Below are 110,676 nucleotides of genomic sequence, written 5' to 3' on the forward strand. Positions count from 1 at the left end.
CGACTTCGCCGACCGGGCCAGCCGGACGCAGGAACGCATCGACCTCAAGGCCGAGCAGGCGGCGGAGAAGAGGCGGGCGGCGGAGGAGGCGGCCCGTAAGGAGCGGCTGCGCCCCAAGTTCGCGCTCCCGGTCGAGCAGCACGGGCTCAGCGCCTACTACGGCCAGGCCGGCATCAACTGGATGTCCGCCCACACCGGCATCGACTTCCCCGTGACGTACGGCACGAAGGTGATGGCGGCGACCGACGGCACGGTGCGTACGCAGTACAACGTCGCGTACGGGAACATGCTGATCCTCACCGCGAAGGACGGCACGGAGACCTGGTACTGCCACCTCTCCAGTTACCAGGTTCCCTACGGTGCGAAAGTCAAGGCCGGCGATCCGATCGCGCTCTCCGGCGACACGGGGAACTCGACCGGACCGCACCTGCACTTCGAGGTGCGGCCGTCCGGCGGAGGGGCGATCGACCCGCTCCCGTGGCTGCGCAGCCACGGTCTCGACCCGCAGTGACCCCGCAGTGACGGAGTAACGTCTCAACAGCCTCCCGTGAGCCCCGTCCACCGACGGGGCTCACCGGACTGAGCGCCTCTCAGCACCCGCTCAGAGCTTTTCCACCGGCGCGTACCGCAGCAGCAGCCGCTTCGGCTTGGTGTCCCCGAAGTCGATCGTCGCCTCCGCGTTCCCCCCGGTGCCCTTGACCCCGACCACCGTGCCGAGCCCGAACTGGTCGTGCGTGACCCGGTCGCCGACCGCCAGCGAGACCGTCGGCTTCTCGGAGGCGGACCGGCGCGTGGCGAAGCCGGACGCGCCCGACGCCGAGGAGCGGGACCGGGACGACGACAGCGAGGCCGCCACTCCGGAGACCGGCGCGGAGGGCGCGGGCCCGTTCGCCCCGGTGCGCTTCCACTCCAGGTGGGGCGCCGGGATCTCCTCGAGGAACCGCGAGGGCGGGTTGTACGACGGCTGCCCCCAGGCGCTGCGCAGCGTGGACCGGGTCAGGTACAGCCGCTCCCGCGCACGCGTGATGCCGACGTAGGCCAGGCGGCGCTCCTCCTCCAGCTCCTTGGCCTGGCCGAGGGCGCGCATGTGCGGGAAGACGCCGTCCTCCATGCCGGTGAGGAAGACGACCGGGAACTCCAGGCCCTTGGCGGTGTGCAGGGTCATCAGGGTGACGACGCCGTCGCCGTCCTCCTCGTCGGGGATCTGGTCGGAGTCGGCGACCAGCGCGACCCGCTCCAGGAAGTCGGCCAGCGTGCCGGCGCTCTCCCCCTCGGCCTCGGCCCGCTCCTGCTCGAACTCCAGGGCGACGGCGGCGAGTTCCTGGAGGTTCTCGATGCGGGTCTCGTCCTGCGGGTCGGTGGAGGACTGCAACTCGGCGAGGTAACCGGTGCGTTCGAGGATGGCCTCCAGCACGGTCGCCGGTCCGGCGCCGGACTCGACGATCGTGCGGAGGTCCTCCATGAGCGCGTTGAACCGCTTGACGGCGTTCGCGGAGCGCGCGGCCATGCCGTACGCCTCGTCCACGCGGCGCAGCGCCTGCGGGAAGCTGATCTTCTCCCGCTGGGCGAGCGCGTCGATCATCGCCTCTGCGCGGTCGCCGATGCCGCGCTTGGGGACGTTGAGGATGCGGCGCAGCGGCACCGAGTCCTCGGGGTTGGCCAGGACGCGCAGGTAGGCCAGGACGTCCCGGACCTCCTTGCGCTCGTAGAAGCGGACGCCGCCGACGACCTTGTAGGGCAGGCCGACGCGGATGAACACTTCCTCGAAGACACGGGACTGGGCGTTGGTGCGGTAGAACACGGCGACGTCGCCGGCCCGGGCCTCGCCCGCGTCCGTGAGGCGGTCTATCTCGTCGGCGACGAACTGGGCCTCGTCGTGCTCGGTGTCGGCGACGTACCCGGTGATCTGCGAACCCGCGCCCTGATTGGTCCACAGGTTCTTGGGGCGGCGGGACTCGTTGCGCTCGATGACCGCGTTGGCCGCGCTCAGGATCGTCTGGGTGGAGCGGTAGTTCTGCTCCAGCAGGATCGTCGTGGCGTCCGGGTAGTCCTCCTCGAACTGGAGGATGTTGCGGATGGTGGCGCCGCGGAAGGCGTAGATCGACTGGTCGGCGTCGCCCACCACGCACAGCTCGGCGGGCGGGACCTCGGCTTCGGGCGGCACGTCGACGGGGTGCTCCGAGGTGCCGACGAGCTCGCGCACGAGGGCGTACTGGGCGTGGTTGGTGTCCTGGTACTCGTCGACCAGGACGTGCCGGAAGCGGCGGCGGTAGTGCTCGGCGACGTCCGGGAAGGCGCGGAGCAGGTTGACCGTGGTCATGATCAGGTCGTCGAAGTCGAGGGCGTTGGCCTCGCGCAGCCGCGACTGGTACATCGCGTAGGCCTGGGCGAGGGTCTTCTCGAAACCGTCGGCGGCCTGGGCGGCGAAGTCCTCCTCGTCGATCAGCTCGTTCTTGAGGTTGCTGATCTTGGCGCTGAAGGACTTGGGCGGGAAGCGCTTGGGGTCGAGGTCCAGGTCGCGGCAGACCAGCGCCATCAGGCGCTTGGAGTCGGCGGCGTCGTAGATCGAGAACGACGACGTGAAGCCGAGCCTCTTGGACTCGCGGCGCAGGATGCGGACGCATGCGCTGTGGAAGGTCATCACCCACATCGCGTTGGCGCGCGGGCCGACGAGCTGCTCGACGCGCTCCTTCATCTCGCCCGCGGCCTTGTTGGTGAAGGTGATCGCGAGGATCTGCCCGGGATGGACGCCCCGCTCGCCCAGCAGGTGGGCGATGCGGTGGGTGAGCACCCGGGTCTTGCCGGAGCCGGCGCCGGCCACGATGAGCAGCGGGGAGCCGGAGTGCACGACGGCGGCGCGCTGGTTGTCGTTCAGCCCATCCAGGAGCGCGGCCGGGTCCAGGACGGGGCGCGGGGCGCCGTCCCGGTAGTACGGGTCCCGGTCCGGCGGCGCGTCGAACTTCCCGCCGAACAGATCGTGCGGAACCGGCTCCGTCACGTGATCGTCCTCGGGCGGCGGCGGGGGTTCCTCCTCGTGACCGCGCGGGGTCTGGAGGCTCGCCAGGAAGCTTTCGTCAAAGAGGCTGCTCATCGCTCTCCGAGTCTAGGGCGCCCCACCGACAACCGGCTGCCACCCCGGAAAATGGCCGGCATCGCGGAGGTCGGGACTCTCGGAGCAGGCGCTATCACACGGAGTGACCCTCGCGCCGAAGGTCACGAAAATGTATCGGGCATATCACCCGGCAACCTTCCCAGGCGCCGCACGAGTTGGCTACGGTGCGGGACAGGTCGCACGCCCCCTCCGGCGAACGTCGCCGGGCCGCGCGGCCTCCGCCGAGTCCGGCGTGCCGCACGGCGCCTGGAGCCGGGGACCCGACCGAATTCCTGGGGTGAATCGGCCACCCGCCCTCGACGGGCGGTGCCGTAGGGCACACCTTCCGAGCCACACCGCCCGAACCCTCCCCCGGTAGGCGGAGCACGGAAGGAGTCGCCTCCCTTGGCGTCGCACCGCAAGTCGCGCCCCACCGGTACGCGCGTAGCAGGCATACGGACCCCCGCCCTCGCCACGGCGGCCCTCACCTCCGTCGCCCTGCTGTCCCAGACGGCCGACGCCGTACCGTCGGACGACCGGCCCACCCTCGAAGAGGTCGAGAAGAAGGTCGACGACCTCTACCGCCAGGCCGGGTCGGCGACCGAGAAGTACAACGCGGCGAAGGAGAGGACCGCGAAGCAGCGCGAGCGCGTCGACACCCTCCTCGACGACGTCGCCCAGCGCACCCAGAAGCTCAACGAGGCCCGCGAGGAGCTGGGCTCCTACGCCTCCGCGCAGTACCGCACGGGCGGCCTGGTCCCGTCGACCGCGACCTTCCTGCTCGCGGACTCACCGCAGGACTACGTCGACCAGAGCCAGCTGATGAACCGGCTCACCGGGCGCCAGAAGGACGCGGTCGACGACTACGTCACCCAGCAGTCCGAGACGATGAAGAAGCGCCGGGAGGCCACCGAGAGCCTCGAGACGCTCACCGAGTCGCAGAACGACCTGAAGCAGGCCAAGGCCACGGTCCAGAAGAAGCTCACCTCCGCGCGCGAGCTGCTGTCGACGCTGACCGCCGAGGAGAAGGCCCGGCTCGCGGCGATCGAGAAGAAGAAGCAGGAGGAGGCCGCCCGCAAGGCCGCCGAGCTCGCCCGGCAGCAGGCGCAGGAGCGGGAGCGGCAGGAGCAGGCGGCCCAGCAGGAGAGCGACAGCTCGACAGGTTCCCCCGGCTCCGCCGGCACGTCCGGTGCGGCCACCGGCGGCACGGGAACCGGCTCCTCCGCGCCGGACCCCTCGTACGGCACCAAGGCCGAGAAGGCGCTCGCCTTCGCCCGCGCCCAGATCGGCAAGCCGTACGTCTGGGGCGCCACGGGCCCCGGCTCCTACGACTGCTCCGGTCTCACCCAGGCCGCCTGGAAGGCCGCGGGCGTGACGCTACCGCGCACCACCTACGACCAGGTCGACGCCGGCACGACGGTCTCCATCACCCAGGCACAACCCGGTGACCTGGTCTTCTTCTACGACGACATCAGCCACGTCGGCATCTACATCGGCAACGGCATGATGATCCACGCCCCGAAGCCGGGCGCGTACGTCCGCGAGGAGTCGGTCTACTACGACGGAGAGTCGTCGATCCACAGCGTGGTGCGTCCGGCCTGACGCGCGGCGATCTCTAGCATCGACCCATGTCATCCGGCACCTGTCACCCTCTGCGCGCCTGGTGGGCGCAGCGTCCGCCGGCGGCCGGGGCCGCGGTGATGGCGACCGGCATCCTGTCGGTCGGCCTGCACCTGACGCACCACGAGCTGCTGTCCGGCATCGCGCTGGTGCTCGCCTGTGCCGCGTGGCTGGCGCTCGCGGCGAACTTCGTCTCGCTGCTGCTGTCCGACCGGGCGAAGTGGGTGACGCAGGCGGGGACGCCGGGCGCGCTCACGGCCGTCGCCGCGACGACCGTGCTGGGCACCCGTTTCTCGTTGCTCGGCTGGACGGCCCTGGCGGCGGCGCTGCTGGCACTGGCCGCGCTGCTGTGGCCCGGGCTGCTGCTGGTGGTCGTGCAGCACTGGGAGCGGCGGATGCCGGGGGCGGTCTTCCTGGGCTGCGTGGCGACGGAGGGCCTCGCCGTGCTGGGGGCCACGCTGGCCGCGGCCACCTCGACGGCCTGGCTCGCGCACGCGGCGCTGGTGCCGTTCTGGCTGGGGCTCGTGCTCTACACCATCGCGCTGTTCCGTTTCGACCCGCGGCAGGTGGCCCGCGGCGCGGGGGACCACTGGGTCGCGGGCGGCGCGCTCGCCATCTCGGCGCTCGCGGGGGCCAAGCTGCTCGCCGCGGCCGGCACCGGGATGTACCTGTGGAACGGCGACGCCGGTGCCGTGCTGCACGACGCGACGGTCGCCCTGCTGGCGCTCGACCTCGCGTGGTACGTCGTCCTGCTCGTCTGCGAGCTCGTGTGGCCCCGCCCCCGCTACGACGTGCGCCGCTGGTCGACCGTCTTCCCCCTCGGCATGACGGCGGCGGCGACGCTGTCCGTCGCCGCCGTCGTGGACGTCCCGTGGCTGGAGGGGCCCGGTCAGGCCCTGGTGTGGATCGCGGTGGCCGCGTGGCTGGCGGTCGCCGTGGGGGCGGTCGCCTCGGCCCGGTCCGGGCTGCGGTCCGCTTCGGCGGTGGCCGCGGGCGTCGCGGACATCAGGTCCACAACACGGCGATGAAGATGTTCACCAGCGTCAGCAGGCCGACGAGGCCGAACAGCGGCTTGTCCACCTTCTCGTCGTCGCGCTTCACGTAGACGAGGCCGAGGATCACGATCAGCACGGCCAGCTTCACGCCGATCTTGACGTTGTCGACCGCGTAGTCCTGGGCCTGGTTGAGGCCGACCAGGACCGCTCCGGTGACCAGCATCGTCAGGGCGCCGTGCAGCATGGCCGGGGTGAAGCGGGCGGTGCCCTGGCCCATCGCCTTCATCTGGGTCAGGAAGCCGCCGAGCAGCGCTCCGATGCCGATGATGTGCAGACCGACGAAGAGGTGGATGAGTACGTCCATGAGGCCGGAGCCTAATCAGCGGCCGGACACGCTCCGACACCGGCCCGCCCGGCCCGAGAGGGCACGGTCGCATATATGCGCCCCATAGCAGCTCCTCGTCCCCCCATGCCCCCGATCCGGCATTTCGATCATCACCCTGCGTGAAGAGGACGGCCTCCTGCCCGGTCCGCGGTCACCTACGGTCGGCCGCCGGTCCGGTACCGCCAGTTCCGCGCAATCCGTCACCGGCTCGTTACCCACCGGCCTAGCGTCCTTCCGCAGGCGACCGGTCCGAGCAGCGGCCGGCGCACGGCACGGAAGGACGTGGATCCCTGGTGGCAGCGCATCGCAGGCCACGGAGGCGCCCCGCGGGCAACGGGACAGCCGCCCGCACCGCGGTCACGGTCACCCTCGCGGGCGCCGCCACCGCGGCCGGGCTGGCCGGGACCGGGCACGCCGATCCCGAGCCGACGCCGGCGCAGGTCAGGGCCAGGGTCGACAAGCTGTACCAGGAGGCGGAGGTCGCCACCGAGAAGTACAACGGCGCCAAGGAGAAGGCCGACGCCGCCGAGCGGCGCCTGGAGGAGCTGCGGGACGAGGTGGCCCGCAAGCAGGACCGGCTGAACGCGACGCGGGAGACGCTGGGCTCGGTCGCGGCGGCGCAGTACCGCAGCGGCGGCCTCGACCCGGCCCTGCAGCTCGTGCTCTCCGCCGACCCCGACCGGTATCTGGAGAACGCCGCGTTCGTCGAGCGGGTGGGCAGCCGGCAGACGGCCGCCGTCGGCCGGGCACGCAAGGAACTGCGGGACGTCGAGCAGCTGCGCGGGGCCGCCCGGATCGAGCTGACCTCGCTGACGTCGCGGCGGGCCGAGCTGGAACGGCACCGCACCACCATCACCGGCAAGCTGGAGACGGCACGCCGCCTGCTGTCCCGGCTGACGGCCGGGGAACGCGCCCGCCTCACCCCCGGCACCGACCGCGCCACCCGCACGGCGGGCGCCCGCGAGGGCCTGGCGGCTTCCGCCGAGGCGCCGAACTCCCGCGCCGCGGCGGCCGTCGCGTACGCCTACCAGAAGCTCGGCAGCCCCTATGTGTGGGGCGCGACCGGCCCGAACGCCTTCGACTGCTCGGGCCTGACCCAGGCCGCCTACCGCGCCGCCGGCGTCTCCCTCCCCCGCACGACGTACGCCCAGATCGGCGCGGGCCGCCGCGTCTCCCGCGCGGAACTCGTCCCCGGGGACCTGGTCTTCTTCTACTCCGGCATCAGTCACGTCGGCATCTACGTCGGCAACGGGCAGATGATCCACGCCCCGAACCCCTCGGCGCCGGTCCGCCTCGCCCCCGTCGACACGATGCCGTTCGCGGGGGCCGCGCGGGTGGCGTGAGGCCCGCCCGCGGGAACCGATGCGTGCGCGAACCCTTGCCACGCCTAAGGTCCAGGCCTACTCTCACGACCGGTGAAAGCGCTTTCTCAGTTGTCATGCTCAGCTCACTCATGCACCTTCTCGCATCTTTTCCGAGCTGAGGATGCATTCGAGCGGCCGCCACCCCCGCACGTCACCGCACCACGGAAGCAGGCACCTGGGGCTCGGAGAAACCGCTTAATGCGACACGGGCGGCAACCTCCGGGCCCCGCCGAACCACCACCACAGCGAGCGGCGACCGCCGCCGTGCGAAGACGAAAGGCGAGGCGAGAATGAGACGACCAGTCGCCATAAGGCTCTCGGCCGCAGTGGGCACGCTGGCCCTGGCGGCCGCTACCACCGCGGTCCTGTCGGCGCCCGAGGCGTCGGCCGCGGCCGGCGGCGCCACCGGCTACGCGACACAGAACGGCGGAACCACCGGCGGCGCGGGCGGGCAGACCGTCCGTGCCACCACGGGCACCGCGATCCACCAGGCCCTGTGCAACCGCGCCTCCAGCAGCACCCCGATCGTCATCCAGGTCGAGGGCACCATCAACCACGGCAACACCAGCCAGGTCTCGGGCGGCAGTTGCAGCACGGCCGCGGACAAGATCGAGCTGAAGCAGATCAGCAACGTCACGATCGTCGGCGTCGGCAGCGGTGCCGTCTTCGACCAACTGGGCATCCACATCCGGGAGTCCAGCAACATCATCATCCAGAACGTGACCGTCCGGAACGTCAAGAAGTCCGGCTCGCCCCTGTCCAACGGCGGTGACGCCATCGGCATGGAGAGCGACGTCCGCAACGTGTGGGTCGACCACGCCACCCTGGAGGCGTCCGGCGGGGAGTCGGAGGGCTACGACGGCCTCTTCGACATGAAGGACAACACCCAGTACGTGACGCTGTCCTACAGCGTCCTGCGCAACTCCGGCCGCGGCGGCCTCATCGGCTCCAGCGAGAGCGACGTCTCCAACGGCTACGTCACCTTCCACCACAACCTGTACGAGAACATCGACTCCCGCGCGCCCCTGCTGCGCGGCGGCATCGCCCACATCTACAACAACCACTACGCGCACCTGAACGAGTCCGGCATCAACTCCCGGGCCGGGGCGAAGGCCAGGGTCGACAACAACTACTTCGAGGACTCCAAGGACGTCCTCGGCACCTTCTACACCGACGCGGCCGGCTCCTGGCAGGTCAACGGCAACATCTTCGACAACGTGACCTGGTCCGAGCCCGGCGAGGACAACAACCCGGCGGGTCCGAACCCCCAGTCCAACACCAGCGTCAGCATCCCGTACTCCTACAGCCTGGACGACGCGTCCTGCGTGCCGGGCATCGTGAGCCAGACGGCGGGCGCGAACAAGGGCCTGAAGGTGTCGGACGGCAGCTGCTCGGCCCAGTCCCCGGACCCGACGCCGGACCCCACCGACCCGACGCCGGACCCGACCGACCCCACACCCGACCCGACCGGGCCCAGCGGCACCAACCTCAGCCTCGGGGCCGGCGCCGACGGCTCCTCCAAGGCGAGCGGCACGAGCTACGGCAACGTGCGCGACGGCGACCTGAGCACCTACTGGTCACCGGCCGGCTCGACGGGCTCGATCTCCGTCAAGTGGGGCTCCGCGACCACCGTGTCGAAGGTCGTCATCAAGGAGGCGGCGGGCAGCTCGGGCGCCATCGGCTCCTGGAAGGTCGTCAACGGTGACACCGGCGCCACCCTGACCTCGGGCAGCGGCGCGGGGGTCATCAGCTTCCCCGCGACCTCGCTGAAGAAGGTCACCTTCACGATCACCAGCGCGTCGGGCACCCCGAAGGTCGCCGAGTTCGAGACCTACGCCGGATAGCCGGACCGCCCACCGGGACGCCCGCCGGCCGTCACACCAGCCGGCGGGCCGTCGCCCAGCGGGTCAGCTCGTGGCGGTTGGACAGCTGGAGCTTGCGGAGCACCGCGGAGACGTGGGACTCGACCGTCTTGACGGAGATGTACAGCTGCTTGGCGATCTCCTTGTACGCGTAGCCGCGGGCGATCAGGCGCAGGACCTCGCGTTCCCGCTGGGTGAGGCGGTCGAGGTCCTCGTCGACCGGCGGGGCGTCGGTGGAGGCGAAGGCGTCCAGGACGAAGCCGGCCAGGCGCGGGGAGAAGACCGCGTCGCCCTCCTGGACACGGAAGATGGAGTCGATCAGGTCGGAGCCGGTGATCGTCTTGGTGACGTAGCCGCGCGCGCCGCCGCGGATCACGCCGATCACGTCCTCCGCCGCGTCCGAGACGGACAGGGCGAGGAAACGGACGGGCCGCTCGGCGTCCGCCATCAAGGGGGCGCAGCGACGCAGGACCTCGACACCGCCGCCGCCCGGGAGGTGGACGTCGAGGAGGACCACCTCGGGCCGGGTCGCGGTGATGACGGTGACGGCCTGGTCCACGTCGGCGGCCTCTCCGACGACCTCGACGCCGGTCTGCGCGGTCTGGCCGATCTCGGCCTGGACGCCGGTGCGGAACATGCGGTGGTCGTCGACGAGGACCACGCGCACCCGGCGCTCCCCCGCACCGCCCTCCGCCGGTCCCGGCCCTGCGTTGCCCTCGGTCGCGTCGCTCATGACGTCCTCTCCGCCCTCTCCATCTCCAGCTCGACCTCCGTGCCGCCGTCCGGCACCGCGCGCAGCCGCGCCGTGCCCCCGTTGCGCTCCATGCGGCCGATGATCGATTCTCTGACGCCCATGCGGTCGGCGGGTATCGAGTCGAGGTCGAAGCCGGGGCCGCGGTCGCGCACGGACACGAAGACCGTCCTGCCCTCGACCTCGGCGTAGACCTGAACCGCGCCGCCCTCGCCACCGTACTTCGCGGCGTTCACCATAGCCTCGCGTGCGGCCTGCATCTGTGCGCCGATCCTCTCGTCGAGCGGGCAGTCGCCGACGACCACGACCTCTATCGGCACACCGTGCTTGTCCTCGACCTCCGCGGCATTGCGCTTGACCGCCTCCGCGAGGGTGGTGGGCTCGTCGTCCTCGTCCTTGCCGTTGCCCTCGGGCTTGTAGAGCCAGGCGCGCAGGTCGCGTTCCTGGGCGCGGGCCAGGCGGCGCACCTCGCCCGCGTTCTCCGCGTTGCGCTGGATCAGGGTGAGGGTGTGCAGCACCGAGTCGTGCACATGGGCGGCGACCTCCGCGCGCTCCTGGGCGCGGATGCGCATCAGCCGCTCCTCGGAGAGGTCCTGCGTCATGCGCACCAGGTAAGGGCCGGCGAGGAGCGTGATGCCGACGAGGACGGCGAGCGCGGCCTGCAGTACGGAGCCCAGGTGGGCGGCCGACCCCTGCAGGACGAAGATGCCGGAGACGCCGGCCGTCACCAGCAGGACACCGCCGACCGAGCGCAGCAGCGTGACGGTGCGCCGGTCGCGGCCGACCTCGGCCCAGCGGGCCCGGCGGGCGTTGTCCGCCTGGCGCCAGACGAGGGCGACGCCCGCCCCGACGAGCACGACCGGCCACAGGTAGGCCTTGGCGCCGTTGCCGAGATTCACGTTGCCCACGAAGACCATGGCCACGACGACCATGAGGAGCAGGGCGACGATCTGCCCCTTGTCCGGCTTGCGGGCGACGAGTCTGCGGCGGCCGTCCGGCGAGGTCCCGGCCGTGACCAGGGACGGCGGCTTCTGCGCGTCGACGCCGCCGACCCCGAGCGGTACGAAGAACCAGAAGGCCGCGTAGAGCAGCGCACCGAGGCCGTCGGCCATGAACAGGCCGACGAAGACGAGCCGTACCCAGATGACGGGCAGCCCGAGGTGCCCGGCGAGCCCCCGCGCCACGCCACCGAGCCAGCGTCCGTCGCTGCTGCGGTAGAGCTTGCGCGGCGGCCGCGGTTCGAGAAGGGGGGGTGCTGCGGCGTCCGGCATGCCAACGATGGTCACACGGCCGGCCGAGGGGGAGCATCAGGGTCGGCCCCGGAGACTCCCCTGATCTTCGGGCCGCCGGCCCCTCGAACGCTCCCCGGGCGCCGCATGGGGGCCGATATCAGGGTCCGACCAGGGTCGTACCGGCTGCCGCCACGGCGTCGCGCCCGTCACCATGGAGCCATGACAGATCACGAGCACGCCGCGACGGGCCCGGGACCCGGCTCCGGGCCGCGCCCGCCGCGGGGCACCGGCGCGCGGGACGCCGCGGATGCCGGGGATGCCATGGGGTCCGCGGGCGGCGGCACGGACGCTGCGGAGCCTGACCACAGGTTCCGCCGCGACCGGCGGCACAAGACGCTCGCCGGGGTGTGCGCCGGGCTCGGGCGGCAGTGCGACATGGATCCGGTGATCTTCCGCATCACGCTCGTGGTGCTGGCCGCGACCGGGGGTCTCGGCCTCCTCTTCTATGGCTTCGCCTGGCTCTTCGTCCCGTACGACGACGAGGACGAGAACGAGGTGCGCAAGCTGCTGACCGGCCGGGTCGACGGCCAGGCCCTCACGGCCGTGCTGTTCGCCCTGGTCGGGTGCGGAGTGTTCCTGACCATGCTGAACAACGGCGGGGTGCTCTCCTTCGCCGTGATACTTTCCCTCCTCCTCGCGGGGGCGGGCTACTGGTCGCGGCACCGCGGCGCTCCGGGCCCCGACCCGCTCGCCGCCCAGGCCGTCGCCGACGCCCCGCCGGAAGCCAAGGCACCGCCGACCGCCGTCACCTACCCGTCCTGGTGGCGCGATCCCATAGTCAAGGACGGCACCCACATCGGCGGCACGGGATATCTGTGGGGCCCCCGGGACTCCCGCGACCGGGACATCTCGGCGGCCGTCAACATCGGGCGCGGCGCGTACCGCGACCGGGACACCCCGGCCGACCGGTCCTCCCGGCGCCCGCAGCCTCGCGGTGCCCACGGCATCGGCGGCTGGATCTTCCTGCTCGCCCTGCTCGCGGGCTTCCTCGGCACCCGCCTGACCTGGCACGAGCAGCCGCTCGGGACCAGCCTGCAGACCGGGCTGGCCTGTGCGCTGGCGGTCTTCGGCGTGGGGATCGCGGTCAGTGCCTTCCTGGGCCGTACGGGAGCCGGTTCGGTCTTCCTGGCGATCATCACGGCGGGCCTGCTCGCCGGGTCGGCCGCCCTGCCGAAGGACGCCGGCACCGACTGGACGCGGAGCACCTGGACGCCCACGACCGTCGCCGACGTCCACGAGCAGTACGACGTGGGCACCGGCACCGGCACCCTCGACCTGTCCCGCCTGGACCTGGCGGAGGGGCAGACGGTGACCACCCGGGCCGACGTGGGCGTAGGACGAATACGGGTGATCGTGCCGCGGGACGTGACCGTGCGGCTGAGCGCCGAGGTGGGCGTGGGCGACATCCAGCTCCCCGGCGAGGACGCGAAGGACGTGGACGTGGCACCCGGCAAGCACAAGGAGGTGACGCTGCCGCCGGCCAAGGGCGTCAAGGGCGCCGGCACGCTCGACCTCGACCTTCAGGTCGGCCTCGGGCAGGCGGAGGTGTCCCGTGCTGCGTCATGACTTCCAGCCCGGTCGCCTGGTCGCCGGCGCCTTCCTGACCCTGGCGGGCGTGATCTACGCCGGTGACGCGGGGGGCCTCTGGGACACGCCGTGGTTCGTGATCGTCCCGGTCGTCACCGGCGGCCTCTGCCTGGCCGGCGCAGTCGGCGTGCTGACCCGGGCGGTACGCCGACGCCGGCGGGCACTGCGCACGAACGCGAACACGGACGCGGACGGACCCCGGGCGGACTCAGGCCTCAGGGGCTGACGGCGCCTACCGGTACCCGCCGTTCCGTCGGCGGCGCCTGGTGCGCAGTGCCGCGTCCAGCGAGAGCAGCGGGGCACCCGCGAGGACGAGGGGAATCCAGGCCATGAGGTAGGCGAGGTCGTTGCCGTAGTAGTAAGGATCGGAGGCCCAGCTGACGGTCAGCCACAGGCTGAGCGAGATCAGCGCGCCGCCGAGCGCCGCCAGGCGGGCCAGCAGCCCGAGCAGCGTGCCGATGCCGACGGCCAGCTCGCCCAGGGCGATGGCGTAGCCGAAGCCGGGCGGGTTCTTCAGCGCCAGGTCGACCAGGGCGGGGACGGCCGAGGAGTCGCGGACGGTGCGCATCATGTCGCCGATGGACCCGGCACCCGAGTCCTTCAGGAACGCGCTGTCGGTGAGCTTGTCCAAGCCCGCGTAGACGAAGGTGACGCCCAGGAAGATCCGCAGGGGCAGCAGGGCGTACCGGCCGGCGTTGTCGCGCCAGTCCCGGCCGCCGTGGAGACCGGACGTGTGCGGGTCCGTCCGCATGCCGTGAGTCATCACTGCCAGCCGCCTCTCGCCCATGCGTGCCCAACCCCCTCGACAGACCATACGTACGACGTACGGGCCGCGCTCAATCCCCGACCGCCCGATTTCTTCCTGTCGGTTCCGACAGGTGGCCGCACGCCGGCCCCCGGGCGGGTCGGTCGGACCGTCAGTCCGTCACGTCGATCGCGTACCGGTTCGTCTCCACGCCCGCTCCCGTGACGACCTGGACCTCCACCCGGCCCGGTTCCACGTCCGCCGGCACCGGCACGGTCAGCAGGGCGTCCGTCGGGTTGCTGAAGCCTCCCGCGACGGGGACCAGGGGCACGTGGACGTTGACGGCGCCGATGCGGACGACCATGCGCGACAGGCGGTCGGCGCGCTGGGCGCCCGGCGGCACGAAGCCCGCGCCGCGGATCTCGATGTCGTCGCCGGTGCGGATCGGGGCGTCCAGGTCACCGGCCTCGCGCGCCCGGACCACGGACAGGATGACCGGCCGGCCGCCCTCCGCGTACTTGCCGGCCACGTAGGTCGCCGCCGACACCAGCACCACCACGGCGAGCCCCCACGGCAGGTCGGGCAGCTGTTCCGGCCGCCGGGCCAGCCGTACCGCCGCGAACACCAGGGCGACCGCGCTGATCACGACGTACTGGATGTCGGCGAACGTCCCGCGGCCCGCGTCGTCCGTCAGCAGGTCGGCCGCGCGCGGCCGGTCGGCGCGCACCTTCTGGAGCCGTTGCCCCAGCACGCGCAGCCCGACCACCCGGCGCACCAGCACCGCGATGCCGCACACCACCGCGAGCACGGTCACCACTCCGGCGCCGCGGGCGAGTTCGAGCCCGGAGATCAGCGCGTCCCGCCGCGCGTGCCCGGAGGCCACCGCGAGCTGCCCGGCCAGGACGAGCACCGCGTAGGCGACGAAGAGCACCCAGACCGCCGCCACGGCCCGGGACGTGGAGAGGCGGTTGTCCTCGCCGATGACCGGGGCCAGCGCCCCGCCCCGTGCCCGGTGGAACCAGGACGCCGCCGTCAGCGCGCCGCCCACGACCACGGCCGCCGCCAGCCCGGCGGTGCGCGCCGCCGACCAGCCCGCGCCGATCGCGGTGAGCGACTGGGCGAGCAGCAGCACCACGACCGCGGTCCACACGGCAACTGCCGTGCGCCGTCCCAGGCCCGCGAGCCACGCCTCGCCCTCGGCCCGGCCGCGTTCGGCGACGACGTCCGCGGACTGGGTCAGCTCCTCGGAGACCCACTGCCGGGAGGCCGAGGCCGAGTGGGCCACCGCGGCCGGCAGACCCTGCCCGGCGGCGAACTCGTCCCGTTGGAGCAGGAACGCGGCGACCGCCCGGCGGTGCCCCTCGCGGGCTCCGTGCGGGCAGTCCCCGCACGTGCAGCCGCCTCCGTGCGGCGCCTCGTACGCGCCCTTGTCCGAGCCGCTCCCGCGTCTCGCCTCCTGCACCGCCACGCCCGACGCCCGCCTTCCCGAAGCCTGCCGAAACACCCGCGCACCCACAGGTGCCGACACCCGTAAATCCCTTTAGACGCCAGCGAATTGTGCCGTACACCACGCCCCGCGCGCCCGGCGCCCCCGGTCCCCTCTGTTCAGCGCGGGTGACGCGCCGGCCGCCGTGTTGACCCGGCTGCGAGAATTCCCTCATGGCCGAGATCATCCAGCGCGACGGGACCTGGGCGTTCGACGGCAGCACGGTCCGGATCACGCCGGGCCTCCACCGTTCGGTGCCGCTGTTCCGGCAGACGTACGGGGAGGTCTCCGTACCGCTGGAGGCGGTCTCGGGCATCGTCTTCGAGCCGGAGCGCAGACGCGGACGCCTGCGACTGCGGCTGCGCGAGGGCGCCGACCCCCTGCTCCAGGCGACCGGCGGGCGGCTGCCCGACGCGGCGGACCCGTACCGGCTGGCGGTGGACGTCGACCGGTGCGGGGTGGCCGAGTACGTCGCCGAGGAGGTCCGCCGCGCGCTGCTGCTCGACCAGATCCCCAAGGGGCCCGTCCGGGCCTACCTGTTGCCCGGGCCACCGGTGCCGGTCTCGGTCCGCTCCTCGGACGGCACCGTCTCCTTCGACGGCGGCCAGGTGCGCATCGACTGGGCCGACACCTCGGACCGCGTCAAGCGCGCCACCGGCCCGCGGATCATCGGCCTCGGCGACCTGGTGCGGGTCGAGTGGCTGCCCGACTCCGGGTACGAGAACGGCTTCCTGCGGTTCGTCACCCGGGAGACGGTGTTCTCCAGGTTGCCGCCGGAGAAGGACCCCTACGCCCTGGACCTGTGGGGCAACGCCCGCCGCGACCTGCTCACCGCGCTGATCGCCACCGCGGTCACGGCCCGCCTCCCGCACCCGTCGACCCGCGCCGCCACCACCGGCGAGGACGGAGCGGCAGCCGCGGCAGCGGTGGTCCGTCCCCGCGCGAAGAGCCCCGCGGGACCCCCGGCCGGGCATCACGACGTACTGCTGCGCCGGCTGCGTGAGCTCGGTGAGCTGCACCGCGGCGGTGTCCTGACGGACGAGGAGTTCGCGCTGACGAAGGCGGCCGTGCTCCGGGGCTTCGGGGCCGGCGACGACGCGACCGGCTGACCGGCCGGTCCGGCGCACTCGGGTGAGGCCGCGGAAAGGCGACAGAAGATGTCGGGTATCCGCGTCACACTCCCCGTATGACACCGAGCACCAAGGGCCCCGACTGGGCCTTCTTCACCGCCGCCGAACCCGAACTCGCCGCACTCGTCGAGGCGCGCTTCGGCGCGTACCGGCATCACACGCTCGCGACCCTGCGCCGGGACGGCTCGCCCCGCACCACCGGCCTGGAGGTGCGCTTCCTCGGCGGGGAGCTGTGGCTCGGCATGATGCCCGGCTCGCTCAAGGCGCTCGATCTGCGCCGCGACCCGCGCTTCGCGCTCCAGGCGAACCCCGGGGAGGGCACCGGCATGGGCGGCGGCGACGTACGGATCAGCGGACGGGCCGTCGAGGTCGACGACCCGGAGACCAAGGGCGGATACGTGAAAGAGGTGGAACCGCCGGAGCCGTTCCACCTCTTCCGCACCGAGCTGACGGAGGTCGTACGGACCTGCGTCGAGGACGACACGTATCTCGTCACGCAGGTCTGGAAGCCCGGAGAGCCGGTGCGCACTCTCAAGCGGATGTGACCGCCGGGACTACTCCCACTCGATGGTGCCCGGCGGCTTCGAGGTGACGTCGAGGACGACGCGGTTGACGTCCTTGACCTCGTTGGTGATGCGGGTGGAGATCTTGCCGAGGACGTCGTACGGCAGGCGCGACCAGTCGGCCGTCATCGCGTCCTCGGAGGAGACGGGCCGCAGCACGATCGGGTGGCCGTAGGTGCGGCCGTCGCCCTGGACGCCGACCGAGCGGACGTCGGCGAGCAGCACCACGGGGCACTGCCAGATGTCGCGGTCGAGGCCGGCCGCGGTCAGCTCCTCGCGGGCGATGGCGTCGGCCTCGCGGAGCAGGTCGAGGCGCTCCTTGGTGACCTCGCCCACGATGCGGATGCCGAGGCCCGGGCCGGGGAACGGCTGGCGCTGGACGATCTCCTCGGGCAGGCCCAGCTCCTGGCCGACCATGCGGACCTCGTCCTTGAACAGCTGGCGCAGCGGCTCGACGAGCTCGAACTCGATGTCGTCGGGGAGGCCGCCGACGTTGTGGTGCGACTTGATGTTGGCGGTGCCGGTGCCGCCGCCGGACTCGACGATGTCCGGGTAGAGCGTGCCCTGGACGAGGAACGCGACCTCGGGACCCTCCTCCTGGAGGATCTCCAGCTGCGCCTGCTCGAAGACGCGGATGAACTCGCGGCCGATGATCTTCCGCTTCTCCTCGGGGTCGGTGACCCCGGCGAGCGCGTTCAGGAAGCGCTCCTGCGCGTCCACGACCTTGAGCTGCACGCCGGTCGCGGCGACGAAGTCCTTCTCGACCTGCTCGGTCTCGCCCTTGCGCATCAGGCCGTGGTCGACGTAGACGCAGGTCAGCTGCGAGCCGATGGCCTTCTGGACGAGGGCGGCGGCGACGGCGGAGTCCACGCCGCCGGACAGGCCGCAGATGGCGCGCTTGTCGCCGACCTGCTCGCGGATGGCCGCGACCTGCTCCTCGATCACGTTGCCCGTGGTCCAGTCGGGGCTCAGGCCCGCGCCCCGGTACAGGAAGTGCTCCAGCACCTGCTGCCCGTGCGTGGAGTGCATGACCTCGGGGTGGTACTGGACGCCGTAGAGCTTCTTGACGTCGTTCTCGAACGCGGCGACCGGGACGACGTGCGTGGAGCCGGTGACCGTGAAGCCCTCGGGTGCGGCGGAACAGGCGTCGCCGTGCGACATCCACACGGACTGCTCGGCCGGGGTGCCCTCGAAGAGGGTGGAGGACGGCTTCGAGACCGACAGCTCCGTGCGCCCGTACTCACGGGCACCGGAGTTGTCGACGGTGCCGCCGAGGGCCTGCGCCATGAGCTGGAAGCCGTAGCACATGCCGAAGACGGGGACGCCCGCCTCGAACAGGGAGCGGTCGACGGTCGGGGCGCCCGGCTCGTACACCGACGAGGGACCGCCGGAGAGGATGATGGCCGCCGGGTTCTTGGCGAGCATCTCCTCGACCGGCATGGAGCTCGGCACGATCTCGCTGTAGACCCGCGCCTCGCGGACGCGACGGGCGATGAGCTGGGCGTACTGCGCACCGAAGTCGACGACCAGGACGGTGTCGGGGGCGGCGGCAGCGGGAGTCGCTGATGACACGGGGTGCCTTCCGGCGGTCGGGCGGGGGTCTTGTGCTCCCGATTCTACCGAGGTGGGCAGGTGGAACGTCCCGCCGCGGTGCCCCGCCCGCGCCCGGCACCACGTCTCACCATACGAACCCGCTTGGACACCATCCGTCCCCGGGGCATACTGGGCCCATGCTCACGCACCAGACCTTCGTCTTTACCTATGGCAACCGGCCCACCGGCTGCCATGGTCGTGCTGCTTGAGCAACTGACAAGCGACTTACCAGGCGCCCCGGGCCGACAAGGCCCGGGGCGCCTGCCGTTTCCGGGTCGTGCCGACTCGGGGCGCCGCCACCGACTCTCCGGCGAGGAGCCCCGACATGACCGTCACCACCGCAGACAAGACCGGCGCCCGCACGACCGAGGCCGCCGACGTGATCACCGGCGCCCGTGAGCGCATCGACGCGCTCGACGACCGGATCATCGGGCTGATCCAGGAACGGATGGCCGTCTCCGCCGTCATCCAGGAGGCGCGGATCACCTCCGGCGGCCGGCGCGTGAACCTCTCCCGCGAGATGGACGTCCTCGGCCACTACAGGGACGCGCTGGGCAAGCCGGGCACGGCGCTGGCGATGACGCTGCTGGAGCTGTGCCGGGGTCGCATCTGAGTTCGGGCACGCTCTCACCCGTACGGCGCGTGACCGTCGCGCGGGGCGCTTCGTTGGTCCCGGTGTCCGTGCCAGCCAGGGGCGGGCCCGAAAGAACCACGCGTGGCTCGCTGGGGCGATGAGACGAACGGATCGTGCCGTACGTCGTGGGACCTCGCTCCAGCAAGTGACCGGACGGCAGGGGACAGCAGCCCGGTCACCCAAGAGAACGGCCGGCTCCGGGGACGCCCGGGGCCGGCCGGCGGGAACCGCCCCGGCCCAGGGCCTCCCCTCCTACATCTGCATGCTCACCGGCCCAGCGGCGCCCCCTCCCCCGGCGCCGCTCCGAGGCACCGACGCCGGTGCCGGCCGAGAGAGGGCCTCGCGGCTCCAGCCCCGCGAGGCCCCTTTCGCATGTGTGGCGCAGGACACATAAAAATTCTGTGAGTCCGGGGACAACCATTCACAGCCTTCACTGATCAAACACGCCGAACAGATGAACCAAGGGCCGACCCGCGCCTCACACGCGGAGGCCTCCCCTGATTCGCCCCCGTACCGCACCACGCGGTACGCCGGACTCTCTGAGGTCTTCATGAAGCTTCGTCGCGCCATGACAGCAGCGGCTGCTACGGCAGTGATAGCCCCCTTGGCGCTGCTCGCGGCCCCGGCCGCCTACGCGACCGACGACCCGTCCCCGTCCGCCTCGGCCAGCGAGTCCGCGGGCGAGGAGACCAAGGACCCCGCCCCGAGCGCCTCGGCGTCCGAGACGGCGACCGAGCCCGCGCCGAGCACCTCCACCACCGCCGAGCCGAGCGCGACGGCGACCGAATCCGCCACCGCCTCTCCCAGCGCGTCGGCGACCAGCACCACTCCCGCTCCGAGCACCTCCGCTCCCGAGGAGTCGGAGTCCCCGGAGCCCGAGCCGTCCGTGTGCGAGGACACCAAGGTCGACGTCAGCATCTCGGGCCTGCCCGGCAAGATCTCGGCGGGCAGCGGCTGGCACAAGTTCTCGCTGAACGTGGTCAACAACTCGGACTCCACCCTCGACAACCTGGACTACTTCGCCGGCGCGTCCTCCGACGCCCTGGGCGAGGACCTGTTTAAGAGCAAGCAGGTCAGCCTCCAGGCCTGGGACCCGGACGAGAAGGTCTGGGTCGACCTCGACGAGTCCGGCTACGCGGTCGGTTACGTCGGGTTCACCACCGTCCTCGAGCCCGACTACGAGGTCAACATCCCGATGCGCGTCAACGTGAAGGCGAGCGCCCCGGTCGGCGCCGGCTTCACGCTCGGCGCGACCATCTACGGCGACGCCGACGGCGAGTGCACCGGCTACGGCGACGTGGCGTACAAGTTCCAGATCGTCGCCGCCGGCACGGACACGGACGGCACCAAGCCGCAGGAAGGCGGCAAGGCTCCCGTCACCGACAAGAAGCCCGCCGCCACCACGCCCGAGGTCACCGGCAGCCTCGCCGAGACCGGTTCCAGCTCCGCGCTGCCGATGATCGGTCTGGCCGGCGGGCTCGCCGTGCTCGCCGGTGGCGGTGCGGTGTTCGTCGTCCGGCGCCGCAAGGCCGGTGCCGAGGCGTAAGCGCTGAACCACACGGCTTGACGCACAACGGGAAGGACCTGCGCTCGGAGGGGGGCGCAGGTCCTTCTCGTTGTGCGGTGCGCGACCGCTACTTCTTCGGCGGCACCGCCGGCATCCCGAGGAACGGCAGCCGCAGCGCGCCGAAGGCCTCCGCCGGGACCGCCGGGGACTTGGGCTCGACGGGTGCCAGGCGCTCGTACGCCGCGCCCTGCGCCGGGCGCGGGTCCTCCTCGCCCTTGTTGGGCCAGTACGACATCGCCCGCTCGGCCTGGGCCGTGATGGTCAGGGACGGGTTGACGCCCAGGTTGGCGGAGACCGCGGCGCCGTCGACGACGGAGATGCCGGGGTGTCCGTACAGCCGGTGGTAGGGGTCGATGACGCCGGTCTCGCGGGAGGCGCCGATCGGGCAGCCGCCGAGGAAGTGGGCGGTGAGCGGGGTACCCATCAGCTCGCCGACGTTGGAACCGGCGAAGCCGTTGATCTCCGCCGCGAGGGCCGAGGCGCCGTCCGTCGCGGCCTTGATCTGCTTGGGGTTGGGTGAGCCGTGGCCCTGGCGGGCGGTGAGCAGACCCTTGCCGACGCCGGTCGGTTTCAGGTACGTCGTCAGGGAGTTGTCCAGCGACTGCATCACCAGGCCGATGATGGTCCGCTCCGACCACTTGCGGTTGGACAGGGACCGCAGGACGCGGCTCGGGTGCCTCGCCGCATGGCCCAGGAAGCCCAGCACGCGCGACGCGCCCGAGGCGGTGGCGCCGGCGTACGGGACCTGGAGGATCGACAGGCTGCCCATCGAGTTGGAGCCCTTGCCGTAACGGACGGGCTCGATGTGGGTGTCGGCGTCCGGATGGATGGACGACGTGATGGCGACGCCGCGCGTGAAGTCGGCCCGGGGCTCGCCGGTGGCCCTGCGGTAGCGCCGGTCGTCGGTCTGGGCGCCGACCAGGGCCTCGGAGTTGGTGCGGGTCAGCTCGCCGAGCTTGTCGGAGAGGTAGGGCAGCTGGCGGTTGGCCTTCATGCGGTGCAGCAGCGTCTGGGTGCCGTAGGTGCCGGCGGCGAGGACGACGCGGCGGGCCGTGAAGGTGTGCCCGACGCCCTTCTTCTTCCGGTCGGTGGGGAGCGTGGCGACGGCGAAGCCGCCGCGTGAGTCCTCGGTGACCGACACGACCGTGGTCATCGGGTGGACGACCGCGCCCGCCTTCTCGGCGAGGTACAGGTAGTTCTCGTTGAGGGTGTTCTTCGCGCCGTGCCGGCAGCCCGTCATGCACTCGCCGCACTCGTTGCACGCCTTGCGGTCCGGGCCCGCGCCGCCGAAGTAGGGATCGGGCACCTGCTCGCCCGGCTTGGCCTTCGCCGTCCCGTCGGCGTCCTCGCCGTCGCCGAAGAACACACCGACCGGCGCCATGTGGAAGGTGTCGCCGACGCCCATCCGTTCGGCGGCGGCCTTCAGGTGCACGTCGGAGGGGGTCATCGTCGGGTTGAGGCGGACGCCGAGCATGCGGCGGGCCTGGTCGTAATAAGGCGTCAGTTCCTCGTGCCAGTCGGTGATGTCCCGCCACTGGGGGTCCTCGAAGAAGGGCTTCGGCGGCACGTAGAGGGTGTTGGCGTAGTTGAGGGAGCCGCCGCCGACCCCCGCGCCTGCCAGGACCATGACATTGCCGAGCAGGTGGATGCGCTGGATGCCGAACATGCCGAGCTTCGGCGCCCAGAGGTAGTTCTTGAGGTCCCAGGAGTTCTTGGGCAGCGACTCGCGGGTGAAGCGGCGGCCGGCCTCCAGGACGCCGACGCGGTAGCCCTTCTCGGTCAGGCGGAGGGCGGACACGGATCCGCCGAAGCCGGAACCCACGACGAGGACGTCGTAGTCGTACCCGTTCTCGTCCCGGGTCTGGACAGACTTCTCCTGCGACACGTGCTCTCCTCGTTGAGAACGGGGTGGACTGGGGCCTAGGGGTGTCGTTCGGGTCTTGCCGGGGTCGCGGGGTCTGGCAGACCCCGCTCGGGTCGGTCGCAAGGCACCGTTGCCCGGAGTCGGTCTGATCCGAACGACACCCCCTAGCGGAACCGGAACGCCTTCATGAGCCGGAGACTGCGGCTCATGAACGCCGCGTACTTCTCGTCGTCCATGCCGAGTGACGGGGCCATCGGCAGCAGGCGCTGGTGGGCGACGGTCTGTGCCTCGGTGTACTTGAGGATGCCCTCGGAGCCGTGCCGGCGGCCGAGGCCGGAGTCCTTCATGCCGCCCATCGGCGACTGGACGCTGCCGTAGGCGGGCGCGTACCCGTCGTTGATGTTGACGGTGCCGGTGCGCAGCCGGGCGGCGACGTCGCGGCCGCGCCGGGCGTCCGTCGTCCAGACCGAGGAGTTCAGGCCGTACGGCGTGGAGTTGGCCTGCTCGACCGCCTCGTCCTCGGTCGTGAAGCGGTACACGGAGACGACCGGGCCGAACGTCTCCTCGGTGCAGACCGTCATGGGCGCGGCGACGCCGTCGAGGATGGTCGGCTCGTAGAAGTACGGGCCGATGTCCGGGCGGGCGACGCCGCCGGCGACCAGCTTCGCGCCGTGCGCGAGGGCGTCCTCCACGTGCCGCTGGACGGTCTCCAGCTGCCGCTCGCCCACCAGCGAGCCCATGTCGGCGCCGTAGGCGAGGGACGTGCCGAGCCGCATCGCCCGGGTGCGGGCGGCGAAGCGCTCCAGGAAGGCGTCGGCGACCGACTCGTGGACGTAGATCCGCTCGATGGAGATGCACAGCTGGCCGGCGGAGGAGAAGCACGCGCGGACGGCGCCCGCGGCGGCCTTCTCGATGTCGGCGTCCTCGAGGACCAGCATGGCGTTCTTGCCGCCGAGTTCGAGGGAGACGCCGACCAGGCGGGCGGCGGCGCCCTGGGCGACCTCGCGGCCGGTGCGGGTGGAGCCGGTGAAGGAGACGTAGTCGGCGTGCTTGACGACCTCGGGGCCGACGACCGGGCCGTCACCGAGGACGACCTGGAAGACCTCCGCCGGCAGCCCGGCCTCGATGAGGAGGTCACGGGCCCACAGCGCGGTCAGGCAGGTCTCGGTGTCGGGCTTCATGACGACCGCGTTGCCCGCGACGAACGCGGGGAGCGCGTCGCCGACGGACAGCTCCAGCGGGTAGTTCCACGGGGCGATCTGGCCGACGACCCCGCGCGGGTGGCGCAGTTCGGTGACCTTCGTCAGGGTCGGGATGGCACCGGTGTGCCGCTTCGCCCTGAGGTACGCGGCGGCGCGGCGGCCGTAGTGCCGGGCGGCGACGGCGACGGCCTGGACCTCCTCGTGGGCGTGCAGACGGGCCTTGCCGGTCTCCAGCTGGATGAGGTCGAGGACCTCGGCCTGCCGTTCCAGGACCAGGTCGTGGAAGCGCAGCAGGACGGCGGCGCGCTGCCGCACGGGCGTCCGGGCCCACACGGCCTGGGCGGCGCGGGCCTGCTCGAAGGCCCCCGCCACGTCCTCGGGCGTCGACTCCGGCAGGTCGGCCAGCTTCTCGCCGGTGAACGGCGTGTGGTTGGCGGTCCGGCCGGAGCCGGCGACGCCCTTGGTGAGCTGGGCGACCAGCTCGGGTGTCACCACGTCGGCTGCGGTGCGTGCGCCCGCGGGGGCGGGGGCGAGGGGGTTGGTGCCGGTGATTTCCGGGGCCTGCGCGTCCGTCATGAGCCGCAGGGTATGACGCCGGGCGGCCTTTGTGTACCCGTCGGTAACGGGGATTCACCGAGTGCTCACACGCCGCCAGCGATCACTGGCAACAAACGTGCTGATCAGGGCGTTGAGCGGGCGGGGCACTCAGGTGCCGTCGATGTCCAGATTGGCGACGGCCGTCTTGGCCACCTCGCGTCCCCGCTCGGTGAAGTCGCCCTTGCCCGGATAGCTGACGGTGAGCTTGTACATGTCGCCGGCGGTGGTCCGGTAGTAGAAGATCCGCACCTCGCGCGGGCGGGGGTTCTGGCTGTCGTTGGTGGTGTAGACGACCGTGTTCTCGGCGGACTTCCCGCCCTTGTACGTCGTCTCCTTGGGGTCGGTCGTCGGGTTCTCGGGCATGGAGAGCTCGTACTCGCCGCTCTCCTTGAACTTCCCGTCGTCGTCGTACATCTCGGCCGCGGCGGAACCCGCGATGTTGCCGCCGGTGTCCTCCTTCTTCTTGTCCAGGGACAGGCCGATCCAGATGCCGCCGCTCCAGTCGGTGTACGTGACCCAGTGCTCCCCGGCGTCCTCGGACACGGTCCGCTGGTAGCCCTCGGGCACCGCCAGGGTGGCGGCGAGCTGCTTCTCGCGCGGGGTCTTCCAGCCCTCGGGCAACGGCCCCGCGAACGGGTCCGCCACCACCAGGTACCCCGCCACCGCCGCGGCGACGACGACCGCGGCGAGGCCGGCCCACACCTTGCGGCCCAGCCGGAATCCACGGCCGCCCGGCACGGGCACCCGCACGACCTGGGTGGGCTCCGGCGCGGGCGGGTTCGCGGCGGCCTCCAGCAGGGCACGCACCCGGGCGGCATCCGGACGCCGCGCCGGGTCCTTGTCCAGCAGACCCGTGATCACCTCGGCCAGCGGGCCCTGCGCGGAGGCGGGCGGCGCCGGCACGGCGTTGAGCACCGACTGGAGCGTGGCGGGGGTGTTGCTGCGGCGGAACGGGGAGACGCCCTCCGTCGCCGCGTACAGCACCACGCCCAGCGACCACAGGTCGCTCGCCGGGCCGGGACGCTGGCCCAGCACCCGCTCGGGGGCGATGTACTCGGGCGAGCCGACGAAGCCGCCGGTGTCGGTCAGGTTCGTCTCGCCCTCGATCTGGGCGATGCCGAAGTCGGTGAGGACGACCCGGTCGTAGCGGCCGAGCAGCACGTTGTCGGGCTTCACGTCCCGGTGCAGGATGCCCGCCGCGTGCGCGGCCTCCAGCGCGCCGAGGACCTCCAGGCCGATCCGGGCCGCCTCGCGCGCGCCCAGCGTGCCCTCCTGCAGCGCGTCGCCCAGTGAGCGGCCCCGCACCAGCTCCATCACGATCCACGGCCGGCCGTCGACCACCGCGACGTCGTGCACGTCGACCACGGCCGGGTGGTCGAGCCGGGCCGCGGCGCGCGCCTCGCGGCGCATCCGCTCGTAGGCGTTGGCCCGCTCGCGTTCGGGGAGGTGATCGGGGACGCGGGGCTCCTTGACGGCGACCTCGCGGTCCACGGTCTCGTCCTGCGCCCGCCACACGGTGCCCATGCCGCCGTGCCCGAGCTTGGCGATCAGCCGGTAGCGGCCCGCGATCAGCCGCCCCGCACCCGGCTCCTGGGCGGACGGCCGCGCCGGCTCCGGCCCGGCGGGGGCCGGTGACCGCGGCGGCACGACCTGGGCGGGCGTCGCGTACGGGTTGCCGGGGTGCGGTACGGCGGCGTGTGGATTCGGTGGTTGCAGGGCGAAGCTCGTCGGCTCGTCCGACCCGCTTCCGATCCCCCCGTTGTGGCTCATGGACCAATCCATATCGCGCCGGACACGCCGATATCCACCGCCCGTGGACCGTGGTCACAGACCCGTGACGCGTGCTGACACTTATCTCCTATTTAGGAGTGTTCGCAGACACCGGTGCGGACGCCTGGCGGGTCACGGTGACCGTGGCGGTCGGCATCCCGGGGGGCCCGGCGGGGGCCTCCGAGGAGGGCGCGGGTCCTGACCCCGGCGACGAGACGGGCGGGGAGGCCGACGGCGGTGTCCCGGGCACGGACGTCGTGGGCGTGCCGCCTCCGCCGCCGTCGTCGCCGCCGTCCCCGAGCAGCGCCGCCGCCGAGAGGCCCGCTCCGGCCGCGGCGGCGACGAGGAGTACCGCCATGAGGACGCCGCGCGTGGAGTACCGCGGCTCACCGGCGCGGGGCGGCGCGGGCGTGCGGCCCGTGTCCAGGTAGGCGCTCAGCATCCGTTCCGCCTCGGCGGCGTCCAGGCGGCGCCCCGGGTCGCGTTCCAGCAGGCCCCGCACGACGGGCAGGATCGGCGCGGCCTGTGCGGGCGGGCGGATCTCCTCGGAGACGACGGCGTGCAGGACGCCGCCCAGCGAGTCGCGGTGGAAGGGCGACGCGCCGCTGAGGACCGCGCACAGCAGCACACCCAGCGACCACAGGTCGGACTCCGGTCCGGTCCCGGCGCCGGACATCCGCTCGGGGGCGGTGTACTCGGGCGAGCCGACGAAGGAGCCGGTCTCGGTGAGCGTCGTGGCGCCCGCGACCTGGGCGACGCCGAAGTCGGTGAGGACGACCCGGCCGTCCTCGGCGACCAGCACGTTGGACGGCTTCACGTCGCGGTGCAGGATCCCGGCCGCGTGCGCGGTGCGCAGGGCGCCGAGCAGGGCGACGCCGATCCGGGCGGCCTCGGGGGCGTCGACCGGGCCGTGGTCCCGGACACGGTCGGCGAGCGAGCCCCCCTCGACGAACTCCATGACCATGTACGCCCGTTCGTCGTCCTCGACGACGTCGTGGACGACGATGACGTGCGGATGCCGCAGCTGAGCGACCGCACGGGCCTCCCGCAGGGTGCGTCCGCGGCGCCGCCGGGCCTCCGCCGCGGAGAGGCTCTCGTCGCGCGGGAGCGCCTTGACGGCCACCTGGCGGCCGAGCAGTTGGTCGGTCGCCCGCCACACGATGCCCATGCCGCCGCGGCCGAGCCGCTCATGGAGACGGTAACGGCCGGCGATGACACGCCCACCCGACCCCTGGGTCACCATGCGACCCATCATGCCGCACCGGACGCGTCGGCTCCGGACCGCCGGACCGCGGGTGGCCGACAACCGACGGGCCTCCCGACACCGCCGACCGGACCTGCGGCCCGCGCGGGGCGCCGGTCAGGCCGGCTTCTCCTGCCAGCTCCGCAGCAGGTACGTGAACTGCTCGCTCGTCTCCGCCCAGTCCTCGGCGGGCGACGAGATGTAGAGGGCGTACTCGACGCCGTCCCGGGACATGTACATCTCCTCGACGGCGCGCCGCGGGCCGGGGAAGGGTATGTCCTTGGCCAGCGCCGTCCAGGTGTACTCCCACCGTGCGCTGTCGCGGTCGCGGTACGTGGAGTGCTCCAGCGTCAGGCGCCGGTAGTCGACCAGGCGTTGGAGCTGCTGCTCCAGGTCGAGCTGGTGGGCGTAGGGGTCGTTGAAGTCGGGCGCGGTGTCGACGGCGATGCGGACGAAGTGCTCGCCGCCGTCGGGGCTGTAGTCGACCTGCCGCAGATCACCGCTGCCCGGGAGCTCCTCCCGCTCCCAGCCGGGAGGCAGGGAGAGGCTGAAACCCAGCGGGTCGTCGTGGCGGACCCAGTCGGCCGGGACGGATCCGGTGGGCGTCCCGTCCGCGGAGGGGGAGCCGGACGCGGAGGGGGACCCGGAGGCGGACGGGGTGGGCGACGAGGTGACGGCCGCACCCCGGTCCGTGTCCTGGCCCTTGTCCGACGCCTGGAGCAGCACGGCGGTGCCGCCGCCGACCAGGGCGGCGACGGCGACCACCAGCGCGATCAGCCACAGGCGGCGCCGGGGCCGTGCGGGAGGGGCGGGTGGGTAGCCCATGGGTGCCGTACCGCCGCCCGTCATGGCGGGCGGCGTCGGGTGCGGATACGGCGCATGCGCGGCCGTTCCCGGGTGGGCCGGAGCCGGCGCGTGCCCGGTGCCCGAGTACTGCGTCGGCACGTACGCCTGGGCCGCGTGGGGCCGCCGTCCCTCGGCCGCCTCGGCGAGCAGCTGCTCCGTCGCGGTCGCGTCGGGCCGGTCGGCCGGATCCTTGCGCAGCAGGGCGCTGATGACGGGCGCGAGCGGGCCGGCGTGCTGGGGCTCGGAGACCTCCTCCTCGACGACCGCCTGCATCGTGGACAGCGGCGAGGTGCGGCGGAAGGGCGACCTGCCCTCCACCGCCGTGTACAGCGTCGCGCCGAGCGCCCACAGGTCGGAGGCGGGGCCGGGATCGTGGCCGCGCACCCGCTCGGGCGCCAGGTAGTCCACGGAGCCGACGACCTCGCCGGTACGGGTGATGGTGCTGTCGCCCTCGATCTGCGCGATGCCGAAGTCGGTGAGCAGCACCCGGCCGTCGTCGGCGAGCAGGACGTTGCCGGGCTTGACGTCGCGGTGCAGGACCCCGGCGGTGTGGGCGGCGCGCAGGGCGCGCAGCACCCACAGGCCGATGCGGGCCGCCTCCCGCGGTGCGACGCGCTCGCCCTCCTTGACCGCGTCGGCCAGCGAGCGGCCCTCGACCAGCTCCATCACGATCCAGGGCCGGCCGTCGTGTTCGAGCACGTCGTGCACGGTGACGACGGCCGAGTGGTTGATCCGCGCGGCCGCCCGCGCCTCGCCCCGGGTCCGCGCCAGCAGGATGGCCTGGTCGCTCTCGGAGACGTAGTGCGCGGCGGTCAACTCCTTGATGGCGACGACCCGGTGGAGTACCTCGTCGTGAGCGCGCCACACCCGCCCCATGCCGCCGCTGCCGATGGACTCGCCGAGCCGGTAACGGCCCGCGACGAGCCCGCCCTGCATCTGATTCACGTTGCCCCGCAATGGTCTTGTCAGGGTCAGACTAGGGACCGGGTCCGGTTCGCGGAACGGGTGGGGTGGTACGAAGACCGCTCTGTGACAGTTGTCGCTTCCAGCGCCGGGAGGCAACCATCGCGGCCTTCCGTCCGACCCAAGTGCCGTCAGCCCGTGTACTGGTAGGTCGCCGACGCCTGTTCGTACAGCCGGGTCACCTCGTCGCGCTCCGCCTCGGGTCCGCGCACCTGCAGCACGTGGTAGCGCCCGTCGATCAGCATCGCGACGTTGCGCACGTACAGCTCGCCCCCGTCGGTGCCGGTCCAGGTGAACTGCCCCTCAGCCATGGTCCGTCCGCCCACCTCGATGGTCTTCAGCCCGCTGGAGGTGGCCCAGCTGGAGGCGCGGTAGGGCTGCAACTCGGGTTCCTTGTCGCGCTGGTAGGACATCGGGTCGGTGCCGAACTCGCCCGAGCCGTCCCGGCCGGGTACGACGACGAGCTCGAAGTCGCCCTTGGCGTAGACGACCTGGCCGCTGCCGTTGCGCGGTGTGCGGGTCCAGCCCTCGGCGACGGCGACCCGGAAGCCCTCCGGGTCCTTGCGCAGCGCGAAACCGTCGGCGACGTCGGGCCCGGCGGTCTGCGTCTCGGCCGAACCGGCCGACTCCGAGGGCTCGGTCTCGGGGGACGACTGCTCGGGCCGGGGCTCGCTGCTGACCTCGGGTGACTGCTCGGACGGCGCCCGGCTCGTCTCGGCGGCGGCATCCGTCCGGCCGGGGGCGCCGGCCCCGTCGGTGTCGCTCTTCGGCATGAAGAACATGGCGTACGCGACCGCCCCGGCCAGGGCGAGCAGTATCAGCAGGAGCAGGGTCCGGCCGAGGCTGCGCGGTGAACGGTCGGGGTCCTGCCGGGACCTCTTGTGCCGTCCGTGGTGGGCGGGCAGCCCGGCGCGCCGTCTGCGCACCAGCTCGCCCCGGCGGCGCACGATGGGCAGCCGGCTGGTGTCGGCGGGCGGGGCCGCGACGACGTGCAGTCCGGCCTCCGGCTCGGGCGCCGAACGCACCAGGGAGCGCAGCCAGCCGCTCAGTTCCTCGAAGTCGATGCGCTCGGTGGGGTCCTGACGCAGCAGCGACTCCACGACCGGCCGCAACGGTCCGCACTCCTCGGCGAACGCGGGCGGCTCCGCGCACACGATCTGCACCAGCTCGGCGGTCGACTCCTCCGGGTAGGGCGCGTGCCCCTGGACGGCACGGAAGAGCAGCGCGCCCAGCGCCCAGAGGTCGGTGGCGGGGCCGATGGGCGCGGCGAGCTGCCAGTTCTCGTGCACCGGCCCGGCCTGCTCCGGGGCCCAGCGCTCGGTCACGGGGCCGACCACGGCCATCCGGGCCTGCCGTGCCCGTTCGGCGGCGAGTGCGGTGCCCGGTCCGCGCCGCGCGGGGGTGGGGGCGACCGGGTCGTCCCAGCCGACGGTGGCCGGGGCGGGGGTGCTCTCCTGCCGCGGGGCGGGGGGCAGGGCGGCGCGGTCGTCGGCCGGTGCGGGGGCGGTGGTGTCCGCGGGGTCGCCGGTCGTGCGGGGCGTGGCGCCGTGCCAGGGGGTGGTGCGGACGCCGTAGGGGTCGGCGATCTGTCCGGGCGGTGCGGGTGAGCTGTCGTGTGCGCCGGTGCCGTCGTCGGGGGCGGGGCGTGCGCCGGGCACGGCCGCGCGGCCGCTCTGCGCCTCCTGCACGCGGGCCGCGGCGCGGGCGCCGGCGCGGTAGGCGGCGATGGCACCGGCGCGGGCGGCACGGATGTCGCCGCCGGCGTCGAGCGACGCGGGGGTGAAGCCGGCGGGGAGTCCGCGGGGGCCCTCCGGGCCGGTCGCCGGCAGCCCGCGCTCACTGCGCGCCTCGATGGCGGCCCGCCGAGCGGCCTCGGGATCGGCACCGCCGGGGCCGAAAACGCCGGTCACGGGACCGGAACCGCCGGGACCGAACGTCCCGGTCTCAGGACCGGCGCCGCCGGGACCGAAGCCACCGGCGTCGGCACCGGCCCCCGTGTCCGCACCGCCCGGCCCCAGGGCCCCGGCGCGGGTCCCCCGAGAACCCCGCGCCCCAGCCTCATGTCCCCTCGGGCCGGGCCCCGGCGCCCCCGGTGCCTCCGGTACGCCGGTCCGCCCGGCGATCCCCGGCGCACCGCCCGCGGGACCGGCCCCGCCGAGGGCCGGTGTCTCCGGCCGGCCTCCCGGCCCAGGGGGTCCCGCCTCGCCCTCCGGGGCGGGGACCGGGTCATAGCCGCACAGCGCTTCCTCCGCCGCCCCGACCGCCAGGCCGGTCAGCATCACGCGCCCGTCGTCGCAGACCAGCACCGTGCGGGCGGTGATGTTCCGGTGGACCCAGCCGTACCCGTGCAGCACCCGCAGCGCCATGAGGACGTCGGAGGCGACCTCGGCCGCCCGGTACGGGGTCAGCGGCTGCTCGGCGAGCAGGGCGGCCAGGGGCCTCGCGGCCACCAGCTCGCTGACGATCCACAGCGAGCCGCCCTCGGCGAAGACGTCGAAGACCTGGTCAAGACGCGGATGGTCGGGAACGGCGGCCGCGGCCTGCGCGGCCTCGACGGCACGTCGCACCACCGGGTCGGCCGGCCGCCCGGGGCCGCCCCGGGGCGCCTGCGACCGCCGGCCGGTACGCCGGGCGCCGCGGTCACGGGCCGTGAAACCGTCGGGCAGGCCGTCCGCGTCGAGGACCTCCGCCTCGACGACCTCCGGCAACGGCACCTGCCGGACCAGGACTTCCTGGCCGCTGTAGGTGTCGAAGGCCCGGCTCTCGGTCAGTTCGTACTCGTCGGAGGGCGGCAGCGGCAGGCGGTAGCGGTCGGCGAGTACCCGTCCCGCATAGTCGTCCACGTTGCCTCCCCCGGCAGCCCGGTCGTCGGTACCGGTCGGTCAATTCCGTTCGCCTCGCGGGCCGTTCCGGCTGCGTACGGTCCGCAAGCACTCACGATACGTGCCGGAGGCAACCCACAAAGAGGGGATGCCAGATCTCGGGCCGCTCAAACCCGGGCCCGCCAGACCTAGGACTTGGGCGTGAACGTCTTCGTCAGCGTCCGCCAGCTGTCCCGGCGCTGGTCACTGTCCCAGTCGGCGGCCTTCGCCGTGTACATGAGCGCGTAACCCTGATGGTCGTTGACGACGAATCCCCGGTCGACGGTCCGGTACCCGGTGCCGCCGTCCTGGTAGGTGAACTCCCAGTCGGCGGCGTTCCAGCCGCGGTAGCCCACCTTCTCGATGCGGATCTTCTTGTACTGGGAGCGGACCATGTACCGCTCCTGGTTCTTCCAGTCCGCGACCGGGTCGTCCTTGGGCGTGGACGTCCAGGCGACCAGCAGCTTCTGCCCGCCGGGCCCGGTGAACCGGTCGCCGGCGCTGCCCGAGGACTGGAACTTCCATCCCTTGGGGAGCCCGATGGAGTAGCCCTGGCCGCCCCGGTGGGTGGCGGCCGCGCCGTCGTCCTTGCCCGCGCCGTCCGCGCCGCTCCCGGCGTCTCCGGAGGCGCTGGCGGCGGGGTCGCCCGCGGCGTCCGAGGAGGTGCCCGTCGCCGGCCCGGAGGCGGAGCCGTCGGTGCTGGGACCTTCGGACCCGTCCTGCCGGGTGTCACCGCTCGCGGAGGCGGTGGCGGCGGTGGTGTCGCCGCCTGCCGGGCCCTTGGCGGCGTTGTCGTCGTCACCGCCGAGGGTGAGGGCGAGCACCGTGCCGAGGACGGCGAGGGCGACGATCACCGCGATGATCACGAGCGTGCGCTTCGGCACCACGTCGGTGAGCGGTGCGCGGGGCGCGGGCCGGGGCGGCAGGTCCGGCGGCGGCACGACGGGCCAGCCGGAACTCCGGGCGCCCGCACCGGTGCTCGGCCTGCCGGCTGCCCCGCCGGGCCCGGAGGCCGTCGCGCGGCGCGCCGGGGCGGCCGCCCCGGCGGAACCCGACGCGGCGGGGCCCGGCTCGGGGCGGGACGTGGCCGCGGCACCCGCCGCGCCCGCGCCGGCGGCGGCCTTCCGCACGGAACGCAGTGCCCCGCGCAGCCGCTCCCCGGCCTCCTCCCGCTTGCCGGCGCCGCCAGCCGAGCCGCCGCGCCGCGTGCCCTCGTCCGGCTGCGCCGGCAGCGGAACCACCTTGGTGGCGTCCATCGGCTCGTCCGCACGGACCGCGGGCGCGTGGATGACCTTGTTGAGCATCGCGCGGGCGCCCGCGTCGTCGAGGCGCTGGGCCGGGTCCTTGGTGAGCAGCCCGTAGATGACGTCCCGCAGCGGTCCGGCGTTCTTCGGCTCCTCCAGGTTCTCCGTCATCACCGCGGTGAGCGTGGCGATCGCGGAGCCCTTGTCGTAGGGCGGGGTGCCCTCGACCGCCGCGTACAGCAGGCCGCCGAGGGACCAGAGGTCGGCGGCCGGGCCGGGCTTGTGGCCGCGGGCGCGCTCCGGGGAGATGTAGGAGGGGGCGCCGACGAGCATGCCGGTGGAGGTGATGGACGGGTCGCCCTCGACCTGGGCGATGCCGAAGTCGGTGAGCACGACCCGGCCGTCCTCGGCGATCAGGACGTTGGACGGCTTCACGTCACGGTGCAGGATGCCCTCGCGGTGCGCGGAGCGCAGCACGTCGAGGACGGCGAGGCCCACCTCGGCGGCGCGCTTCGGCTCCAGCAGGCCGTCCTCCCGGATGACCTCGGCGAGCGACTTGCCCTCGACGAGTTCCATCACGATCCAGGGCCGGTCGTCCTCCTCGACCACGTCGTAGACCGTCACGGCGCTGGTGTTGCGGATCCGCGCGATCGCCTTGGCCTCACGCAGCGTGCGCGTGATCAGGCGGCGCTTCTCCTCCTCGTCGATGTTCCCCGGGAACCGCAGCTCCTTGACGGCGACCGTGCGTCCGAGGGTCTCGTCCTCGGCCCGCCACACCGTCCCCATGCCGCCGCGGCCGAGCACATCTCCCAGCCGGTACCGCCCGGCGAGGAGACGTGCGCTCTTGTCCGTACGGGATGTCCCCGCCCGCTCCGCCTCCGACATGCGTCCCCTCATGCAACCCGCCCTGACAGAGCCTTCATTGTCTCTCACCCGACAAGTGCTCGACGCCCAGGGTGCCTCTCGTGCCGCGCCCCGGCCCGGCACGGCCCGGGGCCCGGGGAACGGCGCGTTCCGCGGGCCCCCACGAGAGACACGGGAACGCGCCGCGCGGCGTACTGACCCCGCGTCACCGTACCCGGGTACCCGCTCAGGGCCTGATGTCCGGTGCCCCGAGCCGGGCCGCGTCGGCCGTCAGGTCGTCCGGCTGGCGCTGCGACTCCCGCTCGGCCTCGACCCGCTTCTCGTAGTGCTGGACCTCGCGTTCGATCTGGTCCTTGTCCCAGCCCAGGACCGGCGCCATCAGCTCGGCGGCCTCGCGGGCGCTGCGGGTGCCCCGGTCGAAGGTCTCGATGGAGATGCGGGTGCGCCGGGTCAGTACGTCGTCCAGGTGCCGCGCGCCCTCGTGCGAGGCGGCGTAGACGATCTCGGCGCGCAGGTAGTCGTCGGCGGCGTGCAGCGGCTCGCCGAGCGCGGGGTCGGCGGCGATCAGCGCCAGCAGCTCCTCCGCCAGGGCGCCGTACCGGTTGAGCAGGTGCTCCACGCGGACCACGTGCAGGCCGGTGCGCGCGGCGATCCGCGCCCGCGCGTTCCACAGCGCCTGGTAGCCCTCGGCGCCGAGCAGCGGCGTCTCCTCGGTGACGCAGTCGGCGACCCGCATGTCGAGTCCGTGCACCGCCTCGTCCACGGCGTCCTTGGCCATCACCCGGTACGTCGTGTACTTGCCGCCCGCCACGACGACCAGCCCCGGCACCGGGTGGGCGACGGTGTGCTCGCGCGACAGCTTGCTGGTGGCGTCCGACTCGCCGGCCAGCAGCGGACGCAGCCCCGCGTACACGCCCTCGACGTCGTCGCGGGTGAGCGGCACCGACAGCACCGAGTTGACGTGTTCCAGCAGGTAGTCGATGTCGGCGCTGGAGGCGGCCGGGTGGGCCTTGTCCAGGTCCCAGTCGGTGTCCGTGGTCCCGATGATCCAGTGCCGCCCCCAGGGGATGACGAACAGCACGGACTTCTCGGTGCGCAGGATCAGCCCGGTGGTGGAGTGGATGCGGTCCTTGGGCACGACCAGGTGGATGCCCTTGGACGCCCGGACGTGGAACTGGCCGCGCTCGCCGACCATCGACTGGGTGTCGTCGGTCCACACACCGGTCGCGTTCACCACCTGCTTGGCGCGGATCTCGTACTCGCCGCCCCCTTCGACGTCCTGCACGCGCGCGCCGACCACGCGCTCGCCCTCGCGCAGGAAGCCGGTCACCCGTGCCCGGTTGGCGACCGGGGCGCCGTACGCCGCGGCCGTGCGCACCAGCGTGGCCACGAACCGGGCGTCGTCCATCTGGGCGTCGTAGTACTGGAGGGCGCCGACCAGCGCGTCCTTCTTCAAGGCGGGTGCGACCCGCAGCGCGTGACGGCGGCTCAGGTGCCGGTGCAGGGGCAGGCCCCGGCCGTGCCCGCGGGCCATCGACATCGCGTCGTACAGCGCCACGCCCGAGCCGGCGTACAGCCGCTCCCAGCCCTTGTGCTGGAGCGGGTACAGGAAGGGCACCGGCTTCACCAGATGCGGCGCGAGCCGCTCCAGCAGCAGTCCGCGTTCCTTCAGCGCCTCCCGCACGAGCGCGAAGTCGAGCATCTCCAGATAGCGCAGGCCACCGTGGATCAGCTTGCTGGACCTGCTGGAGGTGCCCGACGCCCAGTCGCGTGCCTCGACCAGGCCGGTGGACAGGCCGCGCGTCACGGCGTCCAGGGCGGTGCCCGCACCGACCACGCCCGCGCCGACCACCAGCACGTCCAGTTCACGCTCGGCCATGGCCGCGAGTGCCTCGGCGCGCTGCGCCGGCCCCAGTGTCGCTGTCCTCACTCCTGCCTCCCGCTGTCGGTCGCGTCGGCCGCACCCGTCCGGCGAAGCCCGGTTCCGTGTACCCCCTGCCCAGATTCTGACCGGGTTGCCCGACTTCAGCCACCACGCGCCCCCAGCCTGTGGACGACTTCCCCGCCGGTCACCGTCGACACTCGCCGGGACTCGGCCGACCAATCCCGCAAATCGGTCATATTTACTCCTAGTCTGACGTTGTGCTCGCCCATCCTGTCCACCGGGCTTGCGCACCTGTCCCGCTTCGGTTACTGGGAAGGACGGCCCACGCCATGCCCGCAGATCTCGCCGTCATCGGACTCGGCCCGTACGGCCTGCCCCTGGCCCAGGCCGCCGTCGCCGCCGGCATCCCCACGCTCGGCTACAAGACCGGACCCGAGCCCGGGCCCCTCAGCCCCGCCGAACTGCGCCGGATGCTCTCGGGGGGCTTCCGGACCCCGGCGGGCCCCGCCGAGCTGGGCCGGGTGCGCACCGCGGTCATCTGCGCGCCGACCCCGCCGGGCCCGGACGGCGGCCTCGACCTCGGCCAGGTGGAGGCCGCGGCCCGCACCCTGGCCGCCCACATGCGGCCCCACACCACGGTGATCCTGGAATCGCCCGTGCAGCCGGGCACGACGGAGGAATTCCTGCGCCCCCTGCTGGAGGAGGGCTCCGGACTGCGCGCCGGCCGCGACTTCCACCTCGCCTACTCCCCCAGCCGCGTCGACCCGGGCAACCGCGACTTCACGCCGGCCAACACCCCGAAGGTCATCGGCGGTCTCACCCCCGCCTGCACCGAGTCGGCCGCCGCCTTCTACGGCCGCCTCACCGACAAGGTGGTCCGCGCGCGCGGCCCCCGCGAGGCGGAGACGGTCCAGCTCCTGGAGACCAACTTCCGGCACGTCAACATCGCCCTGGTCAACGAGATGGCCGTCCTCTGCAACGACCTGGGCGTCGACCTGTGGGACGTCCTGCGGTGCGCGGAGACCAAGCCGTTCGGCTTCCAGGCCTTCCGCCCGGGCCCCGGTGTCGGCGGCCACTCCGTCCCCCAGGACCTGACCGGCCGGGCCCCCCGCAGCCTGCGCATGGTGGAACTGGCCCAGCAGGTCAACGAGCAGATGCCCCGCTACGTGGTCCAGCGCGCCGCCGCCCTCCTCAACGAGCACGGCAAGTCGGCGCGCGGCGCCCGCGTCCTGCTCCTCGGCGTCACCTACAAGGCCGACCTCGCCGACCAGCAGGCCACCCCGGCCGAGGAGATCGCGACCCGCCTCATGTCGATGGGCGCCGCCGTCAGCTACCACGACCCGCACATCCCGTCCTGGAACGTCCTGGACCGCCCGGTCCCCCGCGTCGACTCCCTCTACGAGGCCGCCGCCGACGCCGACCTGACGATCCTCCTCCAGCAGCACCGCACGTACGACCTGCAGGGCCTGTCGGTGAAGGCCCAGCTGCTGCTGGACACCCGGGGGGCGACGCCCACGGGGGCGGCGCACCGCCTCTGAGCGGCGCCCGGACGCGCGAAGGGGCCCGGAGCAGTCGCTCCGGGCCCCTTCGGTACGCCGTCCGGGTGATTACCGCCGGTGCTGCGAATCCGCGACGGTGACCTCCACGCGCTGGAACTCCTTCAGCTCGCTGTAGCCCGTCGTGGCCATCGCGCGGCGCAGGGCGCCGAAGAAGTTCATCGAGCCGTCGGGGTGGTGGGAGGGGCCGGTGAGGACCTCCTCCAGCGTGCCGACCGTGCCGAGGTCGACCTTCTTGCCGCGCGGCAGCTCCTCGTTGACGGCCTCCATGCCCCAGTGGTGGCCCCTGCCCGGCGCGTCGGTGGCGCGGGCCAGCGGAGAGCCCATCATCACCGAGTCGGCGCCGCAGGCGATCGCCTTGGCCAGGTCGCCGGACCAGCCGACACCGCCGTCGGCGATGACGTGGACGTACCGGCCGCCGGACTCGTCCATGTAGTCGCGGCGGGCGGCGGCCACGTCGGCGACGGCGGTGGCCATCGGGACCTGGATGCCCAGCACGTTGCGCGTGGTGTGCGCGGCGCCGCCGCCGAAGCCGACGAGGACACCCGCGGCGCCGGTGCGCATCAGGTGCAGGGCGGCGGTGTAGGTGGCGCAGCCGCCGACGATCACCGGGACGTCCAGCTCGTAGATGAACTGCTTCAGGTTGAGCGGCTCGTGCGAACCGGAGACGTGCTCCGCCGAGACCGTGGTGCCGCGGATGACGAAGATGTCGACGCCGGCGTCCACGACCGCCTTGGAGAACTGGGCGGTGCGCTGCGGGGAGAGCGCGGCGGCGGTGACGACACCGGAGTCGCGGACCTCCTTGATCCGCTGCCCGATCAGCTCCTCCTTGATGGGAGCGGCGTAGATCTCCTGGAGGCGCCGGGTCGCGGTGTCCGCGTCCAGCTCGGCGATCTCGTCGAGCAGCGGCTGCGGGTCCTCGTACCGCGTCCACAGGCCCTCGAGGTTCAGGACGCCGAGGCCGCCCAGCTCGCCGATGCGGATGGCGGTGGCCGGGGAGACGACCGAGTCCATGGGAGCGGCCAGGAACGGCAGCTCGAAGCGGTAGGCGTCGATCTGCCAGGCGATCGAGACCTCCTTCGGGTCCCGCGTACGGCGGCTGGGGACGACGGCGATGTCGTCGAAGGCGTACGCCCGGCGGCCGCGCTTGCCGCGCCCGATCTCGATCTCAGTCACGTCTGTGGCCTTTCCCTGATGCGTTGCAGCGCCTTCCAGTATCGCCGATGTCCCCTTCGGACACGGCGCGAGGGCGGTCCCGGAACGCGTCCGGGACCGCCCTCGGAAGGCGTTGTGCCTACTTGCGGCTGTAGTTCGGCGCCTCGACCGTCATCTGGATGTCGTGCGGGTGGCTCTCCTTGAGACCGGCGGAGGTGATCCGCACGAACCGGCCGTTCGCCTGGAGGTCGGGCACGGTCCGGCCGCCGACGTAGAACATCGACTGGCGCAGGCCGCCGACCAGCTGGTGGACGACCGAGGACAGCGGGCCGCGGTAGGGCACCTGGCCCTCGATGCCCTCGGGGACCAGCTGCTCGTCGGAGGCGACGCCCTCCTGGAAGTAGCGGTCCTTGGAGAAGGACTTGCGGTCGCCGCGGGTCTGCATGGCGCCCAGCGAGCCCATGCCGCGGTACGACTTGAACTGCTTGCCGTTGATGAACAGCAGCTCGCCCGGCGACTCCTCGCAGCCCGCGAGCAGCGAGCCCAGCATCACCGTGTCGGCGCCCGCGACCAGGGCCTTGGCGATGTCGCCGGAGTACTGCAGGCCACCGTCGCCGATGACCGGGACCCCGGCCTCCTTGGCGGCGAGCGACGCCTCGTAGATGGCCGTGACCTGCGGGACGCCGATGCCGGCGACGACGCGGGTGGTGCAGATGGAGCCGGGGCCGACCCCGACCTTGATGCCGTCCACGCCGGCGTCGATGAGCGCCTTGGCGCCGTCGCGGGTGGCGATGTTGCCGCCGATGACGTCGACGCCGGTGGAGTTCGACTTGATCTTGGCGACCATGTCGCCGACCAGGCGGGAGTGGCCGTGCGCGGTGTCGACGACGATGAAGTCGACGCCCGCCTCGATCAGCGCCTGGGCGCGCTCGAAGGCGTCTCCGGCGACGCCGACCGCGGCGCCGACCAGCAGCCGGCCCTTGCCGTCCTTGGCCGCGTTCGGGTACTTCTCGGCCTTGACGAAGTCCTTGACCGTGATCAGACCCTTGAGCACGCCGTTGTCGTCGACCAGCGGCAGCTTCTCGATCTTGTGGCGGCGCAGCAGCTCCATGGCGTCCACGCCGGAGATGCCGACCTTGCCGGTGACCAGCGGCATCGGGGTCATGACCTCGCGCACGCCGCGGGAGCGGTCGGTCTCGAAGGCCATGTCACGGTTGGTGACGATGCCGAGCAGCTTGCCGGCGCCGTCGGTGACCGGCACGCCGCTGATGCGGAACTTGGCGCACAGCGCGTCGGCCTCGGCGAGGGTGGCGTCCGGGTGGATGGTGATCGGGTTGGCCACCATGCCCGACTCGGAACGCTTGACCAGGTCGACCTGGTTGGCCTGGTCCTCGATGGACAGGTTGCGGTGCAGAACGCCGACGCCGCCCTGGCGGGCCATCGCGATCGCCATGCGCGACTCGGTGACCTTGTCCATGGCGGCGGACAGCAGCGGGATGTTCACCCGCACGTTCTTGGAGACGTACGAGGCGGTGTCGATCTCGTCGGGTGCCATGTCCGACGGGCCCGGCAGCAGCAGCACGTCGTCGTAGGTCAGCCCGAGTGTCGCGAATTTCTCGGGCACTCCGTCGACGTTGGCAGTCATGACACCTTCCCCAAATGGCCTTGATCGGTGCGGATGTCCATGCTAACGGGAAGTGGACGTGGCTCATTCCACGATCAAGAGAGCCTGCGACGTTCGTGGTTTTGTACGAAGCGGCCGCGCCGCCCGTTCACGCGGCGGACTACTGCTCCGCCAGCGCCCGCAGGCGGCTCAGCGCCCGGTGCTGCGCGACGCGGACGGCCCCGGGTGACATTCCCAACATCTGCCCGGTCTCCTCGGCCGTGAGCCCCACGGCGATGCGCAGCAGGAGCAGCTCCCGCTGGTTCTCGGGCAGGTTGGCCAGCAGTTTCTTGGCCCAGGCGGCGTCGCTGTTGAGCAGCGCCCGCTCCTCCGGGCCGAGCGAGTCGTCCGGCCGCTCGGGCATCTCGTCGGACGGGACCGCCGTCGAGCCGGGGTGCCGCATCGCGGCGCGCTGGAGGTCGGCGACCTTGTGGGCGGCGATGGCGAAGACGAACGCCTCGAAGGGGCGCCCGGTGTCCTTGTAGCGCGGCAGCGCGAGGAGCACCGCGACGCAGACCTCCTGGGCGAGGTCCTCGACGAAGTGCCGGGCGTCGCCGGGCAGCCGGGACAGCCGGGTCCGGCAGTAGCGCAGCGCCAAGGGGTGGACATGGGCGAGCAGGTCGTGCGTGGCCTGCTCGTCCCCGTCGACGGCGCGGTGTACGAGCCCACCGACCGTCCCTTGGTCAGGGGCCGCCTCGTCGTCACGCATCGGTCCATGGTGCCTTGCGGCCGTCCGATCCGTGGCTCCGTGCCCGTTGTTGTGCACCGAAGCGTTATGAGCAGGTGCGCCGGAACTCATCCCCTGCGCCCTCCCCTTCCGCTCGACCGACTCGTCCCCGAGGAACTCCACACCTCAAGGATGCGTCATCCGCGGCGAAACGAGCAGCGGGCACCCGGCGGGTCGGCTTGTCCGCCCCGCCCACCTCGCGGTAAGCGGGGAACCGGGCACCCCCGTCGGGCCCTGTGGGCCTCCACGACACGGGGGTTCCCTATCGGACGAGGCCCCAGCGGAAACCGAGCGCCACCGCGTGTGCCCGGTCCGAGGCGCCGAGCTTCTTGAAGAGCCGCCGGGCGTGCGTCTTGACGGTGTCCTCGGACAGGAACAGCTCGCGTCCGATCTCCGCGTTGGACCGGCCGTGGCTCATGCCCTCCAGGACCTGGATCTCCCGCGCGGTGAGCGTGGGCGCGGCGCCCATCTCGGCCGAGCGCAGCCGGCGCGGGGCGAGCCGCCAGGTCGGGTCGGCGAGGGCCTGCGTGACGGTGGCGCGCAGCTCGGCGCGCGAGGCGTCCTTGTGCAGATACCCACGGGCACCGGCGGCGACCGCCAGGGCCACGCCGTCCAGGTCCTCGGCGACGGTGAGCATGATGATGCGCGCGCCGGGGTCGGCGGACAGCAGGCGCCGCACGGTCTCGACGCCGCCCAGGCCGGGCATGCGCACGTCCATCAGAATCAGGTCCGAGCGGTCGGCGCCCCAGCGGCGGAGGACTTCCTCGCCGTTGGCCGCCGTCGTCACGCGCTCGACGCCGGGCACGGTCGCGACGGCGCGGCGGAGCGCCTCTCGGGCAAGCGGGGAGTCGTCGCAGACGAGGACGGAAGTCATGGCCGTCCTCCGCAGCTGATGCGCGTCACGTTGAGCCTCCAGGCTGTTACGAAATCTCACCTGTGCGGTCGACCGTCCCGGACGCCCGCCCGAGCACCTGTTCCTTCAACCGCCTCCGCACTCTCAACGACGGTCACTCGAAAGAGTTACGGGGCTGTGTGTCGTCTTCGGCACTCTACGTGAGGGGGCGTTCACGGTGCAGACATGCGCGGCTGACCCACGCTCTTTCATCACAAGCGATGCCCCATTTAGCCGCTTTTCTCCCACTTCGCTGGTGTCTGCGGCTAGATTCGTAATGAGTCATATTTTCATCTCCTTAGATCGTAGTTGTACGGTCGTGGACACCGAATCCACCCAGATCGGCTACAAGGGGTCACGCAATGGCAGATTTCTCCCGCCTTCCCGGACCGAACGCGGACCTGTGGGACTGGCAGCTCCTTGCTGCCTGCCGCGGGGTGGACAGTTCGCTCTTCTTCCATCCGGAGGGCGAACGCGGTGCGGCCCGGAGCGCTCGCGAGAACTCGGCCAAGGAGGTCTGCATGAGGTGCCCGGTCCGCGCGGAGTGCGCGGCGCACGCTCTGGCGGTGCGCGAGCCGTACGGCGTGTGGGGCGGACTGACCGAGGACGAGCGCGAGGAGCTCATGGGACGGGCGCGCAACCGCCTGGTGGCGGCATCCGCGCCGGCATCGGCGTCGGTCGGCGGAGACGCCGCCGCACATCACTGAAGGAACGTTTTTCCGAGAACGCGAAGACAACCGACGAGGCCGGGGCACGCACACGCGTGCCCTCTCTTTTTCGGCGTCGTGATCCCCTGGGCGCCGTGCTCCCGCCGGCGTGCCGCTCAGTGCCCGGCGGTCTGGCCGGAGGCGGCCCGCGCCAGCTCGTCCAGCGTCGCCGTCACCGCGGGCACCTGGGCGAGGTCGGGCAGCGTCAGCGCGACGATCTCCCGCCGCACCTCGGGCTCCAGCGCCACCGTGCGTACACCCCGGGGCCGTACGGACTCGACGGCGAGCTGCGGCAGGACGGCGACCCCGAGACCGGCCCCGACCAGGCCGACCACCGCCGGATAGTCGTCGGTCGCGAAGTCGATGCGGGGGGTGAAGCCGGCGCCCTCGCAGACCTCGACCAGCTGGCCGCGGCAGCGCGGGCAGCCGGCGATCCACGGCTCCCGGGCCAGCTCCCCGATGGCCACGCTGCCGTCGGCCCCGGTGCGGGCGAGCCGGTGCCGTTCGGGCACCAGGGCCACGAGGCGGTCGGTCAGCAGCGGCCGTACGACCAGGTCGTCCCACTCCTCGACCCCAGCCGCGCCCTCGTAGCGGAAGGCGAGCGCCACGTCGCAGTCGCCCTCGCGCAGCAGCTCCACCGACTTGGGCGGCTCGGCCTCCTCCAGGAAGACCCGGGTGCCGGGGTGGGCGGCGCGCAGCGCGGCCAGCGCCGTGGGGACGAGGGTGGAGCTGCCGCTCGGGAAGGAGACGAGGCGGACCCGCCCGGCCCGCAGACCCGCGATGGCGGCGACCTCCTCCTCGGCCGCGGTCAGCCCGGCCAGGATCCCGGCGGCGTGCCGCACCAGCGCCTCACCGGCCTGGGTCAGGCGCATCTCGCGGCCGGTGCGCACGAGCAGGGGCGTGCCGACGGAGGCCTCCAGGGCCTTCATCTGCTGACTGACGGCGGGCTGGGTGCAGCCCAGCTCCCGCCCCGCGGCGGAGAAGGAACCGGTGGATGCCACGGCGCGCAGCACGCGGAGATGACGGGCCTCGATCACACCGCCGAGGATAAGCGACCCTTTGACCGAACGCCGAATAATGCGTCGACGCTTTGAAGGGGGCTGTCCTACCGTGCCGCCATGAAGCTTCTGTCAGTGAACCTGGGCCGCCCGAAGGCCGTGCCGTACACCGACCAGCCCGACGGCCTCACCGGCATCGACAAGCAGCCGGCCGACGGGCCCGTCCGGGTGACGGCGCCCGGGTCGAAGGGGACCGGCGCGAGCGGGCTCGCGGGGGACGCGGTGTGCGACACCCGCCATCACGGCGGCGTGGACCAGGCCGTCTACGCCGTGGCGCGCGAGGACCTGGACGACTGGGAGCGCGAGCTGGGCCGCCCGCTGCCGCACGGCGTGTTCGGCGAGAACCTCACCACGGCGGGCGTGGACGTCTCCGGCGCGCTGATCGGCGAGCGCTGGCGCGTCGGCCCCGACCTGCTCCTGGAGGTCACCAGCGGCCGGATCCCCTGCCGGACCTTCCAGGGCCACCTGGGTGAGGAGCGGTGGGTGAAGCGCTTCACGGCCAAAGGGGCACCGGGCGCGTACCTGCGGGTGATCGAGCCCGGTGAGATACGGGCGGGCGACCCGGTGGCGATCGTGCACCGCCCCGCCCACGAGGTGACGGTGGCGCTCCAGTTCCGGGCGGTGACGACGGAGCGGGAGCTGCTGCCCCGGCTGCTCGCGGCCGGCGACGCCCTGCACGCGGAGGCCCTGGCGGCGGCGCGGAAGTACCTGGCCGCGCAGCGGGCCTGACCCGGCCTCACCAGGACTGCCTTCACCCGTCCTTCACGAACCGCGGTCCTGGTGAGCGAAGCGGACCTGCCCGGTCCCGACCCATAACCTTGCGCCATGACAACGGCATTGATTACGGGATCGACGGCGGGCATCGGCGCCGCGTTCGCGCGGCGGCTGGCGGCCGACGGGCACGACCTGGTGCTGGTGGCCCGCGACACCAAGCGGCTGCGCGAGCAGGCGACCGAACTGCACGACCGGCACGGCATCGAGGCCGAGGTGCTGACGGCCGACCTGGCGACGGACGCGGGCATCGAGGCGGTGGCCGCCCGGCTGGACGACCGCAGGAACCCCGTCGACCTGCTGATCAACAACGCCGGCTTCGGCAACAAGGGCCGTTTCCTCGAGGTCTCCATGGCCGACGAGCTGACGATGCTCAAGGTGCACTGCGAGGCCGTGCTGCGGCTGACCGCGGCGGCGACGGAGGCGATGCGGGCGCGGGGCCGCGGCGGCGTCGTCAACGTGGCCTCGGTCGCGGCCTTCGTCCCGCGCGGCACCTACGGCGCGTCCAAGGCGTGGGTCGTGCAGTTCACGCAGGGCGTGGCGAAGGACCTGGCCGGCAGCGGCGTACGCCTGATGGCGCTGTGCCCCGGCTTCGTGCGCACGGAGTTCCACGAGCGGGCCGGCATGGGCACGGACAACATCCCGAACTGGATGTGGCTGGACCCCGACAAGCTGGTCGCGGCGGCCCTCGCCGACCTGTCCCGCGGCAAGTCCCTGTCGATCCCCGACCCGCGCTACAAGGCCCTGATGGGCGCGGCGAAGCTGGTGCCGCGGGGGATGCTGGGCGGGATCTCGTCCCGGACGGGACGGAAGTACGGGCCGCAGTAGGGGCGCGGCGGGGGCCGTCCGGGCGGGTCCGGCCGGGCCGTCACCCGAACGTGTGGTCTGCCGTTGTTCGGCCCTCCTGACGTGTACGGATGCGACGTACCGTCCAGGCGACTGCTCCGCAGAGTGCGGAGGCCGCAGTCGTGACAGGGGAGAGGACGGCATCGCGTGATCGCGGACACGGGCGGCCGGGACGGACGGTTCGCCGACGGCGCCGACGGGCGGAGTGCGGACGGGGCGGTGCGGGACGGCGCGCGGCGGGAGCGCGCCACGGGGCGGGTGTGGACGGTGCGCCTGGATCCGCACGGCGGTACCTCCTCGGGCACGGTCCGGCTCACGTGCTCCCGCCCCGGCTGCGCCGATCAGCTTCTTCCCGACTCCGCCGCGGGGCGCAGGGCCGCGACGGCGCACGTCAACGCGCATCTGGCTCGGGTGCGGGCGGGCGGCGGGCCGCACGGCGACGCCTGGTGCGGCTGCCGGGCCGCCGACTGTGCGTGGCACTCCTCGGACGTGACGGCCGGACAGCGTGCCGGGGCACCGCCGGCCGCGGGAGCCGTGCGGTGCGGGGGGCCGGTGGCGCTGACGGTGTACGCGGACCGTGCCGGGCGGCTGTGGCGCGTCGCGGAGGTGTGCGCACGCTGCGCCGCCGCCACCCGCGACTGCCGCGTCCTGGACACCGCCGCCCACACCCGCCCGGACGGCCGTCTCGGAGGCGCCGAGGACGAGGGGCTGGACCTCGGCGCGGTCGCCGCGTTCTGCGCCGTGCGGCCCGAGGACGTCACCGAACACGCCGAGTTGCTGATCACCGCGGACTGGCTCTCCGGGGCCGACACCGCCGGGGGGCGGCTGCACGGCCGGCTCGCCGAGCGCGTCCTGCCGCTGGGAGGGCTGCTGTGAGGTGGCCGGGGCGGCACGATGAGGGCCCGGCACTCCTGGTGGAGTGCCGGGCCCTCACCCGGTGGCTGTCAGCCTCGCGTCGTCAGTGCGAGTGGCCGTGGCCGTGGCCCGCGGCGGCCGGCTCTTCCTCTTCCTTCTTCTCGACGACCAGGGTCTCGGTCGTCAGGAGCAGGGAGGCGATGGAGGCGGCGTTCTCCAGGGCGGAGCGGGTGACCTTGACCGGGTCGATGACGCCGGCCTTGACCAGGTCGCCGTACTCGCCGGTCGCGGCGTTGTAGCCGTTGCCCTTCTCGAGCTCCGCCACCTTCGAGACGATGACGTAGCCCTCGAGGCCGGCGTTCTCGGCGATCCAGCGCAGCGGCTCGACGGCGGCCTTGCGGACGACCGACACACCGGTGGCCTCGTCGCCGGTCTTGCCGAGGTTGCCCTCGAGGACCTTGACGGCGTGGACCAGGGCGGAGCCACCACCGGAGACGATGCCCTCCTCGACCGCGGCGCGGGTCGCGGAGATGGCGTCCTCCAGACGGTGCTTGCGCTCCTTCAGCTCCACCTCGGTGGCGGCGCCGACCTTGATCACGCACACGCCGCCGGCCAGCTTCGCGAGGCGCTCCTGGAGCTTCTCGCGGTCCCAGTCGGAGTCGGTGTTCTCGATCTCGGCCTTGATCTGGGCGATGCGGCCCTCGACCTCGTCGCGCTTGCCGGCACCGTCGACGATCGTGGTGTCGTCCTTGGTGACGGTGATGCGGCGGGCGGTGCCGAGCACGTCCAGGCCGACCTGGTCGAGCTTGAGGCCGACCTCCTCGGAGATGACCGTGGCGCCGGTGAGGACGGCCATGTCCTGCAGCATCGCCTTGCGGCGGTCACCGAAGCCCGGGGCCTTCACCGCGACGGCGTTGAAGGTGCCGCGGATCTTGTTCACGACGAGGGTGGAGAGCGCCTCGCCCTCGAGGTCCTCGGCGATGATCAGCAGCGGCTTGGAGGCACCCGCCTGGATGACCTTCTCCAGCAGCGGCAGCAGGTCCGCGATGGAGGAGATCTTGCCCTGGTTGATGAGGATGTAGGGGTCCTCCAGGACGGCCTCCATGCGCTCCTGGTCCGTCACGAAGTACGGCGACAGGTAGCCCTTGTCGAAGGCCATGCCCTCGGTGAAGTCCAGCTCCAGACCGAAGGTGTTGGACTCCTCGACGGTGATGACACCGTCCTTGCCGACCTTGTCCATGGCCTCGGCGATGAGCTCGCCGACCTGCTGGTCCTGGGCGGACAGCGCGGCCACGGCGGCGATGTCGGACTTCTCGTCGATCGGGCGGGCGGTCGCGAGGAGGTCCTCGGAGACGGCCTTGACGGCCGCGTCGATGCCCTTCTTCAGCAGCGCCGGGGAGGCACCCGCGGCGACGTTCTTCAGGCCCTCGCGGACCAGGGCCTGGGCCAGGACGGTGGCGGTGGTGGTGCCGTCACCCGCGATGTCGTTGGTCTTGGTCGCCACCTCCTTCACCAGCTGGGCGCCGAGGTTCTCGTACGGGTCCTCGATCTCGACCTCACGGGCGATCGTGACACCGTCGTTGGTGATGGTGGGAGCGCCGAACTTCTTGTCGATGACGACGTTGCGGCCCTTGGGGCCGATCGTCACCTTCACCGTGTCGGCAAGCTTGTTGACGCCGCGCTCGAGGGCGCGACGGGCGTCCTCGTCGAACTTCAGGATCTTCGCCATGGGAGCGTGAGCCCTCTTCCGGAAATCTTGGGGTTATACGGCACTGCGCCCCCGACGCCCGGCTTTTTTATGGTCGCGGGAGCCAGGGGCGCAGCTGGAAAGCAAGGTGCTTCGGTGAATTACTTCTCCACGATCGCGAGCACGTCGCGAGCCGAGAGGACGAGGTACTCCTCGCCGTTGTACTTCACCTCGGTGCCGCCGTACTTGCTGTAGAGCACGACGTCGCCGACGGTGACGTCGAGCGGAAGACGGTTGCCGTCCTCGAAGCGGCCCGGGCCAACGGCCAGGACGACGCCCTCCTGGGGCTTCTCCTTGGCGGTGTCCGGAATGACCAGGCCCGAAGCCGTGGTCTGCTCGGCGTCGAGCGGCTGGACCACGATGCGGTCCTCGAGCGGCTTGATGGCAACCTTGGAGCTGGCGGTCGTCACGATCCGACCTCCCCCTTCGGAGATCTCACGGGGTTAACTGTCTGAGGTGGCGACCAGGTCGATCCGTCGTCGCGGGTGCCGGACCTGCCCGTCGCTTTGTTGGCACTCTCCAGGGGGGAGTGCCAGACCCGAGACTATGACCGCGATTAGCACTCGGTCAAGCGGAGTGCCAATGCCTGCGGCGCGTCGGCGGACTTTCTCGGCTGAACGCCGGTTTTGTGGCGGCCCCCGGCGTGGGTGTGGGCGCCCCTGGGGGCTGCACTACCCGAGGTAGTCCTCCAGGCGGCCCACCCGCAGGTTCCGTTCCTCGATCCGGTGCAGGAGTTCCTCCGTGCGGGCCGGGGCCGTGACCGAGACGATGTCGCCCGGGTGCAGGTGGGGATCGCCGCGGGTGTAGGTCAGGGGGCCCTCGGGGGGCAGCACGGCCCGCCACAGGACCACGGCCGCGATGCCGCAGTCGGCGGCGGCGCGCAGGGTCGTCGGGTCGTACCGGCCGTAGGGCGGGCGGAAGAGGCGGGGGCGGACGCCGAAGCGGGAGTGGAGCTTGGTCTGCTGGCCGCAGATCTCGGCGCGCTGCCCGGCGTAGGGCAGGCCGCGCAGGGAGCGGTGGTCGAGGGTGTGGTTCTGCAGGCTCGCGCCGACCGAGCGCAGCCGGGCGAAGTGGCCGTACGCCGGCCCGGCCACGGTGTCGGTGAGGAACAGGGTGACCGGGAGCCGCCGTTCGCGGATCAGCGCGGTGAGGCGGGGGTCCCGGTCGGCGCCGTCGTCGTAGGTGAGGAAGACGACCCTGTCGGTGGTGCGGACGTGGTCCAGGACGGGGGGTGCGGCGGCGGCCCGCCCGCCCGCGCGGGCCGGTTTGCCGGCCGTCGGGTGACCGGCGGGCCCGGCGAACTGGGCGCAGCCGGTGAGCAGTACGGCGGCCAGGGCGGCCCCGGCCGTCCGGAACCGCCCCCGCCTCACAGGTAGTCCTCCAGCCGGGCCACCGCGTATCCCTCGGCGGTGACCCGGTCCAGGAAGCGGCGGGCCATGTCCGTCATCGTGCCGTCCCAGTCGTCGGGGCCCCGGAAGTGGGTGAGGACGATGTCGCCCGGGTGGAGGTCCTGGTCCCACTCGCGGTACTCCCAGTGGTCGACGTAGACCTCCTCGTTCCAGATCGGCACGTACCTGACGCCGCAGGACTTCGCGGCGCGCAGGGTGTCCCGGTTGTAGTTGCCGAAGGGCGGGCGGAAGAGGGTGGGGCGCTTGCCGTAGCGCTTCTCGATCACCTTCTGCATGCCGCAGATCTCGTGCTTCTGCTGCGTGTAGGAGAGCCCCGGAAGGTACGGGTGGCTCAGGGTGTGGCTGTTGAGGCTGACGCCGCGGGCCTGCATCTCCTCGAAGTAGCCGTAGTCGTCCTTGATCTCGTCGTCGGTGAGGAAGACCGTGTACGGGATCTTCAGGTCGCTCATCATGCGCAGGAACGCCGGGTCCTTCTCGGCGCCGTCGTCGATGGTGAGGAAGAGGATCCGCTCCTCGGTGGGGACGGTGGTGAAGACCGGCGGGAGGTCCTCCTGCCCGTCCACCTCGAAGCCCTCGCGCGCCGTGATCTCCGGCTTCTTCGCGGGGGGCGGCGGGGCCGCCAGCGGGACCTCCCTCAGGTTCCAGCGCTTGGCGGCGACGACCCGGGCGGCCTGTACCGCGCGCAGCTCGGACGCGTAGCTGTCCTGTGCGCGGGCCGGGGGTGCCTGGAGGGGCCGTTGGCCCGGGGCGCCCCGCACCTCGGAGGTGTCGTGGGCGCAGGCGGAGGCGAGGGCGGCGACGAGGAGCACGGCGAGACCGCCGCGCACCCGGGTACCCGAAGACGTCCCGGAAGCCGCCCGGGACACCCCGCATGCCCGGCTTTTGTCATTTTGTACGACTACTCGCATGGTGCCGGATCCTCGCAGCCCCGGGCCCTCCGCCCGCGCCCGACACCTCGCCGCAGGCGCACCATCCACCGACTGGCCCACAATGGGCCGGTGAACGACCTCGACGCCCTCCACGCCCTGCTCACCCCCGAAGGCCGCGCCCTGCTCGACGAGGTCCGCGACACCGACCCCGCGCGGGAGTTGGCCGTGGCCACCCGGCTGCGCCGCGACCACCCGGCCGACCTGGTGTCGGCGGCGCTCGGTCAGGCGCGGCTGCGGCAGCGGGCGGTGGCGAAGTTCGGGGCCGAGGACGCCGGGCGGATGTTCTTCACGCCGAACGGGGTGGAGCAGTCGACCCGGGCGAGCGTGGCCGCGTACCGGGCCGGGCGCTTCAAGGAGCTGGGCATCACCTCCGTCGCCGACCTGTGCTGCGGGATCGGCGGCGACGCGATCGCGCTGGCCCGCGCGGGCATCCGGGTCCTGGCCGTCGACCGCGACCCGGCGACGGCCGGGGCGGCCCGCGCCAACGCCGAGGCGCTGGGCCTGGGCGAGCTGATCGAGGTCCGCGAGGCGGACGTCACCGAGGTGGACACGGCCGGGTACGACGCCGTGTTCGTCGACCCGGCGCGGCGCGGGGGGCGGGGCAGGATCTTCGACCCCGAGGCGTATTCCCCACCGCTGTCCTGGGCCGTGGAGGCCGCCCGTACGGCGTCCCGCGCCGCCGCCCTGAAGGTGGCGCCCGGCATTCCGCACGAGGCGGTGCCGGACGACTCCGAGGCCGAGTGGATCTCGGACGGCGGGGACGTGAAGGAGGCGGTGCTGTGGTTCGGCACCGCGCCCGGGGCGGTCCGGGCGACGCTGCTGCCGGGGCCCCGCACCCTGCTCGGCACCGGCCTGCCCGACCCGGAGGTCCGCACGCCCGGCCGCTACCTGTACGAGCCCGACGGCGCCGCCATCCGGGCCCATCTGGTCGCCGAGGTCGCCGAACAGGTCGGCGGCGGGCTGCTCGACGCGACCATCGCCTACGTCACCGCGGACGAGCTGCTGCCGACGCCGTACGCCACGGCGTACGAGATCACCGACCGGATGCCCTTCAACGTCAAGAAGCTGAAGGCGCTGCTGAGGGAGCGCCGGGTCGGCACGCTGACGGTGAAGAAGCGCGGCTCGGCGGTCGAGCCGGAGGAACTGCGGCGCAAGGTCAGACCCCAGGGACCGAACGCCGCCACGGTGTTCCTGACCCGGGTCGCGGGAGCGCCGACGATGCTGATCGGGCATCCGGTGCGTACGGCCTCCGGCAGGTCGGGCCGCGCGACGTGAACGGCGGTTGACCAGCGCGGGCGTGCCGGTGGCGGGGTTGCCCGAGCGCCGGCCGCCCGCTACCGCGTCTCAGCCGCACTCCCGCGCACGGTGCGACAGCAGTTCGCGTTCGCGTTCGTTGCGGGCCAGGGACGCGGCCCGTTCGAACTCCGCCCGCGCCTCGGCCGCACGGCCGAGGCGCAGCAGGAGGTCGCCGCGGACGCTGGGCAGCAGGTGGTAACCGCGCAGGGCGGGTTCGGCGGCGAGGGCGTCGACCAGGGCGAGCGCCGGGGCCGGGCCCTCGGCCATCGACACGGCGACCGCGCGGTTGAGCTCGACGACCGGGGACGGGGCACGGGCCGCGAGCAGGCCGTAGAGCGTGGCGATGCGCGACCAGTCGGTCTCCTCGTAGGTGTACGCGACGGCGTGGCACGCGGCGATGGCGGCCTGGAGCGCGTACGGGCCCGGGGCGCCGGCGGCGTGGGCGTTCGCCCGGTCGAGGGCGGTGATGCCGCGGGCGATGAGCATGCGGTTCCAGCGGCGGCGGTTCTGGTCCTTCAGCAGGACGGGCGCGCCGTCGGGGCCGGTCCGGGCGGCGGTGCGGGACGCCTGGAACTCGAGCAGCGCGGTCAGCCCGTGGACCTCGGGTTCCTTCGGCATCAGGGCGGACAGCACGCGCGCCAGGCGCAGCGCGTCCTCGCACAGGCCGGGCCGCAGCCAGTCGTCGCCGGCGGTGGCCGCGTAGCCCTCGTTGAAGATCAGGTAGATGACCTCCAGGACCGAGCCGAGCCGGGCCGCCCGTTCCGGTCCGTACGGCACCTCGAAGGCGACGTTGCGTGCCGCCAGCGTCCGTTTGGCGCGCACGATGCGCTGTGCGACCGTCGGTTCCGGTGCCAGGACGGCGCGGGCGATCTCGGCGGTGGTCAGACCGCCGAGCAGGCGCAGGGTCAGCGCGATGCGGGCCTCGGCGGACAGCACCGGGTGGCAGGCCGTGAAGACGAGCCGCAGCAGGTCGTCGTCGATGCCGTCCGGGTCGGCGGGCTCCTCGGGCGGCGCGGCGACGGGCAGGTCCCGGCCGATCTCCGCCAGCTTGCGGGCGTAGGTCTCCCGGCGCCGGACCAGGTCGACGGCGCGGCGCCGGGCGGTGGTCATCAGCCAGGCGCCCGGGTTGTCGGGCACCCCGTCACGGGGCCACTGCTCCAGGGCCGCGACCAGCGCGTCCTGCGCGATCTCCTCGGCTATGCCGACGTCCCGGACGACGCGGGCGACGCCGGCGATCACGCGGGGGGACTCCAGCCGGAAGACCGTCTCGATCGCCTCCGCGGTCCGGGCGGAGGCGGCGGGGTCGCGCGGGGCGGCGGTGGGCTGTGGCTTCACAGCCCCCATGCAACACCCTCGCGCACCCGGGACAAAGCGGAGGTCAGCCCTCCATGATCTCGCGCACCTCGCAGGTCACCGTCCAGTGCTCCTCGTGGACCTTCAGGAAGCGCTTGGTCCACTCGATCGCCTCGGCCATGTCCTTGGCCTGGATCAGCGCGTAGCCGCCGACGACCTCCTTGGACTCGGTGAAGGGGCCGTCGGTGACGGACAGCTGTCCGGCCTCGTAGTGGACCCGGGTGCCCTGGGCGGTGGGGGTCAGCCCGGCGGTGTCCAGCAGGACGCCGGCCTTCGTCATCTCCTCCATCAGCTCCCCCATGCGCTGCATCAGCTCGGGGCTGGGGCCCTCGGCGGGGGCGTTGTTCTCGTCGATGCGGACGAGCGACAGGTAGCGGGGCATGGTGACTCCTCGGGTCGGTGGCCGGGACCGGGTCGCTCCCGGCCTCTTACCCGTACGTCGAACGGGCGGGCCGTGGATCGACAGGGCCCCGACATTTTCCCGAGAATTTTTTTCCGGCCCGCGTCCGGGACCGCATCCCACCCGCGTATGCGCAGGTCGGACAGGGTTTACCGCAGCGATTCCCACAGCTTCCGGGCGTCCGGCTCCCGGGCCACCACCCGGTTGGTGTCCCACGGGGCCGGCACGACCGGCATCGTCACCGTCCGTACGGCGTCCGCCGACAGGCCCCCGATGCTGCGGCCCAGGTTCGTCAGCTCGCCCAGCGAGTCCAGGCCGGTGTCGGTGGTGAGGCTGCCGGTGACCGCGTCGGCGACCCGGTACAGCCGGGCGGGGTCGGTGAGCAGGCCGGCGTCGGAGATCTGCTCCAGCAGCGCCTTGACCAGCTTCTGCTGGAGCTCTATGCGGGCGAGGTCGCTGCCGCCGGCCAGTCCGTACCGGGTGCGGGCCAGTCCGAGGGCCTGGGTGCCGTCGAGGTGGTGGGTGCCGGCGTCCAGGTGGAGGTGGCTCTTGTCGTCGTCGATGTCCACGTCCGTGGTGACGGTGACGCCGCCGAGCGCGTCGACCAGTTCGGCGAAGCCGGAGAAGTCGATCTCGATGTAGTGGTCCATGCGGACGCCGGTGAGCGACTCGACGGTCTTGACCGCGCAGGCCGGCCCGCCCAGGGCGTACGCGGTGTTGAACATCGCGCCGTCGGCCTCCCTGGTCGTGCCGCCGGACGGCAGCGGGCAGGAGGGGCGGGTGACGAGCGTGTCGCGCGGGATGCTGACGACGGTGGCGGAGGTCCGGCCGGCGTCCAGGTGGACGACCATCGCCGTGTCGGAGCGGGCGCCCTCGCTGTCGCCGCCGCCGAGTTCCTGGTTCTCCTCGCCGCCGCGCGAGTCCGAGCCGAGGACCAGGAGATTGAGGGCGCCGGTGGGCGGCGGGGGCTCGGAGGCGGAGGTGGAGGGGGCGGTGAGGGACCGGGCGGGACGGTCGTCGCCGAGCGCGCCGTCGATGTCGACGCTCCTGATGTTGCCGCTCAGATGCCAGTACGCCCAGCCCGCCGCGGCGATGCCCAGCAGCAGGGCGCCCGCCAGGGCGAGGCCGGCGGTCCTCAGCATCGCCGAACGTCCGTTCCGCCCCGCCCGCGCAGCCATGCGTCAGCCCCCGCCCGTCCCGCTCGCGTCCCCACCCGAGTGCCACCAGGAGGAACATAAGTCCGAATTATTGGGAGTGGGTAGCCGCGGACGGCATTCTGCGGAAATTCTCAGACTTCTCGCCACGCGGGCGGTGGGCGCATCCGAAAGCTTTCGCGAAAGTTTCGACGCCTAGACGGACGGCGGCGCTGCCGTGCTGCTGCGCACCTCCAGGCTGGTGGCCAGCTCCACCCGGGTGGCCGCGGCCGAGCCGTCGTCGCGGCCGAGGTCCAGCACCAGGCGCGCCGCCGCCTCGGCCATCTCCGTGAGCGGCTGCCGCACGGTCGTCAGCGGCGGCCCCACCCAGCGCGCCACCGGCAGGTCGTCGAACCCGACCACGCTCAGGTCCTGCGGGATGCGCAGCCCGAGTTCGCGCGCGGCCTCGTACAGCCCGAGCGCCTGGAGGTCGTTGCCGGCGAAGACCGCGGTCGGCCGGTCGGGACGGCGCAGCAGCTCCAGGCCCTGCCGGTAGCCGGCCTCGTGGTGGAAGTCGCCGGTCACGATCAGACCGGCGTCGACCGGCAGCCCGGCCGTCTCCAGGGCGGCCCGGTAGCCGTCGACGCGGGCGCGGCTGCACATCATCCGGGTGGGTCCGCTGATCGCGCCGATGCGGGTGTGCCCCAGGTCGATCAGGTGGCGGGTGGCCGCGAGTCCGCCCTGCCAGTTGGTGGCGCCGATGGACGGCACGTCGGCGCCCGGGTCGCCGGCCGGGTCCATCACCACGAACGGGATGGAGCGGCTGGTCAGCAGGGCCCGCTGGGACTCGTCGAGGCCGGACAGCACGAGGACGACGCCGTGCGGGCGGCGGGCGGCGACCTGGTCGGCCCAGGTCCTGCCGGGCGTGAGGCGGCCCGCGCTCTCGGAGAGCACGACGCTGAGCCCCGCGTCCCGCGCCACGTTCTCCACACCCCGGATGACCTCCATCGCCCAGGCGCTCTCCAGCTCGTGGAAGACCAGGTCGATCAGGGGTGAGCGGGTCGCCTCGGCCCGCCTGCGCCGGTAGCCGTGGGCCCGCAGCAGCTCCTCCACACGCGCCCGGGTGGCGGGGGCGACGTCGGCGCGGCCGTTGAGGACCTTCGAAACAGTCGGCGCCGACACACCGGCCTCGCGGGCGATCTCGGCGAGGGTCGCGGTCTGCGCGGACCGCCTTTGCGACCGGGTTTCAGCGGGCTGCGGGGATGTCATGGCGGCGATCGTATCCCCGCTGCCCCCCTTGACGAAGACTTCGGGTGGCCATAGGTTTCCGGAACATTCGATTGATACGTCGAAACATTCGCGGGTTTGTCCGCGAAGAAGCGTTCGTGAGAGGGCAGCCGTCCCGTCCACCCGACAGGAGTTCCATGACCACCGCGCCCTGGCGTGACCCCGCCCTGCCCGCCGCCGCCCGCGTCGACGACCTCCTGGCCCGGATGACCCTGGAGGAGAAGACCGCACAGCTGTACGGCGTGTGGGTGGGCGCCGCCACGGACGGCGACGGCGTCGCCCCGCTCCAGAACCAGATGACCGCCGACTACGACTGGGACGAGCTGATCACCCACGGCCTCGGCCAGCTCACCCGCCCCTTCGGCACCGCCCCCGTCGACCCGGCCCTCGGCGCGCAGGCCCTCGCCCGCGCCCAGCACCGCATCCGCGAGGCCGGCCGCTTCGGCATCCCGGCGCTCGCCCACGAGGAGTGCCTGGCCGGCTTCACCGCCTGGCGGGCGACCGCCTACCCGGTACCGCTGGCCTGGGGTGCCACCTTCGACCCGGACCTGGTCGAGGAGATGGCCCGGCGCATCGGCCACGACCTGCGCTCGGTCGGCGTCCACCAGGGCCTCGCCCCCGTCCTGGACGTCGTACGCGACGCCCGCTGGGGCCGGGTGGAGGAGACGATCGGCGAGGACCCCTACCTGGTCGGCACGATCGGCACGGCGTATGTGCGGGGCCTGGAGGCGGCCGGGGTCGTCGCCACGCTCAAGCACTTCGCCGGGTACGCCTCCTCGGCCGGTGCCCGCAATCTGGCTCCCGTGCGGGCGGGCGTGCGGGAGTTCGCCGACGTGACGCTCCCACCGTTCGAGCTGGCGCTGCGCGAGGGCGGCGCCCGCTCGGTGATGGCGGCGTACACCGAGACGGACGGCGTCCCCGCCTCGGCCGACCCGGCACTGCTGACCGCGCTGCTGCGGGACGAGTGGGGTTTCACCGGCACTGTGGTCGCCGACTACTTCGGCATCGGCTTCCTGGAGTCCCTGCACCGGGTCGCCGGCACCCCCGCCGAGGCGGCGCACCTGGCCCTCGCGGCCGGCATCGACGTGGAGCTGCCGACGGTGCGGTGCTACGGCAAGCCGCTGCTGGAGGCGGTCCGCGCGGGCGAGGTGCCCGAGGAACTGATCGAGCTGTCCGCCCGCCGCGTGCTGCTCCAGAAGTGCGAACTGGGTCTGCTGGACGAGGACTGGACCCCCGAGCCGGCCGGCGACCCCGCCGCGATCGACCTGGACTCCCCCGCCAACCGCGCCCTGGCCCGCCGGCTGGCCGAGGAGTCGGTGGTGCTCCTGGACAACCCCGACGGCGTCCTGCCGCTCGCCCCCGACACCCGGATCGCGGTGGTCGGCCCGCGGGCCGCCGACGCCCTGGCCATGCTCGGCTGCTACTCCTTCCCGTCCCACGTCCTGCCCCACCACCCCGAGGTGCCGACGGGCATCGACATCCCGACCGTGCTGGACGCCTTGCGCGCCGAACTGCCCGACGCCAAGGTGACGTTCGCCGAGGGCTGCGACACCTCCGGCCCGGACACCTCGGGCTTCGAGGAGGCGGTGGCACGCGCCGCCGAGGCCGACGTGTGCGTCGCGGTCCTGGGCGACCGGGCCGGTCTCTTCGGGCGGGGCACCTCCGGCGAGGGCTGCGACGTGAGCGACCTGGAGCTGCCCGGCGTCCAGGGGGCGCTGCTGGACGCGCTGGTCGCGACGGGCGTGCCGGTGGTCCTGGTGCTGCTGACCGGACGCCCGTACGCGCTCGGCCGCTGGCACGGGCGGCTCGGCGCGGCCGTACAGGCGTTCTTCCCCGGCGAGGAGGGCGGCCCCGCGGTGGCGGGCGTGCTCTCGGGCCGGGTCTCTCCCTCCGGGCGCCTTCCGGTGAGCGTTCCGCACCTGCCCGGCGGCCAGCCGTGGACCTACCTCCAGCCCCCGCTGGGCCTGGCCGGCGAGGTCAGCAACCTCGATCCGACCCCGCTGTACGCCTTCGGCCACGGCCGCTCGTACACGACGTTCGCGTGGGAGGACGGCACCGGCGGCCCCGAGGACGGCGTGGAGATCGGCACGGACGGCACGTACGACGTGTCGGTGACCGTCCGCAACACCGGCGACCGGGCCGGCGCCGAGGTGGTGCAGCTGTACCTGCACGACCCGGTGGCGTCGGTGACCCGCCCGGACGTCCGGCTGATCGGCTACCGGCGGCTGGAGCTGGCGCCCGGCGAGGCCCGCCGGGTGACGTTCCGGTTCCACGCCGACCTCTCGGCGTTCACCGACCGCTCGGGCCGCCGGACGGTCGAACCGGGCACCCTGGAACTGCGGTTGGCGGCGTCCAGCGCGGACGTCCGCCACACGGCACGGCTGACCCTCACGGGGCCCGCCCGGGTGCTCGGACCGGACCGGCGGCTGCACTGCGGGACGGAGGTGTCACCGGCGTGACGCCGGCGGCCCCTGCGGTCAGTCCGCGGCCACCGACTCGAACCGCCACCGGTGCACCGTCCGCGTGACCAGTTCCCCGTCCGGCTCCGGCAGTTCGGGGAGGTCGGCGTCGTAGGCGGCGTCCCACCAGGTGATCACGAGGACCCGGTCCTGCGGGGCGCGCAGTGTCTCCCGGCGCAGCGGCTCGCCGTCGAGCGGCTGCGCCCGTGCCCAGGCCAGCAGGTCCTCGCCCCGGCCGGGCACGGCCCGTGCCTCCCACATCAGCGCGACGGTCACGGGTACAGGTTCTCCTTGCTGACCTCGTGGATGTGGTCGTGCGTGTGGCCCTGCCCCGGGACGTGCGGGTCCGTCACCGGCAGCGAGGAGTCCGCCGACAGGTCCCAGTCGGAGGCGGCCCGGTCGCGGGCGACCATCTCGGCGCCGAGCGCGGCGACCATCGCGCCGTTGTCCGTGCACAGCTTGGGCCGCGGCACGCGCAGCCGGATGCCGGCCGCCTCGCAGCGCTCCTGGGCGAGGACCCGCAGCCGGGAGTTGGCGGCCACGCCGCCGCCGATCATCAGGTGGTCGACGCCCTGGTCCTTGCAGGCCCGGACGGCCTTGCGGGTCAGCACGTCCACGACCGCCTCCTGGAAGGAGGCCGCCACGTCCCGCACCGGCACCTCCTCGCCCGCCGCCCGCTTGGCCTCGATCCAGCGGGCCACGGCCGTCTTCAGCCCGGAGAAGGAGAAGTCGTACTCCGGGTCGCGCGGCCCGGTCAGCCCGCGCGGGAACGCGATCGCGTTCGGGTCGCCCTCGCGCGCGTACCGGTCGATGACCGGGCCGCCGGGGAAGCCCAGGTTCAGCACGCGGGCGATCTTGTCGAAGGCCTCGCCGGCCGCGTCGTCGATGGTGGCGCCCATCGGGCGGACGTCGGAGGTGATGTCCGTCGACAGCAGCAGCGAGGAGTGCCCGCCGGAGACCAGCAGCGCCATGGTCGGCTCGGGCAGCGGCCCGTGCTCCAGCTGGTCGACGCAGATGTGCGAGGCGAGGTGGTTGACGCCGTACAGGGGCTTGCCGAGCGCGTAGGCGTACGCCTTGGCCGCCGAGACGCCGACCAGCAGGGCGCCGGCCAGGCCGGGGCCGGCGGTGACGGCGATGCCGTCGAGGTCGCGGGCGCTGACGCCCGCCTCCTTCAGCGCGCGCTCGATGGTGGGGACCATCGCCTCCAGGTGGGCGCGGCTCGCCACCTCCGGGACGACGCCGCCGAAGCGGGCGTGCTCGTCGACGCTGGAGGCGACGGCGTCGGCCAGCAGGGTGGTGCCGCGCACGACACCGACGCCGGTCTCGTCGCAGGAGGTCTCGATCCCCAGTACGAGAGGCTCGTCGCGTGAGTCAGCCATGGTTGTCGGTTCCTCGCTCGGTTCCCGGTACGGAGGTGGAAGGGTCGGTCAGACGCATCACCAGGGCGTCCACGTTCCCGGGCTGGTAGTAGCCGCGTCTGAAGCCGATGGGCTCGAAGCCGAAGCGCTCGTACAGCCGCTGGGCGCGGGTGTTGTCCACCCGGCACTCCAGGAGCACCTCGGTGCATTCGAAAGCGGTCGCCGCCCGCAGCAGTTCGGTCAGCAGCCGCGCGCCGAGGCCGGTACCCCAGTGGTCGCGGGCGACGGCGATGGTCTGCACGTCCGCCTGCTCCCCGGAGGCGACCAGACCCGCGTAGCCGACCACCTCCGCGTCCTGCTCGGCGACCAGGTAACGCCGGGTGGCCCCGGGCCCGCGCGCATGGGCCAGCTCGGACCAGAACATCCCCCGCGACCAGGCGTCCTCCGGGAACAGCTCCCGCTCCAGCCGGAGCACGGGGTCGATGTCCCACCAGCGCATCTCGCGCAGCGCGGCGTCCACGGTCGAAGTCACGCGCTCGGTCACTTGGGGGTGACCACCTTGTAGTTCTTCGGGACCTGCGCGTCCGGCCGGCGCAGGTACAGGGGCCGGGGCGCGGGCAGTTCCTCGCCGGCCGCCAGCTTCTCCGCGGCCAGGCACGCCAGGGCGGCGGCGGACACGTGCTCGGGCTCGTGCGCGCGCGGGAAGGTGTCCGGGTACAGCAGCGCGCCCGCGCCGACGGCCGGGAGCCCGGCGACCTGCTCCGCGATGTCGGCGGGACGGTCGACCGCCGGGTCGGTGAGACGGGTGCGGGAGTCGGCGTAGCGCGCCCAGTAGACCTCCTTGCGGCGGGCGTCCGTCGCCACCACGAAGGGGCCCTCCAGGTCGGTGGCGTACGCCAGTCCGTCCAGCGTGCACACGCCGTGCACGGGCACACCGAGCGCGAGTCCGAAGGTGTCCGCGGTCATCAGGCCGACCCGCAGCCCGGTGTACGGGCCGGGGCCGATGCCGGCGACGACGCCGGTGACCGCGTCGAGCCGCAGTCCGGCCTCGGCGAGCACCCGGTCGACGGCGGGGAGCAGCAGCTCACCGTGCCGGCGTGCGTCCACCTGGCTGGACGAGGCGATGACATCCGTACCGTCGTGCAGCGCGACGGTCACGGCGGGCGTGGCGGTATCCAGAGCGAGCAAGAGCACGCAAACAGCCTACGGCGCCCGCGGGCCCGTGTCGGACGACCGGGTCGGACGGCCACCTGCTGCTACCGTCGCCCGGAACACGCTGCGTGACACACGACGTACGGTGCGTGACGCGGTGGCCGTGAGTACGACGTACGACGCCTAGGTGGTCCCAGTGGCAAGCAGCAGCGCCGGTTTGGTAGCCGTGCTCACCGCGGCGGCCCTCGGCACGGTCGGTTTCCTCGCCTACCAGGCGTCGGACCGCTTGCCGGCCGACCTGAGCAGGGTGCACGCGACCAGCACTCCCGCCCCCGGCGCCTCCAAGGCGCCCCGCGACGCCCGGCACCCGGACGCCCTGCCGCTGGGTTCGGGCAGGGGCGAACGGGTGGTGTACTCGCTGGACGACGACCGGGTGTGGCTGGTCGGCCCGGACAACAAGGTGCAGACCACCTTCGCGGTCACGCCCGGCAAGGTCGACCCGGTGCCGGGCACCTACGCGGTCACCTCGCGCTCGAAGAGGGTCACCGGATCGGACGGCATCCCGGTCGAGCACGTCGTGCGCTTCACCAGCGTCGAGGGCGTGGTCGTCGGTTTCAGCGCGGCCGTGGACGAGGCGCCGCCGAAGCCCGATCCGAGCCTGCGGACCGGCGGCATCCGGGAGTCCCGCGCGGACGGCGACGCGATGTGGCGGTTCGCGACGATCGGCCAGCAGGTCGTCGTCATCCCCTGAATCTCCGGAATCTCCTGATTCCCTTGCGCATCCCCGGTACGTCGAGGCCGCCCGGCGGGTCAGGCGGCCTCGCGGTGCTCCCGGACGGGGCGGCACTCCTCCGGCTCCGGCGCGCGGGGCGGCGTGGAGACGGCGGTCGCCGCGGCACAGGCCGCGAGCAGGTCCTGCATGGACACCCCGGCGAGCGCGGGCGGCTGGGTCACGGGCTCCGGCACGGACGCCTCCTGAAGGTCGGGGGCGGGCATAGTTAGGCATGCCTAACTACGAGCTGGATACCATGTGACCACGGGCGGCACCCCGTTGGCAATATCTTGCCGACGTGTTGTCGGAACCCGGCGGCGGGGACGGCTCAGGCGGCGAGGACGCTCAGGTCGACCGCCGACCAGCGCTCGCCGACACCCGTCAGCGTCACCTGCCGTACCTCGTCGGTGGTGTCGCCCACGGCCCGGTGGATCAGGAGCTGCAACCGGTCCTCGGTGAGTTCCTCCACCTTGCCCTCGCCCCACTCGACCACGATCACCGAGTCGGACAGGGAGACGTCGAGGTCGAGGTCCTCCATCTCGTCGAGGCCGCCGGACAGCCGGTAGGCGTCGACGTGGACGAGCGGCGGACCGTCCCCGAGCGAGGGGTGCACGCGGGCGATCACGAAGGTCGGGGAGGTGACGGCGCCGCGTACGCCGAGGCCCTCGCCGAGCCCCCGGGTCAGCGTCGTCTTGCCCGCGCCCAGCTCCCCGCTCAGCATGACCAGGTCACCGGCGCGGAGCAGTTTGGCGAGCCTGCGGCCCAGTTCCCGCATCTGCTCCGGGGAGGTGACGGTGATCTCTACGGCGGGGGCGGGCTCGGCCGGGCCCTGCGGCGTGGCTGGTGCTTCCATAGCCATCAACGGTAGCCGCTGCCGGCGCACCGGCCCGTCTCCCGCCGCCTCGCTCACACGGCCGCGCCGCGCGCCTTCTCGTGGGCGCGGGCGAGCAGGTCGGCGAGGCGGTCGGTGACCAGCTCGGGGTGCTCCAGCATCACCAGGTGGCCCGCGTCGGGGACGAGCACCAGCTCGGCGTCGGGCAGCAGGCCGGCGATCGCCTCGCTGTGCTCGCTGGGCGTCACCAGGTCCCGCACCCCGGCCAGCACCAGCACCGGGAGGTCGCGGAAGTGCGCGAGGGCCTCGGTCTTGTCGTGGTCGTTGAACGCCGGGTAGAACTCGGCGACGACGTCGATCGGCGTCGACTCGATCATCCGCTCGGCGAACCGGGCCACGGCCGGGTCGACGTCCCGGGACGCGAACGAGTACCGCTTGATGATCCCGGCGAACAGGTCCGCCGTCGCCCGCCGCCCCTTCTCCACCAGCTCGGCCCGCTGCCCCAGCGCCTTCAGCACCCCGGGCAGCACCCGCCGCACCGCGTTGACACCGGCCACGGGCAGTCCGAAGTTGACCTCGCCGAGCCGCCCCGACGACGTGCCGACGAGGGCGACGCCGACGACGCGCTCGCGTATCAGGGCGGGGAAGCGGTCGGCCAGGGCCATCACCGTCATGCCGCCCATGGAGTGCCCGACCAGTACGAGGGGGCCCTCGGGCGCGGCCGCGTCGATGACGGCCTTGAGGTCCCGGCCCAGCTCGTCGATGGTGACCGGCTCGCCGTCGCGCACCTGGGCCACGCCCCGCCCGGACCGCCCGTGGCTGCGCTGGTCCCAGTGCACGGTGCGCACGACGCCCCTCAGCGCCGCCCGCTGGAAGTGCCAGGAGTCCTGGTTGAGGCAGTAGCCGTGGCAGAAGACGACGGTGACGGGAGCGGGCGCCTTGCGGCCGAAGAGCCGCCGGCGGCGCCGGGTGAGCGCGGACTCGGGGTCCGGCTCGACGTCGTCGACCTCGTAGTACAGCTCGGTGCCGTCGTCGGCGTACGCCTTGCCGGGGGTGCCGCGCAGTCCGCCGTACGGCCCTGCCGAGTCGAGGGCGAGCCGCGCCTTCTGGCGTATTCCACGGCCGACGGTGAGCCGTTCTATCGCCACGCCGGCCGCCGCGCCCGCGGCGACCACGCCTATCGCGACACCGGCGATCCCGGTCGCCCGGCGCCAGCCTCCGGCGGCCACGTCGGTGGCGGCCTCCGCGGCGGAGGCGACGGCCGCCGCGGCGACGTCCGCGACACCCTCCGCGCTGCTCTCGCTCACGTACCGCTCCTCTTCACCGGGCCGCGGGGCGGATTCCCCTCTTGTTCCTCATTCACCCGAACGCGTGCGGCATGCACGTCATACACGCCGGGCCGGGCACGCGTCACGTGTCACTGGTCACGCGGGCCCGCGATCGTCACTCGTTCACATAGACGCGGGGCACGCGCGCGCCGATCCGGGTGACGATCTCGTACGCGATGGTGCCCGCGGCCTGCGCCCAGTCCTCGGCGGTGGGCTCGCCGCGGTCGCCGGGCCCGAACAGCACCGCCTCGGCGCCGGGCGGGGGCCGGTCCCCTCCCAGGTCGACGACGAACTGGTCCATCGCGACCCGCCCCGCGATGGTGCGCCACTTGCCGTCGACCAGGACGGGACCGGTGGAGGAGGCGTGGCGGGGGACCCCGTCCGCGTAGCCGAGGGGGACGAGGCCGAGGGTGGTCTCGCCGGGGGTGGTGTAGTGGTGGCCGTAGCTGACGCCGTGGCCGCCGGGGACCTGCTTGACCAGGGCCAGGGCGGCGGACAGCGTCATCACGGGGCGCAGCCCGAAGTCGGCGGGGGTGCCGATCTCGGGGCTGGGCGAGACGCCGTACATGGCGATGCCGGGGCGTACGAGGTCGAAGTGGGCCTCGGGGAGCGTGAGCGTGGCCGGCGAGTTGGCGATGTGCCGGACGTCGGGGCGCACGCCCTGCTGCTCGGCGTACGCCGTCATCTCCCGGAAGCGGGTGAGCTGGGCGGCGATGGAGGGGTGGCCGGGCTCGTCGGCGCAGGCGAAGTGCGACCAGAGCCCGGTGACGCGGATCAGCCCCTCGGCCTCGGCGCGCAGGGCCTCCCGGACGAGTTCCTCCCAGTCGCCGCCCGGCTGGCAGCCGCCCCGGCCGAGCCCGGTGTCGGCCTTGAGCTGCACCCGCGCGGGACGCCCGGCCAGGCGCGCCGCGGCGGTGACCTCCTCCAGGGCCCACATCCCGCTGACGGAGACGTCGAGACGGGCCTCGACGGCCTCGCGCCAGGGGCCGCCCGGCGTCCACAGCCAGCACATGATCCGCACGTCGTCCGGCAGTCCGGCCTCCGCGCGCAGCGCGAGCGCCTCCTGGGGCGTGGCGGTACCGAGCCAGGTCGCGCCGGCCGCGACGGCCGCGCGGGCGCACGGGATCGCGCCGTGGCCGTAGGCGTCGGCCTTGACGACGGCCATGAGGGCCGCACCGGGCGCCCGTTCGCGCAGCGCGCGCACGTTGGCCCGCAGTGCGGCCAGATCGATCTCGGCACGGCCCCGCAGGGACGCGGCCCACTGGACGGAAGTCTCACTCATCGTGCCCCCAGTCTCTCAGAGCCCCCGATCACCCCAGCCGTAGCCACCACAGCCGCCATACCCGTCATAGCGGCGGGCCGCCGTCCCGCACAGCCACGGGCAGTCGCGCCACGCAGCCACGGGCCGCCGTCCCGCGCAGCCACGGCCCGCCGTGCCGCGTAGCTGCGGGCAGTCGTGCCGCGTAGCCGCAGGCCGCCGTGCCGCGCAGCCGCGAACACGCGCCGCGTCGCCGCGGGCGGTCGCGCCGCGCAGCCACGGCCCGCCGCACCGCGCAGCCACGGGCAGTCGCGCCACGCAGCCGCAGGCCGCCGTCCCGCGCAGCCGCAGGCCGCCGCCCCGCGTAGCTGCGGGCAGTCGCGCCCCGCAGCCGCGAACACGTGCCGCGTAGCTGCGGGCAGTCGCGCCCCGCAGCCGCGAGCACGCGCCGCGTAGCTGCGGGCAGTCGTGCCGCTGGGGCGGCACGGGTGGGCGCAGCGGCACCCCGCCGGCGCCGGGCCGCGCGACCACCCCCCGCACCCGACGCCCCCGCCCCCGCAACGCCGCCCACGTCAGGCCCGGTCCGACGGCACCCGTCACCCCCGCCCGCCGACAACCCCCCGCACGTCCCGCCAGGCAACCGGCACCGCCTCCGCCACGTCATGCGCCCCCACCGGCGCCCCCACCGCCGCCAGCCGCCCGGCCAGCCCGTGCAGATACGCCCCCGCGCTCCCCGCGTCCACCGCCGACAGCCCCGCCGCCAGCAACGACCCCGCCAGCCCCGACAGCACGTCCCCGCTCCCCGCCGTGGCCAGCCACGACGTCCCCGTGGAATTGACCCGCACAGGCCCCTTCCCGCCCGCCGCGGCCACCACCGTCGTCGACCCCTTCAGCAGCACCGTCGCCCCGTACCGCCCCGCCAGCTCCCGCGCCGAGGCCAGCCGCGCCCCCTCGACCTCCTCCCGGCCCACTCCGAGGAGCGCCGCCGCCTCCCCGGCGTGCGGCGTCATCAGCGTCGGCGCCGTACGTCCCCGTACCGCCTCCGCGTCGGCCAGCCGCAGCCCGTCCGCGTCGATCAGCACCGGCACCTCCGCGCCCAGCACCTCCGCCACGGTCCCGGCGTCGTCCCCGGCCCCGGGTCCGACGACCCACGCCTGCACCCGCCCCGCCCGCTTCGGCCCCTGGTCCGACACGAGCGTCTCCGGGAAGCGCGCGATCACCGCGTCCCCGGCCGGCCCGACGTACCGCACCGCCCCGGCCCCGCCCCGCAGCGCCCCGGAGACGGCGAGCACGGCGGCCCCCGGATAGCGCGCCGACCCGGCGGCGATGCCCACCACCCCGCGCCGGTACTTGTCGCTCTCCGCGCCCGGCACCGGCAGCAGCCGCGCCACGTCCGCGTGCTGCAACGCCTCCAGCTCGGCCGCGTCGTGCGGCAGCGGCAGCCCGATGTCGACCAGCCGCACCGACCCGGCGTACTCCCGCGCCGGGTCGACCAGCAGCCCCGGCTTGTGCGTCCCGAAGGTCACCGTCAGGTCGGCCCGGACGGCCTCCCCGCGCACCTCCCCCGTGTCGGCGTCGACCCCGCTCGGCAGGTCGACCGCGACGACGGCGGCCCGCGACCGCCCGGCCGCGGCGGCCAGCGGCACCGCCTCCGCCCGCAGCCCGCCCCGGCCGCCGATCCCGACGATGCCGTCCACGACCAGGTCGGCCCGCTCGACCAGCCGCTCCCCGTCGCCGTCGGCGGCGACCCGGCCGCCGGCCCGCCGGAACGCCGCGAGCCCGCCGGCGTGGGCGCGCTCCGGCGTGAGCAGCACGGCCGTCACGCCGGCCCCGCGCCGGGCGAGCCGCGCCCCGGCGTACAGGGCGTCGCCGCCGTTGTCGCCGCTGCCGACCAGCAGCACGACCCTGCTGCCGTAGACCCGCCCGGCGACGCGGCCGAGCACCTCCGCGCAGGCGGCGGCGAGCCCGGCCGCCGCCCGTTGCATCAAGGCCCCCTCCGGCAGCCTCGCCATCAACTCCCGTTCGGCCGTCCTGACCGTCTCCACGCTGTACGCAGTCCGCATGCCGTCGAGTCTTCCCGGTACACGGCGAACGTCACGAGCCGGGCCGGTCCGGTTCGCTTCCGCGTGCGGCTTCGGCGCCCTGCGGATCGAGCCGCCGGCCGCCGAGTTCCGGGTGTCGGACGTGTGCAGCCCCCTGCGGCGCGGAAGCTACCCCTCCGCGACCACCACCGCCGACGCCACCCCCGCGTCATGGCTGAGCGACACGTGCCACGACGTCACCCCCAGCTCCGCCGCCCGCGCCGCCACCGTCCCGGTGACCCGCAGTCGTGGCCGTCCGCTGTCCTCGACGTACACCTCGGCGTCCGTCCAGTGCAGCCCGGCCGGCGCACCGAGCGCCTTGGCCACCGCCTCCTTCGCCGCGAACCGGGCGGCGAGCGAGGCGACACCCCGGCGCTCCCCGCTCGGCAGCAGCAGCTCGCTCTCCACGAAGAGCCGCCGCGCCATGGCCGGCGTGCGCTCCAGCGACGCCGCGAAACGGTCGATCTCGGCCACGTCGATCCCGACCCCGATGATGCTCATGCCGAGCACCTTACGAGGCCGTGCCGACCCGCCCTAGGGGACGATCGGCGCCGGGGCCTTGTCGGCGCGGGGGGCGCGGGACTTCGGGCCGCGCTTGGACCACCACTGCTGGGCCGGTTCCTCGACCCAGCGGTACAGCAGCCAGGCGAGGGCCTGGGAGACCAGGAAGGTGCCCAGCAGGAAGACGATCGCCTCGTTGCTGGGTGCCATCCGGTGCGGCCAGTACTCGCGGATGAACTGGTTGACGGTCTGGTGGACCAGGTAGAAGGCGTACGAGCTGGCCCCGAGCATGATCAGCGAGCGGTTGGTCAGCAGACGGGCGCGTCCCGCGGCCTCGTTCTGCACACAGGCGGCGATCAGCAGCACGGACAGCACCGCGATGACGGGGCGCACGGTGCACTCCATCTGGTGGGCGACGAAGGGGCTGCCCCAGTCGGATGCCCGGGTGAAGGCGACGGCGTACACGAAGAGCAGTGCCACCACCGCGGTGGGACGCAGGGGGACGCGGTGGCCGCGGCGCAGGGCGATGGCGAAGGTGACCCCGACGAGGAACTGCGGCAGGTAGACCACCGGGTGCCGCATCACCCAGGACGCGTCGTGCGCGTTCAGGTAGTGGTCGGCCGCCACGTGCACGCCCCACATCGCGACCAGGCCGGCGACGGTGACCACCGCCAGGGTCCTGGTCCGCCAGGCGCGCAGGCGGCCGATGAGCAGCGGGAAGAGCGCGTAGAAGAGCAGCTCGACGCTGAGCGTCCAGGTGACGGGGTTGCCCGGCAGGGTGGGCATCGCGTTCGGCAGCCACGCCTGCACCAGCAGCAGGGAGGAGATGAGGCTGACCGCGTCCGTGTGGTCGTCGCCCATGCCGTAGAAGACGGCGATGGCGGCGACGGCCGCGACCAGGTGGGCGGGGTAGATACGGCCGAAGCGCCGCCAGTAGAACGTCCCCTTGCCGTTGGTCGGCTTGTGGCTCCAGGTGAGCAGGAAGCCGGAGAGGACGAAGAAGAACGTCACGCCGTGCGCGCCGATCTTCGAGTACGGGAAGAGGTCGGGCACCCGCCACACTCCGCCGCCCGCGCTCACTCCGTTGAAGTGATGCACGAAGACCGCGAAGGCCGCGAAGAAGCGCAGGCTGGTCAGCGACGCCAGACGCGTGGGCAGGGTGCCGGCCCGATCCGCGAGCCCTGGCCGCTCCGTGGCCGGAGTCGTGGGTGCCGGGGGGGCTGTGGTCATAACGGTCCACCAGTCGTATCCGCGTGCGGTCGCGGCCGGCGGGCAGGGGTAAGTCACTGCAGCACCAACCGCAAACCCCCGTACCTTAGCGATCAGCACCGCGTCGGCACAGGGGGGGTGTCCGGTGACCTTCGTCCCATCCGGCGCGGGAACCGCGAGGAACCCGCACGGCTATTCCACCGTCACCGACTTGGCCAGGTTCCGCGGCTGGTCCACGTCGTTGCCCCGGGCGGTGGCCAGCTCGCAGGCGAAGACCTGCAACGGCACCGTCGCCACCAGCGGCTGAAGCAGCGTCGGGGTGGCGGGGATCCGGACGAGATGGTCGGCGTAGGGGACGACCGCCTCGTCGCCCTCCTCGGCGATGACGACGGTCCGCGCGCCCCGGGCCCGGATCTCCTGGATGTTGGACACGATCTTGTCGTGGAGCACGGAACGGCCGCGCGGGGACGGCACGACCACGACGACCGGCAGGTCCTCCTCGATCAGCGCGATCGGCCCGTGCTTCAACTCGCCCGCCGCGAAGCCCTCGGCGTGCATGTACGCCAACTCCTTGAGTTTCAGGGCGCCTTCCAGGGCGACCGGGTACCCGACGTGCCGGCCCAGGAACAGCACCGTGTCCTTGTGGGCGAGCGAGCGCGCCAGTTCCCGCACCGGCTGCATGGTCCCCAGGACCTGGTCGACGGCGCCGGAGATGCGGGAGAGGTCGCGGACGACGTCGCGGATCTCGTCGGCGTACTTCGTGCCGCGGACCTGGCCGAGGTAGAGGGCGACCAGGTAACAGGCCACCAGCTGGGTCAGGAAGGCCTTCGTCGAGGCGACGGCGACCTCGGGGCCGGCGTGCGTGTAGAGCACCGCGTCGGACTCGCGCGGGATGGTCGAGCCGTTGGTGTTGCAGATGGCCAGCACCTTGGAGCCCTGCTCGCGGGCGTGGCGCAGCGCCATGAGGGTGTCCATGGTCTCGCCGGACTGGGAGATGGCGATGACCAGGGTCTGCTGGTCGAGGATGGGGTCGCGGTAGCGGAACTCGCTGGCCAGCTCCACCTCGCAGGGGATGCGCGTCCAGTGCTCGATGGCGTACTTGGCGATCAGCCCGGCGTGGAAGGCCGTGCCGCAGGCGACGATGACGACCTTGTCCACCTCGCGGAGCACGCCCGCGGGGATGCGCAGTTCGTCCAGGGTGAGGGAGCCGGAGCCGTCGATGCGGCCGAGGAGGGTGTCGGCGACCGCCTTGGGCTGCTCGGCGATCTCCTTGAGCATGAAGTAGTCGTGGCCGCCCTTCTCGGCGGCCGAGGCGTCCCAGTCGACGTGGTACGAGCGCACGTCCGCGGGGCTGCCGTCGAAGCCGGTGACCGTCACGCCGTCCCGGCGCAGCTCCACCACCTGGTCCTGGCCCAGTTCGAGGGCGTCCCGGGTGTGGGCGATGAACGCGGCGACGTCGGAGGCGAGGAAGTACTCGCCCTCCCCCACGCCCACCACGAGCGGCGAGTTGCGCCGGGCCCCCACGACCACGTCCGGCTCGTCCGCGTGCACGGCGACCAGCGTGAACGCGCCCTCCAGCCGGCGGCACACCAGCCGCATCGCCTCGGCCAGGTCGGCGCAGGCGGAGTACTCCTCGGCAAGCAGGTGGGCGACGACCTCGGTGTCGGTCTCGGAGGCCAGCTCGTGGCCGCGCTCCTCCAGCTCGGTCTGGAGCGCGGCGAAGTTCTCGATGATGCCGTTGTGGACCACGGCCACCCGGCCGGCGTTGTCGAGGTGCGGGTGCGCGTTGGCGTCGGTGGGTCCGCCGTGCGTGGCCCAGCGGGTGTGGCCGATGCCGGTCGCGGCGGACGGCAGCGGGTGTTCGGACAGTTCCTTGTCCAGGTTGACGAGCTTGCCGGCCCGTTTGGCGGTGGCGAGCCCGCCGTCGGCGAGCACGGCGACGCCCGCCGAGTCGTATCCCCGGTACTCCAGCCGCTTGAGTCCGGCCACCACGACATCGAGCGCCGACTGCGACCCCACGTATCCCACGATTCCGCACATGACCGGCAGCCTACGGTCAGGTTCCGTCACGAACCTGTCGTCGCGTGCCCGAAATCGGAAATTCCCACCGGGGTACGAACACCCCGGTGGGATTTTTCAGCCGGTTGAGGTCAGCCCAGCTTGGCGAGCTGCGCGTCGCTGATCTCCGTGGGGAAGGGGAAGTCCTTGCCCGTGGCGGCGGAGCCCAGGTTGATCACGGCGAACGACGCCACGGTGGAGCCCTTACGGGTGACGGTGACCTTGACCGGGAACTTGTCGCCGCCCTCGGCGGCCATCGTCATGGTCATCGCGACCGCCTCGTCGGCACCGGCGGGAGCCTTGTCGGTGACCACCTTGTCGATCTGGTTCTTGACGCCGGCCGCGGTGTAGGCGAAGCCGCCCGCGCAGGCGCTCACGGCCGCGTTCACGTCCTTGAGGACCTTCTCGGCGCCGCCGTCCTCGTAGGAGGCCAGCGTCACCAGGACCTTGTCCAGGTCGAACGCGCTGTTGAGCGCCTCCTCGGACAGGTCGTCCCCGGCCGGCTTCTTCGCCTCCTCGGTCCACGACCGCTTCACCGTCGCCGCCGGCTCGCCCGCGGCGACGCCGGTCTGCGCGAAGACGAGCGGCTGGCACTCGGCCTTCTCCGCCTTCACCTGGTCCTGCGCGATGTCGTCCGTCGCGGCGGCCTTGGTGACCTTGCCGTTCTTGACGTCGGCCTGGGCCAGGGCCGCCTTCTCCAGCTCGGCGGCGGTCAGCGCCTTGGCACCGGCCGGGGCGTTCTTGCCCGCGTCGGCCTTGCCGTCACCGGTCTTGTCGCCGTCGTCGGAGGACCCGCCGCAGGCGGTGACGAGAAGGGCCAGGGCGGCAGCCGAGGCCGCCAGGGCGGTACGGCGAACAGCGGTCGATCTCACGTGAGGTGACTCTTTCTGCCAGGACAGCGGAGGAGCTCCGCATGCTTCGCGCGCACTGTACTCACAGCGAGGTCACAGGTGATCACCCGCCGGCCACTCCATGACCACCCGGTACCCGACCGTGACGCCGACGTGATCTTGCCCGGCGGAGAACGGCCGGGCGTGACGCAGCCCACCCGCCGTCCTGTTCAAACTCCGTTAACAATGGACTGTGATCTCTCCGGTCCCCTCGATGCCCCGGAGCGCCCACCGGTCCCGGCCGGAGGCGACTCCCTACGTCGACCTCACCCGCCCCGAGTGGAGCGCGCTGCGCGACAAGACGCCGCTGCCGCTGACCGCCGAGGAGGTGGAGAAGCTGCGCGGCCTCGGCGACGTCATCGACCTCGACGAGGTGCGGGACATCTACCTGCCGCTGTCCCGGCTCCTCAACCTCTACGTCGGCGCCACCGACGGACTGCGCGGCGCGCTGAACACCTTCCTCGGCGAACAGGGGTCCCAGTCCGGCACGCCCTTCGTCATAGGGGTCGCCGGTTCGGTCGCGGTCGGCAAGTCCACCGTGGCCCGCCTGCTCCAGGCGCTGCTGTCCCGCTGGCCCGAGCATCCGCGCGTCGAACTGGTCACGACCGACGGGTTCCTGCTGCCGACGAAGGAGCTGGAGGCCCGCGGCCTGATGTCGCGGAAAGGTTTTCCCGAGTCGTACGACCGCCGGGCGCTCACCCGGTTCGTCGCCGACATCAAGGCGGGCAAGGCCGAGGTGACCGCCCCCGTCTACTCGCACCTCATCTACGACATCGTCCCGGACGAGAAGCTCGTCGTGCGCCGCCCCGACATCCTGATCGTCGAGGGCCTGAACGTGCTCCAGCCCGCGCTGCCCGGCAAGGACGGCCGCACCAGGGTCGGCCTCGCCGACTACTTCGACTTCAGCGTGTACGTCGACGCCCGCACCGAGGACATCGAGCACTGGTACCTCAGCCGCTTCCGCAAGCTGCGCGCGACCGCCTTCCAGAACCCCTCCTCGTACTTCCGCAAGTACACCCAGGTCTCGGAGGAGGAGGCCCTCGACTACGCCCGCACCACCTGGCGCACGATCAACAAGCCGAATCTGGTGGAGAACGTGGCGCCCACCCGGGGCCGGGCCACCCTGATCCTGCGCAAGGGGCCGGACCACAAGGTGCAGCGCCTGAGCCTGCGGAAGCTGTGACGACGACCGCCCGCTGCCTGTAGAAATACCGGATGCTGCATCTGCGTCTGATCACTCCGGCCGACCGGACCGACGAGGTGGTCCGTCTGATCGACCGGACGGTCGGCACCACCCACCTCGTCGTCCTGCCCGGCGCCGCCCGCGACCCGAAGGGCGACGTCGTCATGTGCGACGTGGCCCGCGAGGCGGGCGACGAGATCATCAGCCGGCTCCGGGCGCTGGGCATCGACGACTGCGGTGCCATCACCGCCGAGAACATCGACCTGTCGCTGTCCAAGCGCGCCGACAAGGCGGAGCGGGACGCCCCCGGCGAGCCCGCGGACGCCGTGCTGTGGGAGCAGTTGGAGGAGGCGACCCACGAGGAGTCGACCCTCTCCATCACCTACGTCGCCTTCATCACGCTCGCCACGATGATCGCGGCCTGCGGTGTGGTGCTCGACAACGCCATCCTGATCGTGGGCGCGATGGCGGTCGGCCCGGAGTTCGGTCCGCTGGCGGGTATCTGCACCGCCATCGTCCAGCGCGCCCCGCGCCTGGCACTGCGCTCGGCGATCGCCCTGCTGGTGGGCTTCGCGGTGGCGATGGTCGTCACCGCCGGCTTCAGCCTCTTCATGGACGCTGTGGACCTGTTCAGCAAGGCACAGCTGGAGGCGGAGCGGCCCAACACCGGGTTCATCTACGCCCCGGACTGGTTCTCGTTCGTGGTGGCGGTACTGGCGGGCGCGGCGGGCACCCTCTCCCTCACCTCGGCGAAGTCCGGCGCGCTGGTCGGCGTCGCCATCTCCGTGACGACGGTCCCGGCCGCGGCGAACGCGGCCGTGGCCCTCGTCTACGGCGACACCCACCAGGCCTGGCACTCGGCCGAACAGCTCCTGCTGAACCTGGTGGGCATCATCCTGGCCGGCACCCTCACCCTCTACGCCCAGAAGGCCCTGTGGTCGACCCAACGAGGCCGGATGAGCAAACCCACCTAGGGGCGCGGGGAACTGCGCGACCAGCCACGACGAACCCGCAGCCCGCGACGCCACAGCACCCCCACCCCGCACCCGGCGCCGCAGAACTACCCCAGTGCCGACTTCACCGCATCGGCCAGCCGCCCCGCGACGGACCGAGCCTGCTCGATGTCCGCCGCCTCGACCATCACCCGCACCAACGGCTCGGTCCCCGACGGCCGCAACAGCACCCGCCCCGTGCTGCCCAGCTCCCGCTCCGCCTCCCCGACGGCGGTCGCCAGCTCCGCGGACGTCTTGACCCGCGCCTTGTCCACGTCGGGCACATTGATCAGCACCTGCGGCAGCCGCTCCATCACGGACGCGAGGTCCCGCAGCGTACGGCCGGTCTGCGCGACCCGCGCCGCCAGCATCAGGCCGGTCAGCGTGCCGTCACCGGTGGTGGCGTGGTCGAGGATGATGACGTGGCCGGACTGCTCGCCACCGAGGGCGTACCCGTTGGCCTTCATCTCCTCCAGCACGTACCGGTCACCGACCCCGGTCTGCACGAACTGGATGCCCTCGCGCTCCATGGCCAGCTTGAAGCCCAGGTTGGACATCACGGTCGCCACGACGGTGTCGGAGCGCAGCGCGTCCCGCTCCCGCATCGCGAGCGCGAGCACGGCCAGGATCTGGTCGCCGTCGACCTCCGCGCCGGTGTGGTCCACGGCCAGGCAGCGGTCGGCGTCGCCGTCGTGGGCGATGCCGAGGTCGGCGCCGTGCTCGACGACGGCGGCCTTGAGCAGGTCGAGGTGGGTGGAGCCGCAGCCGTCGTTGATGTTGAGGCCGTCCGGCACCGCGCCGATGGTGACGAGCTCGGCGCCGGCCCGCGCGAACGCCTCCGGCGAGACCCGGGAGGCCGCGCCGTGCGCCTCGTCGAGGACGATCTTCAGCCCGTCGAGGCGGTTCGGGAGGACACCGACGAGGTGGGCGACGTACTGGTCGAGGCCCTGGTCGTAGTCGCGGACGCGGCCCACGCCGGCACCGGTCGGGCGGTCCCAGGGGGCGCCGGTGCGGTGCTCCTCGTAGACGGACTCGATGCGGTCCTCCAGCTCGTCGGCGAGCTTGTGGCCGCCGCGGGCGAAGAACTTGATGCCGTTGTCGGGCATGGCGTTGTGGCTCGCGGAGAGCATCACGCCGAGGTCGGCGCCGAGCGCACCGGTGAGGTGGGCCACCGCGGGCGTCGGCAGCACGCCGACCCGCAGCACGTCCACGCCGGCGCTGGCCAGACCCGCGACCACGGCGGCCTCCAGGAACTCCCCGGAGGCGCGCGGGTCCCGGCCGACCACCGCGGTCGGGCGGTGTCCGGCGAAGGTGCCCGCCTCGGCCAGTACGTGCGCCGCGGCGACGGAGAGACCGAGCGCCAGCTCGGCCGTCAGATCCGCGTTGGCGACACCGCGCACGCCGTCCGTGCCGAAGAGTCGTCCCACTTGTCCTCCTGAGGAAACGTCAATTCCGGGAGCGGCTGCCGGTGCGGCCCACGCAGTCGGCTCCCGTGGTTACCGGTCACGCGTCGCACCGCGCTGCCCGGCCATCCGATCACACAAGCCTTTGAACGTCTGAGCGTCTCAACGTCTTGTGCCGTTATACGCCCAACGACGGAGATACACGAACGCCCCGGCAGCACAGTGGCGTGCCGCCGGGGCGTTCGGAGTACAGGCAGCGAGGCTTAGCGCTTGCTGTACTGCGGAGCCTTGCGGGCCTTCTTGAGACCGGCCTTCTTGCGCTCGACCGCACGGTCGTCGCGCTTGAGGAAGCCGGCCTTCTTCAGCGGGCCGCGGTTGTTGTCCACGTCGGCCTCGTTCAGCGCACGGGCGACACCGAGACGGAGCGCACCGGCCTGACCGGAGACACCGCCACCCGCGATGCGGGCGATGACGTCGTAACGGCCCTCGAGCTCGAGCACCTTGAAGGGCTCGTTGACTTCCTGCTGGTGCACCTTGTTCGGGAAGTAGTCCTCGAGGGTGCGACCGTTGATCTTCCACTTGCCGGTGCCCGGGACGATCCGGACGCGGGCGATGGCGTTCTTGCGACGGCCCAGGCCGGCGGCCGGCTGGGGCTCGCCGAAGCGGGACGCCATGGACTCCGAGGTGTACTCGCCCTCGACGGGGACCTCGGACTCGGTGGTGTAGCTGTCGATGTCGATCTCTTCGAGCGGCTGCTCGGCAGTGGTCTCGGCCACGATGCTCCTCAGATTCTCTTCAGTCTTAGGGGGTGGCCGGACTTACTGCGCGACCTGGGTGATCTCGAACGGCTGCGGCTGCTGCGCGCCGTGCGGGTGCTGGTCACCCTTGTAGACCTTCAGCTTCGAGAGCATCTGACGGCCCAGCGTGTTCTTGGGGAGCATGCCCTTGACGGCCTTCTCGATGGCCTTCTCGGGGTTCTTCTCCAGCAGCTCGTCGTAGCGCACCGAGCGCAGACCGCCCGGGTAGCCGGAGTGGCGGTACGCCATCTTCTGGGTCCGCTTGTTGCCGGAGAGGTGCACCTTGTCGGCGTTGATGATGATGACGAAGTCACCGGTGTCGACGTGGGGCGCGTAGATGGGCTTGTGCTTGCCACGGAGGATGGAGGCCGCGGTGGAGGCCAGACGACCCAGGACGACGTCCTGAGCGTCGATGACGTGCCACTGGCGCGTCACATCGCCGGGCTTGGGGCTGTACGTACGCACGGTTCGTAGCCTTCGCTTCTTCAGTGAATGGTCCTGACAAGGTCACCGAAGACGATCACGACAGCCCTGACCGCACAGCGGTGACGCAAACCGCGTGCTGGTCGCTGGTCATCGGTCCCGGTGGACCGGTGTAAGGGCCCCTCACGTGAGAATGAGCAAGCCAATACACATACGACTGTGCAGAGTACCCGGGGTGCCATAGCCGGGTCAAAACGGAGCCGCCGACACCCGCTCCGGCTCCGGCGCGCGACCGCCGCCGCCGTGATCGCCGGCGGGAGCCGGACCGCCCCGGGCCTGCCGCGCCACCGCCCACCCCAGCCCGCACAGCGTGAACGCGTCCTTGAAGGCCCGCTGCCGCGCCGACTCCAGCCAGGGCCAGGTCAGCCCCGGTGCCTGGGGCACCAGGGCGATCCAGAACCAGGGCCCCCGGGCCACCGCCCCCGCGTACGGCAGCCCGGCGAGCAGCAGCGGCACCGCGACGAGGAGATAGTGGTCGTACGACGGCCTGGAGACCAGGAACGCCGACAGCATCAGGCCCGCCCCGGTCTCCGCGTACCGCAGCGGCCCGGCATCCGCGCGGCGCCAGCGCAGGTACGCGCACAGCACCCCGGCCCCCGCCGCCGCCGCCGCGACCCCCTGCGCGAGTGGCCCCGCCACGCCCAGCCGGGGCAGGACGGCCGCCGGGGAGGCCTCGTACAGCCGCAGGAACCCGTCGTCGCCGTGGAGCAGGAACGGCAGCGTGCGGGTGAGGAAGCCGGCCGGGTCGGGCATCAGCAGCGCCGCCGCGCCGGAGGCCAGCGCGGGCACCAGGACGGCCACCGCCAGGGCCCGCCACCGTCCGGCGAACACGAACAGCAGCACCACGGGCGCCAGCAGCGGCTTGAGCGCCACGGACGCCCCGATGACGGCCCCCGCCGCCGTCCACCGCCCCCGGCTCGCCAGCAGCAGGCACAGCGGCAGACCCGCCGCCGCCGTCACCGTCCAGTTGCCGAGCCGCACCAGGTGCCCGAACGGCGCGAAGCCCACCGCGAGCCCGATCGGCCCGAGGACGCCGAGGCGGCTGCCGCACGGCACCCGGTGCAGGCGCAGCGCGCACCCCCAGGCCAGGACCAGCAGCCCCGTCACCGTCAGCGGCGCCAGCACGCGCAGCACGGCCCCGGGCAGCAGCGCCTGCGGGACGGCGGCCAGCACCGCGCTCGGCAGATAGAGGAAGTGCGGATCGTCGTACGGGGACCCGCCGGCCAGCCAGGTCCGGGCGGCCCGCACGACGATCGCGTTGTCCATCCCCCCGTCCGGAGCCGCCCGGGCCGCACTCAGCGCCGACGCCCCCAGCACCGCCACGAGCGCCGCCCACGCGTGGCCGCCCGCAGGTCGCACCAACCACCCGGAGATGTCGTTTTTGCCCGTCCGCATGAGGGGAACGCTAGGCGCTGCGGCCCCTCCGGAGGCGCACCAGCACGCCTCTCGGCCCGTCTAAGATGCCGCCCATGAGCTTTGGGCAGGGGGGACCTCAGTCGCAGTGGGATCCCTGGAAACCGCAATCGCAGCAGCAGCCCTGGAACAGCGGCGGCGGCGACTCCCCGGACTGGGCCGCCCTCGCCGAGGCCTCGGAGGCCCGCAACAAGCGACGCCGGCTGCTGTTCATCGGCGGCGGCGCGCTGGCCACCGTGGCGATCGCCAGTGCCGTCGCCGTGGCCGTGGTCTCGGCGAACGGCTCCGACCAGGCGTCGGACACGCCCTCCTCCCAGCTGCCCTCCACCGCGGACATCCCCAGCCAGTCGGCCGCGCCGCCCTCGTTCGCACCGACCAGTGCCCCGCCGCCGCTGGACCCGAAGGACTTCGTGTCCAGCAGCAAGAAGGACACGGCCCCGCTGAGCCCGGACATCCTCTTCCCGGGCACGCAGCTGACCATGGGCGACATCGTGTACAAGAAGGGGCCGACCGCGGACACCCGCACCTGCGCCTCCGCCGCCCAGGGCACCCTGCCGAAGGCCCTCACCGCCCATGACTGCACCCGGCTGCTCCGCGTCACCTACACCAAGGGCGACATCGCGGTGACGGTCGGCGTGGCCGTCTTCGACAACGAGGCGCAGGCGGTCAAGGCCAAGGGCCAGACCGACAAGAAGAGCATCGTGCGCTCGCTGTCCGGCGGCGGCGTGAAGTCGTTCTGCACGGGCGCGGTCTGCCGCTCCACCACCAACTCCTACGGCCGCTACGCCTACTTCACGATCGCCGGCTTCACCGACGGCAAGAGCGTGACGCCGAAGGACACGGCCGTGTTCCGCACCGGCGACGACCTCGCCGAGTTCGCCTTCCGGCAGATCCGCCGGCGCGGCGAGGCCCAGGCGTCGGCGGCGGCGACGGCCGAGTAGCGGTTCAGCAGCAGCCGGCTCCCGGCAGGGACCGCCGGTTGCGCGCCTCCTTGTTCCGCGCCGCCAGCAGCTCGTCAGCCGGGTAGCCGACCTCCTCCAGGGTCAGCCCGTGCGGCCGTACGACGTGCACGGCGGAGTCCCGGACACCGGCGGCGAGCACCTTGGCGGGCCAGTCGGACGGACGGTGACCGTCGCCGACGAACAGCAGCGCCCCGATCAGGGAGCGGACCATGTTGTGGCAGAAGGCGTCGGCCCGGACCGTGGCGGTGACGATCCCGTCGTCGCCGCGCACCAGGCTCAGCTCCTGCAGCGTCCGGATGGTCGTGGCCCCCTCCCGCTTCTTGCAGTAGGCGGCGAAGTCGTGCTCCCCGAGCAGCCCCCGGGCGGCCTCGTTCATGGCGTCGACGTCGAGGGGCCAGTCGTGCCACAGCACGTGTCCGCGCAGCAGCGGGTCCACACCGCCGGGGTTGTCGGTGACCCGGTAGGCGTAGCGCCGCCAGATCGCGGAGAACCGGGCGTTGAAGCCGCTGGGCGCCTCCCTGAGGGCCCACACCCGCACGTCCCGGGACAGCCGCCCGGCGAGCCGCTTGAGCAGCTTCCCGTGGTGCTCGGCCCAGACCTCCCGCGGCAGGTCGACGTGGGCGACCTGGCCCCGGGCGTGCACGCCGGCGTCGGTCCGCCCGGCCACGGTCAGTTCGTAGGTCTCCCGGGAGCGCGTGACCGTCCGCAGCGCGTCCTCGATCTCCCCCTGCACGGTCCGCCGCCCACCGGCCTGCTTGGCCCACCCGGAGAACTCGGACCCGTCGTAGGAAAGGTCCAGCCGCACCCGTACGAACCCGGCCTCTACTTCGTCACTCACCCCTGCATCTTCTCAGGAACGGCGAACGGGCCCGCCCCGGAGGGCGGACCCGCTGCCGGACCGGGGGGCGGTCAGCCCCTGCCGGTGGGGTTCAGCACGATCTGCCCGGAGTCGTTCGCCGGGTTGCCCTCGTTCGGCATCGTGTACGCGAAGAACGCCCGGCCGGTGGCGTTCTTGGTCACCTCGTCGATGCGGAGGCCGAAGGTGAAGGTGCGGGAGTCGTTCTCCAGGACCGGCGTGGGGACGAAGCAGGCGTAGTCGCCCTCGGCTCCTTCCCAGGTGGGCCGGCAGTCCTCGGGAACGGTGGTGGCCGTGGTCCCCGGCGGCAGGTCGACCTGGAAGGAGATCGGCTCGCCGCCGGAACGCAGCAGGGCCAGCCAGGCGGGGCCGTGGTTGGCGAAGCCGACGTCCACCGACACGGTGCTGCCCTTGCGGGCCCGCAGCCGCTCACCGGTCAGGTCGAGGTCGAAGGTGTTCCTGGTCGGCAGGTCCAGCTCCGCCCAGCGCGTGTAGCCGGCCGGCTCCGCCTCCGGCAGGCGGACCAGCTCCAGCGCCGGACCGTCCCCGGCCTGGTAGTCGCCCTGGGCCAGCAGCTCCCGCGCCTGTGCGACGGGCACCGCGCTGAAGGAGTAGGACAGCGCGTCGTACAGCGCGAAGTCGGCCGTCCGCACCGGGAACGGCGTGTTCAACCCGTAGGCCGCGTCCCCGGCGAACTCGCCGTCGAAGACGCACAGTGCCTCGGAACGCCCGAGCAGGTCGTCGGGATCACGCGGGTCGTACCAGCAGTTGCCGAAGGTACGGGGGAAGGACAGACCCCGGGTGCCGGAGATACGCAGCAGGACGCCCTCGCCGCCCAGCCCACCGACGTTGCGGAAGCCCAGCGGCGCCTGGAAGGTGTCGCCGGCCCTCAGGTCCGCGGGCTCGGTCAACTGCTTCATCCGCAGCTCCGGGCCGCCGACCAGCACGTCCACCGAGTGCCCGGTGAAGGCCAGGCCTTCGCCCTGGGCCGTGATCTCGATGCTGCCGGCGTCGCCCGCGGCGCTCTCGTCGGTCACGTCCAGGCGGATACCGCCGAGACGGTTGTAGTCCTGGCCGGCGTAGATCTCGTAGCCGTTACAGGTGGCGACGAGTCCGTCGACGGCGCACCCCTGCCAGCCCCCGAGGCCGGAGAAGTCCACCGCGGCCACCCCGGCCAGGGAGCGGGCGTCCACGGTGACCGTGTAGTCGCCGGTGTGGATCGGGCTGATGACGCCGTCCTGGTCCGGTATCGGCTCACCGGGCGCCCGCAGCCCCAGCTCGATCTGCGGTTCGGCCGACTCGTCGGCCTCCGGGTGCAGGGAGAGGTTCACACTGTCGGGACCGGTGACGGCGACCGGCAACGGCTGCTCGGCGGCATGGGCGGGACTGGCGAGCGCCGTGGCGGCCAGAGCGGCCAGCGCGAAGGCGGCGGTACGACGCCGCACGGCGGCGGGAGAAGGCATGAAACCCCCGTGACTCAGGGACCGGACGCACCGGGATTCGGTGACGCATACATGACCACCGACCTGCCGGAATGGTTGCCCCGCAATGCGGACGGGCCCGCCCCCGAAAGGGGACGGGCCCGTCGCGAGCCGGAAGCCTCAGGCCTCCTTGGACTCCTCGGCCGGAGCGTCGGTGGCCTCGGCCTTGGTCTCCTCGGCAGCCGGAGCGGCCTCGGCGTCCTTGACGGCACGCTTCGTCGCGGCCTCGGCCTCACCGGTGGCCTCCTGCGCCACGGTCAGCGCCTCGACCAGCTCGATGACGGCCATGGGCGCGTTGTCGCCACGGCGGTTGCCGATCTTGGTGATCCGGGTGTAGCCACCGGGACGGTTCTCGTACCGGGGGCCGATCTCGGTGAAGAGCGTGTGGACGATGCTCTTGTCCGTGATGACCTGGAGCACCTGACGGCGGTTGTGAAGGTCGCCCTTCTTCGCCTTGGTGACCAGACGCTCGGCGTACGGACGCAGCTTGCGCGCCTTCGCCTCGGTCGTGGTGATGCGGCCGTGCTCGAACAGCGACTTCGCGAGGTTCGCGAGGAGCAGCTTCTCGTGCGCGGCGCTGCCGCCCAGACGGGCACCCTTGGTGGGCTTCGGCATGGTGTTTCTCCTAGGTGTCTGCCCCGGCCGTATCAGGTACCGGAGTCAGTATCCGAGCAGGCGGTCGCCTGTCGGAGATCCGGGGCGCCTTCTCAAGCGCCCCGGAGCGTCCGCGCCCCGTGAGGGGCGCGGGGAACGGCACGACCGGCCACAGCGGGCCGGCAGCCGCAGTACGGCACTCCTCGCGGAGCGCTCAGTACTGCTCGGTCTCGACGAAGCCCGCGTCCGCGTCGTCGTCCGCACCGAAGGCGTCCGCGGCGGCGGTCGGGTCGAACCCGGGAGGCGAGTCCTTGAGCGCGAGGCCCATGCCGGCCAGCTTCGCCTTGACCTCGTCGATCGACTTCGCACCGAAGTTGCGGATGTCGAGCAGGTCGGCCTCGGAACGCGCCACGAGCTCACCCACGGAGTGGATGCCCTCGCGCTTGAGGCAGTTGTACGACCGAACGGTGAGCTCGAGCTCCTCGATCGGCAGCGCCAGGTCGGCGGCGAGCGCGGCGTCCGTCGGGGACGGACCCATGTCGATGCCCTCGGCGTCGATGTTCAGCTCGCGGGCGAGACCGAACAGCTCGACCAGGGTCTTACCGGCGGAGGCCATGGCGTCACGCGGACGCATCGCCTGCTTGGTCTCGACGTCGACGATCAGCTTGTCGAAGTCGGTGCGCTGCTCGACACGCGTGGCCTCGACCTTGTAAGTGACCTTGAGAACCGGCGAGTAGATGGAGTCGACCGGGATACGGCCGATCTCCTGGCCCACCTGCTTGTTCTGCACGGCGGAGACGTAGCCGCGACCGCGCTCGACGGTCAGCTCCATCTCCAGCTTGCCCTTGCCGTTGAGCGTGGCGAGGACGAGGTCGGGGTTGTGCACCTCGACACCGGCCGGGGGCGCGATGTCGGCGGCGGTGACCAGACCCGGGCCCTGCTTGCGCAGGTACATCACGACCGGCTCGTCGTGCTCCGAGGAGACGACCAGCTGCTTGATGTTGAGGATCAGGTCGGTGACGTCCTCCTTGACGCCCGGCACGGTGGTGAACTCGTGCAGGACACCGTCGATGCGGATGCTGGTGACAGCAGCGCCGGGGATCGACGAGAGGAGGGTGCGGCGGAGGGAGTTGCCGAGGGTGTAGCCGAAGCCCGGCTCCAGCGGCTCGATGACGAACCGGGAGCGGAACTCGTCGACGACCTCTTCGGTCAACGAGGGACGCTGAGCGATCAGCATGAAGTGAATCCTTCAGTCAGGGGCGCCCGCTATTTGACGCCCGACTCTGTACTGCAAGGGTACGGGCGGTACGACCCGAAAGAGCCGTACCGCCCGGAAATCCCTGACGAAGCGAGGTCAGACGCGACGACGCTTCGGCGGACGGCAGCCGTGCTGCGACATGTGGGGGACGACCCCCACACCCCCAGCCGGACGCCGGTCCGCCGTGCCGAGCGTCAGACGCGACGACGCTTCGGCGGACGGCAGCCGTTGTGCGGGGTGGGCGTGACGTCCTGGATGGAGCCGACCTCGAGGCCGGTCGCCTGCAGGGAGCGGATGGCGGTCTCACGACCGGAACCCGGACCCTTGACGAACACGTCGACCTTGCGCATGCCGTGCTCCTGAGCGCGGCGGGCAGCCGACTCGGCGGCCATCTGCGCGGCGAACGGCGTGGACTTCCGGGAGCCCTTGAAGCCGACGTGGCCGGCGGAGGCCCAGGAGATCACGTTGCCGGACGGGTCCGTGATCGAAACGATGGTGTTGTTGAACGTGCTCTTGATGTGCGCGTGGCCGTGAGCGACGTTCTTCTTTTCCTTGCGGCGCACCTTCTTGGCAGCGCCCTGACGTCCCTTGGGGGGCATGTCGTTCTCCTACGGGAGGTGGTCGGTCCTACAGCGAAGACCGCTGGACGGCGAGTCCGCTGCGGACTACTTCTTGCCCGGCTTCTTCTTACCGGCGATGGCGCGACGCGGGCCCTTGCGGGTGCGGGCGTTGGTGCTGGTGCGCTGACCGCGGACGGGCAGGCCGCGGCGGTGACGCAGACCCTGGTACGTACCGATCTCGACCTTGCGGCGGATGTCGGCCTGGATCTCGCGACGGAGGTCACCCTCGGTCTTGATGTTGTTGTCGACGTACTCGCGGATCGCGACGAGCTGCTCCTCGGAGAGGTCGCGAACGCGGGTGTTCGGGTCGACGCCGGTGGCGGCCAGCGTCTGCTGCGAAAGGGTCCGGCCGATGCCGAACACGTAGGTGAGGGCGATCTCCACGCGCTTTTCGCGCGGGATGTCAACACCGGAAACGCGTGCCATTCAATGGCTCCAGTTGATTGTCGGAGGTCTTCCACAGAACCGGTCCCCGGCCGCCGTATCAGGTACGAACCGGGTCCCCGGCCTCCGAACCGGGGGTGTCGGGCACCTGGGTGCCCGGGTCCTGCGTATGAACATGTTCAGCTCGCGTCGCGCGAAGTCATGCGAATCGCGGAGGGAACGGTCGTGCGTCAGCCCTGGCGCTGCTTGTGGCGCGGGTTGTCGCAGATGACCATGACCCGACCGTGACGGCGGATCACCCTGCACTTGTCGCAGATCTTCTTGACGCTCGGCTTGACCTTCATGGGGTGAGGTTCTCCGGGTCAGTTGCCGGCGCACCCGCGGCACGGCGCCGCGGGACGTGGGCAAGATCTACTTGTACCGGTAGACGATCCGGCCACGCGTCAGGTCGTACGGAGACAGCTCCACCACGACCCGGTCGTCAGGGAGGATGCGGATGTAGTGCATGCGCATCTTGCCGCTGATATGTGCCAGGACCTGGTGGCCGTTCTGGAGCTCGACCTTGAACATGGCGTTCGGAAGAGACTCGACGACAGTGCCCTCGATCTCGATGGCACCTTGCTTCTTGGCCACGCTTCGCCCTTCGAATCGACTACCTTGATCGACTCCGCTACACCCTGCGAGCAGATGCAGGCATACGGGTGCACTGGAGCCGACGAGTCAGTCTACGTCAGCACCCCCGGAAAGGCGAAACGAGGAAGTCTGCCCCAAGAGGGAGATCCTCATGCCAGCGGGTCCGGTGCCGCCGTGATGCCCAGCTCCGCCAGCTTGGCCTTGCCTCCGTCGGGGGCCGTGAGGACCAGGGGGCCCTGCTCCGTCAGGGCGACGGAGTGCTCCCAGTGGGAGGACCAGGTGCCGTCCGTCGTGATGACGGTCCAGTCGTCCTGGAGGACCTCGGTCCTCGGGGTGCCGAGGGACACCATCGGCTCGATGGCCAGGCAGAAGCCGGGCACCAGCTTCGGGCCCTTGCCGCGGCGCCGGTCGACGTAGTTCAGCAGGTGCGGGTCCATGTGCATCTCGGTGCCGATGCCGTGGCCGCCGTAGTCCTCGATGATCCCGTACTTGCCGCCGCCCGGCTTGGGCTGGCGGCGGATGTACGTCTCGACGGCCCGCGAGATGTCGATGAGCCGGTTGCCCTGCTTCATCGCCGCGATGCCGGCCCACATCGACTCCTCGGTCACCCGGGAGAGCTCGACCAGCTCCGGGGCGTGACCGGATCCGACGAAGGCCGTGTAGGCGGCGTCGCCGTGCCAGCCGTCGATGATCGCGCCGCAGTCGATGGAGATGATGTCCCCGTCCTTGAGGACCACGTCGTCGGACGGGATGCCATGGACGACGACCTCGTTCACGGACGTGCAGATCGTCGCCGGGAACCCGCCGTAGCCGAGGAAGTTCGGCTTGGCGTTGTGCTCCGTGAGCACCTTGCGGGCGACCTGGTCCAGGTCCTTGGTGGTGGCGCCGGGCACGGCGGCCTCGCGCGTGGCCGCGTGGATGGCGGCGACGACCAACCCCGCCTCACGCATCTTGGCGATCTGCTCGGGGCTCTTGATCTGCACCATGGGGGCTGCGGCCTTTCTGGACCGGAAGACAACGGACGCACTCAACGATACGGGGCCAGGCCCGGCACCATTCCGTGGGCAGCCACGGACCGGTCGCCGCAGTCGCGGGCGGTCGCGCCTCCCCCGGTGCCTGAACGGCCTGGGAGGTACCCCGGGGCGGCACGGGTGGGCGCGACGGCACCCCGTGGGCGCCGGGCCGCGCACCCACCCCCACCCACGCCACAGCCGCGGCCTCCTGAAAGGAAACCGCGGCTGCGACCACGTAAGGCAAGAACTACTTGTCCCGCTTCAGCGCCTCCAGCGCCCGCCCGGTGACCTCGGCCACGGGCCCCATCGCGGAGATGGTGACGACCAGCCCCTGCGCCTTGTAGTAGTCGATGATCGGCTCGGTCTGCGTGTGGTAGACCTCGAGCCGCGTGCGGACCGTCTCCTCGGAGTCGTCGTCCCGCTGGTACAGCTCGCCGCCGCAGACGTCGCAGACGCCTTCCTTCTTCGGCGGCGTGTACGTCACGTGGAAGACGTGCGCCGAGTCGTTGCGGCAGACGCGCCGCCCGGCGATCCGCTTCACGACCTCGTCCTCGGGGGCCTCGAGGTCCAGCACCGCGTCGAGCTTCATGTCCTCGGTCTCGAGGAGCTCGTCCAGCGCCTCGGCCTGCGAGACGTTGCGCGGGAAACCGTCCAGCAGGAAGCCGCCCTCGGCGTCGGGCTGCTCCATCCGGTCCTTCGCCATGGCGATGGTGACCTCGTCCGGTACGAGGTTGCCGGCGTCCATGTAGGACTTGGCGAGCTTGCCCAGCTCGGTCTGCTGGCTGATGTTCGCGCGGAACAGGTCACCCGTGGAGATGTGCGGAATGTGCAGCGTCTCGGCAAGGCGGGTCGCCTGCGTTCCCTTTCCGGCACCCGGCGGCCCGACGAGGACGATTCGCATCAGCGGAGGAACCCTTCGTAATTGCGCTGCTGGAGCTGGCTCTCGATCTGCTTCACCGTCTCGAGACCCACACCCACGATGATCAGGATGCTGGTGCCGCCGAACGGGAAGTTCTGGTTTGCCCCGAAACCAGCCAACGCCATTGTCGGGACGAGAGCGATCAGACCCAGGTACAGCGAACCCGGCCAGGTGATCCGGTTGAGTACGTAGCTCAGATACTCAGCGGTCGGTCGGCCAGCCCGGATGCCCGGGATGAAGCCACCATACTTCTTCATGTTGTCGGCGACTTCCTCGGGGTTGAACGAGATAGCCACGTAGAAGAAGGCGAAGAACACGATCAGGAAGAAGTACAGGATGATGTGCGGCGTGGCCGCCGTGTCCGCGAGGTTCTTCGTGATCCAGGTGGCCCAGCCCGCCTGCGAGTTGGAGAACTGGACGATCAGCGCCGGAATGTAGAGCAGCGACGAGGCGAAGATGACGGGAATCACACCCGCCTGGTTCACCTTGAGCGGGATGTACGTCGACGTGCCGCCGTAGGAACGGCGACCGATCATGCGCTTCGCGTACTGGACCGGAATGCGGCGCTGGGCCTGCTCCACGAAGACCACGAGACCGACCATCACCAGGCCGACCAGGATGACCGTGCCGAACTCGATCCAGCCGCCCGCCAGGTCGCCCTGCTTCTTGATGGCCCACAGGGCGGACGGGAAGGTCGCGGCGATCGAGATGAACATCAGGATCGACATGCCGTTGCCGATGCCGCGGTCGGTGACGAGCTCGCCGAGCCACATCACGACGGCCGTGCCGGCGGTCATGCAGACCACCATGACGACGGTGGTGAAGATCGAGCGGTCCGGCACGATCTGGCCGGCGACGGTGCAGCCGGAGAACAGGGCGCCGCTGCGGGCGGTGGCCACCAGGCCGGTGCCCTGCAGGATGGCGAGCGCCATGGTCAGGTAGCGGGTGTACTGCGTGATCTTCGCCGTACCCGCCTGGCCCTCCTTCTTCAGGGCCTCCAGGCGCGGGATCACCACGGTCAGCAGCTGCAGAATGATGCTCGCCGTGATGTACGGCATGATGCCGAGCGCGAAGACCGTGATCTGCAGCAGGGCGCCACCGCTGAACATGTTGACCAGACCGAAGAGGCCCTGGTTGCCGGACGCCTGGTCCACACACTCCTGGACGCTCTTGTAGTCGACGCCGGGGATCGGGATGTGGGTACCGAGCCGGTACACCACGATGATGCCGAGCGTGAAGAGCAGCTTCTTGCGCAGGTCGGGCGTCTTGAACGCCCGGGCGAACGCGGTGAGCACGGTGCCTCCTGCGACCCCCGCGCTTCTGCGTCAAGGGTGACGGTCTTGAGGTTCGACTGACGACTTAGGGGATAACGGTCAACTGCCGCTCAGGGTGCCCCATGTGTGGCACCCGTGAAAGAGGGCAGCGCAGGCCACCTTACCGGCGGGACCACTTCCCTTGGAACGACCAACCGGGGATACCCCTTTTGTGGGGTATCCCCGGTCGGGATCGTTCAGGTCATCGAGACGCCTGAATGGCTCAGACGAGCTCGGTGACGGTACCGCCGGCGGCGGTGATCTTCTCCTTGGCGGAGCCGGAGACGGCGTCGACCGTCACCTGCAGCGCCACGGAGATCTCGCCCTGGCCGAGGACCTTGACGAGGCTGTTCTTGCGAACGGCACCCTTGGCAACGAGGCCCTCGACGGTGACTTCGCCACCCTCGGGGTACAGCGCGGCCAGCTTGTCGAGGTTCACGACCTGGAACTCGGTCTTGAACGGGTTCTTGAAGCCCTTCAGCTTCGGAAGACGCATGTGGAGGGGCATCTGGCCACCCTCGAAGCGCTCCGGAACCTGGTAACGGGCCTTCGTGCCCTTGGTACCACGACCGGCCGTCTTACCCTTCGACGCCTCACCACGACCGACACGGGTCTTCGCGGTCTTGGCGCCCGGGGCGGGACGGAGGTTGTGGATCTTGAGCGGGTTCTGCTCCGCCATGATCAGTCGACCTCCTCGACCGTCACGAGGTGGCGGACGGTGTGCACCATGCCGCGGAACTCGGGGCGGTCCTCCTTGACGACCTGCGTGTTGATGCCCTTGAGACCAAGGGAGCGCAGGGTGTCACGGTGGTTCTGCTTGCTGCCGATGTAGGACTTGACCTGCGTAATCTTGAGCTGCGCCATGATTACGCACCCGCCCCGGCACGCGCACGGAGAAGAGCCGCGGGGGCGACGTCCTCGAGCGGCAGACCACGGCGGGCCGCGATCTCCTCGGGACGCTGCAGGCCCTTGAGGGCCTCCACGGTCGCGTGCACGATGTTGATGGCGTTGTCGGAGCCGAGCGACTTCGACAGCACGTCGTGAATACCGGCGCACTCGAGCACGGCACGCACCGGACCACCGGCGATAACACCGGTACCCGGGGACGCGGGCTTGAGCAGCACGACGCCGGCAGCCTTCTCACCCTGGATGGGGTGCGGGATGGTGCCCTGGATGCGGGGGACCTTGAAGAAGTGCTTCTTGGCCTCCTCAACGCCCTTGGCGATGGCGGCCGGCACCTCCTTGGCCTTGCCGTATCCGACGCCCACGGTGCCGTCACCGTCGCCCACCACGACCAGCGCGGTGAAGCTGAAGCGACGACCACCCTTCACAACCTTGGCGACGCGGTTGATCGCGACGACGCGCTCAACGTAAGCGGTCTTCTCGGCGGCAGCTGCGCCGCCGTCACGGCCCTTCCGGTCCCGCCGCTCGCCGCCACCGGCACCGCTTCCGCGGCGCTGGGGTCCAGCCATTGGAATTACCTCTCTCTTTTTCCGCTAGCTACGGAACCGGCTCAGAACTTCAGTCCGGCTTCGCGGGCGGCGTCCGCCAGAGCGGCGATGCGCCCGGCGTACTGGTTGCCACCACGGTCGAACACGACGGCCTCGACACCGGCGGCCTTGGCGCGCTCGGCGACCAGGGCACCGACCTGCTTGGCCTGCGCGGACTTGTCGGCCTCGCCACCACGGATCGAGGTGTCCAGGGTGGACGCCGACGCAAGGGTGTGACCCTTGAGGTCGTCGATCACCTGGGCCACGATGTGGCGGTTCGAGCGAGTAACGACCAGACGGGGACGCTCCGCCGTACCCGAGAGATTCTTGCGAATCCGGATGTGACGGCGCTTGATCGCGGCGCGCTTGTAGGCGTCGCCCTTGAGGATCTTCTGTCCGTATGCCATGGCTTACTTACCCGCCTTTCCGACCTTGCGGCGGATGACTTCGCCCTCGTACTTGACGCCCTTGGCCTTGTACGGGTCGGGCTTGCGCAGCTTGCGGATGTTGGCCGCAACCTCGCCGACCTTCTGCTTGTCGATGCCCTCGACCGAGAAGCGGGTCGGGGACTCCACCTTGAAGGTGATGCCCTCGGGGGCCTCGACGGTGATCGGGTGGCTGTAGCCGAGGGAGAACTCCAGGTTCGAACCCTTGGCGAGCACGCGGTAACCGACACCGCTGATCTCGAGCTTCTTCACGTAACCCTGGGTCACGCCGGTGATCATGTTCGCCACCAGCGTGCGGGACAGGCCGTGCAGGGCCTTGCTCTGACGCTCGTCGTTGGGGCGGGTGACGTTCAGAACGCCGTCCTCACCCTTGGCGATGTCGATCGGCGCCACGACGGTGTGAGTCAGCGAGCCCTTCGGGCCCTTGACCGAGACCGTACGGCCGTCGATGGTGACGTCCACGCCGGCGGGAACCGCGATGGGGAGCTTGCCGATGCGCGACATAGCTGTTTCCTCCGTTCCCTTCCGCTACCAGACGTAGGCGAGGACTTCCCCACCCACGCCCTTCTTGCCGGCCTGCTTGTCGGTGAGGAGCCCGTGCGACGTGGAGATGATCGCCACGCCGAGGCCACCCAGCACCTTGGGCAGGTTGGTGGACTTCGCGTACACCCGGAGACCGGGCTTGGAGATCCGCTTGATGCCCGCGATGGAGCGCTCACGGTTCGGGCCGAACTTCAGCTCGAGAACGAGGTTCTTGCCGACCTCGGCGTCCTCGACCTTCCAGCCCGTGATGAAGCCCTCCTGCTGGAGGATCTCCGCGATGTGAGACTTGATCTTGGACGCCGGCATCGTCACGGAGTCGTGGTACGCCGAGTTCGCGTTCCGCAGACGCGTAAGCATGTCTGCGATCGGATCAGTCATGGTCATGAATTGGCCTTCGGCCTCTCTCGCCGGGGTTTCCTGGTGCGCCATCCCTCTCCCCGATCCGAGACGGGACGGGTGCGGCGCGGTGGACCTACGGCGTAGTAAGTCGTACGGGCGGCAGACGCCCAACCCCACAAGCCTAAGGCATGCGGAGGTGGGCCCCTGCCGACCCAGATGCTTACCGAGAGTCTGAATAACCCGGAATTACCGGATTACCAGGAGCTCTTGGTCACGCCCGGCAGCTCGCCACGGTGAGCCATCTCACGAAGGCACACGCGGCACAGGCCGAACTTGCGGTAGACGGAGTGCGGGCGGCCACAGCGCTGGCAGCGGGTGTAGCCACGCACACCGAACTTGGGCTTGCGAGCAGCCTTAGCGATCAGAGCCTTCTTCGCCATCTCGCTCACGCCTCCTTGAACGGGAAGCCGAGGTGACGAAGGAGCGCGCGGCCCTCAGCGTCGTTGGTCGCCGTGGTGACCACGGTGATGTCCATACCCCGGACACGGTCGATCTTGTCCTGGTCGATCTCGTGGAACATGACCTGCTCCGTGAGACCGAAGGTGTAGTTGCCACGGCCGTCGAACTGCTTGGGGGACAGGCCGCGGAAGTCGCGGATGCGCGGCAGCGCGAGCGACAGGGTGCGGTCCAGGAACTCCCACATGCGGTCGCCACGGAGCGTGACGTGGGCACCGATCGGCTGGCCCTCACGCAGCTTGAACTGCGCGATGGACTTGCGGGCCTTGGTGACGGCCGGCTTCTGACCGGTGATCGTGGTGAGGTCGCGGATGGCGCCCTCGATCAGCTTGGAGTCGCGGGCGGCGTCGCCCACACCCATGTTGACCACGATCTTGACGAGGCCGGGAACCTGCATGACGTTCTCGTAGGAGAACTCCTCACGCAGCTTGCCCGCGATCTCCTCGCGGTACTTCGTCTTCAGACGCGGAGTGGTGGTGGTCGTCATCAGATGTCCTCACCCGTCCGCTTGGCAACGCGGATCTTGTTGCCTTCGTCGTCGAAGCGGTAACCGACGCGGGTCACGACCTTGTTGCCGTCCTTCTCCACGACCAGCTGGACGTTGGAGACGTGGATCGGGGCCTCGGTGGTGACGATGCCGCCGGCCTGCGAACCGCGAGCGGTCGGCCCGGCCTTGGTGTGCTTCTTGACCCGGTTGACACCCTCGACCAGGACGCGGTCCTCGCGGGGGAAGGCCGCGATGACCTTGCCCTGCTTGCCCTTGTCCTTACCGGTGATGACCTGGACCAGGTCGCCCTTCTTGATCTTCATGCTCACAGCACCTCCGGCGCGAGGGAGATGATCTTCATGAACTTCTTCTCGCGCAGCTCACGGCCCACCGGGCCGAAGATACGGGTGCCACGAGGGTCGCCGTCGTTCTTCAGAATGACGGCGGCGTTCTCGTCGAAGCGGATGTACGAGCCGTCCGGACGGCGGCGCTCCTTGACGGTGCGAACGATGACCGCCTTGACGACGTCACCCTTCTTCACGTTGCCACCGGGGATCGCGTCCTTGACGGTGGCGACGATGACGTCACCGATACCCGCGTAGCGGCGGCCCGAGCCACCGAGCACACGGATGCAGAGGACTTCCTTCGCACCCGTGTTGTCGGCGACACGAAGCCGCGACTCCTGCTGGATCACGTCTATCTCCTGTTTGTCTGCCGGTTCCCCGGGAGCCGCTCAGCGAGCGGCTCCCGGAGCCTGGCGGAACTGACCTGCGGGGATTGCCGCAGGAATTACTTGGCCTTCTCGAGGACCTCGACGACGCGCCAGCGCTTCGTCGCGGACAGCGGCCGGGTCTCCATGAGGAGGACGCGGTCGCCGACACCCGCGGCGTTCTGCTCGTCGTGAGCCTTGAGCTTGTTGGTACGGCGGATGACCTTGCCGTACAGCGCGTGCTTGACGCGGTCCTCGACGGCGACGACGACGGTCTTGTCCATCTTGTCGCTGACGACCAGACCCTCGCGCGTCTTGCGGAATCCGCGTGCCTCGGTGTTCTCAGTCACGTTGCTCTCGCTCATCAGGCGCTCTCCACCGTCTCGATGCCCAGCTCGCGCTCACGCATCAGGGTGTAGATCCGCGCGATGTCCTTACGGACGGCCTTGAGCCGACCGTGGTTCTCGAGCTGACCCGTCGCCGCCTGGAAGCGGAGGTTGAACAGCTCTTCCTTGGCTTCGCGGAGCTTGTTCAGCAGCTCCTCGTCACCCAGTTCGCGCAGCTCGGACGCCTTGGTACCGGCCGACATCACGCTTCACCTGCCTCGCGCTTGACGATCCGGCACTTCATCGGCAGCTTGTGGGCCGCACGGGTCAGCGCCTCACGGGCGATCTTCTCGTTGGGGTACGACAGCTCGAACATGACGCGTCCGGGCTTGACGTTGGCGATCCACCACTCCGGCGAACCCTTACCGGAACCCATGCGGGTCTCGGCCGGCTTCTTGGTGAGCGGACGGTCCGGGTAGATGTTGATCCAGACCTTGCCGCCACGCTTGATGTGACGGGTCATCGCGATACGAGCCGCCTCGATCTGGCGGTTCGTGACGTAGGCCGGGGTCAGCGCCTGGATGCCGTACTCGCCGAACGCAACCTGCGTTCCACCCTTGGACATACCGTTGCGCTTCGGGTGGTGCTGCTTGCGGTGCTTGACCCTACGGGGGATCAGCATTTCGGTCAGGCCTCCGTTCCGGTGCTCTCAGCCGGAGCGGCAGCGGCGGGCGCCTCGGCCTTGGGGGCCTCGGCGGCCGGAGCCGACTGCTGCTGCGGCTTGCGACCGCGCCGCTCGCCACCACGGCCACCACGGGCCGGGCGGTCGGCACCGCCACCGCGAGCCGGGCGGTTACCCGCACGGGCGGCAGCGTTCTCGGCGCGGACCTCGGCGATGTTCTTGACGTCGCCCTTGTAGATCCAGACCTTCACACCGATGCGGCCGAAGGTCGTCTTGGCCTCGAAGAAGCCGTAGTCCACGTTCGCGCGGAGCGTGTGCAGGGGCACGCGGCCCTCGCGGTAGAACTCCGAGCGGGACATCTCGGCGCCACCGAGGCGGCCACCGCACTGGATCTTGATGCCCTTGGCGCCGGCCTTCATCGCCGACTGCATGCTCTTGCGCATGGCACGGCGGAAGGAGACGCGGGAGGAGAGCTGCTCGGCGACGGCCTGAGCAACCAGCTGAGCGTCCGTCTCGGGGTTCTTGACCTCGAGGATGTTCAGCTGGACCTGCTTGCCCGTGAGCTTCTCGAGGTCGCCGCGGATGCGGTCGGCCTCGGCGCCACGGCGGCCGATGACGATGCCCGGACGAGCGGTGTGGATGTCCACACGCACGCGGTCACGGGTGCGCTCGATCTCGACCTTGGAGATGCCGGCGCGCTCCATGCCGGACGTCATCATCCGACGGATGGCGACGTCTTCCTTGACGTAGTCCTTGTACAGCTTGTCGGCGTACCAACGCGACTTGAAGTCGGTCGTGACACCGAGCCGGAACCCATGCGGGTTAACCTTCTGGCCCATTACCGGGTTCCTTCCTTGCTGCTGACGACCACGGTGATGTGGCTGGTCCGCTTGCGGATCCGGTAGGCGCGGCCCTGGGCGCGCGGACGGAACCGCTTCAGGGTCGGGCCCTCGTCGACGTACGCCTCGGAGATGTAGAGGCTGTCGGCGTCGGTGTGGTCGTAGTTGTGCGCGGCGTTGGCAATGGCGCTGTCCAGCACCTTGCCCACCGGCACGCTCGCGGCCTGCGGGGCGAAACGCAGGACCGCCTGAGCCTCCGTGGCATCCATGCCACGGATGAGGTCCACCACGCGGCGGGCCTTCATGGGCGTGACGCGGATGTACCGCGCCTGGGCCCTGGCTTCCATGGTTGTCCCTTCAGTGTTTGTCATGGTCTTTCACACCCCGCTGACTAGCGGCGCTTCGACTTCCGGTCGTCCTTGACGTGACCCCGGAAGGTGCGCGTCGGCGAGAACTCGCCGAGCTTGTGGCCGACCATGGACTCGGTGACAAACACCGGGATGTGGGTCTTGCCGTTGTGCACCGCGATCGTGTGGCCGAGCATCGCCGGGACGATCATCGAGCGACGGGACCAGGTCTTGATGACGTTCTTGGTACCGGCTTCGTTCTGGACATCCACCTTCTTGATCAGGTGGTCGTCGACGAAGGGTCCCTTCTTCAAGCTACGAGGCATCTCAACCCGTCCTTAGCGCTTCTTGTTCGTCTTGCGGCGGCGGACGATGTACTTGTTCGACGCCTTCTTGGGCGAACGAGTACGGCCTTCCTTCTTGCCCCACGGGGACACGGGGTGACGACCACCGGAGGTCCGGCCCTCACCACCACCGTGCGGGTGGTCCACCGGGTTCATGACCACACCACGGACGGTCGGGCGAACGCCCAGCCACCGCTTACGGCCAGCCTTGCCCCAGTTGATGTTGCTCTGCTCGGCGTTGCCGACCTCGCCGACCGTGGCGCGGCAGCGCTGGTCGACCAGGCGGATCTCACCGGAGGGCATGCGGAGGTGGGCCATCGTGCCCTCCTTCGCGAGCAGCTGCACGGAGGCGCCGGCGGAACGGGCGAACTTGGCACCGCCACCGGGACGGAGCTCGATCGCGTGGATCGTGGTACCGACCGGGATGTTGCGGAGGGCCAGGTTGTTGCCCGGCTTGATGTCGGCCCCGGGACCGTTCTCGACGCGGTCACCCTGCTGCAGGTTGCGCGGGGCGAGGATGTAGCGCTTCTCGCCGTCGGCGTAGTGCAGCAGCGCGATGCGCGCGGTGCGGTTGGGGTCGTACTCGATGTGCGCGACCTTCGCCGGCACGCCGTCCTTGTCGTGACGACGGAAGTCGATCACGCGGTAGGCGCGCTTGTGTCCGCCACCCTGGTGGCGAACGGTCACACGACCGGCGTTGTTACGGCCGCCCTTGCTGTGCAGCGGGCGGACCAGCGACTTCTCCGGCGTGGACCGCGTGACCTCGACGAAGTCGGCGACGCTGGAGCCACGACGGCCCGGAGTCGTCGGCTTGTACTTGCGGATACCCATTTCTCAGTCCTCGTCCGATATCGGACGATCCGGACCTCCGTCAGGAGGTCGGACCGCCGAAGATGTCGATACGGTCGCCCTCGGCGAGGGTCACGATCGCGCGCTTGCTGTCGGCACGCTTGCCGAAGCCCGTGCGGGTCCGCTTGCGCTTGCCCTGGCGGTTGATCGTGTTGACCCCGGTGACCTTGACCGAGAAGACCGCCTGGACGGCCTCCTTGATCTGGGTCTTGTTGGAGCCCGGCGCGACGATGAACGTGTACTTGTTCTCGTCGAGCAGCGCGTAGCTCTTCTCGGACACGACCGGCTTGAGCAGCACGTCACGGGGGTCCGTGAACGCCTTGCTCGCCGGGGTGACGACGGTGTTCTTGCCCTCGGCCTCGTGGCGGCGTGCCTTGGCGACGCGCGCGGCCTTGGCCGCCTTGGCGGCCTTCGAGGCGATGCTCGGGTGACGCGTAGCCATCAGGCTTCGCTCCCTTCGGTGTCAGCGGCCTTGGGGCCAGACACGAAGGACTCGAAAGCGGCCTGGGTGAAGACCACGTCGTCCGAGACGAGAACGTCGTACGTGTTCAGCTGGCCCGGCTCCAGAATGTGGATCTGGGGCAGGTTGCGGGCGGACAGCCACGCGGCCTCGTCGGAGCGGTCGGCGACGAGCAGGAGGTTCTTACGCTCGCTGATCTTGCCGAACAGGCTCTTGGCGGCCTTGGTGGACGGGGTCTCGCCCTCGATCACGCCGGAGACGACGTGGATGCGGTTGTGGCGGGCCCGGTCGGTGAGGGCGTGGCGCAGGGCCGCGGCCTTCATCTTCTTCGGGGTCCGCTGCGAGTAGTCGCGCGGCACGGGACCGTGCACGACGCCACCACCGGCGAACTGCGGCGCACGGGTCGAACCCTGGCGGGCGCGGCCGGTGCCCTTCTGGCGGTACGGCTTCTTGCCGCCACCGCGGACTTCGCCGCGACGCTTGGTCTTGTGCGTGCCCTGGCGAGCAGCGGCGTTCTGCGCGACGACGACCTGGTGGATCAGCGGGATGCTGATCTTCTCCACGCCGAAGATCTCCGCGGGGAGCTCGACGCTACCGGTCTTCTCGCCGGCAGGCGAAAGGATGTCAACAGTGCTCATCGGTTACCTCAGGCCCCCTTGGCCGCGGTGCGGACCAGGACGAGGCCGCCGTTCGGACCGGGAACCGCGCCCTTGATGAGCAGCAGACCCTTCTCCGCGTCAACGGCGTGGACGGTCAGGTTCTGGGTGGTGACCCGCTCGTTGCCCATACGGCCGGCCATGCGGAGGCCCTTGAACACGCGGCCCGGGGTGGCGCAGCCACCGATGGAACCGGGAGAGCGGTGCTTGCGCTGGGTGCCGTGACCGGCGCCGAGGCCCTTGAAGTTGTGACGCTTCATGACACCGGCGAAGCCCTTGCCCTTGCTCTTGCCGGTCACGTCGACCTTGACACCGGACTCGAACACCTCAGCGGTGATCTCCTGGCCCAGGGTGTACTCGGCGGCGTCCGCGGTGCGGATCTCGACAAGGTGGCGGCGGGGAGTGACGTCGGCCTTGGCGAAGTGGCCCTTGAGGGGCTTGTTCACCTTGCGCGGGTCGATCTCGCCGAAGGCGATCTGGACGGACTCGTAGCCGTCGACATCGTTCGTGCGGACCTGGGTGACGACGTTGGGGCCGGCCTTGACGACGGTGACCGGAACAACACGGTTGTTCTCGTCCCACACCTGCGTCATGCCGAGCTTCTCGCCCAGGATGCCCTTGATCTGCTTGGTCATCTTCAGATCACCGCCCTCAGAGCTTGATCTCGATGTCGACACCGGCCGGGAGGTCGAGTCGCATCAGAGAGTCAACGGTCTTGGGGGTCGGGTCGAGGATGTCGATCAGGCGCTTGTGCGTGCGCATCTCGAAGTGCTCGCGCGAGTCCTTGTACTTGTGCGGCGACTTGATGACGCAGTACACGTTCTTCTCAGTGGGCAGCGGCACCGGGCCCGCGACCGACGCACCAGTACGCGTCACCGTCTCGACGATCTTCTTCGCCGAGGAGTCGATGACCTCGTGGTCGTAGGCCTTGAGCCGGATGCGGATCTTCTGTCCCGCCATGGCTACTCAGTAGTCCTGTCTCTCGAAAACGCTCTGGAACCCGGTGTTCCTTACCCTCACCTCCGACCCACGCGGTCGGGCGTGTCGCGCTCCCGCTGACACGGATGTCCCTCTTCGGGACTTCCCTGCATGGGAGTGCGGGCCCTTCCGGAACCGCGGGCGGGGGCGAGAGGCCCACCGGGCGCCTGGTCTGCACCCCGCTGACACTTCCCGGAAGATTCCCGTACTTCCGCCCCTGATCAGGGGCGACGAGTACTGTGGGACTCGCTTCCGGTCCCCCCGGCGGGAGGCGCGCAGCATCGGCACTCGACCGAGCAACTCGGCTAGTCTGCCATACGGGGCAGGGGCCTGGCCAATCGAAGCGGATGACTGTACCCCACGTCACGAAGTCCTACACACAGACGCCCGAGCGCCCCCCTCCGGGGAGAACCTCACCGACAGTGCAGGGGCTTGACGGTGGCGGGGAAGGAGGCGCGCATGAACGCCTCTACTTCTGGGCGATTCCCCTCGTCCCTCTCAATTCGGCTCCTCACCTTGCCCCCGGCGATGACGCTGGAGTCGATCACGACGGCCTGAAGGGCGATCTGCACGCCGGTGTCCGCGTCCGTGACGTCCCGCACCGCCTTGTTGATGCGGTCCTGCCATGACTGGACGGCCTCCTGCCACCCCGGGTCGTGGCGCAGCGTTCTGCGTTCGGCGTCCGTCAGCCGCTCGATGTCCAGGCTCACGTGGCCCTGCTCGGACACCTTCATGCCCGCGTCGACGGCTTCCTGCCGGGCCGTCTTGAGCCGGCCGCGCAGTTCGACGAACTGCGTGTGCGCGTCACGCAGGAGCCCGGCCACCGCTTTGGCCTCCGTCTGCGCGTACTGGAACTCCTTGAGGGTGACGTCGAAGCGCCGGTTGGCCGCGTCGGCGCTCAGTTCCACCCAGCCGGTGCCCATGGAGATGCCGTGCACATCCCGGCTGTAGGCCTTCTCCTGCTTGGCGAACTCGCCCGCCATCCCGTCCCACCGGTCGGCGGCGGTGGTGAGCGCGCCGAGGTCGGTGGTTCAGAACCGGTCCAGCGGGGACAGCTGCCGGATCTTCAGGGTCTGGGCCCCCACCCCGAAGTCCGTGTTCTGCAGGATGGTGCCGGCGCCGCGCAGCGCGCCCTTCTCCGCGTCGAGCCGGTCCATCAGGTTCTTCACCTGCCCGGCCCAGGTCTCGTGGGCCTTCTTCAGCGCACCGGAGGTGACCCATCCTTCGCCGTCCTTGGCGGTGAACGCCTTGACCGCACCCCGCGTGTCCTCGTCCGCCCACGCCCCGGCCTTGGCGGTGTCGGGCTGGATGTGCTCCTCGATCGCCTTCTCGGCGGCCGCCTTCTCGGCGGGCGAGGAGGCGAGATCCTTTCGGCCGCCGCCCACCGGGCCCGGTCCCGCGACGCCACTCACCCTGTCTCCCCGCAGTGGTGTTACTCCGACTGCGTGATCACCGTGAGTCACCATACCTCAGTGGTTACCAACCGTCGCTCTCTGGTCACAGCTCCCCGACCCGTGCGGGGGCGGCGGCCGGCGGACCGGGTCGGGGCGGGCGCGTGGATCATTCGAGGATCTTCTGTGCACGCCCGCGCCGACGGTCCATGGACGCGCTCTCACGATGTTTGCCACATGCAAGGATGTGCCCCGTCCGACAAGATTTTCGGGGGCGCGACAAAGGTGGCTGGCTTCTGCAAGGTCGAGTTCGAGGCCATGTCCCGGCTCATGATCGACCTCAGCGAATGCGCGGAGGGCATGCGGTCCGCGATGAAACAGCTGAAGGACATCGGCCCCAAGGGCGCCGGTTCCGGGGAGCTGGAAGAGGCGTGTGACGACTTCCAGGACAAGTGGGGCCACGGCATCAAGCTGATCGCCGATGCCACGGGCGGCATCACCGAGAAGGTGGGCCAGTCGGGCAGGCACTACCAGCACGTGGAGGACCAGATCGCCGCGTTGGCGAAGGCCGTGAAGGTGCCGGACGGTGACGGCCGTGCGTGACCCGGACGCGGCCCGGCCGTCCATGACGGCCGAGGACACGGACCCCGCGACGGCACCCGTCGGCGCCGAGGAGTCGGGTACCGAGGACGGGCCGACGGCGTTCCGCTTCCAGGTGCAGCCGGAGTTCCACCCCGTCCCGCTGGGCCTCGGGGAGGACGAGGACACCCTCCACGAGCGCCTGCGTCGGTTCTCCCACGACTACTGGGGCGAGCGCGAGGACCTGGAACCCCTGCGCCGGCTGACCACAGCCACGTACGCGGCGAACGCGGAGGGTCTCGCCGCGGGCGGGACCGTCTACAGCGCACTCGGCATCTTCCCCATCGGTGGCACCTCCGACGGTTCCGAGCCGCCCGAGCGCGTCAGCCGCGCCACGCTCACCGTCAGCGTGCGCGACCTGGCCAACCCCGACCCCCATCTGACGGCCGCGGGCATCTCGGAGGCCCTGGACAAGACGTCCGCGGGCGGTGAGGTGCAGCCGATCACCCTGCCGGCCGGCCCGGCGGTCGTCCACGTCGCCGGGGCCCGGGCCGTCTGGGACCTCCCGGAGGGAGAACAGGAACGGTTCTTCGTCCGGATCGAGGTCTGGCTGCCGTTCCCCGCCGAGGACCGCCTGCTCCTGCTCTGCCTGAGCACGGCCGACGTCCAGGACCTCTATCACTACCAGGCGGTGCTCGCGGACATCGCCGACACCATCGCCTTCGGTGAGGACGAGGCCCCCGCGCCCGCCGAGGCGGCACCGTCCCCAGCCCTTGCCGTCTCCCCCTTCGGCTCCTACTGATCGCGTCGAGGAGATCGTCCCCATGAGCACCCAGACCTACGACGCTCTCGGCTTCGACCCCGCGCCGGGCGTGCCGTCCTCCGTACGTCACCTGGTCACCGCTCTCAGCGGCGTGGGCAAGCAACTCCATGACGCGCACACGACCCTGACCCGGCTGGGCAAGGCCGACGGCGCCTGGGTGGGCGAGGGGGCGTCCGCCTTCGCCAAGAAGGCCGGATCCCTGCCGAAGTACCTGTCCGCCGGGCACAGTTCGCTGATCGACGCCGCGCACGCGCTGCACACGTGGGAGCTGCGGCTGACGGACTTCCAGTCGCTGGCGCGCCGTTACGAGCTGGAGGCCGCGGCCGCCCGCCGCGAGCTGAAGGCGGCTCAGGGCAGCCCGGACCTGAAGCTGGCGGGGCAGCTCTTCGACACGGACACCGAACTGCAGAACGCCCAGCGGCGCCTCGACAACGCGACCCGTCGGGTGAACGAGGCCGCCGAAGAGCTGAACGCCGTGATCAAGAAGGCGTGGGAGCTGCGGGGGGACCACGACGAGGCCGCACGCGCCGCCGCCTCGGCGATCCGCAGGGCCGCCGAGGCGGCGCCGGACTCCAGCCTGCTGGACGACCTCATCGACGCCATCGAGGGCCTGGGCGACAGGATCAGGGATCTCGCGGGCGACCTCTGGGACTGGATCAAGAAGCACGCGGACACGATCTACAAGATCGGGGACTGGCTGGGCTATGCCAGTGCCGCCTGCGACGTCCTCGCGGTGATCTTCTCCGAGACCATCATCGGCGCCGTCGTCTTCGAGGGCATCGGCATGGTGCTCAACGCCGGCGCCCTCACCTTCCACTCCGTCGGCTGGGCGGCCGGGGCGAAGAAGGGCAACTGGATGGACATCGGCCTGGACATCGTCGGCTTCGTCCCGTTCGGCGACCTGCTGCGCCTGGGGAAGGTCGGCAAGGGTGCCTTCAAGGGCGTCAAGATCCCCATGAACGTCCTGGACTTCGGCGCGAAGGCGGCCGACGCCTGGAAGCGCGCCGACGACATCATCGAACACGTCGGCGGGACCGCGAAGCTGGGCGACGACGCGGAGCAGTGGGTGATGCGGAACGTCAGTGCCCTGGGCAGCAAGGCGCATGCCATCCACATCACCGCGGACACGCTGGCGGACCGGTTCAAGGTCGCGGTGGCCAAGGAGTTCGGTGACTTCAACCTGTACCGGCCCGGTGCGGGGGTGACGGACTTCGCCTTCCAGAAGGTGATGCCGCAGCTGATCGAGAACACCCCGCTGAAGCACATACCCGCGCTCACCGACTCCGTCAGGCCCATCATCGACGACGCCGGCGAGACGGTCGGCAAGTACATCGACCCCCGGTCGTGGACGGCACGCGGCTACGAGGCGGTCGTCGGAACGAAGAACCTCTTCAAGGAAGGCGTACGGCTCGCCGCGGGAGACGAGGTCCAGTACGCGTCCGAGAAGATCCACGAATCGATCGACCAGGCACGCCGGACGGCGGGAGACGTCGTGGACGGCCTGTCGAGCCTCAACCCCTTCTGATGACAGCGTGGACCTCGTGAAAGACACCACCCCGTACGCGTTCGTGGTCTCCGTGAACAACCCGGTTCCGGTGGCGGACCCACGGCCCGGGCACCTGCCACCCGACGCCGAGGCGGTCTCGACGGTCCGTGCGACGACCGCCCGCCGGCCCGAGGACACCCCGCTGGCCCGGGTGTTCACCCCGCGCAGCGGACAGCGCTGGAGCCGGCAGGCGCCGGTTCCCTTCTGGGTCGACGGCGGAGCGGACGGCGCCCCCTTCTGCTCCGCCCGCCCGGTCGCCCCGGACGTCTACGACGTCCACGCGGCCGACGGCACCCCGCTGGCCCGGGTCACCCGTCGCGCCGGCCGGCTGCTGCCCTGGCCCCGGCGGGTCCGGTGGTCCGCGGAGTTCGCCGGGGCGTCCCACGGGGTCAGCGGCAGAGCGGGCACGTGGTACGCGTGGCTGCTCTACGTCGTCACCGCACCCGTGTGGTTCGTCCTCGCGCTCGGCGCGGCCCTGTACTCGTTCTTCGTGGGCGAGGCGGACGACTACACGTTCGGCAGGCCGGCCCGGACCCGCTGGCGCTCGCGCGGTGCCGGGACGGTGCTGGACTACCGGGGCGTCAACAGGCTCTACCGCCTCGACCCCCGCGGGCTGGACCCCCGCGTCGCCTACGCCCTGGCGGTCCTGCACACGTGGGACCGCGAACGCTGACGGCCGCGTGCCCCGGACGAACCGCCTGTCAGTGGCCCCCCGCGTTGCGCAGCCGGGCGAAGGACGTGTCCAGGCCCTTCTTCAGCAGCCGGGACACGGGGCGTTCCACGCACCGGTGGACGAGGTAGCTCAGTACCAGGAAGCCGGCGATGACCGCGGCCACCAGGAGGCGGGCGTCCATGGTGTCGTGGAGGCGGTTGATGAGGGCGGTACCGGCCGCGTAGTGGACGAGGTAGAGGGGGTACGTCATGGCACCCGCCGTGACCAGCCACTTCCAGCGGATGCGGTCCGTGTACCCGAGCGCCACGGCGACCATGAAGAGCAGGAAGACGGTGAAGATCAGCACGCTCCCCCGCCAGCCGGAGACGTGCTCGACCTCCGCGATGCGGTTGCCGAGCTCCAGCTGGCCCATGAGCCACGCCATGGCGAGGATGCCCCACAGCAGGAGGTCCTGGCCGAAGCGGTGCATGAGGTACAGGGCGAGGCCCGCGATGAAGTACCAGGCGCCGTCCGGGTTGGCGATCAGCTCCAGCAAGGGCAGGCGGGCGACGGGCGCGAGCATCGCCACCGCGCCCCACAGGCAGCAGAACAGGACCACCCTGCGGTACGTCAGCCCCATGGCGACCACGACGAGGAAGAGCAGGTAGAAACGCAGCTCGGACCAGAGGGTCCAGTAGACGCCGTCGACGTTGGGTACGGCCGAGCCGGACTGGAGCATGGTCAGGTTGAGCAGCACCTCGCGCAGGCGGAGGCGTTCCCACACGCCCGGTACGGCGATCAGGACGGCCGTGGTGAAGACGACCGCGAACCAGTACGCCGGGTAGAGCCGGATCACCCGGGAGACGAAGAACTGGCGCGGGGTGCGCCCCCAGCACGACATGCAGATCACGAAGCCGCTGATCACGAAGAAGATCTCGACGCCGATCCAGCCGTAGGAGGCGAACCGGAACACCGTCGGCATGATCTCGGAGACCGGCCGGCCCCAGATCGGGTTGCCGGGGCGGTCGGCCCGCCAGGTCCCGGCGTAGTGGTGCACGGCCACCATCAGCGCGGCGAGCAGCCGGATGCCGTCGATGACGTACAGGCGTCCGCCCGACCGGGCGCGCCGCGACGGCCGTCCGGCGGGCGCGGCCGGATCGCTCGGCACGGTCACGGCGAGCGGCGGCAGCGGTTTGCTCGACCGCCCCGCGACTCGCCCCGTCATCCGTCCCGCGACCCGCTCGGGTATCGGTGTTCCACTGTCCGCCGCACGCACCATCCGTCCAGCCAAGAACACCGTTCACGACAGCGGTAGTGCTTTCAACGACTCGCCGCCAACGCCCCGTTCGGCGTTGGCGGCGAGTTCACCCGTACGTCAGATGACGCCCTGGGCGAGCATCGCGTCGGCGACGCGCTCGAAGCCGGCGATGTTGGCGCCCGTCACGTAGTCGCCGGGGGCACCGTAGCGCTCGGCGGTCTCGTGGCAGGTGGTGTGGATGTCGTTCATGATCTGCGTCAGCTCGTCCTCGACGCGCTCCGCCGACCACGACGTACGGGCGTGGTTCTGGGCCATCTCCAGGGCGCTGACCGCGACTCCGCCCGCGTTGGCCGCCTTGCCGGGGCCGAAGGCGACGCCCGAGCGCTGGAGGAGGTGGACGGCCTCGGGGGTGGTCGGCATGTTGGCGCCCTCGGAGACCGCCTTGACGCCGTTGCGGATCAGCGCGGCGGCGTCGTTCTCGTCGAGTTCGTTCTGCGTGGCCGACGGCAGCGCGATGTCGGCCGGGACCTCCCAGACCCGTCCGCCGGGCACGAAGCGCGCCGAGGAGCCCCGCCGCTCGGCGTAGGCGTCGACCCGGCCGCGTTCGACCTCCTTGATCTGCTTGAGCAGGTCCAGGTCGATGCCCTTCTCGTCGACGACGTAGCCGGACGAGTCCGAGCAGGTCACGGCGTTCGCGCCGAGGGCGGTCAGCTTCTCGATCGTGTAGATCGCCACGTTCCCGGAGCCGGACACGACCGCGGTCTGGCCCTCCAGGTCCTCACCGCGCTCCCGCAGCATCGCCGCCGCGAAGAGGACGTTGCCGTACCCGGTCGCCTCGGGGCGGATCAGCGAGCCGCCCCAGCCCGCGCCCTTGCCGGTGAGGACGCCGGCCTCCCAGCGGTTGGTGATCCGCCGGTACTGGCCGAACAGGTAGCCGATCTCCCGGCCGCCGACGCCGATGTCACCCGCCGGGACGTCCGTGTGCTCGCCGATGTGCCGGTACAGCTCCGTCATGAACGACTGGCAGAACCGCATGACCTCCGCGTCGCTGCGCCCGTGCGGGTCGAAGTCGCTGCCGCCCTTGCCGCCGCCGATGCCGAGGCCGGTCAGCGCGTTCTTGAAGATCTGCTCGAAGCCCAGGAACTTGATGACGCCCAGGTTGACGGAGGGGTGGAAGCGCAGACCGCCCTTGTACGGGCCGAGCGCGCTGTTGAACTCCACCCGGAAGCCGCGGTTGACCTGGACCCGCCCCTGGTCGTCCTGCCACGGCACCCGGAAGATGACCTGCCGCTCCGGCTCGACCAGCCGCTCGATGAGACCCGGCTCCGCGTACTCGGGCCTGGCCGCGACCACGGGGGCCAGCGTCTCCAGGACCTCGTGGACGGCCTGGTGGAACTCCGGCTGGGCCGGGTTGCGGTGTTCGATCTCGGTGAGCAGGTGGTCGAGCGTGGTCTTCGACTCGGATCGCGTCGTCACAGAAGCCCTTTCTGACACGGCTGACACCGGGACCGGGAGGGCGCCGGGAGGGGCGGCCGACGTTACTCCGGTCCGGTCCGGTGAAGGGCGCTCGGCGCCGTTGCCGCGCGCGGGGACACTTGAGTGTTACGCGCATGTAAACACCCTGGCCAGTGTTCGGTCTGCGCCCTGACCAGTATGTGAGACCAGGGCGTCACATACCGGCTCCCGGTGACGCACCGCGACGAAGGCGGCGGCCGGCCGCCCGGGTTACGCGTCGCCGTTGAGCATCGCCGCCGTGAGGACGTTCCCGGCGACGCCCCAGCCGCCGTCGGCGACCTCGTCCACGAGGACGACGGTGGTGGCGCGGGCCCGCTCGCCGTAGATCTCCGCGTACAGGTCGGTGGTGCGCTCGACGATCTTCCGCTTGTCCTCGGCGGTGACGGTGCCCGCGGGGACCTTGAAGTGGGCGAAGGGCATGTCAGACCAGCCCTCCGTTGGCGCGCAGGACCTGGCCGTTCACCCAGTGTCCGGCGGGGCTGCTCAGGAAGGCGACCACGGCGGCGATGTCCTCCGGGGTGCCCAGCCGCTCCAGGGGCGGGGTCTTGGCGAGCTGCTCGATCCGCTCGGGCGTCTTGTCCGCGAGGAACAGGTCCGTGGCCGTGGGTCCGGGGGCCACGGCGTTCACCGTGATGTCCCGGCCGCGCAGCTCACGCGCCATGATCAGGATCATCGCCTCTACAGCGCCCTTGCTCGCCGTGTATGCCCCGTAGGTCGGGAACTGCGCGCCGACCACGGAGGTCGAGAACCCCACGAAGGAGCCGCCCGCCCGCAGCCGCCGGGCCGCCTGCTGGGCGACGACGAAGGTGCCGCGGATGTTGGTGCGGTGCATGGCGTCCAGTGCCGCCAGGTCCAGGTCGGCGATGGTCGACAGGGTCATCCGTCCGGCCGAGTTCACCACCACGTCGACGCCGCCGAACTCCTCCTCCGCCCGGTCGAACAGCGCGGCGACCTCCTTCTCCTCCGCCACATCGGCCTGTACGGCGATCGCCCGCCCGCCGGCGGCGGTGATCGCGGCCACCGTCTCCTCGGCGGCCCCGGCACCGTGGGCGTAGTTCACGACGACGGCCAGGCCGTCCTGGGCGAGCTTCTCGGAGACCGCCCGGCCGATGCCGCGGGATCCGCCGGTGACGACGGCGACGCGTACGGCCGCGGGGGTCGGGTTCTGATTCGTGTTCGTGGTCATGACTCCACGATGCGCCGCGGCGGCCCGCGCAGCCAGGGGATGACATCCCCTGGGTCGGCGGCCCGGCCCGGCGCAGAATGGACGGCATGAGCGCTGTGAAGTACGCCGAGCTGGGAGCGTTCCTGCGGTCGCGGCGGGAGCGCATCCGCCCGGCCGACGTCGGGCTCCCGGCCGGGCCGCGGCGCCGGGTGCCGGGGCTGCGCCGCGAGGAGGTGGCCCAGCTCGCCGGGGCGTCGGTGGACTACTACAACGAGCTGGAGCGCGGGGCCGGATCCCAGCCGTCCGAGCAGATGATCGCCGCGCTGGCGAGGGCGCTGCGGCTGTCCGCCGACGAGCGGGACTACCTGTACCGGCTCGCGGACCGGCCGGTGCCCGTGCAGGGCGGGGCCGCCTCGCACGTGCACCCCGGCATGCTCGACCTGCTCGGTCGGCTGACCTCGACCCCGGCGCAGGTGATCACCGACCTGCACGTCACCCTCGTACAGAATCCGCTGGCCGTGGCGCTGGTCGGGGACCAGTCCGGTTTCCGGGGGCCCCGGGCGAGCTTCGTCCACCGGTGGTTCACCGAGCCCGACGCCCGGCTCCTGCATCCCGAGGCCGACCACGAGAGCCAGTCCCGCGCCTTCGTCGCCGACCTGCGGGCCGCCGCCGCGCGCAGGGACGCGAAGGACCCGGAGGTCGGCGCGATGATCCGCACGCTGCTCGACGTCTCCCCCGAGTTCGCCGCGCTGTGGGCCGACCATGACGTGGCCTTCCGGCGCGACGACCGCAAGCGCATCGTGCACCCCACGATCGGCGTCATCGAGGTCAACTGCCTCAACCTGTTCAGCGAGGACGGACGACAGCGACTGCTCTGGTTCACCCCGGCCGTCGGGACGGACAGCGCGGGGCTGCTGGAGCTGCTGGCGGTCGTCGGGACGCAGGAGGTCGTCAGCGCTCCGACGCGTACGGAAGGAAGTGCGTCCAGGCAGCGGGGGTGAGGGCCAGGCGGGGACCGTCGGTGTGCTTCGAGTCGCGGACGTGGACGGTGCCGGGGGTGAGGGCCAGTTCGACGCAGGAGTTGCCGTCGTTTCCACCGCTGTAGCTGCTCTTGAACCACGCCAGCTCGGAGACGGCAGTGGTCTTGCGGATCATGTTTCTCCCAGCAGTTGCTCGACGAAGGCCAGCGATTCCCGAGGTGAGAGCGCCTGAGCCCGGATGGTGCCATACCGCAGCTCAAGAATGCGCAGGTGCTTGGGATCCGGGGTCGGTCGACCGTTGAAAGCACCGTCGGAGCGGCCCACCGCCGTACCGTCCGGGAACTTCAGCAACTCGATCCGTCCGTCCAAGCCGGAGTGGGTGTCGCAGTTCATTGGCATCACTTGGAGCACGACGTTGTGCAACCGCCCCACCTCCAGCAGACGTTCAAGCTGCTGACACCAGACCATTGTGCCGCCGATGGGACGCCGCAGAACCCCCTCTTCCAGGACGAAGCTGAGCGCTGGAGCAGGAGAGCGTTCGAAGACTGACTGCCGGGCCAGACGAGCGGCCACCATCCGTTCGACATCGTCCGGTGAGTACGGTGGCTGCGCTGCCCCGATCACAGCTCGTGCGTGGTCCCGCGTTTGCAGCAGACCCGGGATGATGTGGCACTCGTAGAGGCCGATCTCGACCGCTCTGGCCTCCAACTGGCCCAGCTCCCGGACCTTCTTCGGGTACCGGACCTTCTTCACGTCCTCCCACGTCGCCGCGATGAGCCCGCCCGCGCCCAACACCTCGTCGGCTCTGTCCAGATACTCCTGCCGGGGAATCCGCTTGCCGCCCTCGACCTTGTAGACGAGGTCCTCCCCGTACCCGACGGCCACTCCGAAGTCGGCAGCCCGCATCCCCACCGCCTCGCGGCGGAGTTTCAACTGCCGTCCCACCGTGGCGATGACCGCGACGCCCCACTCGTCGTCAGGGTCCACCTCCCACCCCGGCTCGTCCACCTCGACCGCCATCCCGCGCCCCTTCGTCGTACTCGCAGCGTTGCCCCAGCGCCCTACCCGCAGGCCCCTCCCGACAGCACCGACACCACCGGACAACGACCGGACAGTGACCGTACGTACCCGCTGAGTCACTTCTCACGGTACGCAGGCGCCGCCACGCTGAGTGACGTGAATCAGGAATCCGCCGAACTCGCGACGTCCGTACGCAACTTCAGCCTGCTGCTCTCCCCCACGCCACGCGGTGCCCGCCTGGCCCGCCTGCTCGCGACCGAACAGCTCCGTTCCTGGGGAGTGCCGCTGGACCCGGCACGGCACGTCGTCGCCGAGCTGGCAGCCAACGCGGCGGACCACGGACGCGTACCCGGCCGCGATTTCCGGCTCACGCTGTACGTCGTCGGCGACACCCTGCGCATCGAGGTCACGGACACCCGGGGCGAACGGCTCCCCGAGCTCCGAACACCCGACCCCGACGCGGAATCGGGCCGCGGCCTGCTGCTGGTGGAGGCGTTCGCCCACCGCTGGGGAGTGACGGAGGGCCGCTTTCCGCACAAGACCGTGTGGGCCGAACTGCGTTTCACGCCACCGGAACCCACGTTCTGAGGTTGCGGCGCGGTCGGTGCCCGACCAAGGGCGGGCGGGTGAACATCACCGGCTCAGCTGGATTTCCGAGCCCTCGGCTCCCCTACGCTCAGCGCACACGACCGCAAAAAGGTCGGCCCCCGCGGGGACTGGCATCCCAGTGCGAGGGCCTGACCACCAAGGAAGATTGGCCCTTCCCGATGGATAGCACAAGGAGCTGTCCCTCCTCGCGATCGGCCTCGGCTGCCACATCCAGTCGCTCCCCGCAGGGGCCGTAGTGCGCGGGCCCGCTCACGCCACCGTCGACACGCAGAACGGATGCCCCGCCGGGTCCAGCAGCACCCGCCACCGTTCCGGGTCCGGCTGGAAGTCGGGCTTCGTGGCGCCGAGGGTCAGCAGCCGTGCCTCGGCCGCGTCCAGGTCGTCGGCGCCGAGGTCGATGTGGGCCTGCTTCTCCTGCGCGGGGTCCGGCCAGGTGGGCCGGCGGTAGTCGGCCAGACGGTTGAAGCCGAGGCCCGGCGAACCGTCCTTCTGACCGAGCAGGACGAAGTCGTCGGTGGAGAAGACGACGGACAGGCCGAGGGCCTCGCCGTAGAAGCGGGCCATGTCCGCGGGGTCGGGGCAGTCGAAGGTGACGGCCGAGTAGCGGAGCGCGGGCGCGGTGTTTTCCGTGGTGGTGGTCATGGAGGGAACGGTAGGACGCGACCAGGACAGATTCGGTCCTGGTCATGCGACGGCGTGTGGAAGACTTCGCCGACATGCTGAGTACGTCCGCCCGTCTGCTGCGGCTGGTCTCCCTGCTGGCCGTCCGGCCCACCTGGACCTGCGGTGAGCTGGCCACCCGCATCGAGGTCACCGAGCGGACGGTGCGCCGGGACATCGCCCGGTTGCGCGAGCTCGGCTACGCCGTCGAGTCCGACCCCGGCCCCTGGGGCGGCTACCGCCTGCGCCCCGGCACGAGTACGCCGCCGCTGATCCTGGACGACGAGGAGGCGCTCGCCGTGGCCGTCGGGCTGCGGGAGGCCGCCCTGAGCGGGGCGCTCGGTGGTGATCAGGCGGCCCTGTCGGCGCTGCTGAAGCTGCGGCAGGTGCTGCCCCGGCGGGTCGCGGACCGGCTGGGCGACATGGACGCCGCCTTCGTCCAGACCCCGAGGACCGACGAGCCGCAGGTCCCGCCCG

At 71.6% G+C, this 110,676-nt stretch carries 114 protein-coding genes and 1 pseudogene (2 of these 115 cut by a window edge); 29 read left to right on the top strand and 86 right to left on the bottom strand.

What is annotated here, in order from left to right:
• Positions 1-511, top strand: partial view of a M23 family metallopeptidase gene (locus IEZ05_RS06710; RefSeq protein WP_189229074.1) — the end only. The gene continues 1,106 nt to the left of window position 1, outside the view; the window shows 511 of its 1,617 coding nt (coding positions 1,107-1,617); its start codon lies off the left edge, out of view; its stop codon occupies positions 509-511.
• A gap of 90 nt (positions 512-601) precedes the next feature.
• Here IEZ05_RS06710 and pcrA read toward each other — a convergent pair whose 3' ends face one another.
• Positions 602-3,091 (bottom strand): DNA helicase PcrA, encoded by a 2,490-nt coding sequence (pcrA, locus tag IEZ05_RS06715; RefSeq protein WP_189229075.1) that lies wholly within the window; start codon positions 3,089-3,091, stop codon positions 602-604.
• Positions 3,092-3,496: 405 nt separating this feature from the next.
• On the opposite strand from pcrA, the gene IEZ05_RS06720 reads away from it, so the two are divergent.
• Both IEZ05_RS06720 and IEZ05_RS06725 read left to right on the top strand, forming a co-directional pair.
• Positions 3,497-4,693 (top strand): C40 family peptidase, encoded by a 1,197-nt coding sequence (locus tag IEZ05_RS06720; protein ID WP_189229076.1) that lies wholly within the window; start codon positions 3,497-3,499, stop codon positions 4,691-4,693.
• Between the two features lie 26 nt (positions 4,694-4,719).
• Positions 4,720-5,739, top strand: coding sequence for a tellurite resistance/C4-dicarboxylate transporter family protein (locus IEZ05_RS06725; RefSeq protein ID WP_189229077.1), 1,020 nt, complete (start codon positions 4,720-4,722; stop codon positions 5,737-5,739).
• On the opposite strand, the gene IEZ05_RS06730 is transcribed toward IEZ05_RS06725, so the two are convergent.
• Positions 5,717-6,070: a hypothetical protein gene (locus IEZ05_RS06730; RefSeq protein WP_189229078.1), complete on the bottom strand. Its 354-nt coding sequence runs from the start codon at positions 6,068-6,070 to the stop codon at positions 5,717-5,719. The genes IEZ05_RS06725 and IEZ05_RS06730 overlap by 23 nt on opposite strands.
• Positions 6,071-6,384: 314 nt before the next feature.
• On the opposite strand from IEZ05_RS06730, the gene IEZ05_RS06735 reads away from it, so the two are divergent.
• Together IEZ05_RS06735 and IEZ05_RS06740 are read left to right on the top strand one after the other, a co-directional pair.
• A complete protein-coding gene (locus tag IEZ05_RS06735) occupies positions 6,385-7,434 on the top strand; it encodes a C40 family peptidase (RefSeq protein WP_189229079.1) in 1,050 nt (349 codons plus the stop codon).
• A 311-nt stretch (positions 7,435-7,745) separates the two neighbouring features.
• A complete protein-coding gene (locus tag IEZ05_RS06740) occupies positions 7,746-9,299 on the top strand; it encodes a pectate lyase family protein (protein WP_189229080.1) in 1,554 nt (517 codons plus the stop codon).
• A 31-nt stretch (positions 9,300-9,330) separates the two neighbouring features.
• Here IEZ05_RS06740 and IEZ05_RS06745 read toward each other — a convergent pair whose 3' ends face one another.
• Both IEZ05_RS06745 and IEZ05_RS06750 read right to left on the bottom strand, forming a co-directional pair.
• The gene (locus IEZ05_RS06745) at positions 9,331-10,050 is read right to left on the bottom strand and encodes a LuxR C-terminal-related transcriptional regulator (RefSeq protein ID WP_189229081.1); all 720 of its coding nucleotides are present in this window, start codon (positions 10,048-10,050) and stop codon (positions 9,331-9,333) included.
• Entirely contained in the window at positions 10,047-11,339 is a 1,293-nt protein-coding gene (locus tag IEZ05_RS06750; RefSeq protein WP_189229082.1) for an ATP-binding protein, read from the bottom strand. Before IEZ05_RS06750 ends, IEZ05_RS06745 begins: the two co-directional genes overlap by 4 nt.
• Positions 11,340-11,519: 180 nt before the next feature.
• Between IEZ05_RS06750 and IEZ05_RS06755 the strand changes: the two genes are divergently transcribed.
• Both IEZ05_RS06755 and IEZ05_RS06760 read left to right on the top strand, forming a co-directional pair.
• Positions 11,520-12,926 (top strand): PspC domain-containing protein, encoded by a 1,407-nt coding sequence (locus IEZ05_RS06755; RefSeq protein WP_189229083.1) that lies wholly within the window; start codon positions 11,520-11,522, stop codon positions 12,924-12,926.
• Positions 12,913-13,173: a hypothetical protein gene (locus IEZ05_RS06760; RefSeq protein ID WP_189229084.1), complete on the top strand. Its 261-nt coding sequence runs from the start codon at positions 12,913-12,915 to the stop codon at positions 13,171-13,173. Before IEZ05_RS06755 ends, IEZ05_RS06760 begins: the two co-directional genes overlap by 14 nt.
• 6 nt (positions 13,174-13,179) lie before the next feature.
• On the opposite strand, the gene IEZ05_RS06765 is transcribed toward IEZ05_RS06760, so the two are convergent.
• Entirely contained in the window at positions 13,180-13,710 is a 531-nt protein-coding gene (locus IEZ05_RS06765; protein WP_229869587.1) for a DoxX family membrane protein, read from the bottom strand.
• Positions 13,711-13,864: 154 nt separating this feature from the next.
• A complete protein-coding gene (locus IEZ05_RS06770; RefSeq protein WP_189229085.1) occupies positions 13,865-15,160 on the bottom strand; it encodes a hypothetical protein in 1,296 nt (431 codons plus the stop codon).
• A 191-nt stretch (positions 15,161-15,351) separates the two neighbouring features.
• On the opposite strand from IEZ05_RS06770, the gene IEZ05_RS06775 reads away from it, so the two are divergent.
• A complete protein-coding gene (locus tag IEZ05_RS06775) occupies positions 15,352-16,287 on the top strand; it encodes a DUF4429 domain-containing protein (RefSeq protein ID WP_189229086.1) in 936 nt (311 codons plus the stop codon).
• Between the two features lie 77 nt (positions 16,288-16,364).
• Entirely contained in the window at positions 16,365-16,853 is a 489-nt protein-coding gene (locus IEZ05_RS06780; RefSeq protein WP_189229087.1) for a pyridoxamine 5'-phosphate oxidase family protein, read from the top strand.
• A gap of 9 nt (positions 16,854-16,862) precedes the next feature.
• On the opposite strand, the gene guaA is transcribed toward IEZ05_RS06780, so the two are convergent.
• Entirely contained in the window at positions 16,863-18,443 is a 1,581-nt protein-coding gene (guaA, locus tag IEZ05_RS06785) for a glutamine-hydrolyzing GMP synthase (protein WP_189229088.1), read from the bottom strand.
• Between the two features lie 298 nt (positions 18,444-18,741).
• Here guaA and IEZ05_RS06790 point away from each other — a divergent pair, with 298 nt between their 5' ends.
• Positions 18,742-19,077 (top strand): chorismate mutase, encoded by a 336-nt coding sequence (locus tag IEZ05_RS06790; protein ID WP_268255157.1) that lies wholly within the window; start codon positions 18,742-18,744, stop codon positions 19,075-19,077.
• A 589-nt stretch (positions 19,078-19,666) separates the two neighbouring features.
• A complete protein-coding gene (locus IEZ05_RS06795) occupies positions 19,667-20,644 on the top strand; it encodes an LAETG motif-containing sortase-dependent surface protein (RefSeq protein WP_229869588.1) in 978 nt (325 codons plus the stop codon).
• A gap of 88 nt (positions 20,645-20,732) precedes the next feature.
• Here IEZ05_RS06795 and IEZ05_RS06800 read toward each other — a convergent pair whose 3' ends face one another.
• From IEZ05_RS06800 to IEZ05_RS06835, 8 genes are all read right to left on the bottom strand, one after another.
• Positions 20,733-22,550: a GMC oxidoreductase gene (locus IEZ05_RS06800; RefSeq protein ID WP_189229091.1), complete on the bottom strand. Its 1,818-nt coding sequence runs from the start codon at positions 22,548-22,550 to the stop codon at positions 20,733-20,735.
• Positions 22,551-22,693: 143 nt separating this feature from the next.
• Positions 22,694-24,307, bottom strand: coding sequence for a succinic semialdehyde dehydrogenase (locus tag IEZ05_RS06805; RefSeq protein WP_189229092.1), 1,614 nt, complete (start codon positions 24,305-24,307; stop codon positions 22,694-22,696).
• A gap of 129 nt (positions 24,308-24,436) precedes the next feature.
• A complete protein-coding gene (locus tag IEZ05_RS06810) occupies positions 24,437-26,098 on the bottom strand; it encodes a serine/threonine-protein kinase (protein ID WP_189229093.1) in 1,662 nt (553 codons plus the stop codon).
• A gap of 88 nt (positions 26,099-26,186) precedes the next feature.
• On the bottom strand, positions 26,187-27,350 hold the full coding sequence (locus IEZ05_RS06815) for a serine/threonine-protein kinase (RefSeq protein ID WP_229869599.1): 1,164 nt from the start codon (positions 27,348-27,350) through the stop codon (positions 26,187-26,189).
• 108 nt (positions 27,351-27,458) lie between these two features.
• Positions 27,459-29,123 carry a serine/threonine-protein kinase gene (locus IEZ05_RS06820; protein ID WP_189229095.1) on the bottom strand — a complete coding sequence of 555 codons (1,665 nt, stop codon included), beginning with the start codon at positions 29,121-29,123 and terminating at the stop codon, positions 27,459-27,461.
• A 158-nt stretch (positions 29,124-29,281) separates the two neighbouring features.
• Positions 29,282-31,993 (bottom strand): protein kinase, encoded by a 2,712-nt coding sequence (locus tag IEZ05_RS06825; RefSeq protein WP_189229096.1) that lies wholly within the window; start codon positions 31,991-31,993, stop codon positions 29,282-29,284.
• A 167-nt stretch (positions 31,994-32,160) separates the two neighbouring features.
• Positions 32,161-34,140 carry a serine/threonine-protein kinase gene (locus tag IEZ05_RS06830; RefSeq protein ID WP_189229229.1) on the bottom strand — a complete coding sequence of 660 codons (1,980 nt, stop codon included), beginning with the start codon at positions 34,138-34,140 and terminating at the stop codon, positions 32,161-32,163.
• Between the two features lie 205 nt (positions 34,141-34,345).
• Complete coding sequence (locus IEZ05_RS06835) at positions 34,346-36,049, bottom strand: glycerol-3-phosphate dehydrogenase/oxidase (RefSeq protein ID WP_189229097.1); 1,704 nt, start codon at positions 36,047-36,049, stop codon at positions 34,346-34,348.
• A gap of 284 nt (positions 36,050-36,333) precedes the next feature.
• Here IEZ05_RS06835 and IEZ05_RS06840 point away from each other — a divergent pair, with 284 nt between their 5' ends.
• Positions 36,334-37,542 (top strand): nucleotide sugar dehydrogenase, encoded by a 1,209-nt coding sequence (locus IEZ05_RS06840; protein ID WP_189229098.1) that lies wholly within the window; start codon positions 36,334-36,336, stop codon positions 37,540-37,542.
• Between the two features lie 69 nt (positions 37,543-37,611).
• Here the strand turns inward: IEZ05_RS06840 and IEZ05_RS06845 are convergent, their stop codons facing one another.
• The 4 genes from IEZ05_RS06845 to IEZ05_RS06860 all read right to left on the bottom strand — a co-directional run bounded on the left by IEZ05_RS06845 (position 37,612) and on the right by IEZ05_RS06860 (position 41,979).
• Entirely contained in the window at positions 37,612-38,736 is a 1,125-nt protein-coding gene (locus tag IEZ05_RS06845) for a GuaB3 family IMP dehydrogenase-related protein (protein ID WP_189229099.1), read from the bottom strand.
• Positions 38,737-38,854: 118 nt separating this feature from the next.
• Complete coding sequence (guaB, locus tag IEZ05_RS06850; protein ID WP_189229100.1) at positions 38,855-40,360, bottom strand: IMP dehydrogenase; 1,506 nt, start codon at positions 40,358-40,360, stop codon at positions 38,855-38,857.
• Between the two features lie 139 nt (positions 40,361-40,499).
• Positions 40,500-41,087: a sigma-70 family RNA polymerase sigma factor gene (locus IEZ05_RS06855; RefSeq protein WP_019329587.1), complete on the bottom strand. Its 588-nt coding sequence runs from the start codon at positions 41,085-41,087 to the stop codon at positions 40,500-40,502.
• 280 nt (positions 41,088-41,367) lie between these two features.
• Positions 41,368-41,979 carry a response regulator transcription factor gene (locus tag IEZ05_RS06860; RefSeq protein WP_003948568.1) on the bottom strand — a complete coding sequence of 204 codons (612 nt, stop codon included), beginning with the start codon at positions 41,977-41,979 and terminating at the stop codon, positions 41,368-41,370.
• 380 nt (positions 41,980-42,359) lie between these two features.
• Here IEZ05_RS06860 and IEZ05_RS06865 point away from each other — a divergent pair, with 380 nt between their 5' ends.
• Positions 42,360-42,704, top strand: coding sequence for a WhiB family transcriptional regulator (locus IEZ05_RS06865; RefSeq protein ID WP_161163903.1), 345 nt, complete (start codon positions 42,360-42,362; stop codon positions 42,702-42,704).
• Positions 42,705-42,820: 116 nt separating this feature from the next.
• On the opposite strand, the gene IEZ05_RS06870 is transcribed toward IEZ05_RS06865, so the two are convergent.
• Positions 42,821-43,741 carry a LysR family transcriptional regulator gene (locus IEZ05_RS06870; protein ID WP_189229101.1) on the bottom strand — a complete coding sequence of 307 codons (921 nt, stop codon included), beginning with the start codon at positions 43,739-43,741 and terminating at the stop codon, positions 42,821-42,823.
• An 81-nt stretch (positions 43,742-43,822) separates the two neighbouring features.
• Between IEZ05_RS06870 and IEZ05_RS06875 the strand changes: the two genes are divergently transcribed.
• The 3 genes from IEZ05_RS06875 to IEZ05_RS06885 all read left to right on the top strand — a co-directional run bounded on the left by IEZ05_RS06875 (position 43,823) and on the right by IEZ05_RS06885 (position 46,255).
• Positions 43,823-44,491, top strand: coding sequence for an MOSC domain-containing protein (locus IEZ05_RS06875; protein ID WP_189229102.1), 669 nt, complete (start codon positions 43,823-43,825; stop codon positions 44,489-44,491).
• Positions 44,492-44,587: 96 nt separating this feature from the next.
• Positions 44,588-45,361, top strand: a complete 774-nt coding sequence (locus IEZ05_RS06880) for an SDR family NAD(P)-dependent oxidoreductase (protein ID WP_189229103.1) — start codon at positions 44,588-44,590, stop codon at positions 45,359-45,361.
• A gap of 165 nt (positions 45,362-45,526) precedes the next feature.
• Positions 45,527-46,255, top strand: a complete 729-nt coding sequence (locus tag IEZ05_RS06885) for a hypothetical protein (RefSeq protein ID WP_189229104.1) — start codon at positions 45,527-45,529, stop codon at positions 46,253-46,255.
• An 82-nt stretch (positions 46,256-46,337) separates the two neighbouring features.
• Here the strand turns inward: IEZ05_RS06885 and groL are convergent, their stop codons facing one another.
• The 4 genes from groL to IEZ05_RS06905 all read right to left on the bottom strand — a co-directional run bounded on the left by groL (position 46,338) and on the right by IEZ05_RS06905 (position 50,298).
• Positions 46,338-47,963, bottom strand: a complete 1,626-nt coding sequence (groL, locus tag IEZ05_RS06890) for a chaperonin GroEL (protein ID WP_189229105.1) — start codon at positions 47,961-47,963, stop codon at positions 46,338-46,340.
• A gap of 119 nt (positions 47,964-48,082) precedes the next feature.
• Positions 48,083-48,391 carry a co-chaperone GroES gene (groES, locus tag IEZ05_RS06895; RefSeq protein WP_010986397.1) on the bottom strand — a complete coding sequence of 103 codons (309 nt, stop codon included), beginning with the start codon at positions 48,389-48,391 and terminating at the stop codon, positions 48,083-48,085.
• 261 nt (positions 48,392-48,652) lie between these two features.
• Positions 48,653-49,351, bottom strand: coding sequence for a polysaccharide deacetylase family protein (locus IEZ05_RS06900; protein ID WP_189229106.1), 699 nt, complete (start codon positions 49,349-49,351; stop codon positions 48,653-48,655).
• The gene (locus IEZ05_RS06905; RefSeq protein ID WP_189229107.1) at positions 49,348-50,298 is read right to left on the bottom strand and encodes a polysaccharide deacetylase family protein; all 951 of its coding nucleotides are present in this window, start codon (positions 50,296-50,298) and stop codon (positions 49,348-49,350) included. The genes IEZ05_RS06900 and IEZ05_RS06905 overlap by 4 nt, the downstream gene beginning before the upstream one ends.
• A gap of 90 nt (positions 50,299-50,388) precedes the next feature.
• On the opposite strand from IEZ05_RS06905, the gene IEZ05_RS06910 reads away from it, so the two are divergent.
• Positions 50,389-51,594: a class I SAM-dependent methyltransferase gene (locus IEZ05_RS06910; protein ID WP_229869590.1), complete on the top strand. Its 1,206-nt coding sequence runs from the start codon at positions 50,389-50,391 to the stop codon at positions 51,592-51,594.
• 69 nt (positions 51,595-51,663) lie between these two features.
• Here the strand turns inward: IEZ05_RS06910 and IEZ05_RS06915 are convergent, their stop codons facing one another.
• The 4 genes from IEZ05_RS06915 to IEZ05_RS06930 form a co-directional block, all read right to left on the bottom strand.
• On the bottom strand, positions 51,664-52,950 hold the full coding sequence (locus IEZ05_RS06915) for an RNA polymerase sigma factor (RefSeq protein ID WP_373298730.1): 1,287 nt from the start codon (positions 52,948-52,950) through the stop codon (positions 51,664-51,666).
• A 43-nt stretch (positions 52,951-52,993) separates the two neighbouring features.
• Positions 52,994-53,350 carry a YciI family protein gene (locus IEZ05_RS06920; protein WP_189229110.1) on the bottom strand — a complete coding sequence of 119 codons (357 nt, stop codon included), beginning with the start codon at positions 53,348-53,350 and terminating at the stop codon, positions 52,994-52,996.
• Between the two features lie 167 nt (positions 53,351-53,517).
• Positions 53,518-54,546, bottom strand: coding sequence for an LCP family protein (locus tag IEZ05_RS06925; protein WP_189229111.1), 1,029 nt, complete (start codon positions 54,544-54,546; stop codon positions 53,518-53,520).
• A gap of 171 nt (positions 54,547-54,717) precedes the next feature.
• Positions 54,718-55,770 (bottom strand): LacI family DNA-binding transcriptional regulator, encoded by a 1,053-nt coding sequence (locus tag IEZ05_RS06930; protein ID WP_189229112.1) that lies wholly within the window; start codon positions 55,768-55,770, stop codon positions 54,718-54,720.
• A 155-nt stretch (positions 55,771-55,925) separates the two neighbouring features.
• On the opposite strand from IEZ05_RS06930, the gene IEZ05_RS06935 reads away from it, so the two are divergent.
• Complete coding sequence (locus tag IEZ05_RS06935; protein WP_189229113.1) at positions 55,926-58,247, top strand: beta-xylosidase/alpha-l-arabinosidase; 2,322 nt, start codon at positions 55,926-55,928, stop codon at positions 58,245-58,247.
• Positions 58,248-58,265: 18 nt separating this feature from the next.
• Here IEZ05_RS06935 and IEZ05_RS06940 read toward each other — a convergent pair whose 3' ends face one another.
• Genes IEZ05_RS06940 through tsaB form a run of 4 tightly spaced genes read right to left on the bottom strand, consistent with a single transcriptional unit; the run spans position 58,266 to position 60,799 of the window.
• Positions 58,266-58,523, bottom strand: coding sequence for a hypothetical protein (locus tag IEZ05_RS06940; protein ID WP_189229114.1), 258 nt, complete (start codon positions 58,521-58,523; stop codon positions 58,266-58,268).
• Complete coding sequence (tsaD, locus tag IEZ05_RS06945; protein WP_189229115.1) at positions 58,520-59,626, bottom strand: tRNA (adenosine(37)-N6)-threonylcarbamoyltransferase complex transferase subunit TsaD; 1,107 nt, start codon at positions 59,624-59,626, stop codon at positions 58,520-58,522. The genes IEZ05_RS06940 and tsaD overlap by 4 nt, the downstream gene beginning before the upstream one ends.
• Entirely contained in the window at positions 59,619-60,104 is a 486-nt protein-coding gene (rimI, locus tag IEZ05_RS06950; protein WP_189229230.1) for a ribosomal protein S18-alanine N-acetyltransferase, read from the bottom strand. The genes tsaD and rimI overlap by 8 nt, the downstream gene beginning before the upstream one ends.
• A gap of 41 nt (positions 60,105-60,145) precedes the next feature.
• Positions 60,146-60,799, bottom strand: coding sequence for a tRNA (adenosine(37)-N6)-threonylcarbamoyltransferase complex dimerization subunit type 1 TsaB (tsaB, locus tag IEZ05_RS06955; protein ID WP_189229116.1), 654 nt, complete (start codon positions 60,797-60,799; stop codon positions 60,146-60,148).
• Positions 60,800-60,953: 154 nt separating this feature from the next.
• Here tsaB and IEZ05_RS06960 point away from each other — a divergent pair, with 154 nt between their 5' ends.
• The gene (locus IEZ05_RS06960) at positions 60,954-61,508 is read left to right on the top strand and encodes a hypothetical protein (RefSeq protein ID WP_189229117.1); all 555 of its coding nucleotides are present in this window, start codon (positions 60,954-60,956) and stop codon (positions 61,506-61,508) included.
• A gap of 59 nt (positions 61,509-61,567) precedes the next feature.
• Here IEZ05_RS06960 and IEZ05_RS06965 read toward each other — a convergent pair whose 3' ends face one another.
• The 9 genes and pseudogenes from IEZ05_RS06965 to IEZ05_RS07005 form a co-directional block, all read right to left on the bottom strand.
• Positions 61,568-61,723 carry a hypothetical protein gene (locus tag IEZ05_RS06965; RefSeq protein ID WP_225638687.1) on the bottom strand — a complete coding sequence of 52 codons (156 nt, stop codon included), beginning with the start codon at positions 61,721-61,723 and terminating at the stop codon, positions 61,568-61,570.
• Between the two features lie 134 nt (positions 61,724-61,857).
• Positions 61,858-62,382 carry a tRNA (adenosine(37)-N6)-threonylcarbamoyltransferase complex ATPase subunit type 1 TsaE gene (tsaE, locus tag IEZ05_RS06970; RefSeq protein ID WP_189229119.1) on the bottom strand — a complete coding sequence of 175 codons (525 nt, stop codon included), beginning with the start codon at positions 62,380-62,382 and terminating at the stop codon, positions 61,858-61,860.
• Positions 62,351-63,668, bottom strand: a pseudogene (locus tag IEZ05_RS06975) (alpha/beta fold hydrolase); the annotation flags it as partial. The gene tsaE and the pseudogene IEZ05_RS06975, both read right to left, overlap by 32 nt.
• Before the next feature lie 136 nt (positions 63,669-63,804).
• On the bottom strand, positions 63,805-64,971 hold the full coding sequence (gene alr / locus IEZ05_RS06980) for an alanine racemase (RefSeq protein ID WP_189229121.1): 1,167 nt from the start codon (positions 64,969-64,971) through the stop codon (positions 63,805-63,807).
• 572 nt (positions 64,972-65,543) lie between these two features.
• Positions 65,544-67,010 (bottom strand): NAD(P)H-hydrate dehydratase, encoded by a 1,467-nt coding sequence (locus tag IEZ05_RS06985; RefSeq protein WP_189229122.1) that lies wholly within the window; start codon positions 67,008-67,010, stop codon positions 65,544-65,546.
• Positions 67,011-67,157: 147 nt separating this feature from the next.
• Entirely contained in the window at positions 67,158-67,529 is a 372-nt protein-coding gene (locus IEZ05_RS06990) for a holo-ACP synthase (RefSeq protein ID WP_189229123.1), read from the bottom strand.
• A gap of 33 nt (positions 67,530-67,562) precedes the next feature.
• Positions 67,563-68,759 (bottom strand): acyltransferase family protein, encoded by a 1,197-nt coding sequence (locus IEZ05_RS06995; protein ID WP_189229124.1) that lies wholly within the window; start codon positions 68,757-68,759, stop codon positions 67,563-67,565.
• A gap of 171 nt (positions 68,760-68,930) precedes the next feature.
• Positions 68,931-70,778 carry a glutamine--fructose-6-phosphate transaminase (isomerizing) gene (gene glmS / locus IEZ05_RS07000; RefSeq protein ID WP_189229125.1) on the bottom strand — a complete coding sequence of 616 codons (1,848 nt, stop codon included), beginning with the start codon at positions 70,776-70,778 and terminating at the stop codon, positions 68,931-68,933.
• 110 nt (positions 70,779-70,888) lie between these two features.
• The gene (locus IEZ05_RS07005) at positions 70,889-71,668 is read right to left on the bottom strand and encodes a hypothetical protein (RefSeq protein ID WP_189229126.1); all 780 of its coding nucleotides are present in this window, start codon (positions 71,666-71,668) and stop codon (positions 70,889-70,891) included.
• Between the two features lie 232 nt (positions 71,669-71,900).
• Between IEZ05_RS07005 and coaA the strand changes: the two genes are divergently transcribed.
• Both coaA and IEZ05_RS07015 read left to right on the top strand, forming a co-directional pair.
• Positions 71,901-72,869, top strand: a complete 969-nt coding sequence (coaA, locus tag IEZ05_RS07010) for a type I pantothenate kinase (protein WP_189229231.1) — start codon at positions 71,901-71,903, stop codon at positions 72,867-72,869.
• Positions 72,870-72,901: 32 nt separating this feature from the next.
• Positions 72,902-73,843, top strand: a complete 942-nt coding sequence (locus tag IEZ05_RS07015; protein ID WP_189229127.1) for a DUF389 domain-containing protein — start codon at positions 72,902-72,904, stop codon at positions 73,841-73,843.
• A gap of 86 nt (positions 73,844-73,929) precedes the next feature.
• On the opposite strand, the gene glmM is transcribed toward IEZ05_RS07015, so the two are convergent.
• The 4 genes from glmM to IEZ05_RS07035 form a co-directional block, all read right to left on the bottom strand.
• On the bottom strand, positions 73,930-75,288 hold the full coding sequence (gene glmM, locus IEZ05_RS07020; protein ID WP_189229128.1) for a phosphoglucosamine mutase: 1,359 nt from the start codon (positions 75,286-75,288) through the stop codon (positions 73,930-73,932).
• A 239-nt stretch (positions 75,289-75,527) separates the two neighbouring features.
• Positions 75,528-76,040 carry a 30S ribosomal protein S9 gene (gene rpsI, locus IEZ05_RS07025; RefSeq protein WP_077796742.1) on the bottom strand — a complete coding sequence of 171 codons (513 nt, stop codon included), beginning with the start codon at positions 76,038-76,040 and terminating at the stop codon, positions 75,528-75,530.
• Positions 76,041-76,082: 42 nt separating this feature from the next.
• Complete coding sequence (gene rplM / locus IEZ05_RS07030; RefSeq protein ID WP_189229129.1) at positions 76,083-76,526, bottom strand: 50S ribosomal protein L13; 444 nt, start codon at positions 76,524-76,526, stop codon at positions 76,083-76,085.
• A gap of 207 nt (positions 76,527-76,733) precedes the next feature.
• Positions 76,734-77,939: a glycosyltransferase family 87 protein gene (locus IEZ05_RS07035; RefSeq protein ID WP_189229130.1), complete on the bottom strand. Its 1,206-nt coding sequence runs from the start codon at positions 77,937-77,939 to the stop codon at positions 76,734-76,736.
• 74 nt (positions 77,940-78,013) lie between these two features.
• Here IEZ05_RS07035 and IEZ05_RS07040 point away from each other — a divergent pair, with 74 nt between their 5' ends.
• Positions 78,014-78,898 carry a hypothetical protein gene (locus tag IEZ05_RS07040; protein ID WP_189229131.1) on the top strand — a complete coding sequence of 295 codons (885 nt, stop codon included), beginning with the start codon at positions 78,014-78,016 and terminating at the stop codon, positions 78,896-78,898.
• A gap of 4 nt (positions 78,899-78,902) precedes the next feature.
• On the opposite strand, the gene truA is transcribed toward IEZ05_RS07040, so the two are convergent.
• From truA to IEZ05_RS07210, 34 genes are all read right to left on the bottom strand, one after another.
• On the bottom strand, positions 78,903-79,757 hold the full coding sequence (gene truA, locus IEZ05_RS07045) for a tRNA pseudouridine(38-40) synthase TruA (RefSeq protein ID WP_189229132.1): 855 nt from the start codon (positions 79,755-79,757) through the stop codon (positions 78,903-78,905).
• Between the two features lie 71 nt (positions 79,758-79,828).
• Positions 79,829-81,238: a hypothetical protein gene (locus IEZ05_RS07050; RefSeq protein ID WP_189229133.1), complete on the bottom strand. Its 1,410-nt coding sequence runs from the start codon at positions 81,236-81,238 to the stop codon at positions 79,829-79,831.
• A 138-nt stretch (positions 81,239-81,376) separates the two neighbouring features.
• Positions 81,377-81,871, bottom strand: coding sequence for a 50S ribosomal protein L17 (gene rplQ, locus IEZ05_RS07055; RefSeq protein ID WP_189229134.1), 495 nt, complete (start codon positions 81,869-81,871; stop codon positions 81,377-81,379).
• A gap of 193 nt (positions 81,872-82,064) precedes the next feature.
• Positions 82,065-83,087, bottom strand: a complete 1,023-nt coding sequence (locus IEZ05_RS07060; RefSeq protein WP_003966937.1) for a DNA-directed RNA polymerase subunit alpha — start codon at positions 83,085-83,087, stop codon at positions 82,065-82,067.
• A 215-nt stretch (positions 83,088-83,302) separates the two neighbouring features.
• Positions 83,303-83,707 (bottom strand): 30S ribosomal protein S11, encoded by a 405-nt coding sequence (gene rpsK, locus IEZ05_RS07065; protein WP_003956432.1) that lies wholly within the window; start codon positions 83,705-83,707, stop codon positions 83,303-83,305.
• A 66-nt stretch (positions 83,708-83,773) separates the two neighbouring features.
• Positions 83,774-84,154 (bottom strand): 30S ribosomal protein S13, encoded by a 381-nt coding sequence (gene rpsM, locus IEZ05_RS07070; RefSeq protein WP_004984507.1) that lies wholly within the window; start codon positions 84,152-84,154, stop codon positions 83,774-83,776.
• Positions 84,155-84,342: 188 nt separating this feature from the next.
• Positions 84,343-84,456, bottom strand: coding sequence for a 50S ribosomal protein L36 (gene rpmJ / locus IEZ05_RS07075; protein WP_003974245.1), 114 nt, complete (start codon positions 84,454-84,456; stop codon positions 84,343-84,345).
• A gap of 67 nt (positions 84,457-84,523) precedes the next feature.
• The gene (gene infA / locus IEZ05_RS07080) at positions 84,524-84,745 is read right to left on the bottom strand and encodes a translation initiation factor IF-1 (protein WP_003948620.1); all 222 of its coding nucleotides are present in this window, start codon (positions 84,743-84,745) and stop codon (positions 84,524-84,526) included.
• 149 nt (positions 84,746-84,894) lie between these two features.
• A complete protein-coding gene (gene map / locus IEZ05_RS07085; protein WP_189229135.1) occupies positions 84,895-85,731 on the bottom strand; it encodes a type I methionyl aminopeptidase in 837 nt (278 codons plus the stop codon).
• Between the two features lie 274 nt (positions 85,732-86,005).
• Positions 86,006-86,659: an adenylate kinase gene (locus IEZ05_RS07090; protein WP_189229136.1), complete on the bottom strand. Its 654-nt coding sequence runs from the start codon at positions 86,657-86,659 to the stop codon at positions 86,006-86,008.
• A complete protein-coding gene (gene secY, locus IEZ05_RS07095) occupies positions 86,659-87,972 on the bottom strand; it encodes a preprotein translocase subunit SecY (protein ID WP_189229137.1) in 1,314 nt (437 codons plus the stop codon). The genes IEZ05_RS07090 and secY overlap by 1 nt, the downstream gene beginning before the upstream one ends.
• Positions 87,973-88,213: 241 nt before the next feature.
• The gene (rplO, locus tag IEZ05_RS07100; RefSeq protein ID WP_023547373.1) at positions 88,214-88,669 is read right to left on the bottom strand and encodes a 50S ribosomal protein L15; all 456 of its coding nucleotides are present in this window, start codon (positions 88,667-88,669) and stop codon (positions 88,214-88,216) included.
• A gap of 2 nt (positions 88,670-88,671) precedes the next feature.
• Positions 88,672-88,854 (bottom strand): 50S ribosomal protein L30, encoded by a 183-nt coding sequence (gene rpmD, locus IEZ05_RS07105; protein WP_003974250.1) that lies wholly within the window; start codon positions 88,852-88,854, stop codon positions 88,672-88,674.
• A gap of 2 nt (positions 88,855-88,856) precedes the next feature.
• Positions 88,857-89,462 carry a 30S ribosomal protein S5 gene (gene rpsE, locus IEZ05_RS07110; protein WP_019753099.1) on the bottom strand — a complete coding sequence of 202 codons (606 nt, stop codon included), beginning with the start codon at positions 89,460-89,462 and terminating at the stop codon, positions 88,857-88,859.
• A gap of 41 nt (positions 89,463-89,503) precedes the next feature.
• Positions 89,504-89,887, bottom strand: a complete 384-nt coding sequence (gene rplR, locus IEZ05_RS07115; RefSeq protein ID WP_121748663.1) for a 50S ribosomal protein L18 — start codon at positions 89,885-89,887, stop codon at positions 89,504-89,506.
• A 3-nt stretch (positions 89,888-89,890) separates the two neighbouring features.
• A complete protein-coding gene (rplF, locus tag IEZ05_RS07120) occupies positions 89,891-90,430 on the bottom strand; it encodes a 50S ribosomal protein L6 (RefSeq protein ID WP_189229138.1) in 540 nt (179 codons plus the stop codon).
• A 24-nt stretch (positions 90,431-90,454) separates the two neighbouring features.
• A complete protein-coding gene (gene rpsH, locus IEZ05_RS07125) occupies positions 90,455-90,853 on the bottom strand; it encodes a 30S ribosomal protein S8 (protein ID WP_007384075.1) in 399 nt (132 codons plus the stop codon).
• Positions 90,854-91,062: 209 nt separating this feature from the next.
• Positions 91,063-91,248 carry a type Z 30S ribosomal protein S14 gene (locus tag IEZ05_RS07130; RefSeq protein WP_003948630.1) on the bottom strand — a complete coding sequence of 62 codons (186 nt, stop codon included), beginning with the start codon at positions 91,246-91,248 and terminating at the stop codon, positions 91,063-91,065.
• 5 nt (positions 91,249-91,253) lie between these two features.
• On the bottom strand, positions 91,254-91,811 hold the full coding sequence (gene rplE, locus IEZ05_RS07135) for a 50S ribosomal protein L5 (RefSeq protein ID WP_189229139.1): 558 nt from the start codon (positions 91,809-91,811) through the stop codon (positions 91,254-91,256).
• On the bottom strand, positions 91,811-92,134 hold the full coding sequence (rplX, locus tag IEZ05_RS07140; protein ID WP_003992365.1) for a 50S ribosomal protein L24: 324 nt from the start codon (positions 92,132-92,134) through the stop codon (positions 91,811-91,813). Before rplX ends, rplE begins: the two co-directional genes overlap by 1 nt.
• A 2-nt stretch (positions 92,135-92,136) precedes the next feature.
• A complete protein-coding gene (rplN, locus tag IEZ05_RS07145) occupies positions 92,137-92,505 on the bottom strand; it encodes a 50S ribosomal protein L14 (RefSeq protein WP_030831680.1) in 369 nt (122 codons plus the stop codon).
• 95 nt (positions 92,506-92,600) lie between these two features.
• The gene (rpsQ, locus tag IEZ05_RS07150; protein WP_161163021.1) at positions 92,601-92,885 is read right to left on the bottom strand and encodes a 30S ribosomal protein S17; all 285 of its coding nucleotides are present in this window, start codon (positions 92,883-92,885) and stop codon (positions 92,601-92,603) included.
• Positions 92,885-93,109: a 50S ribosomal protein L29 gene (gene rpmC / locus IEZ05_RS07155; RefSeq protein ID WP_005481220.1), complete on the bottom strand. Its 225-nt coding sequence runs from the start codon at positions 93,107-93,109 to the stop codon at positions 92,885-92,887. Before rpmC ends, rpsQ begins: the two co-directional genes overlap by 1 nt.
• Complete coding sequence (gene rplP / locus IEZ05_RS07160; RefSeq protein ID WP_009190136.1) at positions 93,109-93,528, bottom strand: 50S ribosomal protein L16; 420 nt, start codon at positions 93,526-93,528, stop codon at positions 93,109-93,111. Before rplP ends, rpmC begins: the two co-directional genes overlap by 1 nt.
• Positions 93,529-93,533: 5 nt before the next feature.
• Positions 93,534-94,367, bottom strand: coding sequence for a 30S ribosomal protein S3 (gene rpsC / locus IEZ05_RS07165; protein ID WP_189229140.1), 834 nt, complete (start codon positions 94,365-94,367; stop codon positions 93,534-93,536).
• Positions 94,367-94,714 (bottom strand): 50S ribosomal protein L22, encoded by a 348-nt coding sequence (rplV, locus tag IEZ05_RS07170; protein ID WP_019329637.1) that lies wholly within the window; start codon positions 94,712-94,714, stop codon positions 94,367-94,369. Before rplV ends, rpsC begins: the two co-directional genes overlap by 1 nt.
• Positions 94,715-94,758: 44 nt before the next feature.
• Positions 94,759-95,040, bottom strand: coding sequence for a 30S ribosomal protein S19 (gene rpsS / locus IEZ05_RS07175; protein ID WP_003948639.1), 282 nt, complete (start codon positions 95,038-95,040; stop codon positions 94,759-94,761).
• Positions 95,041-95,052: 12 nt separating this feature from the next.
• Positions 95,053-95,889, bottom strand: coding sequence for a 50S ribosomal protein L2 (gene rplB / locus IEZ05_RS07180; protein WP_003974264.1), 837 nt, complete (start codon positions 95,887-95,889; stop codon positions 95,053-95,055).
• Between the two features lie 40 nt (positions 95,890-95,929).
• Positions 95,930-96,349 (bottom strand): 50S ribosomal protein L23, encoded by a 420-nt coding sequence (rplW, locus tag IEZ05_RS07185; protein ID WP_007443985.1) that lies wholly within the window; start codon positions 96,347-96,349, stop codon positions 95,930-95,932.
• Positions 96,349-97,005, bottom strand: coding sequence for a 50S ribosomal protein L4 (gene rplD, locus IEZ05_RS07190; protein WP_189229141.1), 657 nt, complete (start codon positions 97,003-97,005; stop codon positions 96,349-96,351). Before rplD ends, rplW begins: the two co-directional genes overlap by 1 nt.
• Positions 97,006-97,013: 8 nt before the next feature.
• Entirely contained in the window at positions 97,014-97,658 is a 645-nt protein-coding gene (gene rplC, locus IEZ05_RS07195) for a 50S ribosomal protein L3 (protein ID WP_037858413.1), read from the bottom strand.
• Positions 97,659-97,674: 16 nt separating this feature from the next.
• Entirely contained in the window at positions 97,675-97,983 is a 309-nt protein-coding gene (gene rpsJ / locus IEZ05_RS07200; protein ID WP_003948644.1) for a 30S ribosomal protein S10, read from the bottom strand.
• A gap of 431 nt (positions 97,984-98,414) precedes the next feature.
• On the bottom strand, positions 98,415-98,984 hold the full coding sequence (locus tag IEZ05_RS07205; protein ID WP_189229142.1) for a hypothetical protein: 570 nt from the start codon (positions 98,982-98,984) through the stop codon (positions 98,415-98,417).
• A 48-nt stretch (positions 98,985-99,032) separates the two neighbouring features.
• The gene (locus IEZ05_RS07210; RefSeq protein ID WP_229869591.1) at positions 99,033-99,413 is read right to left on the bottom strand and encodes a hypothetical protein; all 381 of its coding nucleotides are present in this window, start codon (positions 99,411-99,413) and stop codon (positions 99,033-99,035) included.
• Between the two features lie 264 nt (positions 99,414-99,677).
• Here IEZ05_RS07210 and IEZ05_RS07215 point away from each other — a divergent pair, with 264 nt between their 5' ends.
• Genes IEZ05_RS07215 through IEZ05_RS07230 form a run of 4 tightly spaced genes read left to right on the top strand, consistent with a single transcriptional unit; the run spans position 99,678 to position 103,013 of the window.
• A complete protein-coding gene (locus tag IEZ05_RS07215; RefSeq protein ID WP_189229143.1) occupies positions 99,678-99,995 on the top strand; it encodes a hypothetical protein in 318 nt (105 codons plus the stop codon).
• Complete coding sequence (locus IEZ05_RS07220; protein WP_189229144.1) at positions 99,979-100,773, top strand: hypothetical protein; 795 nt, start codon at positions 99,979-99,981, stop codon at positions 100,771-100,773. The genes IEZ05_RS07215 and IEZ05_RS07220 overlap by 17 nt, the downstream gene beginning before the upstream one ends.
• 22 nt (positions 100,774-100,795) lie before the next feature.
• Entirely contained in the window at positions 100,796-102,319 is a 1,524-nt protein-coding gene (locus tag IEZ05_RS07225) for a hypothetical protein (RefSeq protein WP_189229145.1), read from the top strand.
• A gap of 16 nt (positions 102,320-102,335) precedes the next feature.
• Positions 102,336-103,013 carry a hypothetical protein gene (locus IEZ05_RS07230; RefSeq protein ID WP_189229146.1) on the top strand — a complete coding sequence of 226 codons (678 nt, stop codon included), beginning with the start codon at positions 102,336-102,338 and terminating at the stop codon, positions 103,011-103,013.
• Between the two features lie 28 nt (positions 103,014-103,041).
• Here the strand turns inward: IEZ05_RS07230 and IEZ05_RS07235 are convergent, their stop codons facing one another.
• The 4 genes from IEZ05_RS07235 to IEZ05_RS07250 all read right to left on the bottom strand — a co-directional run bounded on the left by IEZ05_RS07235 (position 103,042) and on the right by IEZ05_RS07250 (position 106,951).
• Positions 103,042-104,217, bottom strand: a complete 1,176-nt coding sequence (locus IEZ05_RS07235) for an acyltransferase family protein (RefSeq protein WP_189229147.1) — start codon at positions 104,215-104,217, stop codon at positions 103,042-103,044.
• A gap of 150 nt (positions 104,218-104,367) precedes the next feature.
• Positions 104,368-105,726, bottom strand: coding sequence for an NADP-specific glutamate dehydrogenase (gene gdhA / locus IEZ05_RS07240; protein ID WP_189229148.1), 1,359 nt, complete (start codon positions 105,724-105,726; stop codon positions 104,368-104,370).
• A gap of 249 nt (positions 105,727-105,975) precedes the next feature.
• Positions 105,976-106,185, bottom strand: a complete 210-nt coding sequence (locus tag IEZ05_RS07245; RefSeq protein ID WP_189229149.1) for a 4-oxalocrotonate tautomerase family protein — start codon at positions 106,183-106,185, stop codon at positions 105,976-105,978.
• A 1-nt stretch (position 106,186) separates the two neighbouring features.
• Positions 106,187-106,951: an SDR family oxidoreductase gene (locus IEZ05_RS07250; RefSeq protein ID WP_189229150.1), complete on the bottom strand. Its 765-nt coding sequence runs from the start codon at positions 106,949-106,951 to the stop codon at positions 106,187-106,189.
• A 77-nt stretch (positions 106,952-107,028) separates the two neighbouring features.
• On the opposite strand from IEZ05_RS07250, the gene IEZ05_RS07255 reads away from it, so the two are divergent.
• A complete protein-coding gene (locus IEZ05_RS07255) occupies positions 107,029-107,931 on the top strand; it encodes a helix-turn-helix transcriptional regulator (protein ID WP_189229151.1) in 903 nt (300 codons plus the stop codon).
• Here the strand turns inward: IEZ05_RS07255 and IEZ05_RS07260 are convergent.
• Positions 107,882-108,085, bottom strand: a complete 204-nt coding sequence (locus tag IEZ05_RS07260) for a DUF397 domain-containing protein (protein WP_189229152.1) — start codon at positions 108,083-108,085, stop codon at positions 107,882-107,884. The genes IEZ05_RS07255 and IEZ05_RS07260 overlap by 50 nt on opposite strands.
• Positions 108,082-108,930, bottom strand: a complete 849-nt coding sequence (locus IEZ05_RS07265) for a helix-turn-helix domain-containing protein (RefSeq protein WP_189229153.1) — start codon at positions 108,928-108,930, stop codon at positions 108,082-108,084. Before IEZ05_RS07265 ends, IEZ05_RS07260 begins: the two co-directional genes overlap by 4 nt.
• Positions 108,931-109,086: 156 nt before the next feature.
• Here IEZ05_RS07265 and IEZ05_RS07270 point away from each other — a divergent pair, with 156 nt between their 5' ends.
• Positions 109,087-109,518 (top strand): ATP-binding protein, encoded by a 432-nt coding sequence (locus IEZ05_RS07270; RefSeq protein WP_189229154.1) that lies wholly within the window; start codon positions 109,087-109,089, stop codon positions 109,516-109,518.
• Between the two features lie 270 nt (positions 109,519-109,788).
• On the opposite strand, the gene IEZ05_RS07275 is transcribed toward IEZ05_RS07270, so the two are convergent.
• The gene (locus IEZ05_RS07275; protein WP_189229155.1) at positions 109,789-110,181 is read right to left on the bottom strand and encodes a VOC family protein; all 393 of its coding nucleotides are present in this window, start codon (positions 110,179-110,181) and stop codon (positions 109,789-109,791) included.
• Between the two features lie 74 nt (positions 110,182-110,255).
• Here IEZ05_RS07275 and IEZ05_RS07280 point away from each other — a divergent pair, with 74 nt between their 5' ends.
• A protein-coding gene (locus IEZ05_RS07280; RefSeq protein ID WP_189229233.1) for a helix-turn-helix transcriptional regulator crosses the window boundary here: on the top strand, positions 110,256-110,676 show its start. Its footprint extends 542 nt past the window's final position; the window shows 421 of its 963 coding nt (coding positions 1-421); it begins with the start codon at positions 110,256-110,258; its stop codon lies off the right edge, out of view.

This window comes from Streptomyces flaveolus, from assembly GCF_014648815.1.
Taxonomy (GTDB): domain Bacteria; phylum Actinomycetota; class Actinomycetes; order Streptomycetales; family Streptomycetaceae; genus Streptomyces; species Streptomyces flaveolus.

What these genes read in the sequence shown, in the direction of transcription:
- pcrA (WP_189229075.1), bottom strand. Translation starts at nt 3,091, where the DNA reads ATGAGCAGCCTCTTTGACGAAAGCTTCCTGGCGAGCCTCCAGACCCCG.
- IEZ05_RS06725 (WP_189229077.1), top strand. Translation starts at nt 4,720, where the DNA reads ATGTCATCCGGCACCTGTCACCCTCTGCGCGCCTGGTGGGCGCAGCGT.
- IEZ05_RS06730 (WP_189229078.1), bottom strand. Translation starts at nt 6,070, where the DNA reads ATGGACGTACTCATCCACCTCTTCGTCGGTCTGCACATCATCGGCATC.
- IEZ05_RS06740 (WP_189229080.1), top strand. Translation starts at nt 7,746, where the DNA reads ATGAGACGACCAGTCGCCATAAGGCTCTCGGCCGCAGTGGGCACGCTG.
- IEZ05_RS06745 (WP_189229081.1), bottom strand. Translation starts at nt 10,050, where the DNA reads ATGAGCGACGCGACCGAGGGCAACGCAGGGCCGGGACCGGCGGAGGGC.
- IEZ05_RS06750 (WP_189229082.1), bottom strand. Translation starts at nt 11,339, where the DNA reads ATGCCGGACGCCGCAGCACCCCCCCTTCTCGAACCGCGGCCGCCGCGC.
- IEZ05_RS06755 (WP_189229083.1), top strand. Translation starts at nt 11,520, where the DNA reads ATGACAGATCACGAGCACGCCGCGACGGGCCCGGGACCCGGCTCCGGG.
- IEZ05_RS06765 (WP_229869587.1), bottom strand. Translation starts at nt 13,710, where the DNA reads ATGACTCACGGCATGCGGACGGACCCGCACACGTCCGGTCTCCACGGC.
- IEZ05_RS06775 (WP_189229086.1), top strand. Translation starts at nt 15,352, where the DNA reads ATGGCCGAGATCATCCAGCGCGACGGGACCTGGGCGTTCGACGGCAGC.
- IEZ05_RS06780 (WP_189229087.1), top strand. Translation starts at nt 16,365, where the DNA reads ATGACACCGAGCACCAAGGGCCCCGACTGGGCCTTCTTCACCGCCGCC.
- IEZ05_RS06795 (WP_229869588.1), top strand. Translation starts at nt 19,667, where the DNA reads ATGACAGCAGCGGCTGCTACGGCAGTGATAGCCCCCTTGGCGCTGCTC.
- IEZ05_RS06805 (WP_189229092.1), bottom strand. Translation starts at nt 24,307, where the DNA reads ATGACGGACGCGCAGGCCCCGGAAATCACCGGCACCAACCCCCTCGCC.
- IEZ05_RS06810 (WP_189229093.1), bottom strand. Translation starts at nt 26,098, where the DNA reads ATGAGCCACAACGGGGGGATCGGAAGCGGGTCGGACGAGCCGACGAGC.
- IEZ05_RS06815 (WP_229869599.1), bottom strand. Translation starts at nt 27,350, where the DNA reads ATGGGTCGCATGGTGACCCAGGGGTCGGGTGGGCGTGTCATCGCCGGC.
- IEZ05_RS06820 (WP_189229095.1), bottom strand. Translation starts at nt 29,123, where the DNA reads ATGCAGGGCGGGCTCGTCGCGGGCCGTTACCGGCTCGGCGAGTCCATC.
- IEZ05_RS06830 (WP_189229229.1), bottom strand. Translation starts at nt 34,140, where the DNA reads ATGTCGGAGGCGGAGCGGGCGGGGACATCCCGTACGGACAAGAGCGCA.
- IEZ05_RS06840 (WP_189229098.1), top strand. Translation starts at nt 36,334, where the DNA reads ATGCCCGCAGATCTCGCCGTCATCGGACTCGGCCCGTACGGCCTGCCC.
- guaB (WP_189229100.1), bottom strand. Translation starts at nt 40,360, where the DNA reads ATGACTGCCAACGTCGACGGAGTGCCCGAGAAATTCGCGACACTCGGG.
- IEZ05_RS06855 (WP_019329587.1), bottom strand. Translation starts at nt 41,087, where the DNA reads ATGCGTGACGACGAGGCGGCCCCTGACCAAGGGACGGTCGGTGGGCTC.
- IEZ05_RS06860 (WP_003948568.1), bottom strand. Translation starts at nt 41,979, where the DNA reads ATGACTTCCGTCCTCGTCTGCGACGACTCCCCGCTTGCCCGAGAGGCG.
- IEZ05_RS06865 (WP_161163903.1), top strand. Translation starts at nt 42,360, where the DNA reads ATGGCAGATTTCTCCCGCCTTCCCGGACCGAACGCGGACCTGTGGGAC.
- IEZ05_RS06875 (WP_189229102.1), top strand. Translation starts at nt 43,823, where the DNA reads ATGAAGCTTCTGTCAGTGAACCTGGGCCGCCCGAAGGCCGTGCCGTAC.
- IEZ05_RS06880 (WP_189229103.1), top strand. Translation starts at nt 44,588, where the DNA reads ATGACAACGGCATTGATTACGGGATCGACGGCGGGCATCGGCGCCGCG.
- groL (WP_189229105.1), bottom strand. Translation starts at nt 47,963, where the DNA reads ATGGCGAAGATCCTGAAGTTCGACGAGGACGCCCGTCGCGCCCTCGAG.
- IEZ05_RS06905 (WP_189229107.1), bottom strand. Translation starts at nt 50,298, where the DNA reads ATGCGAGTAGTCGTACAAAATGACAAAAGCCGGGCATGCGGGGTGTCC.
- IEZ05_RS06920 (WP_189229110.1), bottom strand. Translation starts at nt 53,350, where the DNA reads ATGCCCCGCTACCTGTCGCTCGTCCGCATCGACGAGAACAACGCCCCC.
- IEZ05_RS06925 (WP_189229111.1), bottom strand. Translation starts at nt 54,546, where the DNA reads ATGGCTGCGCGGGCGGGGCGGAACGGACGTTCGGCGATGCTGAGGACC.
- IEZ05_RS06930 (WP_189229112.1), bottom strand. Translation starts at nt 55,770, where the DNA reads ATGACATCCCCGCAGCCCGCTGAAACCCGGTCGCAAAGGCGGTCCGCG.
- IEZ05_RS06935 (WP_189229113.1), top strand. Translation starts at nt 55,926, where the DNA reads ATGACCACCGCGCCCTGGCGTGACCCCGCCCTGCCCGCCGCCGCCCGC.
- tsaD (WP_189229115.1), bottom strand. Translation starts at nt 59,626, where the DNA reads ATGGCTGACTCACGCGACGAGCCTCTCGTACTGGGGATCGAGACCTCC.
- rimI (WP_189229230.1), bottom strand. Translation starts at nt 60,104, where the DNA reads ATGCGCTGGTGGGACATCGACCCCGTGCTCCGGCTGGAGCGGGAGCTG.
- tsaE (WP_189229119.1), bottom strand. Translation starts at nt 62,382, where the DNA reads ATGGAAGCACCAGCCACGCCGCAGGGCCCGGCCGAGCCCGCCCCCGCC.
- alr (WP_189229121.1), bottom strand. Translation starts at nt 64,971, where the DNA reads ATGAGTGAGACTTCCGTCCAGTGGGCCGCGTCCCTGCGGGGCCGTGCC.
- IEZ05_RS06985 (WP_189229122.1), bottom strand. Translation starts at nt 67,010, where the DNA reads ATGCGGACTGCGTACAGCGTGGAGACGGTCAGGACGGCCGAACGGGAG.
- IEZ05_RS06990 (WP_189229123.1), bottom strand. Translation starts at nt 67,529, where the DNA reads ATGAGCATCATCGGGGTCGGGATCGACGTGGCCGAGATCGACCGTTTC.
- IEZ05_RS06995 (WP_189229124.1), bottom strand. Translation starts at nt 68,759, where the DNA reads ATGACCACAGCCCCCCCGGCACCCACGACTCCGGCCACGGAGCGGCCA.
- glmS (WP_189229125.1), bottom strand. Translation starts at nt 70,778, where the DNA reads ATGTGCGGAATCGTGGGATACGTGGGGTCGCAGTCGGCGCTCGATGTC.
- coaA (WP_189229231.1), top strand. Translation starts at nt 71,901, where the DNA reads ATGCCCCGGAGCGCCCACCGGTCCCGGCCGGAGGCGACTCCCTACGTC.
- IEZ05_RS07015 (WP_189229127.1), top strand. Translation starts at nt 72,902, where the DNA reads ATGCTGCATCTGCGTCTGATCACTCCGGCCGACCGGACCGACGAGGTG.
- IEZ05_RS07035 (WP_189229130.1), bottom strand. Translation starts at nt 77,939, where the DNA reads ATGCGGACGGGCAAAAACGACATCTCCGGGTGGTTGGTGCGACCTGCG.
- IEZ05_RS07040 (WP_189229131.1), top strand. Translation starts at nt 78,014, where the DNA reads ATGAGCTTTGGGCAGGGGGGACCTCAGTCGCAGTGGGATCCCTGGAAA.
- IEZ05_RS07050 (WP_189229133.1), bottom strand. Translation starts at nt 81,238, where the DNA reads ATGCCTTCTCCCGCCGCCGTGCGGCGTCGTACCGCCGCCTTCGCGCTG.
- rplQ (WP_189229134.1), bottom strand. Translation starts at nt 81,871, where the DNA reads ATGCCGAAGCCCACCAAGGGTGCCCGTCTGGGCGGCAGCGCCGCGCAC.
- IEZ05_RS07060 (WP_003966937.1), bottom strand. Translation starts at nt 83,087, where the DNA reads ATGCTGATCGCTCAGCGTCCCTCGTTGACCGAAGAGGTCGTCGACGAG.
- rpsK (WP_003956432.1), bottom strand. Translation starts at nt 83,707, where the DNA reads ATGCCCCCCAAGGGACGTCAGGGCGCTGCCAAGAAGGTGCGCCGCAAG.
- rpsM (WP_004984507.1), bottom strand. Translation starts at nt 84,154, where the DNA reads ATGGCACGCGTTTCCGGTGTTGACATCCCGCGCGAAAAGCGCGTGGAG.
- rpmJ (WP_003974245.1), bottom strand. Translation starts at nt 84,456, where the DNA reads ATGAAGGTCAAGCCGAGCGTCAAGAAGATCTGCGACAAGTGCAGGGTG.
- map (WP_189229135.1), bottom strand. Translation starts at nt 85,731, where the DNA reads ATGGTGCAGATCAAGAGCCCCGAGCAGATCGCCAAGATGCGTGAGGCG.
- IEZ05_RS07090 (WP_189229136.1), bottom strand. Translation starts at nt 86,659, where the DNA reads ATGCGAATCGTCCTCGTCGGGCCGCCGGGTGCCGGAAAGGGAACGCAG.
- rplO (WP_023547373.1), bottom strand. Translation starts at nt 88,669, where the DNA reads ATGGCGGAGCAGAACCCGCTCAAGATCCACAACCTCCGTCCCGCCCCG.
- rpmD (WP_003974250.1), bottom strand. Translation starts at nt 88,854, where the DNA reads ATGGCGCAGCTCAAGATTACGCAGGTCAAGTCCTACATCGGCAGCAAG.
- rpsE (WP_019753099.1), bottom strand. Translation starts at nt 89,462, where the DNA reads ATGGCTGGACCCCAGCGCCGCGGAAGCGGTGCCGGTGGCGGCGAGCGG.
- rplR (WP_121748663.1), bottom strand. Translation starts at nt 89,887, where the DNA reads ATGGCATACGGACAGAAGATCCTCAAGGGCGACGCCTACAAGCGCGCC.
- rplF (WP_189229138.1), bottom strand. Translation starts at nt 90,430, where the DNA reads ATGTCGCGCATCGGCAAGCTCCCCATCGCGGTTCCCGCCGGCGTGGAC.
- rpsH (WP_007384075.1), bottom strand. Translation starts at nt 90,853, where the DNA reads ATGACCATGACTGATCCGATCGCAGACATGCTTACGCGTCTGCGGAAC.
- IEZ05_RS07130 (WP_003948630.1), bottom strand. Translation starts at nt 91,248, where the DNA reads ATGGCGAAGAAGGCTCTGATCGCTAAGGCTGCTCGCAAGCCCAAGTTC.
- rplE (WP_189229139.1), bottom strand. Translation starts at nt 91,811, where the DNA reads ATGACGACCACCACCACTCCGCGTCTGAAGACGAAGTACCGCGAGGAG.
- rplX (WP_003992365.1), bottom strand. Translation starts at nt 92,134, where the DNA reads ATGAAGATCAAGAAGGGCGACCTGGTCCAGGTCATCACCGGTAAGGAC.
- rpsQ (WP_161163021.1), bottom strand. Translation starts at nt 92,885, where the DNA reads ATGAGCGAGAGCAACGTGACTGAGAACACCGAGGCACGCGGATTCCGC.
- rpmC (WP_005481220.1), bottom strand. Translation starts at nt 93,109, where the DNA reads ATGTCGGCCGGTACCAAGGCGTCCGAGCTGCGCGAACTGGGTGACGAG.
- rplP (WP_009190136.1), bottom strand. Translation starts at nt 93,528, where the DNA reads ATGCTGATCCCCCGTAGGGTCAAGCACCGCAAGCAGCACCACCCGAAG.
- rpsC (WP_189229140.1), bottom strand. Translation starts at nt 94,367, where the DNA reads ATGGGCCAGAAGGTTAACCCGCATGGGTTCCGGCTCGGTGTCACGACC.
- rplV (WP_019329637.1), bottom strand. Translation starts at nt 94,714, where the DNA reads ATGGAAGCCAGGGCCCAGGCGCGGTACATCCGCGTCACGCCCATGAAG.
- rpsS (WP_003948639.1), bottom strand. Translation starts at nt 95,040, where the DNA reads ATGCCTCGTAGCTTGAAGAAGGGACCCTTCGTCGACGACCACCTGATC.
- rplB (WP_003974264.1), bottom strand. Translation starts at nt 95,889, where the DNA reads ATGGGTATCCGCAAGTACAAGCCGACGACTCCGGGCCGTCGTGGCTCC.
- rplW (WP_007443985.1), bottom strand. Translation starts at nt 96,349, where the DNA reads ATGGCTACGCGTCACCCGAGCATCGCCTCGAAGGCCGCCAAGGCGGCC.
- rplD (WP_189229141.1), bottom strand. Translation starts at nt 97,005, where the DNA reads ATGAGCACTGTTGACATCCTTTCGCCTGCCGGCGAGAAGACCGGTAGC.
- rplC (WP_037858413.1), bottom strand. Translation starts at nt 97,658, where the DNA reads ATGACCAAGCAGATCAAGGGCATCCTGGGCGAGAAGCTCGGCATGACG.
- rpsJ (WP_003948644.1), bottom strand. Translation starts at nt 97,983, where the DNA reads ATGGCGGGACAGAAGATCCGCATCCGGCTCAAGGCCTACGACCACGAG.
- IEZ05_RS07205 (WP_189229142.1), bottom strand. Translation starts at nt 98,984, where the DNA reads ATGGCGGGCGAGTTCGCCAAGCAGGAGAAGGCCTACAGCCGGGATGTG.
- IEZ05_RS07225 (WP_189229145.1), top strand. Translation starts at nt 100,796, where the DNA reads ATGAGCACCCAGACCTACGACGCTCTCGGCTTCGACCCCGCGCCGGGC.
- IEZ05_RS07235 (WP_189229147.1), bottom strand. Translation starts at nt 104,217, where the DNA reads ATGACGGGGCGAGTCGCGGGGCGGTCGAGCAAACCGCTGCCGCCGCTC.
- IEZ05_RS07245 (WP_189229149.1), bottom strand. Translation starts at nt 106,185, where the DNA reads ATGCCCTTCGCCCACTTCAAGGTCCCCGCGGGCACCGTCACCGCCGAG.
- IEZ05_RS07250 (WP_189229150.1), bottom strand. Translation starts at nt 106,951, where the DNA reads ATGACCACGAACACGAATCAGAACCCGACCCCCGCGGCCGTACGCGTC.
- IEZ05_RS07255 (WP_189229151.1), top strand. Translation starts at nt 107,029, where the DNA reads ATGGACGGCATGAGCGCTGTGAAGTACGCCGAGCTGGGAGCGTTCCTG.
- IEZ05_RS07260 (WP_189229152.1), bottom strand. Translation starts at nt 108,085, where the DNA reads ATGATCCGCAAGACCACTGCCGTCTCCGAGCTGGCGTGGTTCAAGAGC.
- IEZ05_RS07265 (WP_189229153.1), bottom strand. Translation starts at nt 108,930, where the DNA reads ATGGCGGTCGAGGTGGACGAGCCGGGGTGGGAGGTGGACCCTGACGAC.
- IEZ05_RS07275 (WP_189229155.1), bottom strand. Translation starts at nt 110,181, where the DNA reads ATGACCACCACCACGGAAAACACCGCGCCCGCGCTCCGCTACTCGGCC.